At 66.4% G+C, this 109,832-nt stretch carries 116 protein-coding genes and 1 tRNA gene (2 of these 117 only partly in view); 35 read left to right on the top strand and 82 right to left on the bottom strand.

Annotated features, from left to right (window positions below):
• On the top strand, positions 1–745 hold the 3' portion of the coding sequence (mazG, locus tag EP380_RS10310; protein ID WP_127598811.1) for a nucleoside triphosphate pyrophosphohydrolase. It extends 92 nt beyond the left edge of the window; only the last 745 of its 837 coding nucleotides appear in the window; the start codon falls outside the window, past its left edge; the stop codon is at positions 743–745.
• A gap of 102 nt (positions 746–847) precedes the next feature.
• Here the strand turns inward: mazG and EP380_RS10305 are convergent, their stop codons facing one another.
• From EP380_RS10305 to dusB, 10 genes are all read right to left on the bottom strand, one after another.
• Positions 848–2,113 (bottom strand): Glu/Leu/Phe/Val family dehydrogenase, encoded by a 1,266-nt coding sequence (locus EP380_RS10305; RefSeq protein WP_127598437.1) that lies wholly within the window; start codon positions 2,111–2,113, stop codon positions 848–850.
• A gap of 237 nt (positions 2,114–2,350) precedes the next feature.
• Positions 2,351–3,697 (bottom strand): GTPase HflX, encoded by a 1,347-nt coding sequence (gene hflX / locus EP380_RS10300; RefSeq protein WP_127598435.1) that lies wholly within the window; start codon positions 3,695–3,697, stop codon positions 2,351–2,353.
• Entirely contained in the window at positions 3,698–3,946 is a 249-nt protein-coding gene (hfq, locus tag EP380_RS10295; protein ID WP_106569504.1) for an RNA chaperone Hfq, read from the bottom strand.
• A 138-nt stretch (positions 3,947–4,084) separates the two neighbouring features.
• Positions 4,085–4,948 carry a D-amino-acid transaminase gene (locus tag EP380_RS10290; RefSeq protein WP_106569505.1) on the bottom strand — a complete coding sequence of 288 codons (864 nt, stop codon included), beginning with the start codon at positions 4,946–4,948 and terminating at the stop codon, positions 4,085–4,087.
• A 43-nt stretch (positions 4,949–4,991) separates the two neighbouring features.
• Positions 4,992–6,368 (bottom strand): Trk system potassium transporter TrkA, encoded by a 1,377-nt coding sequence (trkA, locus tag EP380_RS10285; RefSeq protein WP_106569506.1) that lies wholly within the window; start codon positions 6,366–6,368, stop codon positions 4,992–4,994.
• A gap of 22 nt (positions 6,369–6,390) precedes the next feature.
• Positions 6,391–7,752, bottom strand: coding sequence for a nitrogen assimilation response regulator NtrX (ntrX, locus tag EP380_RS10280; protein WP_106569507.1), 1,362 nt, complete (start codon positions 7,750–7,752; stop codon positions 6,391–6,393).
• Positions 7,742–10,021 (bottom strand): sensor histidine kinase NtrY-like, encoded by a 2,280-nt coding sequence (locus EP380_RS10275; RefSeq protein WP_127598433.1) that lies wholly within the window; start codon positions 10,019–10,021, stop codon positions 7,742–7,744. The genes ntrX and EP380_RS10275 overlap by 11 nt, the downstream gene beginning before the upstream one ends.
• 117 nt (positions 10,022–10,138) lie before the next feature.
• Positions 10,139–11,608 (bottom strand): nitrogen regulation protein NR(I), encoded by a 1,470-nt coding sequence (gene ntrC / locus EP380_RS10270; RefSeq protein WP_127598431.1) that lies wholly within the window; start codon positions 11,606–11,608, stop codon positions 10,139–10,141.
• Positions 11,605–12,738 carry a two-component system sensor histidine kinase NtrB gene (locus tag EP380_RS10265; protein ID WP_127598429.1) on the bottom strand — a complete coding sequence of 378 codons (1,134 nt, stop codon included), beginning with the start codon at positions 12,736–12,738 and terminating at the stop codon, positions 11,605–11,607. Before EP380_RS10265 ends, ntrC begins: the two co-directional genes overlap by 4 nt.
• Positions 12,735–13,760, bottom strand: a complete 1,026-nt coding sequence (gene dusB / locus EP380_RS10260; protein WP_127598427.1) for a tRNA dihydrouridine synthase DusB — start codon at positions 13,758–13,760, stop codon at positions 12,735–12,737. The genes EP380_RS10265 and dusB overlap by 4 nt, the downstream gene beginning before the upstream one ends.
• 251 nt (positions 13,761–14,011) lie before the next feature.
• Here dusB and EP380_RS10255 point away from each other — a divergent pair, with 251 nt between their 5' ends.
• Positions 14,012–15,223, top strand: coding sequence for a bifunctional 2-C-methyl-D-erythritol 4-phosphate cytidylyltransferase/2-C-methyl-D-erythritol 2,4-cyclodiphosphate synthase (locus EP380_RS10255; RefSeq protein WP_127598424.1), 1,212 nt, complete (start codon positions 14,012–14,014; stop codon positions 15,221–15,223).
• The gene (locus tag EP380_RS10250; protein WP_127598421.1) at positions 15,220–15,708 is read left to right on the top strand and encodes a CinA family protein; all 489 of its coding nucleotides are present in this window, start codon (positions 15,220–15,222) and stop codon (positions 15,706–15,708) included. The genes EP380_RS10255 and EP380_RS10250 overlap by 4 nt, the downstream gene beginning before the upstream one ends.
• Here EP380_RS10250 and EP380_RS10245 read toward each other — a convergent pair.
• The 13 genes from EP380_RS10245 to EP380_RS10185 form a co-directional block, all read right to left on the bottom strand.
• The gene (locus tag EP380_RS10245) at positions 15,683–16,159 is read right to left on the bottom strand and encodes a type II toxin-antitoxin system RatA family toxin (RefSeq protein WP_106569514.1); all 477 of its coding nucleotides are present in this window, start codon (positions 16,157–16,159) and stop codon (positions 15,683–15,685) included. The genes EP380_RS10250 and EP380_RS10245 overlap by 26 nt on opposite strands.
• Positions 16,160–16,165: 6 nt before the next feature.
• The gene (gene lipA, locus EP380_RS10240; protein WP_106569515.1) at positions 16,166–17,137 is read right to left on the bottom strand and encodes a lipoyl synthase; all 972 of its coding nucleotides are present in this window, start codon (positions 17,135–17,137) and stop codon (positions 16,166–16,168) included.
• A 39-nt stretch (positions 17,138–17,176) separates the two neighbouring features.
• Positions 17,177–17,461, bottom strand: coding sequence for a GlsB/YeaQ/YmgE family stress response membrane protein (locus EP380_RS10235; protein ID WP_106569516.1), 285 nt, complete (start codon positions 17,459–17,461; stop codon positions 17,177–17,179).
• A 92-nt stretch (positions 17,462–17,553) separates the two neighbouring features.
• A complete protein-coding gene (gene lpdA, locus EP380_RS10230; RefSeq protein ID WP_127598419.1) occupies positions 17,554–18,999 on the bottom strand; it encodes a dihydrolipoyl dehydrogenase in 1,446 nt (481 codons plus the stop codon).
• A 95-nt stretch (positions 19,000–19,094) separates the two neighbouring features.
• Positions 19,095–19,364 carry an HP1242/YdcH family protein gene (locus tag EP380_RS10225; RefSeq protein ID WP_106569518.1) on the bottom strand — a complete coding sequence of 90 codons (270 nt, stop codon included), beginning with the start codon at positions 19,362–19,364 and terminating at the stop codon, positions 19,095–19,097.
• Between the two features lie 81 nt (positions 19,365–19,445).
• Positions 19,446–20,084 carry an SGNH/GDSL hydrolase family protein gene (locus EP380_RS10220; RefSeq protein WP_106569519.1) on the bottom strand — a complete coding sequence of 213 codons (639 nt, stop codon included), beginning with the start codon at positions 20,082–20,084 and terminating at the stop codon, positions 19,446–19,448.
• 15 nt (positions 20,085–20,099) lie between these two features.
• Positions 20,100–20,657 (bottom strand): HdeD family acid-resistance protein, encoded by a 558-nt coding sequence (locus EP380_RS10215; protein ID WP_127598417.1) that lies wholly within the window; start codon positions 20,655–20,657, stop codon positions 20,100–20,102.
• A gap of 57 nt (positions 20,658–20,714) precedes the next feature.
• Positions 20,715–22,121, bottom strand: coding sequence for a pyruvate dehydrogenase complex dihydrolipoamide acetyltransferase (locus EP380_RS10210; RefSeq protein WP_127598415.1), 1,407 nt, complete (start codon positions 22,119–22,121; stop codon positions 20,715–20,717).
• Between the two features lie 13 nt (positions 22,122–22,134).
• Positions 22,135–23,583 (bottom strand): pyruvate dehydrogenase complex E1 component subunit beta, encoded by a 1,449-nt coding sequence (locus EP380_RS10205; RefSeq protein ID WP_106569522.1) that lies wholly within the window; start codon positions 23,581–23,583, stop codon positions 22,135–22,137.
• Between the two features lie 12 nt (positions 23,584–23,595).
• Positions 23,596–24,648 carry a pyruvate dehydrogenase (acetyl-transferring) E1 component subunit alpha gene (gene pdhA / locus EP380_RS10200; RefSeq protein WP_127598413.1) on the bottom strand — a complete coding sequence of 351 codons (1,053 nt, stop codon included), beginning with the start codon at positions 24,646–24,648 and terminating at the stop codon, positions 23,596–23,598.
• A gap of 181 nt (positions 24,649–24,829) precedes the next feature.
• A complete protein-coding gene (locus EP380_RS10195; RefSeq protein WP_106569524.1) occupies positions 24,830–25,156 on the bottom strand; it encodes an FtsB family cell division protein in 327 nt (108 codons plus the stop codon).
• An 89-nt stretch (positions 25,157–25,245) separates the two neighbouring features.
• Positions 25,246–26,520 (bottom strand): phosphopyruvate hydratase, encoded by a 1,275-nt coding sequence (gene eno, locus EP380_RS10190; protein ID WP_127598411.1) that lies wholly within the window; start codon positions 26,518–26,520, stop codon positions 25,246–25,248.
• Positions 26,521–26,662: 142 nt separating this feature from the next.
• Entirely contained in the window at positions 26,663–27,655 is a 993-nt protein-coding gene (locus EP380_RS10185) for an isopenicillin N synthase family dioxygenase (RefSeq protein ID WP_238719817.1), read from the bottom strand.
• Positions 27,656–27,802: 147 nt separating this feature from the next.
• On the opposite strand from EP380_RS10185, the gene EP380_RS10180 reads away from it, so the two are divergent.
• Positions 27,803–28,615 carry a dienelactone hydrolase family protein gene (locus EP380_RS10180; protein WP_127598409.1) on the top strand — a complete coding sequence of 271 codons (813 nt, stop codon included), beginning with the start codon at positions 27,803–27,805 and terminating at the stop codon, positions 28,613–28,615.
• A gap of 9 nt (positions 28,616–28,624) precedes the next feature.
• Here EP380_RS10180 and EP380_RS10175 read toward each other — a convergent pair whose 3' ends face one another.
• Genes EP380_RS10175 through EP380_RS10160 form a run of 4 tightly spaced genes read right to left on the bottom strand, consistent with a single transcriptional unit; the run spans position 28,625 to position 31,394 of the window.
• Positions 28,625–29,494, bottom strand: a complete 870-nt coding sequence (locus tag EP380_RS10175; RefSeq protein WP_127598407.1) for an alpha/beta fold hydrolase — start codon at positions 29,492–29,494, stop codon at positions 28,625–28,627.
• Positions 29,491–30,246, bottom strand: coding sequence for an alpha/beta fold hydrolase (locus EP380_RS10170; RefSeq protein ID WP_106569528.1), 756 nt, complete (start codon positions 30,244–30,246; stop codon positions 29,491–29,493). Before EP380_RS10170 ends, EP380_RS10175 begins: the two co-directional genes overlap by 4 nt.
• Before the next feature lie 26 nt (positions 30,247–30,272).
• Complete coding sequence (locus tag EP380_RS10165; RefSeq protein WP_106569529.1) at positions 30,273–30,782, bottom strand: DUF192 domain-containing protein; 510 nt, start codon at positions 30,780–30,782, stop codon at positions 30,273–30,275.
• A gap of 15 nt (positions 30,783–30,797) precedes the next feature.
• On the bottom strand, positions 30,798–31,394 hold the full coding sequence (locus EP380_RS10160; protein ID WP_106569530.1) for a cold-shock protein: 597 nt from the start codon (positions 31,392–31,394) through the stop codon (positions 30,798–30,800).
• 301 nt (positions 31,395–31,695) lie between these two features.
• On the opposite strand from EP380_RS10160, the gene gloA reads away from it, so the two are divergent.
• From gloA to EP380_RS10145, 3 genes are all read left to right on the top strand, one after another.
• Positions 31,696–32,136 (top strand): lactoylglutathione lyase, encoded by a 441-nt coding sequence (gene gloA / locus EP380_RS10155; RefSeq protein WP_106569531.1) that lies wholly within the window; start codon positions 31,696–31,698, stop codon positions 32,134–32,136.
• 135 nt (positions 32,137–32,271) lie between these two features.
• The gene (locus EP380_RS10150) at positions 32,272–33,804 is read left to right on the top strand and encodes an acyl-CoA carboxylase subunit beta (protein WP_127598406.1); all 1,533 of its coding nucleotides are present in this window, start codon (positions 32,272–32,274) and stop codon (positions 33,802–33,804) included.
• An 82-nt stretch (positions 33,805–33,886) separates the two neighbouring features.
• Positions 33,887–34,390: a LysM peptidoglycan-binding domain-containing protein gene (locus tag EP380_RS10145; RefSeq protein WP_238719816.1), complete on the top strand. Its 504-nt coding sequence runs from the start codon at positions 33,887–33,889 to the stop codon at positions 34,388–34,390.
• A gap of 23 nt (positions 34,391–34,413) precedes the next feature.
• Here the strand turns inward: EP380_RS10145 and EP380_RS10140 are convergent, their stop codons facing one another.
• The 5 genes from EP380_RS10140 to EP380_RS10120 form a co-directional block, all read right to left on the bottom strand.
• On the bottom strand, positions 34,414–35,874 hold the full coding sequence (locus EP380_RS10140) for an amidase (protein WP_127598405.1): 1,461 nt from the start codon (positions 35,872–35,874) through the stop codon (positions 34,414–34,416).
• 99 nt (positions 35,875–35,973) lie between these two features.
• Positions 35,974–37,461 (bottom strand): Asp-tRNA(Asn)/Glu-tRNA(Gln) amidotransferase subunit GatA, encoded by a 1,488-nt coding sequence (gene gatA / locus EP380_RS10135; protein ID WP_164749822.1) that lies wholly within the window; start codon positions 37,459–37,461, stop codon positions 35,974–35,976.
• Positions 37,458–37,928, bottom strand: a complete 471-nt coding sequence (locus EP380_RS10130) for a GNAT family N-acetyltransferase (RefSeq protein WP_127598404.1) — start codon at positions 37,926–37,928, stop codon at positions 37,458–37,460. The genes gatA and EP380_RS10130 overlap by 4 nt, the downstream gene beginning before the upstream one ends.
• A 5-nt stretch (positions 37,929–37,933) precedes the next feature.
• Positions 37,934–38,221: an Asp-tRNA(Asn)/Glu-tRNA(Gln) amidotransferase subunit GatC gene (gene gatC / locus EP380_RS10125; protein WP_106569535.1), complete on the bottom strand. Its 288-nt coding sequence runs from the start codon at positions 38,219–38,221 to the stop codon at positions 37,934–37,936.
• 112 nt (positions 38,222–38,333) lie between these two features.
• Entirely contained in the window at positions 38,334–39,041 is a 708-nt protein-coding gene (locus EP380_RS10120) for a metal-dependent hydrolase (protein ID WP_127598403.1), read from the bottom strand.
• Between the two features lie 84 nt (positions 39,042–39,125).
• Between EP380_RS10120 and ruvX the strand changes: the two genes are divergently transcribed.
• Positions 39,126–39,611 (top strand): Holliday junction resolvase RuvX, encoded by a 486-nt coding sequence (gene ruvX, locus EP380_RS10115; protein WP_106569537.1) that lies wholly within the window; start codon positions 39,126–39,128, stop codon positions 39,609–39,611.
• On the opposite strand, the gene EP380_RS10110 is transcribed toward ruvX, so the two are convergent.
• Together EP380_RS10110 and EP380_RS10105 are read right to left on the bottom strand one after the other, a co-directional pair.
• The gene (locus EP380_RS10110; protein ID WP_127598401.1) at positions 39,578–39,889 is read right to left on the bottom strand and encodes a DUF6105 family protein; all 312 of its coding nucleotides are present in this window, start codon (positions 39,887–39,889) and stop codon (positions 39,578–39,580) included. The genes ruvX and EP380_RS10110 overlap by 34 nt on opposite strands.
• Entirely contained in the window at positions 39,889–40,470 is a 582-nt protein-coding gene (locus tag EP380_RS10105; RefSeq protein ID WP_127598399.1) for a hypothetical protein, read from the bottom strand. Before EP380_RS10105 ends, EP380_RS10110 begins: the two co-directional genes overlap by 1 nt.
• A gap of 186 nt (positions 40,471–40,656) precedes the next feature.
• Between EP380_RS10105 and EP380_RS10100 the strand changes: the two genes are divergently transcribed.
• Positions 40,657–41,595 carry an AEC family transporter gene (locus EP380_RS10100; protein ID WP_127598397.1) on the top strand — a complete coding sequence of 313 codons (939 nt, stop codon included), beginning with the start codon at positions 40,657–40,659 and terminating at the stop codon, positions 41,593–41,595.
• On the opposite strand, the gene EP380_RS10095 is transcribed toward EP380_RS10100, so the two are convergent.
• On the bottom strand, positions 41,577–43,205 hold the full coding sequence (locus EP380_RS10095; RefSeq protein ID WP_127598394.1) for an acyl-CoA dehydrogenase family protein: 1,629 nt from the start codon (positions 43,203–43,205) through the stop codon (positions 41,577–41,579). The two genes, EP380_RS10100 and EP380_RS10095, sit on opposite strands and share 19 nt — an antisense overlap.
• Before the next feature lie 273 nt (positions 43,206–43,478).
• Here EP380_RS10095 and EP380_RS10090 point away from each other — a divergent pair, with 273 nt between their 5' ends.
• The 6 genes from EP380_RS10090 (at position 43,479) to EP380_RS10065 (ending at position 49,171) form a co-directional block, all read left to right on the top strand.
• Positions 43,479–44,441 (top strand): aspartate carbamoyltransferase catalytic subunit, encoded by a 963-nt coding sequence (locus EP380_RS10090; RefSeq protein WP_106569542.1) that lies wholly within the window; start codon positions 43,479–43,481, stop codon positions 44,439–44,441.
• The gene (locus tag EP380_RS10085; RefSeq protein WP_127598392.1) at positions 44,438–45,721 is read left to right on the top strand and encodes a dihydroorotase; all 1,284 of its coding nucleotides are present in this window, start codon (positions 44,438–44,440) and stop codon (positions 45,719–45,721) included. The genes EP380_RS10090 and EP380_RS10085 overlap by 4 nt, the downstream gene beginning before the upstream one ends.
• A gap of 30 nt (positions 45,722–45,751) precedes the next feature.
• Positions 45,752–46,366 (top strand): glycerol-3-phosphate 1-O-acyltransferase PlsY, encoded by a 615-nt coding sequence (gene plsY, locus EP380_RS10080; RefSeq protein WP_127598390.1) that lies wholly within the window; start codon positions 45,752–45,754, stop codon positions 46,364–46,366.
• Positions 46,366–47,496, top strand: a complete 1,131-nt coding sequence (gene dprA, locus EP380_RS10075) for a DNA-processing protein DprA (RefSeq protein ID WP_127598388.1) — start codon at positions 46,366–46,368, stop codon at positions 47,494–47,496. The genes plsY and dprA overlap by 1 nt, the downstream gene beginning before the upstream one ends.
• A gap of 143 nt (positions 47,497–47,639) precedes the next feature.
• Positions 47,640–48,704: a hypothetical protein gene (locus EP380_RS10070; RefSeq protein ID WP_127598386.1), complete on the top strand. Its 1,065-nt coding sequence runs from the start codon at positions 47,640–47,642 to the stop codon at positions 48,702–48,704.
• A gap of 2 nt (positions 48,705–48,706) precedes the next feature.
• Entirely contained in the window at positions 48,707–49,171 is a 465-nt protein-coding gene (locus tag EP380_RS10065) for a hypothetical protein (protein WP_127598384.1), read from the top strand.
• A 212-nt stretch (positions 49,172–49,383) separates the two neighbouring features.
• Here the strand turns inward: EP380_RS10065 and EP380_RS10060 are convergent, their stop codons facing one another.
• On the bottom strand, positions 49,384–50,037 hold the full coding sequence (locus EP380_RS10060) for a YiaD family glycine zipper/OmpA-like lipoprotein (protein WP_106569549.1): 654 nt from the start codon (positions 50,035–50,037) through the stop codon (positions 49,384–49,386).
• A gap of 124 nt (positions 50,038–50,161) precedes the next feature.
• A complete protein-coding gene (locus EP380_RS10055; RefSeq protein ID WP_127598382.1) occupies positions 50,162–50,593 on the bottom strand; it encodes a Fur family transcriptional regulator in 432 nt (143 codons plus the stop codon).
• A gap of 157 nt (positions 50,594–50,750) precedes the next feature.
• Between EP380_RS10055 and EP380_RS10050 the strand changes: the two genes are divergently transcribed.
• Genes EP380_RS10050 through EP380_RS10035 form a run of 4 tightly spaced genes read left to right on the top strand, consistent with a single transcriptional unit; the run spans position 50,751 to position 54,323 of the window.
• Positions 50,751–51,644: a metal ABC transporter substrate-binding protein gene (locus EP380_RS10050; protein ID WP_127598380.1), complete on the top strand. Its 894-nt coding sequence runs from the start codon at positions 50,751–50,753 to the stop codon at positions 51,642–51,644.
• A complete protein-coding gene (locus EP380_RS10045) occupies positions 51,641–52,588 on the top strand; it encodes a manganese/iron ABC transporter ATP-binding protein (protein ID WP_127598378.1) in 948 nt (315 codons plus the stop codon). The genes EP380_RS10050 and EP380_RS10045 overlap by 4 nt, the downstream gene beginning before the upstream one ends.
• Complete coding sequence (locus tag EP380_RS10040) at positions 52,585–53,448, top strand: metal ABC transporter permease (RefSeq protein ID WP_106569553.1); 864 nt, start codon at positions 52,585–52,587, stop codon at positions 53,446–53,448. The genes EP380_RS10045 and EP380_RS10040 overlap by 4 nt, the downstream gene beginning before the upstream one ends.
• Complete coding sequence (locus EP380_RS10035; RefSeq protein ID WP_127598376.1) at positions 53,445–54,323, top strand: metal ABC transporter permease; 879 nt, start codon at positions 53,445–53,447, stop codon at positions 54,321–54,323. The genes EP380_RS10040 and EP380_RS10035 overlap by 4 nt, the downstream gene beginning before the upstream one ends.
• Here the strand turns inward: EP380_RS10035 and EP380_RS10030 are convergent.
• Entirely contained in the window at positions 54,305–54,490 is a 186-nt protein-coding gene (locus tag EP380_RS10030) for a hypothetical protein (protein ID WP_127598374.1), read from the bottom strand. The genes EP380_RS10035 and EP380_RS10030 overlap by 19 nt on opposite strands.
• A 237-nt stretch (positions 54,491–54,727) precedes the next feature.
• A complete protein-coding gene (locus EP380_RS10025) occupies positions 54,728–54,937 on the bottom strand; it encodes a hypothetical protein (RefSeq protein ID WP_106569555.1) in 210 nt (69 codons plus the stop codon).
• Positions 54,938–55,238: 301 nt separating this feature from the next.
• Here EP380_RS10025 and EP380_RS10020 point away from each other — a divergent pair, with 301 nt between their 5' ends.
• Positions 55,239–55,766, top strand: a complete 528-nt coding sequence (locus tag EP380_RS10020) for a GNAT family N-acetyltransferase (protein ID WP_158264289.1) — start codon at positions 55,239–55,241, stop codon at positions 55,764–55,766.
• 21 nt (positions 55,767–55,787) lie between these two features.
• Here the strand turns inward: EP380_RS10020 and EP380_RS10015 are convergent, their stop codons facing one another.
• From EP380_RS10015 to EP380_RS09940, 16 genes are all read right to left on the bottom strand, one after another.
• Positions 55,788–56,120 (bottom strand): hypothetical protein, encoded by a 333-nt coding sequence (locus tag EP380_RS10015; protein WP_106569557.1) that lies wholly within the window; start codon positions 56,118–56,120, stop codon positions 55,788–55,790.
• Positions 56,121–56,226: 106 nt separating this feature from the next.
• A complete protein-coding gene (locus EP380_RS10010; RefSeq protein WP_420845852.1) occupies positions 56,227–56,904 on the bottom strand; it encodes a L,D-transpeptidase in 678 nt (225 codons plus the stop codon).
• Positions 56,901–57,860, bottom strand: coding sequence for an ABC transporter substrate-binding protein (locus tag EP380_RS10005; protein ID WP_420845858.1), 960 nt, complete (start codon positions 57,858–57,860; stop codon positions 56,901–56,903). Before EP380_RS10005 ends, EP380_RS10010 begins: the two co-directional genes overlap by 4 nt.
• A gap of 172 nt (positions 57,861–58,032) precedes the next feature.
• Complete coding sequence (glpK, locus tag EP380_RS10000) at positions 58,033–59,523, bottom strand: glycerol kinase GlpK (RefSeq protein ID WP_127598370.1); 1,491 nt, start codon at positions 59,521–59,523, stop codon at positions 58,033–58,035.
• Positions 59,524–59,633: 110 nt separating this feature from the next.
• Complete coding sequence (locus EP380_RS09995) at positions 59,634–61,355, bottom strand: ABC transporter substrate-binding protein (protein ID WP_127598368.1); 1,722 nt, start codon at positions 61,353–61,355, stop codon at positions 59,634–59,636.
• A gap of 68 nt (positions 61,356–61,423) precedes the next feature.
• A complete protein-coding gene (locus EP380_RS09990; protein WP_338036300.1) occupies positions 61,424–61,690 on the bottom strand; it encodes a DUF2160 domain-containing protein in 267 nt (88 codons plus the stop codon).
• A gap of 140 nt (positions 61,691–61,830) precedes the next feature.
• Positions 61,831–62,706, bottom strand: a complete 876-nt coding sequence (locus EP380_RS09985; RefSeq protein ID WP_164749821.1) for a carbohydrate ABC transporter permease — start codon at positions 62,704–62,706, stop codon at positions 61,831–61,833.
• A 1-nt stretch (position 62,707) separates the two neighbouring features.
• Positions 62,708–63,574 (bottom strand): carbohydrate ABC transporter permease, encoded by an 867-nt coding sequence (locus EP380_RS09980; protein WP_106569562.1) that lies wholly within the window; start codon positions 63,572–63,574, stop codon positions 62,708–62,710.
• A complete protein-coding gene (locus EP380_RS09975; RefSeq protein WP_106569563.1) occupies positions 63,571–64,662 on the bottom strand; it encodes an ABC transporter ATP-binding protein in 1,092 nt (363 codons plus the stop codon). Before EP380_RS09975 ends, EP380_RS09980 begins: the two co-directional genes overlap by 4 nt.
• Positions 64,649–65,755, bottom strand: coding sequence for an ABC transporter ATP-binding protein (locus tag EP380_RS09970; protein ID WP_127598365.1), 1,107 nt, complete (start codon positions 65,753–65,755; stop codon positions 64,649–64,651). The genes EP380_RS09975 and EP380_RS09970 overlap by 14 nt, the downstream gene beginning before the upstream one ends.
• A gap of 14 nt (positions 65,756–65,769) precedes the next feature.
• Complete coding sequence (gene glpD, locus EP380_RS09965) at positions 65,770–67,299, bottom strand: glycerol-3-phosphate dehydrogenase (protein WP_238719815.1); 1,530 nt, start codon at positions 67,297–67,299, stop codon at positions 65,770–65,772.
• 109 nt (positions 67,300–67,408) lie between these two features.
• Positions 67,409–68,173: a DeoR/GlpR family DNA-binding transcription regulator gene (locus tag EP380_RS09960; RefSeq protein ID WP_106569566.1), complete on the bottom strand. Its 765-nt coding sequence runs from the start codon at positions 68,171–68,173 to the stop codon at positions 67,409–67,411.
• A gap of 89 nt (positions 68,174–68,262) precedes the next feature.
• Positions 68,263–68,991, bottom strand: coding sequence for a proteasome-type protease (locus EP380_RS09955; RefSeq protein WP_127598361.1), 729 nt, complete (start codon positions 68,989–68,991; stop codon positions 68,263–68,265).
• Between the two features lie 36 nt (positions 68,992–69,027).
• Positions 69,028–69,822, bottom strand: coding sequence for a transglutaminase family protein (locus EP380_RS09950; protein ID WP_127598359.1), 795 nt, complete (start codon positions 69,820–69,822; stop codon positions 69,028–69,030).
• Positions 69,823–69,837: 15 nt separating this feature from the next.
• Entirely contained in the window at positions 69,838–70,779 is a 942-nt protein-coding gene (locus EP380_RS09945; protein WP_127598357.1) for an alpha-E domain-containing protein, read from the bottom strand.
• Positions 70,780–70,799: 20 nt separating this feature from the next.
• Positions 70,800–72,215, bottom strand: a complete 1,416-nt coding sequence (locus EP380_RS09940; protein WP_164749820.1) for a circularly permuted type 2 ATP-grasp protein — start codon at positions 72,213–72,215, stop codon at positions 70,800–70,802.
• A gap of 264 nt (positions 72,216–72,479) precedes the next feature.
• Between EP380_RS09940 and EP380_RS09935 the strand changes: the two genes are divergently transcribed.
• Positions 72,480–72,899 (top strand): DUF4864 domain-containing protein, encoded by a 420-nt coding sequence (locus EP380_RS09935; RefSeq protein WP_127598355.1) that lies wholly within the window; start codon positions 72,480–72,482, stop codon positions 72,897–72,899.
• A gap of 12 nt (positions 72,900–72,911) precedes the next feature.
• On the opposite strand, the gene EP380_RS09930 is transcribed toward EP380_RS09935, so the two are convergent.
• The 7 genes from EP380_RS09930 to coaD all read right to left on the bottom strand — a co-directional run bounded on the left by EP380_RS09930 (position 72,912) and on the right by coaD (position 77,707).
• Positions 72,912–73,319, bottom strand: coding sequence for a DUF2177 family protein (locus EP380_RS09930; RefSeq protein ID WP_164749819.1), 408 nt, complete (start codon positions 73,317–73,319; stop codon positions 72,912–72,914).
• Positions 73,320–73,407: 88 nt separating this feature from the next.
• Positions 73,408–74,538 (bottom strand): tRNA guanosine(34) transglycosylase Tgt, encoded by a 1,131-nt coding sequence (gene tgt / locus EP380_RS09925; protein ID WP_127598351.1) that lies wholly within the window; start codon positions 74,536–74,538, stop codon positions 73,408–73,410.
• A 55-nt stretch (positions 74,539–74,593) separates the two neighbouring features.
• Positions 74,594–75,673 carry a tRNA preQ1(34) S-adenosylmethionine ribosyltransferase-isomerase QueA gene (queA, locus tag EP380_RS09920; protein ID WP_127598349.1) on the bottom strand — a complete coding sequence of 360 codons (1,080 nt, stop codon included), beginning with the start codon at positions 75,671–75,673 and terminating at the stop codon, positions 74,594–74,596.
• Entirely contained in the window at positions 75,670–76,065 is a 396-nt protein-coding gene (locus tag EP380_RS09915) for a hypothetical protein (RefSeq protein WP_127598347.1), read from the bottom strand. The genes queA and EP380_RS09915 overlap by 4 nt, the downstream gene beginning before the upstream one ends.
• Positions 76,065–76,574 (bottom strand): peptidylprolyl isomerase, encoded by a 510-nt coding sequence (locus tag EP380_RS09910; RefSeq protein ID WP_127598345.1) that lies wholly within the window; start codon positions 76,572–76,574, stop codon positions 76,065–76,067. Before EP380_RS09910 ends, EP380_RS09915 begins: the two co-directional genes overlap by 1 nt.
• Positions 76,575–76,607: 33 nt before the next feature.
• The gene (locus tag EP380_RS09905) at positions 76,608–77,195 is read right to left on the bottom strand and encodes a peptidylprolyl isomerase (RefSeq protein WP_127598343.1); all 588 of its coding nucleotides are present in this window, start codon (positions 77,193–77,195) and stop codon (positions 76,608–76,610) included.
• An 11-nt stretch (positions 77,196–77,206) separates the two neighbouring features.
• Positions 77,207–77,707 carry a pantetheine-phosphate adenylyltransferase gene (gene coaD / locus EP380_RS09900; RefSeq protein ID WP_127598340.1) on the bottom strand — a complete coding sequence of 167 codons (501 nt, stop codon included), beginning with the start codon at positions 77,705–77,707 and terminating at the stop codon, positions 77,207–77,209.
• A gap of 198 nt (positions 77,708–77,905) precedes the next feature.
• On the opposite strand from coaD, the gene EP380_RS23565 reads away from it, so the two are divergent.
• Entirely contained in the window at positions 77,906–78,046 is a 141-nt protein-coding gene (locus EP380_RS23565) for a hypothetical protein (RefSeq protein ID WP_164749818.1), read from the top strand.
• Between the two features lie 131 nt (positions 78,047–78,177).
• Here the strand turns inward: EP380_RS23565 and gyrA are convergent, their stop codons facing one another.
• Positions 78,178–80,988 carry a DNA gyrase subunit A gene (gyrA, locus tag EP380_RS09895; RefSeq protein WP_127598338.1) on the bottom strand — a complete coding sequence of 937 codons (2,811 nt, stop codon included), beginning with the start codon at positions 80,986–80,988 and terminating at the stop codon, positions 78,178–78,180.
• 351 nt (positions 80,989–81,339) lie between these two features.
• On the opposite strand from gyrA, the gene EP380_RS09890 reads away from it, so the two are divergent.
• The gene (locus EP380_RS09890; RefSeq protein WP_106569967.1) at positions 81,340–81,969 is read left to right on the top strand and encodes a MarC family protein; all 630 of its coding nucleotides are present in this window, start codon (positions 81,340–81,342) and stop codon (positions 81,967–81,969) included.
• A gap of 134 nt (positions 81,970–82,103) precedes the next feature.
• On the opposite strand, the gene EP380_RS09885 is transcribed toward EP380_RS09890, so the two are convergent.
• The 3 genes from EP380_RS09885 to EP380_RS09875 are packed head-to-tail and all read right to left on the bottom strand — an operon-like array spanning position 82,104 to position 83,457.
• Positions 82,104–82,484, bottom strand: coding sequence for a hypothetical protein (locus EP380_RS09885; protein WP_238719814.1), 381 nt, complete (start codon positions 82,482–82,484; stop codon positions 82,104–82,106).
• A 48-nt stretch (positions 82,485–82,532) separates the two neighbouring features.
• Positions 82,533–82,949 carry a VOC family protein gene (locus EP380_RS09880; protein WP_106569578.1) on the bottom strand — a complete coding sequence of 139 codons (417 nt, stop codon included), beginning with the start codon at positions 82,947–82,949 and terminating at the stop codon, positions 82,533–82,535.
• Positions 82,950–82,959: 10 nt separating this feature from the next.
• Positions 82,960–83,457, bottom strand: coding sequence for a single-stranded DNA-binding protein (locus tag EP380_RS09875; protein WP_127598336.1), 498 nt, complete (start codon positions 83,455–83,457; stop codon positions 82,960–82,962).
• 266 nt (positions 83,458–83,723) lie between these two features.
• On the opposite strand from EP380_RS09875, the gene EP380_RS09870 reads away from it, so the two are divergent.
• Together EP380_RS09870 and uvrA are read left to right on the top strand one after the other, a co-directional pair.
• A complete protein-coding gene (locus tag EP380_RS09870; protein ID WP_127598333.1) occupies positions 83,724–84,002 on the top strand; it encodes a hypothetical protein in 279 nt (92 codons plus the stop codon).
• A gap of 1,136 nt (positions 84,003–85,138) precedes the next feature.
• Positions 85,139–88,063 carry an excinuclease ABC subunit UvrA gene (gene uvrA, locus EP380_RS09865; protein ID WP_127598331.1) on the top strand — a complete coding sequence of 975 codons (2,925 nt, stop codon included), beginning with the start codon at positions 85,139–85,141 and terminating at the stop codon, positions 88,061–88,063.
• A 12-nt stretch (positions 88,064–88,075) separates the two neighbouring features.
• Here the strand turns inward: uvrA and EP380_RS09860 are convergent, their stop codons facing one another.
• From EP380_RS09860 to EP380_RS09850, 3 genes are read right to left on the bottom strand one after another with little or no spacing between them, the layout of a single operon-like run.
• The gene (locus EP380_RS09860; RefSeq protein ID WP_275068995.1) at positions 88,076–88,513 is read right to left on the bottom strand and encodes a very short patch repair endonuclease; all 438 of its coding nucleotides are present in this window, start codon (positions 88,511–88,513) and stop codon (positions 88,076–88,078) included.
• Positions 88,488–89,426 carry an Eco29kI family restriction endonuclease gene (locus tag EP380_RS09855; RefSeq protein ID WP_127598329.1) on the bottom strand — a complete coding sequence of 313 codons (939 nt, stop codon included), beginning with the start codon at positions 89,424–89,426 and terminating at the stop codon, positions 88,488–88,490. The genes EP380_RS09860 and EP380_RS09855 overlap by 26 nt, the downstream gene beginning before the upstream one ends.
• A complete protein-coding gene (locus EP380_RS09850) occupies positions 89,426–90,595 on the bottom strand; it encodes a DNA cytosine methyltransferase (RefSeq protein WP_127598327.1) in 1,170 nt (389 codons plus the stop codon). Before EP380_RS09850 ends, EP380_RS09855 begins: the two co-directional genes overlap by 1 nt.
• 489 nt (positions 90,596–91,084) lie before the next feature.
• Here EP380_RS09850 and EP380_RS09845 point away from each other — a divergent pair, with 489 nt between their 5' ends.
• Both EP380_RS09845 and EP380_RS09840 read left to right on the top strand, forming a co-directional pair.
• Entirely contained in the window at positions 91,085–91,336 is a 252-nt protein-coding gene (locus EP380_RS09845) for a hypothetical protein (protein WP_127598325.1), read from the top strand.
• Between the two features lie 422 nt (positions 91,337–91,758).
• Entirely contained in the window at positions 91,759–92,574 is an 816-nt protein-coding gene (locus EP380_RS09840; protein WP_238719812.1) for a DUF72 domain-containing protein, read from the top strand.
• 29 nt (positions 92,575–92,603) lie between these two features.
• Here EP380_RS09840 and EP380_RS23865 read toward each other — a convergent pair whose 3' ends face one another.
• The 4 genes from EP380_RS23865 to EP380_RS09825 form a co-directional block, all read right to left on the bottom strand.
• A complete protein-coding gene (locus tag EP380_RS23865; protein WP_275068994.1) occupies positions 92,604–92,738 on the bottom strand; it encodes a hypothetical protein in 135 nt (44 codons plus the stop codon).
• A gap of 217 nt (positions 92,739–92,955) precedes the next feature.
• The gene (locus EP380_RS09835) at positions 92,956–93,285 is read right to left on the bottom strand and encodes a hypothetical protein (RefSeq protein WP_127598323.1); all 330 of its coding nucleotides are present in this window, start codon (positions 93,283–93,285) and stop codon (positions 92,956–92,958) included.
• A gap of 90 nt (positions 93,286–93,375) precedes the next feature.
• The gene (locus tag EP380_RS09830; RefSeq protein WP_164749817.1) at positions 93,376–94,224 is read right to left on the bottom strand and encodes an aldo/keto reductase; all 849 of its coding nucleotides are present in this window, start codon (positions 94,222–94,224) and stop codon (positions 93,376–93,378) included.
• Between the two features lie 3 nt (positions 94,225–94,227).
• On the bottom strand, positions 94,228–95,178 hold the full coding sequence (locus tag EP380_RS09825; protein WP_127598321.1) for an acyl-CoA desaturase: 951 nt from the start codon (positions 95,176–95,178) through the stop codon (positions 94,228–94,230).
• Positions 95,179–95,324: 146 nt separating this feature from the next.
• On the opposite strand from EP380_RS09825, the gene EP380_RS09820 reads away from it, so the two are divergent.
• Both EP380_RS09820 and EP380_RS09815 read left to right on the top strand, forming a co-directional pair.
• Positions 95,325–96,302: a heparan-alpha-glucosaminide N-acetyltransferase gene (locus tag EP380_RS09820; protein ID WP_127598319.1), complete on the top strand. Its 978-nt coding sequence runs from the start codon at positions 95,325–95,327 to the stop codon at positions 96,300–96,302.
• Entirely contained in the window at positions 96,299–96,775 is a 477-nt protein-coding gene (locus EP380_RS09815; protein WP_127598317.1) for a methyltransferase family protein, read from the top strand. Before EP380_RS09820 ends, EP380_RS09815 begins: the two co-directional genes overlap by 4 nt.
• 23 nt (positions 96,776–96,798) lie before the next feature.
• Here the strand turns inward: EP380_RS09815 and EP380_RS09810 are convergent, their stop codons facing one another.
• On the bottom strand, positions 96,799–97,185 hold the full coding sequence (locus tag EP380_RS09810) for a MerR family transcriptional regulator (RefSeq protein WP_106569593.1): 387 nt from the start codon (positions 97,183–97,185) through the stop codon (positions 96,799–96,801).
• Positions 97,186–97,382: 197 nt separating this feature from the next.
• Between EP380_RS09810 and EP380_RS09805 the strand changes: the two genes are divergently transcribed.
• Positions 97,383–97,793, top strand: coding sequence for a DUF6455 family protein (locus EP380_RS09805; RefSeq protein ID WP_127598315.1), 411 nt, complete (start codon positions 97,383–97,385; stop codon positions 97,791–97,793).
• A gap of 30 nt (positions 97,794–97,823) precedes the next feature.
• On the opposite strand, the gene mgtE is transcribed toward EP380_RS09805, so the two are convergent.
• On the bottom strand, positions 97,824–99,188 hold the full coding sequence (gene mgtE, locus EP380_RS09800) for a magnesium transporter (protein ID WP_420845857.1): 1,365 nt from the start codon (positions 99,186–99,188) through the stop codon (positions 97,824–97,826).
• A gap of 327 nt (positions 99,189–99,515) precedes the next feature.
• On the bottom strand, positions 99,516–100,289 hold the full coding sequence (locus EP380_RS09795; RefSeq protein WP_127598313.1) for a hypothetical protein: 774 nt from the start codon (positions 100,287–100,289) through the stop codon (positions 99,516–99,518).
• 335 nt (positions 100,290–100,624) lie between these two features.
• On the opposite strand from EP380_RS09795, the gene EP380_RS09790 reads away from it, so the two are divergent.
• Positions 100,625–100,981 (top strand): type II toxin-antitoxin system RelE/ParE family toxin, encoded by a 357-nt coding sequence (locus tag EP380_RS09790; protein ID WP_338036298.1) that lies wholly within the window; start codon positions 100,625–100,627, stop codon positions 100,979–100,981.
• A gap of 13 nt (positions 100,982–100,994) precedes the next feature.
• Positions 100,995–101,339 carry a helix-turn-helix domain-containing transcriptional regulator gene (locus EP380_RS09785; protein ID WP_199190393.1) on the top strand — a complete coding sequence of 115 codons (345 nt, stop codon included), beginning with the start codon at positions 100,995–100,997 and terminating at the stop codon, positions 101,337–101,339.
• Positions 101,340–101,699: 360 nt separating this feature from the next.
• Here EP380_RS09785 and EP380_RS09780 read toward each other — a convergent pair whose 3' ends face one another.
• On the bottom strand, positions 101,700–102,326 hold the full coding sequence (locus EP380_RS09780; RefSeq protein WP_127598311.1) for a LysE family translocator: 627 nt from the start codon (positions 102,324–102,326) through the stop codon (positions 101,700–101,702).
• 160 nt (positions 102,327–102,486) lie between these two features.
• Positions 102,487–102,571 (bottom strand) — tRNA-Leu (locus EP380_RS09775).
• Between the two features lie 255 nt (positions 102,572–102,826).
• On the opposite strand from EP380_RS09775, the gene lipB reads away from it, so the two are divergent.
• Positions 102,827–103,570 carry a lipoyl(octanoyl) transferase LipB gene (lipB, locus tag EP380_RS09770; protein ID WP_106569972.1) on the top strand — a complete coding sequence of 248 codons (744 nt, stop codon included), beginning with the start codon at positions 102,827–102,829 and terminating at the stop codon, positions 103,568–103,570.
• Complete coding sequence (gene ggt / locus EP380_RS09765; RefSeq protein ID WP_127598309.1) at positions 103,571–105,334, top strand: gamma-glutamyltransferase; 1,764 nt, start codon at positions 103,571–103,573, stop codon at positions 105,332–105,334.
• A gap of 505 nt (positions 105,335–105,839) precedes the next feature.
• Here ggt and EP380_RS09760 read toward each other — a convergent pair.
• Genes EP380_RS09760 through proS form a run of 3 tightly spaced genes read right to left on the bottom strand, consistent with a single transcriptional unit; the run spans position 105,840 to position 109,131 of the window.
• A complete protein-coding gene (locus EP380_RS09760; protein ID WP_420845851.1) occupies positions 105,840–106,526 on the bottom strand; it encodes an ABC transporter ATP-binding protein in 687 nt (228 codons plus the stop codon).
• On the bottom strand, positions 106,523–107,806 hold the full coding sequence (locus tag EP380_RS09755) for a lipoprotein-releasing ABC transporter permease subunit (protein ID WP_127598307.1): 1,284 nt from the start codon (positions 107,804–107,806) through the stop codon (positions 106,523–106,525). The genes EP380_RS09760 and EP380_RS09755 overlap by 4 nt, the downstream gene beginning before the upstream one ends.
• Positions 107,803–109,131: a proline--tRNA ligase gene (gene proS, locus EP380_RS09750; RefSeq protein ID WP_127598305.1), complete on the bottom strand. Its 1,329-nt coding sequence runs from the start codon at positions 109,129–109,131 to the stop codon at positions 107,803–107,805. Before proS ends, EP380_RS09755 begins: the two co-directional genes overlap by 4 nt.
• Before the next feature lie 20 nt (positions 109,132–109,151).
• On the opposite strand from proS, the gene EP380_RS09745 reads away from it, so the two are divergent.
• A complete protein-coding gene (locus tag EP380_RS09745; RefSeq protein ID WP_106569601.1) occupies positions 109,152–109,340 on the top strand; it encodes a hypothetical protein in 189 nt (62 codons plus the stop codon).
• 232 nt (positions 109,341–109,572) lie between these two features.
• Here the strand turns inward: EP380_RS09745 and EP380_RS09740 are convergent, their stop codons facing one another.
• Positions 109,573–109,832: the 3' portion of a DUF1467 family protein gene (locus EP380_RS09740; protein ID WP_127598303.1), read on the bottom strand. The gene runs 10 nt beyond the window's last position; 260 of the gene's 270 nt are visible here — the last part of the coding sequence; its start codon lies off the right edge, out of view — the gene reads right to left on this strand; it ends in the stop codon at positions 109,573–109,575.

Raw genomic sequence — 109,832 nt, 5'->3', positions numbered from 1 at the left:
TTTTTCCACCATCGCGCCCTATACGCTCGAGGAAGCCTACGAGGTCGCCGACGCGATCGCCCGCGGCGATCTCGACGATCTGCGCGAGGAACTGGGAGACCTGCTCTTGCAGGTCGTGTTCCACGCCCGTATGGCCGAGGAACGGGAAGCGTTTTCGTTCGGCGACGTGGTCGAGGCCATCACCGCCAAGATGATCCGCCGCCATCCGCATGTGTTCGGCGACGCCGAGGCGCGCGCGGCCGGTGCCGCCAAAGGCATGTGGGAAGCGATCAAGGCCGAGGAAAAGGCCGAGCGCAAGCACCGGCGCGACGCCCGGAACCTGGAGGCGTCGGAAGCCGGCGCCGGCTATCTCGACGACGTGCCGCTCGGCCTGCCGGCGTTGACGCGCGCGCTGAAACTGCAGCAGCGGGCGGCCAGGGTCGGCTTCGACTGGACGGAGGCCGGTCCGGTGCTCGACAAGATCGGCGAGGAGATCGGCGAGCTACGCGAGGCGCTGGAGCGCGGGGATCAGGCGCGGGTGAAAGACGAGTTCGGCGACGTGTTGTTCGCGCTGGTCAATCTCGGCCGCCATGTCGGCGCCGACGCCGAAACCGCCCTGCGCGGTACCAACGACAAGTTCCGCCGGCGCTTCCACCATGTCGAACGATCGCTCGTCGCGCGCGGACGAACGCTCGACGCGGCCTCGCTGGAGGAAATGGAAGCCCTCTGGCAGGAGGCCAAGGCCGGCGAGGAAACCGGGCCCTGAAGCGCGCCTGCGCCGGGTCTTTCGGGTCTTGCACGGCGACGCCGTCGCCATGCGGTGAGAAATTCCCGCGACGCGCGGCCGCGGGAATGATGCGCGAACGGTTTAGCTGGTGAAGAAGTTCTGCGTGCCGTGCGCCTCGATCGCCTCGGCGAGCCGGCCGAGCGCGTGGACATAGGCCGCCGTGCGCATGGTCACGTCCTTGGCGCGCGACACGTCCCAGACGGCGCGGCCCTCGCGCTCCATGATCCCGCGCAGCTTGTCGTGGATCTCCTCTTCCGTCCAGTAATAACCCTGGCGGTTTTGCACCCATTCGAAATAGGAGACGGTCACGCCGCCGGCATTGGCAAGGATGTCGGGAAGCACGATGACGTTGTTTTGGGCCAGGATCGCATCGGCTTCCGGCGTGATCGGGCCGTTGGCGAGCTCCAGGACCAACGTTGCCTTGACCGAGGCCGCGTTGCGGATGTGGATCATGTTTTCCAGCGCCGCCGGAACCAGAAGATCGCAGTCGACCCCGGCCAGATCGGCCGCCGGCATGCATTCGTGCCCACCCTGCCCGGCGGTGCTGGCGACCGAGTGGCCCGCGGCCTTGGCGTCGAACAGCATGTCGACATGCAGCCCGGCCTCCGAATAGACCGCGCCTTCGGAATCCGACACCGCGACGATCTTGTGGCCGTCGCCGGCCAAAAGGCGCGCAATGTGCTGACCGGCATTGCCGAAGCCCTGGATGGCGACGCGCATGGTCTGCCCAAGCCCCAGATTCTCCGCCAGATGGCGCACGAGATAAAAGCCGCCACGCGCGGTCGCGTCGCCGCGCCCGAGCGAACCGCCGAGCGCGATCGGCTTGCCGGTGATCACCGCAGGCTCTGCCTGCCCGACCATCTGGGCGTACTCGTCGGCCATCCAGCCCATAATCATGGAATTGGTGTAGACGTCGGGAGCCGGAATGTCCCGGTCGGGCCCGATAATGCGGGAAAACGCCTGAATATAGGCGCGCGACAGGCGTTCGAGCTCGGCCTTCGACAGGGTGCGCGGATCGACCTGGACGGCGCCCTTGCCGCCACCGTAAGGCAGGTTCATCACCGCACATTTGAAGGTCATCCAAAAGGCCAGCGTCTCGACCTCGTCGGCGGTGGATTCGGGATGGAAGCGGATGCCGCCCTTGGTGGGGCCGCGCGTGTCGTCGTAACGGCAGCGCCAGGCGAGGAAGGATTTGCGCGAGCCGTCATCCATGCGGATCATCAGACGCACCTTGGTGGTCTCCCGCGCATATTTCAGTTTCTCGATCACGTCCGGATCAATGTTGAGATGGCTCGCGGCCTGATCTAGGCGAACCAGCGCGTGGTCGAGCAGGCTGTCTTCGGACATTATCTCTCCTTCGGATCGTTGCGATTGTGAAGCGGGTGGCGAATGCCCGGGCGGGTGGGACCGGCCAGGGGCGTCAGAACGGCCGTCATATCGGGCAATGACGGTTTTAGGTTGCAAATACAAGCCTTTGGCTGGCCCATGTGAATATCGGGGCAAACCCAAAACCGGCCTTTTCGCGCGTTCGTATGTTTGCCAAGGGCCCGGCCGGGCGACGAATCTGGATGGCGGCGACCGGCGTCAGTCTTCGCGGCGGCGCGCCAGTTCCCGTGCGGCGGCTTGTGTCAGGCGCACGGTCAATCTGGCGCCGCCATCGTCGAGATCTTCGCGGCCCAGCACCGCGCCGTTGCGGTAGAGCCAGTCGAGCTGGCTCATCTCCGAAGGCCGCAGCACGATCGTGGTTTCACGCAAATGTCCCGACAGGCGTTCCTCGATGGCGGCCGTCAGCGTCTCGATCCCCGCCCCGGTCAGCGCCGAAATGACGATCGCGCCGCCGCCGCCGGCGGGCTGCGTTTCAACCGCGTCGAGCTTGTTCCAGACTTCCAGAACCCTGGTCTCGTCGGACGCGTCGATGCCCAGGTCGCGCAGGATCTCCTCCACGTCCTCGGCCTGGGCGGCGGCGTCGGGATCGGACAGGTCGCGCAGATGGATGATCAGGTCGGCTTCGACCACCTCTTCCAGCGTGGCGCGGAAGGCGGCGACCAGATGGGTCGGCAGGTCGGAGATGAAGCCGACCGTGTCCGACAGGATCATGATCGTGCCGTGCGGCAGACGCACGCGCCGCAAGGTCGGATCGAGCGTGGCAAACAGCATGTCCTCGGCCAGCACGCCGGCGCCGGTCATGCGGTTGAACAGGGTCGACTTTCCCGCATTGGTATAGCCGACGATGGCGACCACGGGAAACGGCACCTTCTTGCGCTTGGCGCGGTGCAGGTCGCGGGTGCGACGCACCGTTTCCAGCTCGCGCTTGAGGCGGGTGATGCGCTCCTGCAGAAGCCGGCGGTCGGCCTCGATCTGGGTTTCGCCCGGCCCGCCCAAAAATCCGGCGCCGCCGCGCTGGCGTTCGAGGTGGGTCCAGCTGCGCACCAGGCGGCCGCGCTGATAGTTCAGATGGGCCAGTTCGACCTGCAGCGCGCCTTCCTTGGTGCGGGCCCGGCGGCCGAAAATCTCCAGGATGAGACCGGTGCGGTCGAGCACTTTGGCGCTAAGCGCGCGTTCGAGATTGCGTTGCTGCACCGGCGTCAGCGGATGGTCGACGATCACCAGCTTGATGGTGTCGTCATGCAGCCGTGCGGCCAGCTCCTCGATCTTGCCGCTGCCCAGCAGCGTGCCGGGGCGCGGCGCGGCGAGGGTGACGATTTCGGTATGGCAGGGATCGAGGTCGATCGCCCGCGCCAGGCCGATCGCCTCGGCCAGGCGCGCCTCGGGCACCCGCGGCGTGCGCGGCCGGCTCGACGGATCGGTGGGGGCAAGCGATTGCTGGCGCGACAGGACCGGAACGATCACGGCCGCGCGCGTCGCCGCCCCCTCGCCTTCGACCTGCGCTTGGACGGCCTTAGCGCCGCCGCCCGGCTCGGCTATGTCCAATCAACCGTCCCGGCCATTGTCTTCACCATCGAACATCTGAACCGGCTGGCTCGGCATGATGGTGGAGATGGCGTGTTTGTAGACGAGCTGCGAGTGCCCGTCGCGCCGCAGCAACACGCAGAAATTGTCGAACGACGTCACCACCCCGGTGAGCTTCACGCCATTGATCAGAAATATCGTCAGGGGGTTTTTGCTTTTGCGAACCGTATTCAGGAAGAGGTCCTGAAGGTTTTGCGATCTTTCCGCCATTGTTCTTCTCTTCCGCCGTACCCTGTCGTCGGTCAAATGGGGCGCCGTGGACGAACCTCATCGTTCGCAACACGCACAAACCGGGCGCCGGAACCGACCTGTCCCGCATGCATGGAATTGCATGTCCCTCAGCGGTTATCAGGCTTGGGTTTTTTCCGCAACGTCAAAAAAGGCCTCGCGCAGGGAAAGCGCGACCGTGCCGGGATGGCCGTTGGCGACCGGCTTGTCGTCGATCCTGACCACCGGCATCACCACCGTCGTGGCCGCCGTGACGAAGGCTTCGCGCGCCTTCAGCGCCTCGGCGACGGTAAAGGCGCGTTCCTCCACCGTGTAACCCAGTTTTTCGGCGATCCGGAACACCGTCGCGCGCGTGATGCCGCGCAAGATGCCCTTGTCGGCCGGGCGCGTGACCAGATGTCCGTCCGCGGTGACGATCCACACATTGGTCGCGGCGCCCTCCTTGACCGTGCCGTCGGGATCGACGAACCAGGCTTCCTGGGCGCCGGCCTCCTTGGCCTTCTGGCGCGCCAGCACGTTGGGCAGCAGGCCCACGGTCTTGATGTCGACCCGTTCCCAGCGATTCTCGGGCACGGTGACGACCGCAATGCCGCTCTCCACGCGCCGGCGCGCGGCCTGCGGATCGGAGCGCTTGGCGGTCACCACCAGCGAGGGACGCGTGCCGGCGGCGGGAAAGACGTGGTCGCGCGGGGCCACGCCGCGCGTGACCTGCAGATAGACCAGCCCGTCGCGCACCCGGTTGCGCGTCACCACCTCGCGCATGATCGCCGGCAGCACCCGGCGCTCGAGCGGCCAGGCAATCGCCAGTTCGCGCAGCGAGCGGTCGAGCCGGTCGAGATGGCCGCTCATGTCCATGATGTGGCCGCGCGCCACCTCGCACACCTCGTAGACGCCGTCGGCGAACTGGTAGCCGCGATCCTCCATGTGGACCTTGGCGTCGGCGTGGGGCAGATAGCGCCCGTTGACATAGGAAATACGCGGCATGGTTCCCCTCGTTTCGCCCCGGCGCGGGCCGGTCTTTGCAATTTCAGAAATATTCGAGACTGACCCGGAACATCTGTTCGACCTGGCGCACGGCCGAGGCGAGCGCAAAAATCACGATCCGGTCGCCGGGCCGGACCACGAACGCGCCGCTGGGCTTGATCGCCCGGCCGTCGCGATAGACGATGCCCAGCCGCATGCCGTCCGGCAGATCCAGGTCGCGCAGCGGCGAGCCGACCAGCGGCGAGGTGTCGAGCGCCTCGGCCTCGATGATCTCGGCTGAACCGCGCTGTACGCTGTGCACGGCGCGGATGCGGCCGCGGCGCACATGCTGGAGAATGCGCGAGATCGTGACGGTGCGCGGGTTGACGTGGGCGTCGATGCCGAGCGTGCGGGTGAAGTCCTGATAGGTCGGATTGTTGATCAGCGCCAGGTTCGACTTGCATCCCAGCCGTTTGGCCATCACGCTCGACAGGATGTTGACCTGATCGTTGTTGGTCAAAGCCACCATCAGGTCGGCGTCCTGGATATCGGCCTCCAGAAGCACTTTCTGGTCGAGCGCGCTGCCGTTCAGGACGATCGTGCGGCGCAGTTTGTCGGCGATCGCCACCGCGCGCTCGCGCGTGTCCTCGATGATCTTGACCTTGGTGCGCGACTGGCGCGCCTCCAGCGCCTGGGCGACGTAAAGGCCGATATTGCCGCCGCCGCCGATGACGATGCGCATCGCCTCGACCTCTTCGTGGCCGAACAGGCCGAGCGTGCGGCGCACCTGGTCGGTGGTCGTCACCACATAGGCAAGGTCGCCGGCCACCAGCTGGTCGGCCGAATGGGGAATGAACAGGCGTCCGTTGCGCGACACCCCGACCACGGTCGAGGGCAGGTCCGGGAAAAGCTCGGTCAATTGCGACAGCGGCGTGTCGATCACCGGACACTCTTCCAGGCACTCGATCGCCACCATCGCCACCTTGCTGTCGGCGAAGCGCACCACGTCGTTGGCGCCCGGCAGCGCGATGCGGCGCAGCACCATCTCGCCGACCTCGATCTCCGGCGAGATGATGACGTCGATCGGCAGGTGCTCGCGCGAGAACAGGTTCTGATAATGCGGCAGCAGATAGGATTGGGCGCGGATGCGCGCGATCTTGGTCGGCACGTTGAAGATCGAATGCGCCACCTGGCAGGCGGTCATGTTGACCTCGTCGTAGAGCGTGACCGCGATCAGCATGTCGGCCTGCTGGGCGCCGGCCATTTCCAGCACGTCGGGATGGGCGCCGTGGCCGACGAAGCCGCGCACGTCGAGCTGGTCGCGGATCGTGCGCACGAGCTCGGGCGAGGTGTCGATGACGGAGACGTCGTTTTGCTCGGCGGCGAGCCGCTCGGCAATGCCGTAGCCGACCTGGCCGGCGCCGCAGATGATCACGCGCATAGTCTATCTCGTCCAGCCGGCCTCAAACGCCGAGCGATTTCAGCTTCCGATGCAGTGCGGACCGTTCCATACCAATGAACTCGGCCGTGCGCGAGATGTTGCCGCCAAAACGGTTGATTTGGGCGATCAGATATTCCTTTTCGAAATGCTCGCGCGCCTCGCGCAGCGGCAGTGCCAGAATGTGCTGGTCGGACTGATTTGGCGCCCGTGGCATAACGTCCCCGATCTCGGCCGGCAGAAGCTCGGCGGTGATCGGCATGTCGGCCTCGTCGCCGCGCGCCAGGATCATCAGCCGCTCGACATTGTTGCGCAACTGGCGAACATTGCCGGGCCAGTTGTGCGCCTGCAGCACCGCAAGCACGTCGTCGCCGATCCGCCGCGGCTTGATCCCCGACTGGCGCACCATCTGCTTCATGAAATGGTCGACCAGATAGGGAATGTCCTCGCGCCGCTCCGACAGCGCCGGCACGATCACCGGCACCACCGCCAGACGGTGGTAGAGATCCTCGCGGAACCGCCCCTCGGCGATCATGGCTTCCAGGTTCTGCGCGGTCGAGGAAATGATGCGCACATCGACCTTGACGCGCTTGGCGCCGCCGACGCGCTCGAATTTCTGTTCCACCAGCACGCGCAGGATCTTGTTCTGGGTCTCGCGCGGCATGTCGGCGATCTCGTCGATGTAGAGCGTGCCGCGATGCGCCTCCTCGAGCGCGCCGACCTTGCGCTCGGCGCCGTTCGGTTCGGTGCCGAACAGCTCGATCTCCATGCGCTCCGGCGTGATCGTGGCGGCGTTGAGCGAGATGAACGGCCCCTCCTTGCGCGCCGACAGCGCGTGGATGGCGCGCGCCACCGCTTCCTTGCCCGAACCCGACGGCCCGATCACCATCACCCGGCTGTTGGTAGGCGCGATCCGGTCGATGGCGTGGCGCAGCTGGTTCATCGCCGCCGACATGCCGATAAGGTCGAACGTGTCGGAGGTGCGCTTCTTCAGCTCGCTCACCTCGCGCTTCAGCTTCAGCGTTTCCAGCGCCCGCTCGCAGATCAGGATCAGCCGGTCCGCCTTGAACGGCTTTTCGATGAAATCGTAGGCGCCGCGCTTGATCGCCGACACCGCGGTCTCGATCGTGCCGTGGCCGGAAATCATCACCACCGGCACGTGCGGGTGGATGGTCTTGATCTCGTCGAGCAGCGCCAGGCCGTCGAGCCGCGAGCCCTGCAGCCAGATGTCGAGAAAGATCAGCGAGGGCACGCGCTCGGCGATCGCGGCCAGCGCGCTGTCGCTGTCGTGGGCGGTGCGCGCGTCGTGGCCCTCGTCTTCCAGAATGCCGGCGACGAGTTCGCGGATGTCTTCTTCGTCGTCGACGACCAAAATATCAGACGTCATGGTCGACCTTCTTTTGCGTCGTGTTCGCGTCGCCCTTGGCGGCGCCTTCCTCCAGCGCGGGCAGGACGATGCGGACCAGCGCCCCCTTGCCGCCGTGGAAATCTTTCGGTGCGTCGTGCAGTTCCAGCCGCCCGCCGTGGTCCTCGACGATCTTGCGCACGATCGCCAGGCCGAGACCGGTGCCCTTGGCGCGCGTCGTCATATAGGGCTCCAGCAGGCGCTGGCGGTTTTCGCGCGGCAGGCCCTTGCCGTTGTCGACCACGTCGACCGTGATCCAGTCGCCGGCCTTGCTCGCCGTGACGCGGATTTCGCCGCCGCCGTCGCTTCCGCCCGCATCGGCGTCGGATTCGATCGCCTCGGCCGCGTTCTTGACGATATTGCCGAAGGCCTGGCTCATCAGGCGCATGTCGAAACGCCCGGTCAGGGCCTGCTTGCCGAAATCGTGCTCGAACTTGATCTCGGAATGGCCGACCTCGACCAGGAAAGTCGCCTCGCGCAGCGCCTCGCGCAGATCGGTGACCTCCATCAGCGGTTTGGGCATGCGCGCAAAGGCGGAGAACTCGTCGACCATGCGGCCGATATCGCCGACCTGGCGGATGATGGTGTCGGTGCACTGGTCGAAGACCTCACGGTCGTCGGTGATCACCTTGCCGTAGCGCCGGCGGATGCGCTCGGCCGAAAGCTGGATCGGCGTCAGCGGGTTCTTGATCTCGTGCGCGATCCGCCGGGCGACGTCGGCCCAGGCGGAGGCACGCTGCGCCTGCATCAGGTCGGTGATGTCGTCGATGGTGACGACATAGGCGGGAAGCTCGGAATTCTTGTCGCCTTCCTCGATCGTCACCTGGACGTTGAAGGTGCGCTCGGCGCCGGTGCGGAAAAACGTCACCTGTTCGCGATAGACAGGGCGCCCGGAACTGCGCGCCATCTCGAACGCGCGGCCGATATGCGGCAGCACCGTCGACAGTTTCTGGCCGAGCGCCTTTTGCGCCTTCAGGGCAAGCATGGTTTCGGCCGAGCGGTTGACGATGGTGATGATGCCGTCGGGGTCGACGCCGATCACGCCGGCGGTCACGCTGGCCAGCACCGCTTCGGAAAAGCGGCGGCGCTCGTCGATCTGGTCCTTGGCGGAAATCAGTTCGTTGCGCTGCGATTTGAGCTGCTGCAGCATCTTGTTGAACGTATCGCCGAGCGAGGCGACGTCGCCGTCGGAGGCGCGCACGGGTACAGCCACGTCGAGATTGCCGGTCGCCACCTCGTCGGCCGCGCCGATCAGCTGGCGGATCGGACGCACGAGCCGGTCGGCGACCGCGATGCCGGTCCAGATCGCCGACAGCACGATGATCAGCGTCAGCCCCAGATAGACCAGCGCGAACGCCACCTGCACGGTGGTGCGGCTGACCTCCAGCTCGCGGTAGTCGCTGGAATTGGCGCGCACGATCTGGCGCGCGCGGATCACCTGCGGATCGATCAGGCGGATCGTGTAGAGATAACTGCCCTCGATGTCGCGCAGCTTGATGATCGAGCCGACGATGTTGCGCGTGCGCGGTTCGATCAGCACCGGATCGCCGCCGGAGGCGTCGCGCACTGCGCCGGCCGGCGGCTCGGGCATGGGAAACTCGGCGCGGGTGTCGGCCTGCAGGATGACGCTGCCGTCGTCACGGATCAGGGCGGCGTGCGCCAGTCCGCGCCCGACCGCCTGCTGGGTCATCAGCCGCAGGAAACCGGTGCGGTCGAGGCCGTAGAGCGTGCGGTTCTGGTCGAGCGTGATCGCCATCGACAAGGCGGTGCCCTGCAGATTGCGGGCGTTTTCCTGGACATAGGCCTCCGCGATCGACAGCGAGGAATTGACGATCGCCTTGGTCTTGATCTCGAACCAGCGGTCGAGACCGATATCGAGCGTGATCGAGGCCACGATCGCCACCGCCAGCGCCGGCACCGCCGCGACCAGCGAAAACAGCGCCACGATGCGCACGTGCAGCCGCGAGGCCGCCTTGCCGCGCCGCCGGGCGGCGACGATGCGATGCACCTCGCGGCCGATCAGCAGCACCAGCGCCAGAATCAGCAGCACGTTGATGGCGATCAGCGTCAGCGTGACCTGTTTGGTCGGCGCGATCGGCCCCAGCCCGACGAGAATGGTGAAGGAGACGGCCGCGCAGATCAGCGCCGCCGCGACGGCGACGATGCCGGGCAAGGCCATCAGCCTGCGCCCTTCCGGCGCCGCCGGCTCCAGCATGGTGCCGGCCGGCATGATTTCGCTTTGAGTCGTCATTCCCTGCCACGCGGTTGCGTGGCAATGATGCAACGCATTGTGGCGATTCTGCAACAAAATCGGGGCGCGCGGAAATTTATTGCACCGCGCGCCGCCGGCCCGCCATCAGAGGCGCGATCAGGACGCGGCGCTGCCGCCGCGCGAGGTGCGGTAGACGTTGATGCCGAGTTCGCGGATCTTCTTGCGCAGCGTGTTGCGGTTGAGGCCGAGCAGTTCGGCGGCGCGGATCTGGTTGCCGCGCGTCGCCGTCATGGCGGCCAGAACCAGCGGATACTCGACCTCGGCAAGCACGCGCTGGTAGAGCCCGGCCGGCGGTAGCTCCTCGCCGAAGGACGAAAAATAGCGCCGCAAATGGTCCTCGACGGCCTGGCCGATCGTGACGGTTTCGGTGGTCAGGTGCGGGCCGGCATCGCCTTGCGGGCTGCCTGACCCGTTCAGCTCGGCCTCGATGATCTCGGCGCCGATCTCCTCCTGCGGATAGAGCGCGGCCAGCCGCCGCACGAGGTTTTCCAGCTCGCGCACATTGCCCGGCCAGGCATAGGTCTTCAGCAGTTCCATCCCGGCCGGCAGGATGCGCTTGGCCTGCAGGCCTTCCTGTTCGGCGATGGCGAAGAAGTGGCGGATCAGGTCGGGAACGTCTTCGGCCCGTTCGCGCAGGCCCGGCAGCCGCAGCGGCACGACGTTGAGGCGGTAAAACAAATCCTCGCGAAACAGGCCCTGATGGATCAGCGTGCTCAGGTCCTTGTTGGTCGCGGCCACGATGCGCACGTCGGTGCGGATCGGCGTGCGCCCGCCGACGGTGGTGTATTCGCCCTGCTGCAGCACGCGCAGCAGCCGGGTCTGCGCCTCCATCGGCATGTCGCCGATCTCGTCGAGGAACAGCGTACCGCCCTCGGCCTGCTCGAAGCGGCCGGTGGAGCGGTGCTGGGCGCCGGTGAAGGCGCCCTTTTCGTGGCCGAACAGTTCCGATTCGATCAGGTCGCGCGGGATCGCGGCCATGTTGATGGCCACGAACGGGCCGTTGCGGCGGCGACCGTATTCGTGCAACGCGCGCGCCACCAGTTCCTTGCCGGTGCCCGATTCGCCGGTGATCATCACCGTCAGATCGGTCTGCATCATCCGCGCCAGCATGCGGTAGATGTCCTGCATGGCGGCCGAGCGGCCGACCAGCGGCATCGTCTCGGGCTGGTCGTCGGCGCGCGGTTTTTGCGCCGCCTGTTTCGGCTCCGCCAGGGCGCGGTTTACGATCGCCAACAGCTCGGTCAGGTCGAACGGCTTCGGCAGATATTCGTAGGCGCCCTTCTCCGAGGCCCGGATCGCGGTCATGAAGGTGTTTTGCGCGCTCATGACGATGACGGGAAGCTGCGGCCGCGCCTTCTTGATGCGCGGCAGCATGTCGAAGGCGTTTTCGTCCGGCATCACCACGTCGGTGATCACCAGGTCGCCCTCGCCCGCCGACACCCAGCGCCACAGCGTGGCCGCGTTCGAGGTGACGCGCACGGTGTGGCCGACCCGCGACAGCGCCTGGCTCAACACGGTGCGGATCGCCGCGTCGTCGTCGGCGACGAGAATGCTGCCTTGCGTCATGGCGTCTCTCCCGTGCGGTGTCCGTCGCCCCGCCGCGCCTCGCCCTTCCAGGCCGGCATCAGCACCCGGAAGGTGGTGCCGCGCGGCGAGGAATCGCATTCGATCACACCGCCGTGCTCGCCGACGATCTTGGCGACCAGGGCGAGCCCGAGGCCGGAGCCGTTCGGCTTGCTGGTGATGAAGGGGTCGAACAGGATCGGCAGAATATCGTCCGGCACGCCGGCGCCATTGTCGTGCACGCAAAATTCGAGCGGCAGAGACACCCGGTCGCGCGTGCCGGGCACGGCCAGCCGGATGCCCGGCCGGAAGGCGGTCGACAGCGTGATCTCGCCGTCCGGACGCGCCGCGATCGCCTCGGCCGCGTTCTTGACCAGGTTCAGGAACACCTGGACGAGCTGGTCGCGATTGCCGAATACCGGCGGCAGCGAGGGATCGTAATCCTCCACCAGGCGTATGTCGCGGGCGAAGCCGTTGCGGGCGATCGCCTTGACGTGGTCGAGCACGACATGGATGTTGACCGCGCCGCGCTCGATCGGCCGCTCGTCGGAAAACACCTCCATGCGGTCGACCAGCGCGACGATGCGGTCGGTCTCGTCGGTGATCAGCCGCGTCAGCGCGCGGTCCTCGTCGGACGCGGCGGTCTCCAGAAGCTGGGCGGCGCCGCGTATGCCCGAAAGCGGATTCTTGATCTCGTGCGCCAGCATCGCCGCCAGTCCGGTCACCGAGCGCGCCGCGCCGCGATGGGTCATCTGGCGGTCGATCTTGTCGGCCATCGAGCGTTCCTGGAACATCACCACGACCGCGCCCGGCCTTTCGGGCACTGGCGCGACCAGGATGTCGACCAGCCTGTCTGTGCCGAGCCGCGGCGAGGAAATGTCGACGCGGTATTCGTTGACCGGCGACTGGCGCGCGCGCACCTCTTCGACCAGGGTCAGCAGCGGGCTGCCGAACGGCACGAAATGATCGAGCGTGTTGCGCGCCAGGATCACCGCGCTGGAGCGGAAAAACACCTCCGCGTCGGCATTGGCAAACACGATCCGGCCGTCGGCATCGAGCATGATGACGGGATGGCGGATCGTGTTGAGCACGATCTCGGCCAGGTCGGGCTGTGGCGTCGGCGCCGGTCTCATGCCGCGATCCGCGCGCCGCGATCGGCGCCGGCTTCGAACAGGTCGGCAAGCCGCGCCAGCACCGCGGCCGGATCGTCGGCGGTCAGGATCGCCTGCCGGTCGGTGGCGCGCAGGGAGGGCGCGTGCCGGTCGAAATACCAGCCGAGATGTTTGCGGGCGTGGCGCACGCCCCGGGCGCTGCCATAGAGCGACAGCATCGCCTCGTAATGCGCGCCGACATAGTCGACGAGCGCGGCCGGCGTCGCCGGAATGGCGGGAGCGGTGCCGCCCGCGGCCGCCGCCGCGATCGCGCCGGCTGTCCACGGCGCCCCGTAATGGGCGCGGCCGATCATGATCGCGTCGGCGCCCGATTGTTCGAGGATGCCGGCAGCGTCGGCGGCGCTCGCCACGTCGCCATTGGCCACCACCGGGATCGTCACCGCCTGCTTGACCTCACCGATCGCGCGCCAGTCGGCCTTGCCCTTGTAGAACTGGCAGCGCGTGCGCCCGTGTACGGTCACCATGCGCGCGCCGACAGCCTCGGCCCGGCGCGCTAGCTCGGGCGCGACGCGTTCGGTGTCGTCCCAGCCGAGCCGCATCTTGACGGTGACGGGAACCGGCACGGCCTCGACGGCCGCCGCGATCAGCGCCTCGGCATGATCGAGGTCGCGCATCAGCGCCGAGCCGCAATAACCGCCGGTCACCTTCTTGGCCGGGCAGCCCATATTGATATCGACGATCTCGGCCCCCTCGCCGGCCGCGATGCGCGCGCCCTCGGCGATCCAGCGCGCCTCGTGGCCGGCCAGTTGCACCACATGCGGCCCGTCGCCGGCCGGCGCGAGCCGACGCGCCGATTCAGACCGCCCGCGCGCCAGCTCGCCGCTGGCGATCATTTCCGACACCACCAGCCCGGCGCCGTGCGCGGCCGCCCGGGCGCGAAAGGCGCTGTCGCTGACCCCCGACAGCGGCGCCAGGAACACCCGGTTGCGGAGTTCCACCGCACCGATCGCCAGCGGTCGCGCCAGGGCCTCGAAACTCGACATGCACAATTTCCACGCAGTCAATCAATCTGCATATTCTTTAGACAAACACCCACCATGTTGCAATGCAAAACGTGCGCGGCGGACGTCGGGCCGTACAAATCGCTGGCCATTGTCCGACCCGCTCGCTAGAGCCGTTCGTCTCGGGATGCTAGCAGTGCGACGGTCGGGACCGCGACTGCCCGGAGGTCCGGCGCTTCCGGTTTCGGCAGACCGGGCTTTGCGCCTCGCGCGAACGAACAGGGATAAGGGTCATGCTCGATCCGCAGACCGACGGCGTCGCCGTCGTGATCGTGGCGGCCGGACGCGGCGAGCGCGCCGGACAATCGGCCGAGGGGCCGAAACAATATCGCCGTATCGGCGGCCGCGCGGTTCTGGACCGCACCATTGCCGCGTTTCGCGACCATCCGGCGGTCGGCCGCATCGTGGTGGCGATCCACCCCGACGACCGGATGCTGTTTCGCGACGCCGTCGCCGATCCCGGCCGCCAGGTCTCGCTCGTGCATGGCGGCGCCAGCCGGCAGGCCTCCACGCGCCTGGCGCTGGAGAACCTGGCCGAGGCCGCGCCCGCCCATGTGCTGATCCATGACGGCGTGCGCCCGTTCGTCGATGCCGCCCTTATCGACCGGGTCGTGGCCGGGCTGGCCGAGTGCGACGCCGTGCTGCCGGCGCTCGCCGTCGCCGACACGTTGAAGAAGGCGGACGGCGCCGGATTGGTGGTGGAGACCGTGCCGCGCGCGGGCCTGTTTTCGGCCCAGACGCCGCAGGGTTTTTCCTTCGCGCCGATCCTGGCCGCGCACCGGCGCGCCGACGCGGCGGGCCTCGCCGACTTCACCGACGACGCGGCGATCGCCGAATGGGCCGGGATCCCGGTGCGGATCGTGGCCGGCGCGCCCGACAACGTCAAACTCACTTTCGCACGGGAGATCGCGATGGCCGACGAACGCCTCGGCACGGCTCAAACCGGCTTTCCCGACGTCAGGACCGGCAATGGCTACGACGTGCACAGTTTCGGCCCGGGCGACCACGTCACGCTGTGCGGCGTGGCGATCCCGCACGACAGGGCGCTGTCGGGACATTCCGACGCCGATGTCGGCCTGCACGCGCTGACCGACGCCTTGCTTGCCACCTGTTCGGCCGGCGATATCGGCACGCATTTTCCGCCTTCCGACATGCAGTGGAAGGGTGCCGCCTCGCACATCTTCCTCGAGCACGCCGCCCGGCTGGTGCGCGACAAGGGCGGCCGCGTCGCCAATGTCGACGTGACCCTGATCTGCGAGGCGCCGAAGATCGGTCCGCATCGCGCGGCGATGGTGGCGGCGATGGCGGCGATGCTCGGTCTCGAGGCCGGCCGGGTGTCGGTCAAGGCCACCACCAACGAGCGGATCGGCTTCGTCGGCCGGCGCGAGGGCATCGCCGCCATCGCCACGGCCAGCGTGGTCTATCCGGGCGCGGTACCGGCATGAGCCCGCACAACGCGCTGGCCGAGGCGGTGCTGGCGGCCTGCAAGCGGCGGGGCCTGATGCTCGCCACGGCCGAATCGTGCACCGGCGGCATGATCGCGGCCGCCTTGACCGACATCGCCGGCTCCTCGGCGGTGGTCGATCGCGGTTTCGTCACCTATTCCAACGAGGCCAAGATGGAGATGCTCGGCGTGACCGGCGCGACCCTCGCCGCCCACGGCGCGGTCTCGGCCGAAACCGCGCGCGCAATGGCGGCCGGCGCGCTCGCCCGCTCGCGGGCCGGTCTCGCCCTATCGGTCACCGGCATCGCCGGTCCCGGCGGCGGCTCGGCGGAAAAACCGGTCGGGCTGGTCTGGTTCGGGGTCGCGGAAAAGGGTCGGGAGACGGAAACGCACCGGAAAATATTCGCCGGCCAGGATCGCGACGCGGTGCGCCAGAACGCCGTCGGGACCGCGCTCGAACTCATCCTTGCGAGGCTGAGGCGCTGACCGGCTTGCCGTAGATCTGGTCGGCGCGCTGTTCGAAGGCGCCGGCGAACATGCGAAAGGCGCGGTCGAACATCGCCCCCATCATGGCGCCGAGAATCCGGCTCTTGAACTCGTAGTTGATGTAGAAATTGATGTTCGTGCCACCCGCGCCGTCCGGCTCGAAACGCCAGCGATTGTCGAGGAAGCGGAACGGCCCGTCGAGATATTTGACGTTGATGGCGTTGTCGGCCTCGCGCGCGATCACCTGGCTGGTGAAGGTCTCGCGGATCGCCTTGTAGCCCACCGTCATGTCGGCGACCGACACGGTGACGCCATGCGCCTGCTTGCGCGAGCGCACCGAAAGCGCCTCGCACATCGGTAGGAATTCCGGATAGCGCTCGATATCGGCGACCAGCGCGAACATCTGCTGCGGCGCGTGGGCGACGTTGCGGACGGTTTCGTATTTCGGCATGGCGACCTACTGGTGGGCGGTTTTCGCCAGTTGCGCCGCGCGCGCCGCCTGCAGCCGGGCGAAATCCTCGCCCGCATGGTGCGAGGAGCGCGTCAGCGGGCTGGCCGAGACGAGCAGGAAGCCTTTCGTGTAGGCGACCGTCTCGTAGGATTTGAACTCCTCCGGCGTGACGAATTTTTTGACCGGATGGTGTTTGCGCGTCGGCTGCAGGTACTGGCCGATGGTCAAGAAGTCGACATCGGCGGTGCGCAGATCGTCCATCAGCTGCAGCACCTCGGCGCGCTCCTCGCCGAGGCCGACCATGATGCCCGACTTGGTGAACATGGTCGGGTCGAGCTCCTTGACGCGCTGCAACAGCCGGATCGAATGGAAATAGCGCGCGCCGGGCCTGACGGTGAGATAATGCGACGGCACGGTCTCCAGATTGTGGTTGAAGACGTCGGGCTTGGCCTCGACCACGATCTCCAGCGCGCCGTCCTTGCGCAGGAAGTCGGGCGTCAGCACCTCGATGGTGGTTTCGGGCGATTCGGCGCGGATCGCGCGGATCACCTCGGCGAAATGGCGCGCGCCGCCATCGGCCAGGTCGTCGCGGTCCACCGAGGTGACGACGACATGGTTGAGCCCCATCTGCCGTACGGCGGAGGCGACGTTTTGCGGCTCGTCGGCGTCGAGCGCGTTGGGCAGGCCGGTGGTGACGTTGCAAAACGCGCAGGCGCGCGTGCAGATCTCGCCCATGATCAGGAAGGAGGCGTGTTTTTTGTCCCAGCACTCGCCGATATTGGGGCAGCCGGCCTCCTCGCACACCGTCACCAGCTTGTTGGTGCGCACGATGTCGCGGGTTTCCAGATAGCCGGGCGAGGTCGGCGCCCTGACCCGGATCCAGTCCGGCTTGCGCGCCACGTCCTGGTCCGGGCGGTGCGCCTTTTCGGGATGGCGCGGGCGCGGCCGGTTGGCGAGGGTGTCGATGACGGTGACCATTGCTTGTCCTTGCGACTTATTGGGCGACGTTACCGGGCATTAGCGACGCGGGCGGGCTTGGGAGCGCCCGAAAATCCAAAGAATCAGGATCGCGCCGGCAATGGCGACGACCAGATTGCCGAGAAAGCCCTGATACTGGATGCCGAGCAAACCCGCCAGCGTGCCGCCGACGAACGAGCCGGCGATCCCGACCAAGACGTTGGTGAACAGGCCGTGATCGCGGTTCATCGTCCGCTCGGCGACGTAGCCGGCGAGGAACCCGACCAGAAGCATGCCGAAGAAGCCGACGCCCGGCATGCCCATCAAACCTTGCATCTCCTGCATTCTTTCATCCCGTCAGTCGGCCTTCGCCCGTCCGGGCCTTTGCATCACACTGTGCATATAAGGCATTTGCGCGCCGATTGAACCGCCCGCGCCTAGGCATTCAGCGCCTTGCCGTAGGCGTCGAGCACGCTTTCCTTCATCATCTCCGACAGGGTCGGATGCGGGAAGATGGTGTGCATCAACTCGGCCTCGGTGGTCTCCAGGTTCATCGCCACCACGAAACCCTGGATGAGTTCGGTCACTTCCGCGCCGATCATGTGCGCGCCGAGCAGTTCGCCGGTCTTCTTGTCGAAGATGGTCTTGACCAGCCCCTGGTCCTCGCCGAGCGCGACCGCCTTGCCGTTGGCGACGAACGGAAACCGTCCGACCCGGATGTCGCGGCCGGCTTCCTTGGCCTTGGCCTCCGTCAGCCCGACCGAGGCGATTTGCGGGTGGCAATAGGTGCAGCCGGGAACCAGGTTCTTGTCGAGCGGGTGCACGCCCTTCTCGCCGGCGATCTTTTCCACGCAGATCACGCCCTCGTGCTCGGCCTTGTGGGCCAGCATCGGTGGGCCGGCGACATCGCCGATCGCGTAGACGCCCTCGACATTGGTGCGGCCGTAATCGTCGATGACGATGCAGCCGCGATCGGTCTTCACGCCGAGCTCCTCCAGCCCGAGATTTTCGATATTGCCGGTGACGCCGACGGCCGAGATCATCCGCTCGGCGGTGATCTTTTCCACCTTTCCGCCCTTGGTCTCGACATGGGCGGTGACGGCATCCTTGGCCTTGTCGACCTTGACCACCTTGGCCTCGAGCAGGAATTTCATGCCCTGCTTTTCGAAACGCTTCTTGGCCAGCTGCGAAATCTCGGCGTCTTCCACCGGCAGGATTGTCGGCATCAGCTCGACAACGGTCACCTCGACGCCGAGCGTGCGGTAGAAGGAGGCGAACTCGATGCCGATCGCGCCGGAGCCGACCACGATCAAAGATTTCGGCATCGCCTTGGGCACCATCGCCTCGAAATAGGTCCAGATCAGCTCGCCGTCCGGCTCCATGCCCGGCAGCGCGCGCGGGCGCGCGCCGGTGGCCACGATGATGTGCTTGGCGGTGTAGGTGCCCTCGCCCTTGGTGTTCTTGGGCGCGGGATGCTGCGGCTCCATCGGTTTTTTGGTCGGTTTCGACACGACGATCTCGCCGCGCCCCTTCAGCTTGGCCTCGCCCCAGATGACGCCGACCTTGTTTTTCTTCATCAGGAAGCCGACGCCGTTGTTCATCCGTCCGGCAACGCCGCGCGCGCGCTCGACCACCGCCTTCAGGTCTGCGGTCAGCTTGCCTTCCAGCTTCAGCCCGTAATCGGCGGCGTTCTCGCCCAGATGCATCACCTCGGCCGAGCGCAGCAGCGCCTTGGTGGGAATGCAGCCCCAGTTGGAGCAGATGCCGCCCAGGTGCTCGCGTTCCACCAGCGCGGTCTTGAAGCCAAGCTGCGCGGCGCGCACGGCCGTGACATAACCGCCCGGACCGCCGCCGATGATGATGACGTCATAGCTTTCCGACATTGCTGCTTCCACTCCTTTGCGGCGTTCCTATGCCGGCCGGGGCCCGTGCGGACCGCCCGGCCGGCGTACGGCGAAGGCGTGCAAGCCGGCCGGCTCTACTCCTTCGCCACGGATGCCGGCACCGGCTCGTGCCTGACCAGCATCCCGTAGATTTCGTCCTTCAGCCGCAGGCGTTCCTTCCTCAGATCGGCGACGTGCAGGTCGTCGAGCGGCTCGATATTGGTCTCGGCGCGGTGTATCACCTTGTTGACGTCGTGATACGCGTTCGACAGCCGGTGAAAATGCCCGTCCTTCTCGCGCAAATGACGGATGACTGCGACGAACTCGGGAAACTCCTCGGCCAATTCGTGCGGCGTGTGCGACATTCCGTTTCTCCTTGGTTGGAATGGCCTCACGCTACCGCGTCTGCTGCCTCTTTCTTTGATTTCGAACAAGTCTCACGCCCGTCACAGCCCCAGCATCATGCGCACCAGCGGCTCCAGGCCGCGCCCGATGGCGCGGGTGTTGGCGGCGTCGAGGTGGACCCCGTCGAGCGGCGAGGTCTCGGCCACCGATCCGGCGTCGAAGAAACCGCAGCCGGCGACGTCGGCGAGATCCGCATAGAGACTGCCCAGCATGTGCGACTGCTGTATGGCGCCGGCAAACAGCGCGGCGAAATCGGGATCGCCGGTCTCGCGGATCGCCGGCGGCGCCACGATCAGGATTTCGGGCGTCTCCTGGTCGAGCGGCCAGGCGTGGCCGCGCACGATGTCGACCAGCCGTTCCATGCCCTGCTTGGCGGCGATCGCGGCCCCGGCCAGGAACGGCTTCATATCGTTGGTGCCGAGCATGATGATGACGAGATCGACCGGCGCGTGCGTGGTGAGCAGGCTCGGCAACAGGCGCGCGCCGTTGCGGTCGGCCGGCCCGACATGGTCGTCGAAGGCCGTCGTGCGCCCGTTCAGCCCCTCGGCGATCACCTGCGCCTTGCCGCCGAGCGCCTTTTCCAGCACGCTCGGCCAGCGATCGGCAAGCGCATGGCGGCAGGGTCCGTCGGGGTCGTAGCCCCAGGTCAGCGAATCGCCGTAGGCAAGGATCGTTTTCACGCGGCTCCCGCTCCTCTAGGCCATTTGGCGCAGCCGGCGCAGGCCGAGCGCGACGAACAGGAACAGGATGCCGTTCGACACCAGCTCGACGCCGAGCAGGATGCCGAGGATCGCGGCGGCCGAGGCCGGGAAATCGGCCAGGATCATGATGCCGAGCGCCAGGGCCAGCAGGCCGGAGGCGAGCACCCAGCCCCAGCCCGAGAGCGGCCGCAGCGAAAACGCGTACATCAGCTTGATCGCGCCCATAACCAGAAACAGCACCGCGACCAGCAGGGTCAGCGACACCATGCCGGCGAGCGGATTGAAGATCAGGGACAGGCCGACGACCAGCGTCAGGATACCGAACAAAAGCGCCCAGACGAACCCGCCCCAGCCCTTGTCCTGGAAGGACTGAACGATCTGCAGGATGCCGACCAGCGCGAAAGTCCAGCCGGCCAGCAGCGTCGCCGCCATCGTCGCGGCGAACGGGTTGAACAGCGCCATCACGCCGCCGATCAGCGAGATGACGGCGAACACCGCCATCCATAGCCACGAGCGGCCGGCCGTCGCGCCGTGTGTTTTCGTCTCGCTCATGATCGCCTCCCCGGATGGTTGAAACGGCGCCCCTCCCCGCTCGGGAGAGGAACGTTGTCAGACCAGCATCGACATCGGATTTTCGACGAACCCCTTGAAGGCGGCCAGCAATTCGGCGCCCAGCGCGCCGTCGACGGCGCGATGGTCGGTCGACAAGGTCGCCGACATGATCGTGGCCACCGCCACCGCCCCGTCCTTGACCACCGCGCGCTTTTCGCCGGCGCCGACCGCCAGGATCGTGGCGTGCGGCGGGTTGATGACGGCGGAAAAGTCCTTGATGCCGAACATGCCCAGATTGGACACTGCCGTGGTGCCGCCCTGATATTCCTCTGGCTTGAGCTTGCGGGTCCTGGCGCGCGCGGCCATGTCCTTCATTTCGTTGGAAATGGTCGACAGCGTCTTTTGCTCGGCGTGTCTGACGATCGGCGTGATCAGCCCGCCGGGGATCGACACAGCCACGCCGACATCGGCATGGTTGTGCTTGACCATGTTGGCGTCGGTCCACGACACGTTCGCCTCCGGCACCGCCTTCAGCGCCAGGGCCATCGCCTTGATGACCATGTCGTTGACTGACAGCTTGTAGGCCGGCTCGTCGCCCTTGTCGGTCTTGACCTTGGGCGCGGCGTCGTTGAGCTGTTTGCGCAGCGCCAGCAACGCGTCGATGTCGCAGTCGATCGTCAGGTAGAAATGCGGGATCGTCGACTTCGCCTCGACCAGCCGGCGCGCGATCGTCTTGCGCATATTGTCGTGCGGGACGAGTTCGTAGGAGCCGTCCTCGAACAGTTTCAGCACCGCGTCGTCCGACATCGGCTTGGCCGCCGGGGCGGCGGCCGGCGTAGGCGCGGCCTTGGCCTCGGCCGGCTTCTCGGCGCCGCCGCCGGCGGCTTCCTCCACGTCGGCCTTGACGATGCGGCCGTGCGGCCCCGACCCCTTGATGGCGGCCAGATCGAGCCCTTCGTTCTGGGCGATGCGGCGGGCGAGCGGCGAGGCGAAGACGCGCTCGCCGTTCCTGCTCGGCGCCGGGCCGGCCTTTACGTCGTCGGGGATCGCGGCTTTGGCTTCGGCTTCCTTGGCCCCGCCGGCGTCGGCGGCCGGTTTTGACGGCGCCGCGTCGGATTTTTCCGCCTTCGCTTCGGCCTTGGCGTCCGATTTCGGCTCCGGCGCGGCTTCGGCCTTGTCCTTGCCGTTGCCGGCGGCCTTGGCCGCGTCGGCGGCGTCTTCGCCCTCGCCGGCCAGCACGGCGATCAGCGCGTTGACCTTCACGCCCTCGGTGCCTTCCGGCACGACGATTTTCGCCACCGTGCCCTCGTCGACGGCCTCGACCTCCATGGTCGCCTTATCGGTCTCGATCTCGGCGATCACGTCGCCGGGGGCGACCTGGTCGCCCTCCTTGACCAGCCATTTGGCGAGATTGCCCTCTTCCATGGTGGGCGACAGCGCCGGCATGGTGATGTTGATCGGCATCGTCTCGCCCTCCCTAGGCCTTGTAGCTGACGGCCTTCACCGCCTGGACGACCTCGGCCACGTTGGGCAGGGCCAGCTTTTCCAGATTGGCGGCATAGGGCATCGGCACGTCCTTGCCGCAGATCGTCACCACCGGCGCGTCGAGCCAGTCGAAGGCGCGCTGCATGACCTGGCTGGCGATGTGGTCGCCGACCGAGGATTGCGGAAACCCTTCCTCCACCGTCACCAGGCGGTTGGTCTTCTTGACCGACTCGATCACCGTATCGAGGTCCAGCGGCCGGATGGTCCGCAAATCGATCACCTCGACGTCGATCCCCTCGCCCGCCAGTTCCTCGGCCGCCTTGACCGCATAGGTCATGCCGATGCCGAACGAGACGATGGTGGCGTCCGTGCCCTGCTTTTGAATCCGCGCCTTGCCGATCGGCAGCACGAAATCGTCGAGCTTGGGCACGTCGAAGGTCTGGCCGTAGAGGATCTCGTTTTCCAGGAAGATCACCGGGTTCGGATCGCGGATCGCCGCCTTCAACAACCCCTTGGCATCGGCGGCGGTGTAAGGCTGCACCACTTTCAGCCCGGGTATGTGGCTGTACCAGGCGGCATAACACTGCGAATGCTGGGCGGCGACGCGCGCGGCGGCGCCGTTCGGGCCGCGAAACACGATCGGCGCGCCCATCTGCCCGCCCGACATATAAAGCGTCTTGGCGGCGGAATTGACGATCTGGTCGATCGCCTGCATGGCGAAGTTGAAGGTCATGAATTCCACAATCGGCTTCAGGCCGGCCATCGCCGCGCCGACGCCGACACCGGCGAAACCGTGTTCGGTGATCGGGGTGTCGACGACACGCCGCGCGCCGAATTCCTGCAAGAGCCCTTGCGTGATCTTGTAGGCGCCCTGGTACTCGGCGACCTCCTCGCCCATGACGAAGACCTCCTCGTCGCGGCGCATCTCCTCGGCCATGGCGTCGCGCAACGCCTCGCGCACGGTGGTCGCGACCATCTCCGTGCCGTCTGGAATGTCGGGATCGGAGGCCACATCCACCTTTTTCGGCTCGGGATGCACCTTGCCTTCGCCGGGCACGCGGCGCGCGTCCATGTCGGCGACGGCGTCATCGCCAGCTGCTGCGGCCGGTTTTTCGGCCTCGGCCGGCGCGGAGGCCTCTTGCTCGGCCTTGCCGTCCGGCTTGGCGCCGCCGGCCTTGCCGATATCGTCGGCGCTTTCGCCCTCTTCAAGCAGCACGGCGATCGGCGTGTTGACCTTGACGCCCTCCGCGCCTTCCTCGATCAGGATCTTGCCCAGCGTGCCCTCGTCGACCGCCTCGACCTCCATGGTCGCCTTGTCGGTCTCGATCTCGGCGATCACGTCGCCGGCGCTGACGGCGTCGCCTTCCTTCTTGAGCCACTTGGCCAGATTGCCCTCTTCCATGGTCGGAGACAGGGCCGGCATGAGAATTTCGATCGGCATGGCGCCCCTCCCTCAGATCACGATGTCGGTATAGAGCTCGGACACGTCCGGCTCCGGATCGGTCTGGGCGAATTCGGCCGCGTCGGCGACGACCTCGCGCACCTCCTTGTCGATCGCCTTCAGCTCGTCCTCGTCGGCCCATTTCTTGTCGACGAGACGCGCCTTGACCTGCTCGATCGGATCGTGCTCGGAGCGCATTTTCTGCACTTCGTCCTTGGAGCGGTATTTTGCCGGGTCGGACATGGAATGGCCGCGATAGCGATAGGTCATCATCTCCAGGATGATCGGCCCCTTGCCGTCGCGACAATGCGCCAGCGCCATCTCGCCGGCCGACTTGACGGCGCGCACGTCCATGCCGTCGACCTGGATGCCGGGGATTTTGAAGGAAATGCCGCGATGGGAAAAATCCGTCTCTGCCGAGGAGCGCGCCACCGAGGTGCCCATGGCGTAGCGGTTGTTCTCGATGACGTAGATCACCGGCAGCTTCCACAGCGAGGCCATGTTGAAGCTTTCGTAGACCTGGCCCTGATTGGCCGCGCCGTCGCCGAAGAAGGTCAGCGACACCGCTTTCAGGTCGCGGTAGCGGTTGGCGAAGGCAAGCCCGGTGCCGAGCGAGACCTGCGCGCCGACGATGCCGTGGCCGCCATAAAAATTCTTCTCCTTGGAGAACATGTGCATGGAGCCGCCCTTGCCCTTGGAGTAGCCCCCGCGGCGCCCGGTGAGCTCGGCCATCACCCCGCGCGGCGACATGTCCATGGCCAGCATGTGGCCGTGATCGCGATAGGCGGTGATCATCTGATCGCCGTCCTCCATCGCCATCTTCAGCCCGGTGACCACGGCCTCCTGACCGATATAGAGGTGGCAGAAGCCGCCGATGAAGCCCATGCCGTAAAGCTGGCCCGCCTTTTCCTCGAAGCGGCGGATCAACAGCATGCCGCGATAGGCATCGAGTTCGTCCTGCTTGGAGAAATTGGCGGGCTTGGGCACGCTTATGGCCGGGGCCAGGCCGCTTTCGGATTTGGATTTCGAGGGGCCGCGCTTGGTCCGTTTCGGCGCTGCGGTCATGCATCACTCCCTGATGGCGTCTCTTTGGCGGACACACGGGAGGCGGCATGATCCTACCTCCCACATTCTTGAAGGGAGGCTATCACGCGCGAACGAAAACAGCCATGCGGAAAAGCGCATGGCTGACATGCAGCTAAACCGTTCTAATTCTTGACACTCTTATCAATTAACTGAATTCAAGTTAATTGAGGCCGCCGAACGGCCGCATGATGGTGATCTCGTCGGCGGCCGACATGTTGAGCGCGCGGCGCGCCTGCTCGTCGAGCATGTCGCGCTCCAGCGTGCCGTCGCGCATCAGCGCCACGCGCTCCTCCAGCGCCAGCCGGCGCGCGGTGGTTTCGGCGAGCGTCTTCTGCATCTCGGCGGTGCGCGCCTCCAGGCGATATTTGGCATAGATGCCGAATTCGCCGTTGAAGGCATGATAGCCGAAATAGCTCAAAAACAGCGCGGTCAGCGCCGGCACGATCAACTTGCCGCTGTTGCGCTTCTTGTGCTGACGCGTCCACATGGGCGGGGGAATCCTTTCCCCCGCACCATGCCCCCGGCGTGCTTAACACCCGGTTACGCGGCGCGGCCCGCGCCGCGCAAAAACACGGGTCAGCCGCGCAGGATCGATGTGCCGGCGTAGCGCGCCTGGCGGCCGAGCTCTTCCTCGATGCGCAGCAGCTGATTGTATTTGGCAAGCCGGTCGGAGCGGGCCAGAGAGCCGGTCTTGATCTGTCCGCAATTGGTGGCCACGGCCAGGTCGGCGATGGTGGAATCCTCGGTCTCGCCGGAGCGATGCGACATCACCGCGCTGTAGCGCGCCTTGTGCGCGGTCTCGACCGCGTCGAGCGTTTCCGACAGCGTGCCGATCTGGTTGACCTTGACCAGGATCGAGTTGGCGACCCCCATCTTGATGCCGTCGCGCAGCCGCGCCGAATTGGTGACGAACAGATCGTCGCCGACGAGCTGGCAATTTTTGCCGGCGAGATCGGTCAGCTGCTTCCAGCCCTCCCAGTCGTCCTCGGCCATGCCGTCCTCGATCGAGATGATCGGATAGTCGGCCACCAGTTTGGCCAGATATTTGGCCTGCGCCTTGGGCGTGCGGGTCTTTTTCTCGCCGGCATAGACATAGTCGCCGCCCTTGAAGAACTCGGTCGCCGCGCAGTCGAGCGCGATCGCCACGTCCTCGCCGGGCCGGTAACCGGCCTTCTCGATCGAGGCCATGACGAAATCGAGCGCGGCCTGGGCGTTCTTGATGTTGGGGGCGAACCCGCCCTCGTCGCCGACATTGGTGTTGTGGCCGGCGTCCTTGAGGGCGTTTTTCAGCGTGTGGAAGATCTCCGCGCCCCAGCGCAGCCCCTCGCGGAAACTGTCGGCGCCGAGCGGCATGATCATGAATTCCTGGAAATCGATCGGATTGTCGGCATGCGCGCCGCCATTGACGATGTTCATCATCGGCACCGGCAAAACATGCGCGCCGGCGCCGCCGACATAGCGGTAGAGCGGCAGACCGGACGCCTCGGCCGCCGCATTGGCCAGCGCCAGCGACACGCCCAGAATGGCGTTGGCGCCCAGCCGGCTTTTGTTGGGCGTGCCGTCGAGCTCGATCATGATCTGGTCGAGATGGAGCTGCTGTTCGGCCTCCATCCCCGACAGCGCGTCGAAAATCTCGCCATTGACCGCGTCCACGGCGCGCTCGACGCCCTTGCCGAGATAACGCGGGCCGCCGTCGCGCAGCTCGACCGCCTCGTGCGCGCCGGTCGAGGCGCCCGAGGGCACGGCGGCGCGGCCCATCGAGCCGTCCTCCAGCACCACGTCGACCTCGACGGTCGGATTGCCCCGGCTGTCGAGAATTTCGCGGCCGATAATGTCGATGATGGCGGTCATGGTCGGGTATCCCTCGCTGCGGCGGAAAATCGCGCTTGTCTTAACGCAAGCCGGTCAAAAGGCAATGCGCGGCGCGCCACCGCCGGGTCCGAAACGGTCCCCGCCTGCGGCTGCGGGACTGGCCGGCCCCGGACAGCCTCCGTCAGGCCGCCTTCACCGTCGACTTGAACTTGCCCATCAGATAGGGCCCCGACAGAACCGGTTCGTATTTCGCCGTCGTGCCGGGTTCCAGGCAGGACGGGATGCAGGCGATCTCGTAGTCCCAGTTCGGCTGGTGGAAAAAGGCGAAGGACTGGCGGCGCGACGAGCCCGACCCGTCCGGCTCGGGGTTGACCACCCGGTGCAGGGTCGAGACCCAGCGATCGTTGGTCCACAGCGCCATCAGGTCGCCGATATTGATGACGAAGGCGCCCGGCACCGGCGGCACGGCGCGCCACTCGCCGTCCGGCGTAAAAATCTCCAGCCCGCCCGAACCGGCCTGCGGCAGCAGGATGGTCAGGCTGCCGTAGTCGGTATGGGCGCCCGCGCGCAATTGTCCCGGCTCCGGCGGCGTCTCCTGGTCCGGATAGTTGAGCGCGCGCAGGGCGCTGATCGGCCGGTCGATCGCGGCGGCGAAAAAGCTTTCCGGCAGGTCGAGCGCCACGGCGAAGACGCGCATGATGCGCGCGGCCAGATCCTCCATCGCCGCGTAATAGGCCTGCCAGGCGTCGCGAAACCCGTCCGGCGCCACCGGCCAGATCGTCTCGGCATAGCAAAAGGCGAGTGCGTCCTTGTCGGTCAGCCCGCCGGGCACCGCCGCCGGACCGCCGTTGAAACTCTCCTTCAGGTCGGGCGGCGTGTCGACATTGCGCGACTTGGCGAGCGCCTCGGATTGCGGCCCGAGATAGCCGTAGGGATAACCGGCATAGGGCGCGCGCGCCCGGTTCTTTTCCTCGGCCGGGCGGTCGAAGAAATCGCGGGCCGCGTTCCAGGCCTTGTCGATAGTCGCCTGCGGAACGCCGTGGCCGCTGACGGCCAGAAAGCCGGTGTTGCGGCAGATCGCGTCGACCTCGGCGCCGAGCCGCCGGCGTTCCTCGGGCGCGGCATTTTCGAACCGCGACAGGTCGAAGACGGGAAAATCGGGAGCGGGCATCATGTCATCCTTCTTGCGAGTGTTGGCGTGAGTTTAGAACCCGGACCGACGTCGCGAAAGCATCGGTGCTTGGTCCAAGCCGAAAAGCGTCCGCGACCCGGCTCTACCGGGACGGCGTGCGCCAGGAGGCAAACCGTGGTTTAAAACCGCATGAGCAGACCCGAACGCCTGACATCGTTTTTCATCCTGGTCGTTGTTCTGGGGCTGGGCGCCGCAATGCCGCCGGCTGCGGCCGCGTCGGAACGGATCGCTGGCGACGGCTGGGCGATGACGGTGCATTATCCAGCCGGCGACGGCCCGGTTCCGGCCGTGATCGTCATGCCGGGCTGCAGCGGCAACCGCCCGCCGGCCGTCGCGCGCGGTCTGCGCGCCCATGCCCGCGCGCTCAATGCGGCCGGCCTCGCGGCGGCGATCGTCGATGTGTTGTCGCCGCGCGGGCTCGACACGATCTGCGCCCGCCCGGCCCTGCTGGCGCGGTTGACGCAAGCGGTTCCAGCCGACATCGCCGACGCGGCGGCGCGGCTCGGACGGCTTCGGCGCATCGATGCCCGGCGGCTGGCCTTTCTCGGCCAGAGTTTTGGTGGTTCGGTCGCGCTCGAGATCGCGGCCGGCGCCGGCGGCCGCTTCGCGGCGATCGTGGCCTATTATCCCTGGTGCGCCGACGGTTATGGCGGGAACGGCAAAAGCCGTTTCGCCGCGCCGGTGCTCATCCTGGCCGGCCTCGCCGACGACTGGACGCCGGCCGAACGCTGCACGCGCCTGCGCCCGGTTTCGGGCTCCCGTCCGGCGCGCATCGTTGCCTATCGCGGCGCGCATCATTCCTTCGACCTGCCCGGCCTGCCGCGGCAAAAAGTTCCCGGCGTGGGCGGCGCGAAGACTGTCGGCGGCAATCCGGCGGCGGCCGCCGACAGCCGCCGGCGCTATCTCGCATTCCTGAAAGAGAGGCTGGAAGACCGACGCTGAGGAAACCCCTCAGGCCGCCTCGCGGTCGGTCAGGAACTCCAGCACCGCGTTGCAGAACAGATCGTTCTTGTCGCCCGCCACCATGTGGCCGGCTCCCGACACGTCGACATAGGACGCGTTCGGCGCCTGCTCGACGAATTCGCGGGCGAAATCCTCCTGCACCAGTTCCGAATTCATGCCGCGCACCAGAAGCACCGGCAGGTGCAGTTGCGGCAGCGCGCCGATCAGGCCTTCGGCGAATTCGCGCGCATTGTCGTTGATGGTGTTGTCGCCGCGCATGAAGGCCGGGTCCCAGTGCCAGCGATAGCGGCCGTCCTCGCCCAGGCGCAGATTCTTGCGCAGCCCCTCGAGCGAGCGCGGCCGCTTGCGGTGCGGCAGATAGGAAGCGATGGCGTCGGCGGCGTCCTCCAGCGTGGCGAACCCCTCGTCCATGCGCTCGGCCATGAAACCCTGGATCTTGGCCACGCCGTCGGGGTCCATGCGCGGGGTGATGTCGACCAGCACCAGCGCCTCCAGCAGCGGCCCGCTGCGGACCTCGGCGGCAAGCGCCGACAGGCCGCCCAGCGAGGCGCCGACCGCCGAGGGCGCGGCGTGAAAACGCTCCGCCGTCTGGCGGATGACGGCGGCGACGTCGTCGGCGAAATCGGAGAAACGGTATTTGCCGCTGTTCACCCAGGCGCTTTCGCCATGGCCGCGCAGGTCGACGGTGATGGCGCGCATGCCTGCCTGGGCGACGCGGCGCGCGGTCAGGTCCCAGGCCCGGCGGGTCTGGCCGCCGCCGTGGAAAAACAGCACCGGGTGCCCGCGCCCGTCCCAGAAATCGGCGACGAGCCGGTTGTTCTCGACGCCGGAAAATTCCAGCCGATGCGGTTCGCTCACAGCGCATTCTCCTCGAAAAACGCCAAAACCCGTTTCTTGAACGTACGGTCGCCGACGGACAGCATGTGATCGCGGCCCTCGATCGCAAAGGCGCTGGCGTTCGCCATCAGACCGGCCAGCGCCTCGGGCGAGCCGGCAATGTCGTCCGTGGTGCCGACCGCGACCAGGGTCGGCTGGGCGATGCGCGCGGCATCCTCGCGCGCCAGCAATTGGCGCGAGGTCTCGATACACGCCGCCAGCGCCTGGCGGTCGCTCTTGGTCTGGTCGGCGAAGCTGCGGAACATTTTGGCGCGTGCATCGGTGATCGTCGCCGGATCGGGGGCGGTCAGCGCGGCGGCGATCGTATCCCAAGCGCCCACGCCCTCCACCATGCCGCTGCCCAGCCCGCCGAGCACCAGCGTGGCCACCTTGTCGGGAAAGGCCAGCGCCATGAAGGCGGCGACGCGCGCGCCCATCGAATAGCCCATCACATGCGCGCGTTCGAGGCCGAGATGGTCGAGCAGCGCGGCCGCGTCGGCGGCCATCCTGTCGGGATGGTAGTCGGCGGGGCGATGGCTCTTTGAGGAGGCGCCATGGCCGCGATTGTCGAGCGCGATCGCCCGGTAGCCGGCGTCCGTCAGCGTCTTGACCCAGCCGGGCGAGACCCAGTTGACGCGCATATTGGAGGCGAAGCCGTGAATGAGCAGGACCGGGTCGCCCGCCCCCTCGTCCAGAAAGGCCAGATCGAAACCGTCATGGGAAAAATGCTGCATGCGCGATCCGGCTTCCGTGCGTGCGGTCAACGCCCGCGCGTAACCGACTCGATCACCGGGTGCCGCACACGATCGCCGACCTTGATCCCCGTCTTTTGCGCAATGCCGGCATTGAGTTCAAGCACAAATCGGACCGGCTCGTCCGCCGAGATCAGATCGGTGGAAAACGGCCGGCCCGGCAGGATCGCCCGGATACGGCCGCGCTCGGAGATGAACAAGAGGTCGAGCGGCAGGCTGGTGTTCTGCATCCAGAACCCGACCGGGCGGGTCTGTTCGAACACGAACAGCATGCCGCGGTCGGCCGGCATCGTCTTGCGATACATCAGCCCCCGGCTGCGTTCGTCGGGACGGGCCGCGATCTCGACCGAAAACGCCCGCTCGCCGCCGGCCGCCTCGACGAGCAGCGGCGACGGGTGGACGGCGAGCTGCTGGGCCCGGCCGCCGGTCTGGGCCGTGGCGGGGCGGTAGATCGGCGCCGCCAGCGCCGAAAAGGCGAGCAACGCCACCGCGAGCGCCAGCCGGAAAAACAGTGTCATTTGGTTCGGACCCGATCAGTTGGTGAGCGGAAGCGTCCCAACATCCGGGTAGATTTCGGCAGCCATAAGGCCTTTGTCGGATTGCCCGTAGCGCACCAGCACCACCTGGCCCGGCCGCAACTCGGCAATGCCGTATTGGCGCAGCGTCTCCATGTGGACGAAAATGTCCTCCGTCCCCTCGCCGCGGGTCAGGAATCCGAAGCCCTTGGTGCGGTTGAACCATTTGACGATGGCGCGCTCGATGCCGCTTTCCGGCGTCACCGTCGTGCGCGTGCGCGCGCTCTCCTGGTCCTGGGGATGCGTGGCGGTGCTCACGTCCATCGACAGGACCTTGAAGCACTGGAAACCGCGCTCGCCGCGCCTGATCAGGCAGGCCACGCGCGCGCCCTCCATGGCGGTGCTGTAGCCGTCCCGGCGCAGGCATGTCACATGGATGAGAACGTCGCCGTAACGGGTTTCGTCGGGAAGGATGAAGCCATAGCCTTTGGCGACATCGAACCATTTGATCGATCCGGCAATTTCGACAAGGTCGGTGGCCTGTCCGCTATCCGCTGCGCCGAGCGCCGCGGACCTGACCGCATCCCTCTCCCGAGAAGAGGACTTGTCCCCCATCCGAACGCACCTTCCATCACAGACCCGACTGATTCTTGATGAAAGGATACCACCCTGCCGGCCGCTGTCAGCAGCTTGGCATCATTTTTTTGAAGTTATCGCCAGTTCTTACAAGCTCCGCGCAAGCTTCGCCAAGATTTCGTCCTTGACGGCGCGCCCCGGTCGAACGTTTGTCGGTCGAACGTTCGACCGCCGCGGCGACAAGGCGCCGCCGCTCGCCCTGGCGCGCGGCGTGTTGCCAAGCCGGCCGGTCCGGCCCATATCAGCGGCATCGCCTTCAACCGCCACAGGAGAGCACGCCATGCGTTATCTGCACACGATGGTCCGGATTTCCGACATCGATCGATCGCTGGATTTTTATTGCGACAAGCTCGGACTGGAGGAAGTGCGCAGGATCGACAACGACAAGGGCCGCTTCACCCTGATCTTCCTGGCCGCGCCGAAGGACAAGGCACAGGCGGCCGAAACCAGCGCGCCGCTGCTGGAGCTGACCTATAATTGGGATCCCGAGACCTATCAGGGCGGGCGCAATTTCGGCCATCTCGCCTTCCGGGTCGACGATATCTACCAGACCTGCCAGCATTTGATGGACAAGGGCGTGACGATCAACCGCCCGCCGCGCGACGGCCACATGGCGTTCGTCAAGTCGCCCGACGCAATTTCGATCGAATTGCTGCAGGAGGGCGCGCCCCTGCCGGTGAAGGAGCCGTGGGCGTCGATGCCCAACACCGGCACCTGGTAGCAAACGCCCCGCATCCCGTTCCCAACCCGGCCCGCGCGGCCGGGTTTTCGTTGGTCGCCCACCGGCTGTGCGCTTGCCAATGGCGGTGCGCATGCTAGACGAAGGCCAGGACCATTCGTGAGGGGAGGATCGTCGGTGAAGGAAGTCCTGGTAGAGCTCGAGCGTCGTCGCAGCATCGCCCGCCAGGGCGGCGGCCGGGAGCGCATCGACGCCCAGCACAAGCGCGGCAAGCTGACGGCGCGCGAACGCATCGACATTTTCCTCGACGAGGGCTCGTTCGAGGAGTTCGACATGTTCGTCGAACACCGCTCGACCGATTTCGGCATGGAAAAGACCAAGATCGCCGGCGACGGCGTGGTCACCGGCTGGGGCACCGTCAACGGCCGCACGGTGTTCATCTTCGCCAAGGATTTTACCGTGTTCGGCGGCTCGCTGTCGGAGGCGCATGCCGAGAAGGTGCAGAAGGTCCAGGACATGGCGCTGCGCAACCGGGCGCCGATCGTCGGCATCTACGACGCCGGCGGCGCGCGCATCCAGGAAGGGGTGGCCGCGCTCGGCGGTTATGCCGAGATCTTTCAGCGCAACGTGCTGGCCTCCGGCGTCATCCCCCAGATTTCGGTGATCATGGGCCCGTGCGCGGGCGGCGACGTCTATTCGCCGGCGATGACCGACTTCATCTTCATGGTACGCGACACCGCCTACATGTTCGTCACCGGTCCCGACGTGGTCAAGACCGTCACCAACGAGACGGTGACGGCCGAGGAACTCGGCGGTGCCTCGGTCCACACGGTCAAATCCTCGATTGCCGACGGCGCCTACGACAACGATGTCGAGGCGCTGTTGCAGATGCGCCGCCTGATCGACCTTCTGCCGGCCTCCAACACCGCGCCCGTGCCGGAGATCGAGGTCCATCAGCCGATCGACGAACCGGACCATTCGCTCGACCGGCTGGTGCCCGACAACGCCAACAAGCCCTACGACATCAAGGAACTGATCCTGAAAACCTGCGACGAGGGCGATTTCTTCGAGGTCCAGGAAGCCTTCGCCAAAAACATCGTCACCGGCTTCGGCCGCGTCGAGGGCCGCACGGTCGGCTTCGTCGCCAACCAGCCGCTGGTGCTGGCCGGCGTGCTCGACAGCGATGCCAGCCGCAAGGCGGCCCGTTTCGTGCGGTTTTGCGACTGTTTCTCGATCCCGATCGTCACCTTCGTCGACGTGCCCGGCTTCCTGCCCGGCACCAGCCAGGAATATGGCGGGCTGATCAAGCACGGCGCCAAGCTCCTGTTTGCCTATGCCGAGGCGACCGTGCCCAAGATCACCATCATCACCCGCAAGGCCTTCGGCGGCGCCTACGACGTGATGGCGTCGAAGCATCTGCGCGGCGACATCAACTATGCCTGGCCGACGGCGCAGATCGCGGTGATGGGCGCCAAGGGCGCGGTGGAGATCATTTTCCGCAAGGATATCGGCGACCCCGACAAGATCGCCGCCCACACCAAAATGTACGAGGACCGGTTCCTGTCGCCCTTCGTGGCCGCCGAGCGCGGTTATGTCGACGAGGTGATCATGCCGCATTCGACCCGCAAGCGCGTCGCCCGCGCGCTCAGGATGCTGCGCAACAAGGACCTCGAAAATCCCTGGAAGAAACACGACAACATCCCGCTGTGAGCGGCTTCGCCGCCGCCATGCGTGAAGTTTGTCGCAGACGGACGCACGCCGGGTTTTAAGGTCGGGGCATGGAGGTATCGCCATGTCCCTGATCGTGAAGAATCGCGTCCAGCAACCGCAGCCCTTCGACCTCGTCGGCGATCCGGTGCTGATCGCGGGCACGGGCAGCGGCTTCGAGGCGACGCTCGACTGGCGCGTCCATGACGGCCACGACGAACGCACGGGTTTCGTCACCGTCGGCGGCGGCACCGGCGAACACGGCCAGTTCCAGGTCGCGGCCGCGATCGGCGACGCCGCCTTCCAGCTCGACCGGCTGTTCGTCGAACTGTTCGAGACGAGCGCGCGCGACGGCGCCGAGATCAACAAGGTGATCGTGCCGGTGATCTACGGCCCGCGCATCGTGGCCAACTATGTCGGCTACCGGCTGCATGTCGTCGAAGCCGGCGACACCTTGTCGAAGATCGCCCGCGACGCCTACGGCGACGCCGGCCTCTATCAACGGATCGCGCGCGCCAATCCGCAACTGATCGGCGACCCGGACCTGATCGTCGTCGGCCAGGAGCTGAAAGTGCCGATCGGTGCCTGAGCCGCGCCCGTTGCCGAAGCGCCTCAGTGCACGCCCCAGGGCGTGAGGCGCTCGTAGCCGGCGGCGAGGTCGAGCACGGCCTGGTCGCCGCGCGGGCGCCCGATCAGCTGCATGCCCATCGGCCGTCCCCGCGCGTTGAAGCCGACCGGCACGTTGACGGCCGGACAGCCGGCCATGGTGGCGAGCGCGCAGACCTCCATCCAGCGATGATAGCTGTCCATCGCCCGGCCGGCGATCGCGTCGGGCCAGTGGCGCTCGAGGGCAAACGGAAACACCTGCGCCGTCGGCGCGGCCAGAAAATCGAAGCGCTCGAACAGGCCGACCACGTGGCGGTACCACTCCGTGCGCCGCTGCGAAGTGGCAAAAATCTGCTCGGCGCGCAGGTCGAGCCCGCCCTCGACCTCGAAAATCGCCTCCGGCTTCATCAGCGCGCGTTTTTCGGGGTCGTCATAGTGGATCTTGAGCGCGCTGCCGCTGGTGAAATGGCGCAGCGTGACGAAGGCCTGCCACAGCGCCTCGAAATCGAATTTCGGCGTGAAATCATCGACCTGCGCGCCTTCGTTCTGCAAAAGCCGCAGCGCGGCCGTGCACAGTTCGGCAATCCCGGACTCGAGCGCCAGATGCCCGCCCAGATCGCCCAGCCAGGCGATCCGCGCACCCTCGACCCGCGGCGCGAGCCCGGTCGCGAAATCGCCGTCGCCGCCGAGCGACAGCGGCGCGCGCGGGTCGTGGCCGGCCTGCACCGACAACAGCAGCGCCATGTCTCGCACGCTGCGGCCCATCGGCCCGTCGACGCCCATCTGGGCCACGAAGGCGTCCGGCGCCGGGCCGCCGGGCACCCGGCCCTGCGAGGGGCGAAAGCCGTAGACATTGTTGTAGGCGGCCGGGTTGCGCAGCGAGCCGCCCATGTCGCTGCCGTCGGCGACCGGCAGCATGTGCAGCGCCAGCGCCACCGCCGCGCCGCCGCTCGACCCGCCGGCCGTCAGCGCGGGATCGTAGGCATTCGCCGTCGCGCCGAAGACTTGATTATAGGTGTTGGAGCCAAAACCGAATTCCGGCACGTTGGTCTTGCCGATCAGGATCGCGCCGGCCGCGCGCAGCCGCTCGACGAAATAGTCGTCGACATCCGGCACGTGGGCGGAAAAAAGCGGCGAGCCGAAGGTGGTGCGCAGCCCCTTGGTCTGGGCGAGATCCTTGACCGCGAGCGGCACGCCGAACAGGGCGCCGACGGTCTCGCCGGCGGCCAGCCGCGCATCGGCGCGGTCCGCCTCGCGCAGGACGTCGCCGGCCGGGCGCAGGGAGACCAGCGCGTTGACGTGGCCGTTGACGGTCTCGATGCGATCGAGATAGGCGGCCGCGACCTCGGCGACCGACACGGACCGCCCGCGGATTTTTTTGACCAGATCGGCCACGCCCAGCCGGCAGATCTCGTCCACGGGCGCAAAGCGCCCCTCGCCCGGTTGCGGCGCGGTGTTTTTCGGCATCGGCGATCCTCCCTCGCCGGCACGCTAAAACCTTTCCGTGCCGGATAGAAGAGGCCGCGATCGCGGCGACCGGGCCGGTTCAGGCCGGCCCTACCGGCCCTACCACCAGCGCTCGGGCGAAAACCGGCCCGCCGCCTGCTCGATGACGTGGCCGGCCTGGAACAGCGTTTCCTCCTCGAACGGCCGCCCGATCAGTTGCAGGCCGAGCGGCAGGCCGTTTGTGTCGAGACCGGCGGGCACGGCGATGCCCGGCAGGCCGGCCATGTTGACCGTCACCGTGAAAATGTCGTTCAGATACATTTTCACCGGATCGGCGGCCATGTCCTGGTCGGCGATGCCGAAGGCGGCCGACGGCGTCGCCGGCGTCAGGATGGCGTCGACGCCGTCGGCGAACACGGTTTCGAAATCGCGCTTGATCAGCGTGCGCACCTTTTGCGCGCGCACGTAATAGGCATCGTAATAGCCGGCCGACAGCACATAGGTGCCGATCATCACGCGCCGCTTGACCTCGCGGCCGAAGCCGGCCGCGCGCGTCTTTTCGTACATGGCGGTGATGTCGGTGCCGGCCTCGCGCAGCCCGTAACGCACGCCGTCGTAGCGCGCCAGGTTCGACGAGGCCTCGGCCGGGGCGACGATATAATAGGCCGGCAGCGCGTATTTGGTGTGCGGCAGCGAGATGTCGACGATCTCGGCGCCGGCATCGCGCATCCAGTCGATGCCCTTTTGCCACAGGGCCTCGATCTCCTCGGGCATGCCGTCGAGGCGGTATTCCTTCGGCACGCCAATCCGCATGCCCTTCACCGACTTGCCGATCGCGGCCTCGTAGTCGGGCACCGGCCGGTCGACCGAGGTCGTGTCCTTGTCGTCGACGGAGGCCATCGAGCCGAGCAGGATCGCCGCGTCGCGCACGTCGCGGGCGATCGGACCGGCCTGGTCGAGCGAGGAGGCGAAGGCGACCGTGCCCCAGCGCGAGCAGCGGCCATAGGTCGGCTTGATGCCGACCGTGCCGGTAAAGGCGGCCGGCTGGCGGATCGAGCCGCCGGTGTCCGTCGCGGTCGCGCCGGCGCACAACAACGCGGCCACCGCCGATGCCGAGCCGCCCGACGAACCGCCCGGCACCAGGTCGAGATTGGAGCCCTTGGCCCGCCACGGGTTCTTGACCGGGCCGTAATAGGAGGTCTCGTTCGACGAGCCCATGGCGAACTCGTCCATGTTGAGCTTGCCGAGCATGACCGCGCCGTCGGCCCACAGATTGGCCGTCACGGTGGATTCGTAGCGCGGCTTGAAGGAATCGAGAACATGGCTGCAGGCCTGGGTGTGCACGCCCTCGGTGGCGAACAGGTCCTTGATGCCGAGCGGGATTCCCTCCAGCGCGCCGCCCTCGCCGGCGGCCAGCCGCGCGTCGGAGGCGGCCGCCATGGCGCGCGCCTTGTCGTGCGTGACCACCACATAGGCGTTGAGCGCCGGGTTGGCGGCGTCGATCGCTTCGAGATAGGCCTCGGTCAGCTCGGCGGCGGAGACGTCGCGTCCGCGCAGCTTGGCGCGCGCCTCGGCAATGGTCAGTCGGGTCAGTTCGCTCACGGTCATTGGCCAATGCTTTTCTGATAGAATTTCGAATAGCCGGAATCGGGATAGTCGAGCACCGCGCCGCAGGGCGCGAACCCGCCGCGCTCGTAAAGCCGCCAGGCCGGCTCGAAGCCCGCCGCGTCGCCGGTCTCCAGCACGAGCCGCCCGATCCGCTTTTTGCGCGCCAGCGCCTCGATCGCCTCCAGCAGCCGGGCGCCGAGCCGTTGGCCGCGCAGGTGCGGCAGCGTATACATGCGCTTCACCTCGCCCAGCCCCTGGCCGTGATCCTTGAGCGCGCCCATGCCGACTGCCCGGCCCTCGGCGTCCCGGGCCACGAACAGCGTGACGTCGGAGGCCGCCATCTCTTCGACGGTGAGCTGGAACTGGAACTCGCGCGGCGTCAGCGGCATCATGGAGGCGTTGAGGTCGGCGACCAGCGCGCGCACATCGTCCTGGAGCGGGGTTTCGGCGGCGATCGACACCTCCATCGGCGCTACTCGACGACCTTCGGAACCAGGAAGAAATTTTCCTCCGAGGCCGGCGCGTTGGCGACCACATCCTCGGCGCGATCGCCGTCGGTGACGACGTCGCGGCGCTTTTTCATCGTCATCGGAATCACCGAGGTCATCGGCTCGACGCCGCTCACGTCGACCTCGTTCAACTGCTCGACGAAACCCAGGATCGTGTTGAGCTCGCCGGTCATGCGTTCGGCCTCCTCGCCGGTCACGGCGATGCGGGCAAGGCGCGCCACGCGTTTGACGGTGTCGGGATCGACGGACATTCTGTTCTCCTCAACGGACCTGAGCCGCCCGCCTCGCGGCGCACGGCACCAGCCGCGCTATAGCCGTCGGCGCCGGCCGGTGCAACCGCGTGCGCCGGCGCCGGAACGGCCGTTAAAGCTGCACCGCTTCGCCGCTCTGCGGCACGACGACCTTGACCCCGGACCCGTCCATGCCGGCGACGAACTTGTCCGGCGTCTGGTCGATGACCGGGAAGGAGCCGTAATGGCACGGGATCACGGTCTCGAACTTGAAAAAGCGCTGGCAGGCGAGCGCGGCCACCGCCCCGCCCATGGTGAAACGGTCGCCGATCGGCACCAGGCCGACCTGCGGCGCGTGCAGCTCGTTGATCAGCGCCATGTCGGAAAAAATGTCGGTGTCGCCCATGTGATAGAGCGTCTTGTCGTCCGGGAAATGCAGCACCAGGCCGGCCGGGTTGCCCAGATAGGTGTTGGTGCCGCCCTCGCCGCCGAAGGACGAGGAATGCAGCGCGTTGACGAAGGTGGTGGTGAAACCGCCGCAATCCACTGTGCCGCCGTGATTGCCGGGGTTGATCTTGCCGTCGTCGACGCCCTGGCCGACCAGATACATGCAGATCTCGAAATTCGCGACCAGCATCGCGCCGGTCTTTTCCAGGATGGCGAGCGCGTCGCCGACATGGTCGTTGTGGCCATGGGTCAACAGCACGTGGCTGACCCCTTCGCTGACATCGTCCACGGTTGCGCTGCAGGACGGGTTGCCGGTCAGGAACGGGTCGATCAGGATTGTTGCCCCGCCCGCCTCGACGCGAAACGCCGAATGACCGTACCAGGTGATTTTCATCGAACCTCTCCACTATGACTATGATTGTCGCGCCGCTTAGGGTTTAGACCATGATGGCGCGCGGAGAAAAGGAGGCTCGGCCCGATGCCGATAATTTCGATCGACGACCTGCCCGCCGCCCTTTCGCCGGGGCGCACGCTCGCCGCGCTCGATCTCGGCGAAAAGACGATCGGGCTCGCCGTGTCCGACAAGAGCCTGTCCTTTGCCCATCCGCGTCAGGTGCTGGCGCGGGGAAAGTTCACCCGCGACGCCGAGGCGCTGGCGCGCGCCTTCGCCGCCGACGATGTCGGCGCGGTGATCATGGGCCTGCCCATCAACATGGACGGCAGCGAGGGACCGCGCGCGCAGGCAAGCCGGGCCTTCGTGCGCAACATGCAGCGGGTGAGCGTGCTGCCGTTCGTGTTCTGGGACGAGAGACTGTCGACGGTGGCGGCCGAGCGCGCGCTGATCGAAATGGACGTGTCGCGCAAGAAACGCGGCGGCCGCATCGATTCGGCGGCGGCCGCCTTCATCCTGCAGGGCGTGCTCGACAGGCTTCAGGCCCTGGGCGCGGCCGCTTCCTGCGGCTGAGCGGCGCGCCGGGCCGCGATCCAGGCGGCGATCTTTTTCCTGCGGCGGAAGGCCAGGATGCCGAAGATCAAGAACGTGTCGACGATGCAGGCGCGGGCGATCAGCATCGGCAACTGGTCCGGCGCGATCCCGGTGATCTCGCCGTAGATCGAAAAGACATGGTCGTAGAGCACGCGGCTGAAAAACAGCATGCCGAAATTCCAGTCATTATAGGCGAGCAGGAACCAGGACCAGAACAGTCCCATCGGCACGGCCCAGAATCCCAGGATGTAGCGCATCAGCTCTGCCGTTCCCCGCCCGCCTCGGAGCGTCCTGAGAGTTTCGAAAGCATGGAATTGTGGGCCGCGCCCAGCGCCATCAGGCGCACGGCCGGCTGCTGCGACAGGCCGTCGGGATGGGTCTGCGGGCTGGGCATGGCGGCTTCGGCGGCACGGCGCGCCTCCGCGCGCATGGCGATATAGGAGACTGTCAGCGCGGCGACGTGGATCGAGGCGGCAACGAACGCGCCCTGCCCGCCGATCGCGGCACCTGCCGCCATCAGCACCATCATCATGCCGGTTCCCGCGCCGAAGGCCAGCCGCGCCAGCTCGTCGGCATCGCGCGTGCCCTCGGCCCTTTCAAACAGCGCCGACAGGAGGGCCCAAACAAACAGCACCGCGGCAAGGATCAGGCCGAAAGCGAGCACGCTGGCGTAAAACGGCGAATCGATCGGCGTCGGCCCGGCCACCCTAGGGTCGATATCGAGCGCACGATGGACGAGCGCGGCCGCGCCGCCGTCATCGGTGAGCGCGATAAAGGCCAGGGCGCCGAAAAAGGCCGACCAGAAGGCCAGAACAAAAAGGCAGAGAATCTTCTTCATCGTCATCCGTTCCGTCCCGGCACAGTGCCGGGCCGGCCGCGCGGCCGCAACGCAAACCAATTGTTAAGGTTAACGGCGACGGTGGCGCGCGTATCGGTCGGGACGGGCCCGCCCGCCGGCGGGCGTTTCCATTTCACGATCAACCTCTCTAAAAGCCGGGGATACCCACCGAAAGCCCCTGCCCCCATGCTCGCCACCTTCGAAAGCACCCTGCCGATCTTTCTGCTTCTGGTCGCCGGCAATGTGTTGCGCCGGCTGCCGCTGGTCGACGAGGCGGCCTGGCCGGGGCTGGAGAAGCTCGGCTTCTGGTTTCTCTATCCCGCGCTCCTGTTCGTCACCATCTTGAACGCCGACTTTGCCGGCCTGCAGCTCGACGCCATGATCGCCGCGCTGATGCTGTCGATCGTGGCGATGGGCGCGCTGACGCTGGCGCTGTGGCCGGCGCTACGCGCCCGCGGCCTGGCGACGGCGCCGGAATTTTCCTCCATCTTCCAGACCTCGGTGCGCTGGAACGGCTTCATGGCGCTGGCGATCGCCGAGCGCATCTTTCCCGCCGCCGGCGTTGCCGTGGTCGCGCTGGTGATGGCGGCGATCATCATTCCCATCAATGTCCAGTCGGTGGTGGTGGTGACGCGTTTCGCCGAGCGCGGCGCGCCGTGGGGTTATGTCGTGCGCTCAATGGCGCGCAATCCGTTGATTCTGGCCTCGGCGGCGGCGCTCTTGCTGCGTGTCTTGCCGTTCGAGCTCTACGGCCCGCTCAACCAGACCTTCGATCTGGTCGGCCGCGCCGCGCTGGGCATGGGGTTGCTGACGATCGGCGCCGGCCTGCGTCCGGCCGACCTGCTGCGCCTGCGCGTGGCGGTCTGGGTGCCGGTCGTCTTGAAACTCGCCGTCTATCCCGCGCTGCTGCTCGGCCTGGCGATACTGTGCGGCGTCACCGGGCCGGAGCTGCGTTATCTGGCGCTGTGCGCGGCGGTGCCGACGGCGATGAACGGGTTCCTGCTGGCGCGCCAGCTCGGTGGCGACGCAGAACTCTACGCCACCGTCACCACGATGCAGACGGCGGTGTCGTTCCTGTCGATCCCGGCCGTTCTGGCGGCGGCCGACTATATCGGCTCGGGATAAAGCGTATCGACGATCATGCGCGCGTCGTGGCGGGCATCGAGCATGCCGTAGGTGCTGCGCCACTGGCCGGCGAGCCGCGTTTCCACGAAGGCGTCGGCGATGTGGCCGGCGCCCAGCCGGCGCAGTTCGGCGGCCGCGGCGGCGAGCGCGAGCTGCTCGGCCAGGATCCGGCCCGCCCCCTCGTCCGAGCGCGCCACGCCGATCGCCGCCCGCAGCACCTCGGTCGTGCCCGGCCCACTCGGCCCCAGATCGGCGGCGATGCCGTCGAGAACCGCTTCCAGCAGGCTCGGCGCCTGCTGGATCACCCGCAGAAGGTCGAGCGCCATGACGTTGCCGGACCCTTCCCAGATGGCGTTGATCGGCGCCTCGCGGTAATGGCGCGCCAACGGCGCCTCTTCCACATAACCGTTGCCGCCCAGACACTCCATCGCCTCGTAGACGATGCTCGGGCAGATCTTGCACACCCAGTATTTGACCACCGGCGTCATGGCGCGGGCAAAGGCGGCCGCGCCGCGATCCTCGGCCGCCTCGTCGAAGGCGCGCGCCAGGCGGAACGACAGCGCCGTCGCGGCGGCGACGTCGAGGGCGAGATCGGCCAAAACGCGAATCATCAGCGGCCGCTCGACCAGCTTTTCGCCGAACACGGCGCGGTGCCGCGTATGGTGCACGGCCTCGCTCACCGCCGCGCGCATGATGCCGGCCGAGGCCAGGGCGCAATCGAGCCGGGTCATGGTGACCATGTCCATGATCGTGCGCACGCCGCCGCCCGGCTCGCCGACCAGCTCGCCGATCGCATTGACGAACTCGACCTCCGAGGAGGCGTTGGAGCGGTTGCCGAGCTTGTCCTTCAGGCGCTGGAAGCGGAAGCCGTTGCCCTCGCCGCCGCCAAGCAGCCGCGGCACCAGGAAGCAGGACAGGCCTTCCGGCGCCTGCGCCAGAACCATGAACGCGTCGCACATCGGCGCCGACATGAACCATTTGTGGCCGGTGATGCGGTAAAACCCCTTGCCGACCGGTTCGGCCTTGGTGGTGTTGGCGCGCACGTCGGTGCCGCCCTGTTTTTCCGTCATGCCCATGCCGAGCGTCAGGCCGGCCTTCTCCACCGGCGGACGGTGCGACTGGTCGTATTTGCGCGTCGTGACGCGCGGCGCCCATTCGCGAAACAGTTTTGGCGAGGCCATCAGCGCGGCCAGCGAGGCGCTGGTCATGGTGATCGGGCACAGATGGCCGCATTCCAGGCCCGCCGTCATGAAAAAGCGCACGCCGCGCACCTGGTGGCGCTGACCGGTCTCGGCCTGGCCGTTCTCCCAGATCGAAGCATGCAGCCCGTTGGCGACAGACCGGCGCATCAGCGCGTGATAGGCGGGGTGGTACTCGACCTGGTCGAGCCGGTGGCCGTAGCGGTCGTGGGTGCGCAGCCGCGGCGCTTCCGAATTGGCCAGCCGCGCCAGATCCTGCGCCTCGGCCGACAGCGCGAAGCGGCCGACGGCGTCGAGATCCTTGCGCACTTCGGCGGAGAAATCCTCGCAAAGCTGCACCAGCAGCGGGTCGCCGCGCCAGGCATTGGCGCCCGACAAGGGCGGAGGCTGGTTGGTCACCTCATGCGTCAACGACGAATCCCCTTCATATGCGGCGCGGCGCGCATGGCGCCGTTGACCCGGTCGCCTGAACCCGACCGTCGCCCCGGATCGGACGGCGCTTTGCGGATTCGCGACACCGGTCAGGCTGTTATAGCGTAGGCATCGTCTTTTACGCGAACACTATTCCGTCGCCAACGCAAGCCCGCCCCGCCCCCTTCCCGGTCGATTCCCTGGGGAGAAGCCGTCGGCGCGGCGGCGGCGGCTTGCGGCAGGCCGCGCCCGGCCCTATAGCAGCGCCTTGAGATGACCCAGCACCCGGCCCTTCCGCTTTACCCGCACCGCCATCTGTTGGGCATCAAGGGGCTGTCGCCGCAGGATATCGAGCTGCTGCTCGACCGGGCGGACCGCGCCGTGGCGATTTCGCGCCAGCCGGAAAAAAAGACCTCGAGCCTGCGCGGGCGCACCCAGATCAACCTGTTCTTCGAGGCCTCGACCCGCACCCAGTCCTCGTTCGAGCTCGCCGGCAAGCGGCTCGGCGCCGACGTCATGAACATGGCGGTGGCCAGCTCTTCGGTCAAAAAGGGCGAAACCCTGATCGACACGGCGATGACCCTCAACGCCATGCGGCCCGACATCTTGATCATCCGCCACGGCTCGGCCGGCGCGGCCGCGCTTTTGGCGCAAAAGGTCGGCTGCTCGGTGGTCAATGCCGGCGACGGTGCGCACGAACATCCCACCCAGGCGCTGCTCGACGCGCTCACCATCCGCCGCGCCAAGGGGCGCATCGCCCGCCTGACGGTAGCGATCTGCGGCGATGTGCTGCATTCGCGCGTCGCCCGCTCCAACATCATCCTCTTGAACGCGCTCGGCGCGCGCGTGCGCGTCGTCGCGCCGTCGACGCTGCTGCCGGCCGGCATCGCGCGGATGGGCGTGGAGGTGCATCGCTCGATGGCGGAAGGCCTCGCCGGCGCCGACGTGGTCATGATGCTGCGGCTGCAGCGCGAGCGCATGGCCGGGGCGCTGGTGCCGTCGGTGCGCGAATATTTCCGCTATTTCGGCCTCGACGCCGAAAAACTGGCATGCGCGGCCGAGGGCGCCTTGGTCATGCATCCCGGCCCGATGAATCGCGGCGTCGAGATCGCCTCCGAGATCGCCGACGGCCCGCAAAGCGTGATCGAGGAACAGGTGGAGATGGGGGTCGCGGTGCGCATGGCGGTGATGGAGGCGCTGCTCGACCCGCGCCGCAACCGGGACGAGGCGGCATGATCACCGCCTTCACCAACGCACGGGTCGTCGATCCGTCGCGCGGCCTCGACGAGCCGGGCACGGTGATCGTCGACGGCGCGGTGATTGCCGCCGCCGGCGCCGAGGCCCGCAACCAGGGCCTGCCCGAAGGGGCGAAAACCGTCGATTGCGGCGGCCACGTCGTCATGCCCGGCCTGGTCGATGCCAGGGTGTTCGTGTCCGAGCCGGGTGCCGAGCACCGCGAAACCATCGCCTCGGCAAGCGCGGCGGCGGCGGCCGGCGGCGTCACCTCGATCGTGATGATGCCCGACACCGACCCGGTGATCGACGACGTGTCGCTGGTGGAGTTCGTGCTGCGCACGGCGCGCGACACGGCGATGGTCAATGTATGGCCGGCCGCCGCCGTCACGCGGCGCCTCGACGGGCGCGAGATCACCGAATTCGGCCTGCTGCGCCAGGCCGGCGCGGTCGCGCTGACCGACGGACGCCGCACGATCGCCAACGCGCTGGTGATGCGCCGCGCGCTCACCTATGCGCGCGATTTCGGCATCGTGCTGGCGCATCACACCCACGATGTCGACCTCGCCTCGTCGGGGGTGATGAACGAGGGCCTGTTCGCGAGCTGGCTCGGCCTGCCCGGCATCCCGCGCGAGGCCGAAGTGATCCCGCTTGAGCGCGACCTCTATCTGGCGCGGCTGACCGAGGGCGCCTATCACGCCGCCGCGATTTCCACCGCCCTGTCGGCCAACGCCGTCGCCCGGGCCAAGAACGACCGCGCCGACGTGACGGCGGCCGTGACCGTCAATCATCTTTCGCTCAACGAGCTCGATATCGGCGAATACCGCACCTTCTTCCGCCTGTCGCCGCCGCTGCGCGCGGAGGAGGACCGGCTGGCCATGGTCGAGGCGGTGCGCGACGGCACGATCGACATGATCGTGTCCTCGCACGATCCCCAGGACGTCGACACCAAAAGGCTGCCGTTCGCCGACGCGGCCGACGGCGCCATCGGCCTGGAAACGCTGCTGGCGGCGGCGCTGCGGCTTCACCACAATGGCGAGGTGCCGCTCCTGCGCCTGGCCGAGCTTCTGTCGAGCGCCCCGGCGCGGCGCTTCGGCCTGCCCGGCGGGCGGCTCGCGCCCGGCGCGCCGGCCGACCTGATCGTCGTCGATCTGGACGCGCCGTGGATCGTGCGCGAAAATGACATAAGCTCCAAGTCCAAGAACACCGCGTTCGAGGGCGCGCGCATGCAGGGCCGGGTCTTGCAAACCATGGTGGCAGGCCGCACAGTGTTTGCAGCCTGACATCGGGCGCCGCCCCTCACAGGAACCGTCATGCCCGACCCGATCAGCTGGCAATTGGCCCTTCCCTATCTCGTCGCCGCACTCGTCTTCGGCTATCTTCTCGGCTCGATCCCGTTCGGCCTTTTGATCACCCGGCTCGCCGGCCTCGGCGACGTGCGCAAGATCGGCTCCGGCAATATCGGCGCCACCAACGTGCTGCGCACCGGCCGCAAGGGGTTGGCGGCGCTCACCCTGCTGGCCGACGCGCTGAAAGGCGTCGTCGCCGTGCTCGTCGCCGGGCTCTACGGGCCCGACCAGGCGGTCGCGGCCGGGCTCGGGGCCTTTTTGGGCCATCTGTTTCCCGTCTGGCTCGGTTTTAAGGGCGGCAAGGGCGTCGCGACCTATCTCGGCGTGCTGATCGCGCTCGCCTGGCAGGGGGCGCTCGCCTTCGCGCTTGCCTGGCTGTCGGTCGCTTTCCTCACCCGCTATTCCTCGCTGGCGGCGTTGGTCGCGGCGATCGTGGTGCCGGTCGCCCTCTACCTCACCAACCACGTCCAGGCCGCCGAACTATTCACGCTGATGAGCGTAATCGTGTTTTTCAAGCACCGTGCCAACATCGCCCGCCTGTTCAAGGGCACCGAAACGCGCATCGGGGCCAAGGGGTAATGGCCGGCGGCGCTGGTGCCGGTCGCCTGAGCGACCGCCAGCGCCTCGCCTGGCTGCGCCTGATCCGCACCGACAATGTCGGACCGGCCACGTTCCGCGACCTGATCAACCGGTTCGGCTCGGCCGAGCGCGCGCTCGAGGCGCTGCCGGAGCTGATGCGCAGCGGCGGCGCGCGCCGGGTGGCGGTGTGCACGGTCGCGGCGGCCGAGGCCGAGATGGAGGTGACGGCCGCCTATGGCGCGCGCATGATCGCCGTCGGCGAACCCGACTATCCGCCGCTGCTGCGGGTGATGGAACATCCCGCGCCGCTGATCACGATGCTCGGCGTGGCGGCTGTGTTCGCCCTGCCCACGGTCGCCATCGTCGGCGCCCGCAATGCCTCGCTGGCCGGCGTCAAGCTCGCCCGCGCGTTTGCCGCCGCGCTCGGCCGCGAAGGCTACGCGGTCGCCTCCGGCATGGCGCGCGGCATCGACGCGGCCGCGCATGAGGGCGCGCTGTCGACGGGCACGATCGCGGTTCTGGCCGGCGGCATCGACAAGCCCTACCCGCCCGAAAATCGCGGGCTCTACGAGGCCATCCCCGTCCATGGCGGCGCGGTCATGACGGAAATGCCGTTCGGCTGGGAGCCGCGGGCGCGCGACTTTCCCCGCCGCAACCGGCTGATCGCCGGGCTCGCCCACGGCCTGGTCGTGGTCGAGGCGGCGCGGCGCTCCGGCTCGCTGATTTCGGCCAGGCTCGCCGGCGAGATGGGCCGGCTGGTCTTCGCCGTGCCCGGTTCGCCGCTCGATCCGCGCGCGGCCGGCACCAACGGGCTTTTGAAGGACGGCGCGCTGCTTGTCACCGGCGCCGACGACATTCTCGCCCATGTCGCGCCGCTGCTCGGCCGCGCCGTCCCGCCGGCCGACGCGCTCGACGAACCGCCCGATTTCGCCGCCACGCCGCCGCCCGGCGACGCCGACCGCGCCCGGGTTGTCGAGGCGCTCGGGCCGACGCCGACCGGCGTCGACGACATCATCCGCCATACCGGCCTGCACGCCGCCCAGGTGTTCATGATCCTGCTGGAGCTCGACCTCGCCGGCCGCATCGAACGCCATCCCGGCAACCGGGTTTCGATGCTTTACGAGGCGTAGCGGTTCGCCGCTGCCTGCTCTACAACTTGCGTAGCATCCGGGGACTATTTGAGAAACGCCGCCGGTCGCGACTCCAGACCCTTTTGCCGAAACCGAATTGGTGTCATCATTCACTTGCTTGGCGACATTCAATATTTCTATGATTGACATCAAAATACAAAACATATCATTCCGGAAGAAACTCAAAGCATCTTGAAATTTTTAAATTTCTGATTGATATTATTATCCGGACGATCCATTCGGTGAATGCCATGATCGGAAAAATACTTGCTTTCTCGGGGTTTTTGATGTCTGCCTTTTGCTCCCTCGGGTGGGCCGGAGAAACATGTGAAGGGCCTGAAACCGGGGGAGTGACAAGCGGTGGTTTCGATTTCACCTATGAGTCATGGATCAAGGAGCGGACGGACACTGGCAAATGGCGCTTCGAGAGATGCGTTCGCAACAGTCACGTCCGGCCGCTTTGGTTCACATGGGAATCGGCGGGATTTTCCGCAGGTGTTGTGAAAGGGGATGACGCTAGCCGAATCTATTTCGATGAAGTGCTTCAAGACAAGGACGACCGAGCAACGGAATTCTGGTATGGGCCACGCCCCGAAAAAATAGAGCCGACGACCGTGTTGCGACCGTCGGAGATCAGCTGGATGCCTGTTGACGGCGCGGTGGTCTGGAAGGCTCAGGTTCGCCAGTCTGACGGGCTGGTGCAGGCTTTCGCTGATAAGGAGCTGTTTGTCGGCTACCTCACACAGTCTGCCGCAGACGGGTTGTTGACCTTGAGCTCTGGGGGAAGAATTGCGGTCCCGGTGCGAGACGATGCGTTGTCGGATCTTGTTGATTCAGAAAGTCAGGTTACCAATGACGACTTCGTCTCCGTAAACGTGTCTATTGCCGAGATATTCTCTCTCGACGAAAATCAAGAGCCCGTCGCCCGCCTGAGGTTCGTCGCAAGCGTCGACGGTCCCGAGTTCTCCAGAATGCTTGAACTGGGCTACAAGCTGCCCGAAATCGTTCTGAGCACCGAGATGGAAAGCCTGACCAAGCGCTTGGGCTTGAGCGACCTCCAACTCTCCGAACCGAGACTTGTCGCGGAGGAGTCGTCTCCGGTTCCAGTCCTTTTCCCGGCGAAACGGACGGAAGGCGTTCTGGTCGTTGAATTCGGTGATGGCTTGGCCCGACTGGCGTTGCCGTTCGGAATGGCCAGCGGAAACTGACCATGGCGCTTTCAGTCAAGGAAGTCTTCGCGGGCTGGAAAATCTGGGGAATTCCCGCACTCGTTGAACTCTTGGCACCCTGGCAGGATGCCCTGACAGGGCTGAAATTGATCTCAGATTATTGGCAACCCGCATTGAACGTATTTTGTTCGGTGTCTGGTGCGCTGGGGGCAATGTTCGCGTATGCCTTCCTACATGACCAGCCAAGACGAACGCAACGCAGGTGGGCGCTGCGGGCTTTGTTGGTATTCGTTGCCACTTTCGCTGTATGCTTTGTCTTGAATATCAGGGTCGGAGTCGACTTTTTTCCAAGCTTGGCTATCCAATGGCTTGTTCGGGCAGCTTGGGTTCTTTCCTATATTGCGGTGTTTTTTTCATCCGGGCTTCTGATACTCGCGCTGCTCCTTGCGGGAAGCGGCGACCGCCCGGTTGGTACCGGCACGACGGAAAAAGCCGCCGGGGATTGATCAACTAGGTTTCGGCCGGTTGCGACGCGCCTGACCGCCGCAGACCACGGTCTCGCCGCCTGCTCCAGATGCCTGTTGAACGTCGGCGCGCTACCGGCAACCGGGTTTCGATGCTTTACGAGGCGTAGCGAATCCCTGCCGCCGGCGGCCATGAAAAAGGGCCGCGCGGAGCGGCCCTCTTGTCGTCGGAAAAAGCGCCGTGCGGCGCGGCGTCAGGTGATCGGCGCCAGGTGGATTTCCACGCGCCGGTTCTGCGCCCGGCCGGCCGCCGAGGCGTTCGAGGCGATCGGCTGGGTCTCGCCGAGGCCGACGATGGCGAAGCGGCGCGGATCGACGCCCTGGCCGCTCAGATAGCCGGCCACCGACGAGGCGCGGCGCTGCGACAGGTTCAAATTGTAATTGTCGTCGCCGGTCGAATCGGTGTGGCCGTAAACGTCGACAATGGTGCGGTTGTATTTCTTCAGCACCAGCGCCACCGAATTGAGCGTGCCGTAGAAGGCCGGCTTGACCGCATCCTGGTCGCTGTCGAAGGTGATGTTGGAGGGCATGTTGAGCACGATCAGGTCGCCCTGGCGGGTGACGCTGACGCCGCTGCCGCGCAAATCGGCGCGCAGCTGGGCTTCCTGCTGGTCCATATAGGAGCCGACGGCCGCGCCGGCGAGCGCGCCGATGCCGGCGCCGATCAGGGCGTTGCGGCGGTCGTTGCCGCCGGCCAGCGTTCCCAGGCCCGCGCCGGCGAGCGCGCCGAGCGCGACGCCGCCGGCGGTGTTGGAGACCTTGCGCTCGCCCGTATAGGGGTCGGTGGTGCAGGCGCTGGCCGCGAAGGCCGCGACAAAGGTGGCGGCCACGATTTTCTTGTTGATCATCAAAATCCCTCTCCTCGTCGACCGCCTGTGACGGTCGATGCTTCAAGTGTGGCCGGTACCGCCAAATTACGGCGAAAACCCGGCCTCGGCTGGTTTTACGGGTGCTGAACCACGGGCGGAAAACTCATGCGGAGCGCCTCTTGCGGCCGTAAAGCTCCAGTTTGTGGTGCAGGATGTCGTAGCCCAGTTCGCGCGCGATCTCGTCCTGCAGTTTCTCGATCTTGTCGGAGCGGAACTCGATCACGTCGCCGGTCTCGACGTCGATCAGATGGTCGTGATGCTCCTCGCCGGCATGTTCGAACCGCGACGGCCCGCCGGCGAAGGCGTGGCGCTGGATCGTGCCGTGCTCCTCCAAAAGCTTCATCGTCCGGTAGACCGTGGACAGGGAGATGTTCTTGTCCTCCTGCACCGCGCGGCGAAAGATCTCGTAGGCGTCGGGATGGTCGTCGGTTTCGGAAACGATTCGCAGGATGATGCGGCGCGGGCGCGTGATGCGGATGCCGGCCTTGCGCAGCTCCGCCTCGTGGTCGACCCGTCCTGTCGCGTTCTTCGTCATGGCCGGACTATGGTCCAGATGACAATCAGTTGCAAATGGCACGCGGCACCGTCCCACGTTTTTTATTGCAAACGATTTGCATTTGCATTGACAGGCGAAATCGGGACGCTATTGTCGCGGCCGACATCACGCTTGCCGATCCGAACTGGAGACATGAATGCGTCTGACCGCCCTGGCCTTTGCCACGTTTTTTTCCATCGCCGGCGCCCTGCCCGGCGCGGCCGCCGCCGCCGAACGCCTGAAAGTCGTGACCACCTTCACGGTGATCGCCGACATGGCCCGCAACGTCGCCGGCGAGGCCGCCGACGTGGTGTCGATCACCAAGCCGGGCGCCGAAATCCACAATTACCAGCCCACGCCGGGCGACATCCTCAAGGCGCAGGACGCCGATCTCATCTTGTGGAACGGCCTCAATCTCGAATTGTGGTTCGAACGCTTCTTCCGCAATCTGCGCGACGTGCCCGGCGTCATCGTGTCGGAGGGCGTGGAGCCGATGGGCATCGCCGAGGGCCCCTATTCCGGCAAGCCGAACCCGCATGCCTGGATGTCGCCGACCAGCGCGCTGATCTATGTCGACAATATCCGCAAGGCGCTGGTCGAACGCGACCCGCAGAACGCGGCGACCTACGACGCCAACGCGAAAACCTATGCCGACGAAATCACCGCCACCATCACGCCGATCCGCGAGCGACTGCAGCAGATTCCCGAGGAGCGGCGCTGGCTGGCCTCCAGCGAAGGCGCGTTCAGCTATCTGGCGCGTGATTTCGATCTCAAAGAGCTTTATCTTTGGCCGATCAACGCCGACAGCCAGGGAACGCCGCAGCAGATCCGCAAGGTCATCGACATCATGCGCGACAACAACGTGCCCGCGATCTTTTCCGAAAACACCGTCTCCGACAAGCCGGCCAGGCAGGTGGCGCGCGAGACCGGCGCGGCCTATGGCGGGGTGCTGTACGTGGATTCGCTCAGCGAACCGGACGGGCCGGTGCCGACCTATCTCGACCTGTTGCGGGTGACGACCGAGACGATCGCCGAGGGGCTTTCGGAATGAATCTGGCCGCACTGCCCGAGACCAGGACACGCGCCGGCCAGAGCGGTCTTGTCGCCGACAAGGTCACCGTGACCTACCGCAACGGCCACACCGCGCTGTTCGACGTCGATTTCGCCATCCCCCGGGGCACGATCACCGCGCTGGTCGGCGTCAACGGCAGCGGCAAGTCGACGCTGTTCAAGGCGATCATGGGGTTCGTGCCGCTCGCCCGGGGCTCGGTCTCCATCCTGGGCGAGCCGGCCGGCCGGGCGCTCAAGCGCAACGTGGTCGCCTATGTGCCGCAATCCGAGGAGGTCGACTGGAATTTTCCGGTCCTGGTCGAGGACGTGGTCATGATGGGCCGCTACGGCCACATGAACTTTCTGCGCCTCGCCTCGCGCCAGGACCGCCGCCTGGTCGACGCCGCGCTCGAGCGCGTCGGCATGAGCGCGTTTCGCAAGCGCCAGATCGGCGAACTCTCCGGCGGGCAGAAAAAGCGCGTCTTCCTGGCGCGCGCGCTCGCCCAGGAGGGCGAGGTCATCCTGCTCGACGAGCCGTTTACCGGCGTCGACGTCACCACCGAGGCCACCATCGTCACGCTGTTGAAGGAACTGCGCGACGAGGGCCGCGTCATGCTGGTGTCGACCCACAATCTGGGCAGCGTGCCGGAATTCTGCGACCGCGCGATCATGATCAACCGCACGGTTCTGGCCGCCGGACCGACCGAAAAAGTCTTCACCAGGGCCAACCTCGAAGCCGCCTTCGGCGGCGTGCTGCGCCATTTCGTGCTTGGCGGCGCCGACCTGCACGACGACGCCGATACCCGCCAGGTCACCGTCATCACCGACGACGAACGCCCGTTCGTGCTTTACGGGGAAAAGGGCGAGGACGGCGCGCCGAGCCGGCCGACGGCGCTCGACGCCGAAACCGAAGTCGACGACACGACCGGGCAGGCGAAATCATGATCGCGACCCTGCTCGAGCCGTTTTCCTACGGCTACATGATCAACGCCATCTGGGTCAGCGCGCTGGTCGGCGGTGTATGCGCCTTCCTGTCGGCCTATCTGATGCTGAAAGGCTGGTCGCTGATCGGCGACGCGCTGTCCCACTCGATCGTGCCCGGCGTGGCCGGCGCCTATATGCTGGGCCTGCCGTTTTCGCTCGGCGCGTTCCTGTCGGGCGGGCTCGCCGCCGGCGCGATGCTGTTCTTGAACCAGCGCACCAAGCTGCGCGAGGACGCCGTCATCGGGCTGATCTTCACCTCGTTCTTCGGCCTCGGCCTGTTCATGGTCTCGCTGTCGCCGGCCTCGGTCAACATCCAGACCATCGTGCTCGGCAATATTTTGGCGATCACGCCCGGCGACACGCTGCAGCTCGTCCTGATCTCCGGCGTCTCGCTGGCCGTGCTCCTGGCCAAGTGGAAGGATTTGATGGTGGTGTTTTTCGACGAAAACCACGCCCGTTCGATCGGCCTCAACCCGTTCTGGCTCAAGGCGGTGTTTTTCACCCTGCTGTCGGCGTCCACGGTCGCCGCGCTGCAGACCGTCGGCGCCTTTTTGGTGATCGCCATGGTGGTCACGCCCGGCGCCACCGCCTATCTGCTGTGCGACCGCTTTCCGCGCCTGATCCTGGTCTCGGTCGCCATCGGCGCGCTCACCAGCCTGACCGGCGCCTATCTGTCCTATTTTCTCGACGGCGCCACCGGCGGCATCATCGTCGTCCTGCAGACGCTGGTCTTTCTTGCCGCCTTCGTCTTCGCGCCCAAGCACGGCATGCTGGCCGCCCGCCGCAAGGCGCGCGCCGTCCTGGAGGCCACGCCGTCATGATCGACACGCTGCTTTTGCCGTTCGCCTTTCCCTTCATGCAACAGGCCTTCGTCATCGCCGTGCTGGTGGCGCTGCCGATGGCCTTGTTGTCGACCTTCCTGGTGCTCAAGGGCTGGTCGCTGATGGGCGACGCGGTCTCGCACGCCGTCCTGCCCGGCATCGTGCTGGCCTACATGGCCGGTATTTCGCTGGCCGTCGGCGCGTTCGCCGCCGGCATGGTCTGCGCTATCGCCACCGGTTTCCTCAAGGAAAACAGCCGCGTCAAGGAAGACACCGTCATGGGTGTGGTGTTTTCGGGCATGTTCGGCCTCGGCATCGTGCTTTATCTGTCGATCGAGACCGACGTGCATCTCGACCATATCCTGTTCGGCGACATGCTGGGTGTGGTGTGGGCCGACGTGGCCGAAAGCGCGGTGATCGCCGCGCTGGTGTGCGGCCTGCTCATGCTGCGCCGGCGCGACCTGCTGCTTTTGTCCTTCGACGAACAGCACGCGCGCGCCATCGGCCTGCCGGTGCGTCTGCTGCATTACGGGCTGCTCGCGGTGCTGTCGCTGACCATCGTCGGCGCGCTCAAGGCCGTCGGCATCATTTTGGCGATCGCGATGCTGATCACGCCGGGCGCCACCGCCTTCCTGTTGGCGCGCCGTTTCGGCCCGATGATGGCGATCGCGGCCCTGGTGGGGGTCTTGTCGAGCTTCTTCGGCGTCTATCTGTCGTTTTTCATCGACAGCGCGCCGGCTCCGACCATCGTGCTGTTGATGACGGCGTCCTTCCTCGCCGCCTTCGTGCGCACCCGTCTTGCGGCGGCGCGCACCGAGCGCGCGGCCGCCCGCGGCCAGGGCGCTCACGGCTCGGTTCACACACCGGACCCGTAAGGCCAGAAGATGTTCAGCATGACCACGAGAACGAAGATCGCGACGGTCTTGACCAGGGTTTTGCGTCCCTTGCTCAAGCCGTCGCATGCGGATGTGTGATCGGTGATCCAGATAACGAGAAAGACGATCGCCCCCGTGGCGATCATATGAGGGATGTCGAACGTCAACGCACACTCTCCCGCCTGGTGCGTTCCCCTCGAAGTGGAAGCCGGTTCGCCGCTCGGAAACGCGTCAAAACAACAAGTCAGAACCGGTCCGCAAATCCGCGAAAAGCAGGACGGCTCCCGCACCCGGGCTTGCCGCGCGGCCGGTCGGGGTCGCGCGCCGGTACCGGACCCGGCGAAGTATAGTCATCTCCCCGAGTACGGCAAACCGCCTTCATCGCCGACCTGGGACGGGGCGCTCTACGTCTTGCGGCGTCCGCCGGCCACCGAGGAGGAAATAGCGGAAATGGAATCGCTGGCGGGAAACGTGTCCTCCAGCCCTTCCTGCAGTTCCTCTTCCAGATTTTCGGCAAGATCGTTGCCGCCGGCGGCGCGCGCCTTGCGGAAGGCGTCGGCGGCCGGCGAGGCGCGCGGCGTTTCGGGTTTTCGGACGGGCTTCTTGCCGGACATGGGCCTCTCCTTCGCAACGACGCGGCTACGGCGTTAAGATAGGCCGCGCGCGCATCGTTACCAAGGCCTGCCCGTCAAAGCGGTTGCCGGCGGGCCTGTCGGGAACTTTACGCGCCGGTCGCGCGTTGGATCGCGTCTGGCCTCTTTTTGTCAGGACAGGCAACGGCCGGCAGCGCCATTCGCCCCCTCGCGGCGCTGCCGGTCCCCCGTGCACAACTCCGTACGGGCCGCGCGGCGAAGAGGCGTGATGCCGGCGCGGCAAAGGCGCGTTATCATCGCCGCCGGCCAGCGGGACGAAACGATGGGCGAGAAGCGGCGCGACGAGGAAAGCGGCACGGTCACGGTGCGCCCGGCAACGGCGGCCGACAGCGCGGCGATATCCGATCTCCTGGCGCGCTCCTACCCTGCCGCCTATGCCGGCTGGTACGAAGCGGGTCTGCTTGCCCGCGCCCTGCCCTTCATGACCCGCGCCAATCCCGGCCTGATCGCGTCCGGCACCTTCCATGTCGCCTTTTTGAACGGGCGGCTTGCCGGCTGCGGCGGCTGGTCGCCCTGCGCGCCCGACGGACGGGAACGGGCCGGCACGGCGCATCTGCGCCATTTCGCCGTCGACCCGGCAGCGATGCGCCGCGGTCTCGGGCGCGCGCTTTACCGGCGCTGCCGCGACGAGGCCCGCGCGCGCGGCTTCACGCGCTTGGAATGCCAGTCGAGCCTGCCGGCCGAGGCGTTCTACCGCCGGCTCGGCTTCGCGCGCGTCGCGGCGAGCACCATCGTACTGCCGGACGGCACGGCATTTGCCGGCGTGCTGATGCGGGCCGCGATCGCCTGAGCGTCCCGCCGCAGGCGCCGATCACACCGGCTGCACGGATTTCACGTTGCCGTCGCTGTCGACGATGCAGCTCGTGCGCTGGCCGTTGGCGTCGACCTCGACCTGATAATTCTGCGAATCGAGCTGGCGCGAGGAGACTGGCAACACCTTGTCGCCCGGCGCGCCGGTGGCCTCGGCGGCCGCCCCCGCGCACAGCAACTGCAAATCGGCCGGTGCGGTGTTGAGCGTGGTGCGCGCGCGCTGGTCGGGTTCGGGATCGCTGGTCGCGCATGCCGAAAGCGCAACCGCCAGGGCGGCTGTCGCCAGCGCCGCCGACACCGACCTCGCCCGGCCCGATCTTGCTGTGTGCTGCATTGTCCCCTCTCGCGGCCTGTTTTGCCTGTCTGCCTTGCGGCCGCCTTCTGCATGGCGCTCCGCCGTGTCGGGTCCGCACGGCACGACCCGTCTCGCGAACCCGGCCTCACACGCCCTTGTAGAGCGCGGCCCCCTGCATCAGCACGATCACCTTGGCGCCGACTTCGATCCGTTCGTGCAGATGGACGATGTCGTCATTGTTCATGCGGATGCAGCCCGACGACACGTCGAGGCCGATCGTCCACGGTTCCGGCGTGCCGTGAATGCGGTAGATCGTGTCGCGGCCGCCCTCGTAGAGATAGAGCGCGCGCGCGCCGAGCGGATTGTTCGGTCCACCGGGCATGCCGCCGGCCCATTTGGCCGCGTTCGGGTCGCGCGCCACCATCTCGGCCGGCGGCGTCCAGGTCGGCCATTCCGCCGTGCGCCCGATCTTGACGATGCCCGCCCAGCCGAACCCCTCGCGGCCGACGCCGATCCCGTAGCGGATCGCCTGGTGGCCGGGCTGGACCAGATAGAGAAAATGCTGGTTGCCGTCGATGATGATGGTGCCCGGCCTCTCGGCGGTACGGAACTTCACCACCTGGCGCCGGAAGGCTTCCGGCACCTGCTTGTGCGCGGCATAATATTTATGCGCCTTCTTGCGGTCGTAATCGATCCATTTGCGGGTGATGGGATCGAAGATCTGGGTCTGCGCGGCGACCACGGCCACGCTGGCCAGCCCGAGCGCGGCCGCCAGCAGCGCCACCGCCACCGGGCGCCGGGACAAGGTTCTGCTCACGCTCATGGTTTGGCCCATCCCTTCACCCGCTGCTCATGCGCGCCGATCCACTGCGCGGCCAGCGCCTGCGGTTCGACGCGGTCGACCTGCAGCGCATAGGTCATCGCCGTGATCTCGGCCGGCGTGAAATCGATCTTTTCCAGAAACGCGGCGATCTCGGGCCGCTCCGTTGCCAGCGCCGTGGCGTAGGCGATGTGGAAATGGGCGATGTTCCAGGCGACCGGCGCGCTCGATTTGGAAATCCACAGCGGGTCCTCGGCCGGCGAGACGATGTTCCATTTCGTCCGGTCGAAATCCGGCTCGCTCAGCCGCACGATATCGTGCAGCTTGAAGACGTGATGCGGCGCGTAGCAGGCAAACACCATCGGCCGTGCTGTCGCGACCGCGGCGTCGACGGCGGCCATGCCGACATCCTCCTCGGCCTCGACCAGCGTCAGGTTCTTGGCATAGCCGTAGCTGTTGGCGCGTACCTTCTCGATGCCGGTCGACGACCAGGTCGCCGCGCCGACCCACATCTCGCCCTGCCCGTCGCCGTCGGTATCGAGGATCGCGGTCTTTTCGGGGTCGCTCAGATCTTTGACGTCGCGCAGGCCGGCCGCCGCCGCATCGGGCGTGGCGCACAGGCCCTGCCAGGCCGGCACGCCGAAAAGGCTCACCGTCACGCTGCCGCGATCGGCGGCGTAGCGCTTGATCAGATCGTCCAGATTGGGGCGCCAGACTTCGGGGTGAATGTCGACCTCGCCCGAATCCAGCCCGGCAAACGCCGTCAGCGTGCCGAGTTCGCGAGTCTCGACATCGAGGCCGAACTCGCGCTCGATCGCCGCCGACACGATATGGGCGGTGGCCCGCCCGGACGGCCAGTTGGGTTCGGCGACCACCAGGTCCGCCGCCAGGCCGGGCCCGGCGAGTGCGAAAAACGAGGCCAGGGCCGAAACCGCCGCAGCCGACATGCCAATCCGCATCTGCTCCATCCTCCGATCCCCAAAGGGTAGGTTCGGGACGCGGCATGTCAAGCCGCTTGCGGCGATGGCGGGGTTTTGCCTTTGGTAGCGGAAAAGATCGCCTCGGGCTTGTTCCGAAACAGCAATTGTGACGGCTGCGCCGCGCGCGGGCCGAGGGTCGGGGGCCCTGCCCCTAGCGCGACAGCGTGCGTTTGACCGCGTCCGTCCAGCCGCGGATCTTGCGCTTGCGTTCGGCCGCCTCCATGCGCGGCTCGAAACGGCGGTCGAGCGCCCAACTGGCGGCGAAGGCCTGCGCGTTCGGCCACGCGCCGGCCTGCGAGCCGGCCAGCCACGCCGCCCCGAGCGCGGTGGTTTCCAGGATCTGCGGCCGGTCGACGGCCGCGTCGAGAATGTCGGCCAGGCACTGCATCGTCCAGTCGGAGGCGACCATGCCGCCGTCGACCCGCAGCACGGTCTGCGAGGCGCCCGCCTTCCAGTCCTTGCGCATCGCCTGCAAAAGGTCGCGGGTCTGGTAGGCGACCGATTCCAGCACCGCGCGCGCCAGTTCCGCCGGTCCCGAATTGCGCGTCAGGCCGAAAATCGCCCCGCGCGCGTCGGCGTCCCAGTGCGGCGCGCCGAGCCCGACAAAGGCGGGCACCACATAGACGTGCTGGGTCGGGTCGGCCTGCGCGGCGAGTTTTCCGGTCTCCTCCGCCTTGTCGATGATTTTTAGCCCGTCGCGCAGCCATTGCACGGCCGCGCCGGCGATGAAGATCGAGCCCTCCAGCGCATAGGTGGTACGGCCGTCGAGCCGGTAGGCGATGGTGGTCAGGAGCCGGTTCTTCGAGCGCACCATGTCGGCGCCGGTGTTGAGCAGCGCGAAACAGCCGGTGCCGTAGGTCGACTTCATCATGCCCGGCTCGAAACAGGCCTGGCCGATCGTCGCCGCCTGCTGGTCGCCGGCCACGCCGCGGATCGGGATTTCGGCGCCGAACAAATCCTTGCGCGTCGCGCCGAAATCGTCGGCGCAGTTTTTGACGGTCGGCAGCATGGCGACGGGAATGCCCAGAATTTCGAGCAGCTCGTCGTCCCAGCGATTGTCGGCGATGTTGTAGACCAGCGTGCGCGAGGCGTTGGTGGCGTCGGTGGCGTGCACGGTGCCGCCGGTCAGCCGCCAGATCAGGAAACTGTCGATCGTGCCGGCCAGAAGCTCGCCGCGCTCGGCGCGGGCGCGCGCGCCCTTCACCTTGTCGAGCAGCCAGGCGATCTTGGTGCCCGAAAAATAGGGATCGAGCAGCAGCCCGGTCTTTTGGGTGAATGTCGGCTCCAGCCGCTTCTTCTTCAGCCGCGCGCATAGCGGCGCCGTGCGCCGGTCCTGCCACACGATCGCGTTGTGGATCGGTTCCCCGGTCGCCTTGTCCCACACCACCACGGTCTCGCGCTGGTTGGTGATGCCGATCGCGGCGATGTCGCCGGCCGCGAGCCCGGCCTTTTCCAGCGCCGTCTTCACCGTGGACACCACGGTCGCCCAGATGTCCTCGGGGTCGTGCTCGACCCAGCCCGACGCCGGATAATGCTGGGCGAACTCCTCCTGGCCGATCGCGACGATCTTCATGTCGGCGTCGAAGACGATGGCGCGCGAGGAGGTGGTGCCCTGGTCGATGGCGAGAATATGTCTGCTCATGGGACGGTCGTATCATATGCGGGTTGAAGGACGCAGCCCCTGCCGGGTCGCCCGGCGCGGGACAGGAACGGGGGCGGCCATGCCGCCCCCGTCCGCCGGCTGGACCGGACTTACTGCCAGCTCTTGACCAGATCGTCGTAATTGACGGTCTGCGGCTGTTCCTTCTCGTTCTCGACCTTGAGCTGCGGCGCCAGGTTGCCCTTTTCGACCGCGTCCTTGTTCCAGTACTCGAGATCGTGCTCCTCGGCGAGCTTGGGGCCGAACTCGCCCTGCACGCCGGCCCGCTCCAGGCGTTCCAGAACCCGCTCCTGCTCCGCGCACAGCGAATCCATCGCCTCCTGGGCCGATTTGGCGCCCGACGAGGCATCGCCGATCGCCTGCCACCAAAGCTGCGCCAGCTTGGGATAGTCGGGCACGTTGGTGCCGGTCGGCGACCATTGCAGCCGCGCCGGCGAGCGGTAGAACTCGATCAGGCCGCCGAGCTTGGGCGCGCGGTCGGTGAAGCTCTCATGATCGAGCGTGGACTGGCGGATGAAGGTCAGGCCGACATGGCTCTTCTTCACGTCGACGGTCTTCGAGGTCACGAACTGGGCGTAGAGCCAGGCCGCCTTGGCGCGGTCGTCGGGCGTCGACTTCATCAGCGTCCAGGAACCGGCGTCCTGATAGCCGAGCTTCATGCCGTCCTTCCAGTAGACGCCGTGCGGCGACGGGGCGAAGCGCCATTTCGGCGTGCCGTCCTCGTTGACCACCGGCAGCCCGTCCTTGACCATGTCGGCGGTGAAGGCGGTGTACATGAACATCTGCTGGGCGATCTCGCCCTGGGCCGGCACCGGACCGGACTCCGAGAAGGTCATGCCTTGCGCGGCGGCCGGGGCGTAGGCCTCCATCCAGTCGAGATATTTTTGGATGGCGTAGACGGCGGCCGGGCCGTTGGTGTCGCCGCCGCGGGCCACGCACGAGCCGACCGGACGCGAATTCTCGTCGACCTTGATGCCCCATTCGTCGACCGGCAGCCCGTTGGGGATGCCCTTGTCGCCGTTGCCGGCCATCGACAGCCACGCATCGGTGAACCGCCAGCCCAGCGACGGGTCCTTCTTGCCATAGTCCATATGGCCGTAGACCTTCTTGCCGTCGATCTCGCGGCCGGTGAAGAACTCGGCGATGTCCTCATAGGCCGACCAGTTGACCGGCACGCCGAGATCGTAGCCGTATTTCTCCTTGAAATCGGCCTGGTTCTTCTCGTCGTTGAACCAGTCGTAGCGGAACCAGTAGAGGTTCGCGAACTGCTGATCGGGAAGCTGGTAAAGCTTGCCGTCCGGCGCGGTGGTGAACGATTTGCCGATGAAGTCGTCGATGTCGAGGTTCGGGTTGGTGACGTCCTTGCCCTCGTTTTCCATCCAGTCGCTCAGATTGCGCGCCTGCTGGTAGCGCCAATGGGTGCCGATCAGGTCGGAATCGTTGATGTAGCCGTCATAGATGTTCTCGCCCGACTGCATCTGCGTCTGCAGCTTCTCCACCACGTCGCCCTCGCCGATCAGGTCGTGCGTGACCTTGATGCCGGTGATGGCGGTGAAGGCGGGCGCCAGCACCTTGGATTCGTATTCATGCGTGGTGATCGTCTCCGACACCACCTTGATCTCCATGCCGGCCAGCGGCTCGGCCGCGTCGATGAACCACTGCATCTCGGCTTCCTGCCCGGCCCGGTCGAGCGACGACATGTCGCCGATCTCGGCGTCGAGGAAGGCCTTGGCGGCCTCCATGTCGGCGAAAGCCGGCCCCGCCGTCAAAAGCAGCGCCAGCGCCGCGGTCGATGTCATCAAATGGCGTCTCATCAATTCCTCCCAAGGTTACCGATGAAATCCGAACGCGGGCCTTGCGCCCGGCCGGTCAGTTCCCCGCCCTAGACGAAACGGAATACGCCGATCGCGTAGACCGCCGACAGGGCGAGAGCCCACCACAGGCCGGGTCCGACAAGACCCAGCCAAGCGAGATGGATGAAGGCGCTGCCGAGCAGCGAAACGAACAGCCGGTCCCCGCGCGTCGTCTCGAAGCGCAGGATGCCGACGCGCGGATGGCCGCCGGGGCGCGCATATTCCCAGATCGCCATCAGCGCCAGAAACAGAAAGATGCTCAGGAAGAACAAGGCGGTCGGAAACGACCACGCCATCCACGAGCCGGGAAACAGCGACGCCTGCCAGTCGATCGCGCCGTCCTTGACCGGCAGCCGGTTGGCCAGCAGCCAGGCGGTCGCGGCATAGGCGGCGAGCACGCCGGCCAGCGGCAGTTTCCAGTTGCGCGTGCGCTCCATCACACCCTCCCCAGGGCGAAGCCCTTGGCGATATAGTTGCGCACGAACCAGATCACGAGCGCGCCCGGGATGATGGTCAGCACGCCGGCGGCCGCCAGCACGCCCCAGTCGAGCCCGGAGGCCGACACGGTGCGCGTCATGGTCGCGGCGATCGGCTTGGCGTCGGTGGTCGTCAGCGTGCGCGCGATCAGCAGCTCGACCCACGAAAACATGAAGCAGAAGAAGGCCGCCACGCCGATGCCCGAGGCGATCAGCGGCATGAAGATCCTGACGAAGAAGCGCGGGAACGAATAGCCGTCAATATAGGCGGTCTCGTCGATCTCCTTGGGCACGCCGGACATGAAACCCTCCAGGATCCACACCGCCAGCGGCACGTTGAACAGGCAGTGCGCGATGGCCACCGCGATATGGGTGTCGATCAGGCCGAAGGCCGAATAGAGCTGGAAGAACGGCAGCGCGAACACCGCCGGCGGCGCCATGCGGTTGGTCAAAAGCCAGAAGAACAGGTGCTTGTCGCCGAGGAAGCGGTAGCGCGAGAACGCATAGGCCGCCGGCAGCGCCACGGTGACCGAGATCACCGTGTTCAAGACCACGTAGATGATCGAGTTGATGTAGCCCGAATACCAGGACGGATCGGTGAAGATCACGGCGTAGTTGCGCAGCGTCGGCTCCTGCGGCCACAGCGAGAACGCGCCGAGGATTTCCTGGTTGGTCTTGAAGCTCATATTGGCGAGCCAGTAGATCGGCAGCATCAAAAAGACGATGTAGAGCGTGGGCACCAGCCAGGCGAAGCGCGCGCGCTCGCCGCGCCGGCGGATGCGCGCGGCCGCGGCCGGGGCGCGGCTTGCGGTCATCGTGTTGTCGGTCGCGGCCATCTCACTTCTCCGCGTCGTAATTGGTCATGACGGTGTAGAACACCCACGACAAAAGCAGGATGATCAGGAAGTAGATCAGCGACATCGCCGCCGCCGGTCCGAGGTCGAACTGACCGATCGCCATCTTGACCAGGTCGATCGACAAAAACGTCGTCGAATTGCCCGGCCCGCCGCCGGTGACGACGAACGGCTCGGTGTAGATCATGAAGGAATCCATGAAGCGCAGCAGGATGGCGATGGTCAAAACCCGCTTCATCTTCGGCAATTGGATATAGCGGAACACCGCCCAGCGCGAGGCGCCGTCGATGCGCGCGGCCTGGTAATAGGCGTCGGGAATGGAGACCAGGCCGGCATAACACAGCAGCACCACCAGGCTGGTCCAGTGCCACACATCCATCACGATCACCGTGATCCAGGCGTCGAACGGGTCGTTGACGTAATTGTAGTCGATGCCCAGCGCCCAGGTGGCCCGGCCGAGAAGGCCGATATCGATGCGGCCGAAGACCTGCCAGATCGTGCCGACCACGTTCCAGGGGATGAGCAGCGGCAACGCCATCAGCACCAGGCACACCGACACGCCCCAGCCCCGGCGCGGCATGTTGAGCGCGATCAGGATACCGAGCGGCACCTCGATGGCCAAAATGATCGCCGAAAACACCAGATTGCGGCCCATCGCGGCCCAGAACCGGTCCGACGACAATATTTCCTCGAACCATTCCGTGCCCGCCCAGAAGAACTGGTTGCCGCCGAACGTGTCCTGGACCGAATAATTGACCACCGTCATCAGCGGGATCGCGGCAGAAAACGCCACCAGCGCCAGCACCGGCAGCACCAGGAACCAGGCCTTGTTGTTCCAGGGCTTGTTCATGCCGTTTCTCCCTCGGCCGCGTTGTCGTAGTCGACGCGCCAGGAGCCGGCATAGATGTTGATGCCCTCGGGCGCGAAGCTGACGCGCGGCTCGGCCGGAATCTCGCCGTCCTCCGGCAGAACCGCCGCCAACGCGTGGCCGTCGACCACGGCGCGCACGATCTTCTGGCGGCCGATATCCTCGACCTTCTGGATCGTCGCCGGCATGCCCTGGCGGCCGATGCGGACGAATTCGGGCCGCACCCCGAGCTCGATCGCCCCGCCCATCGGCGTTTTCGGGATGCCGGGCAGCTCGATGGTTTCGTCGCCGAAGCGCGCCTGGCGGCCGGCCACCGAGACCGGCATCACGTTCATGCCCGGCGAGCCGATGAAATAGCCGACGAAGGTGTGCCTGGGCCGCTTGAACAGATCGGCCGGCGTGCCGATCTGGACGATCTCGCCCTCATACATCACCACCACGGAATCGGCGAAGGTCAGCGCCTCGGTCTGGTCGTGCGTGACATAGACCATGGTGTGGCCGAACCGCTTGTGCAGCAGCTTGAGCTGCGAGCGCAGCACCCATTTCATATGCGGGTCGATCACCGTCAGCGGCTCGTCGAACAGGATGGCGTTGACGTCGGAGCGCACCAGGCCGCGGCCGAGCGAGATTTTCTGCTTCTGGTCGGCGGTCATGCCCTGGGCCTTGCGGTGGGCCCAGTCGTTCAGGTCGATCATGTCGAGCGTCTCGCGCACCTTGCGCTCGACCTCGGCCTCGCCGACGCCGCGATTGCGCAGCGGAAAGGCGAGATTGTCGTAGACCGTCATCGTGTCGTAGACGACCGGGAACTGGAACACCTGGGCGATGTTGCGCGCTTCGGTCGGGTAGTGCGAGACGTCCTCGCCGTCGAACAGAAGCCGGCCTTCGGAGGCGTGCAGCAGCCCGGAGATGATGTTGAGCAAGGTCGTCTTGCCGCAGCCCGACGGGCCGAGCAGCGCGTAGGCGCCGCCATCCTTGAAGACGTGGTGCACTTCCTTCAGCGCGTAGTCGTCGTCGCTCGCCGGCTGGGCGAGATAGGAGTGGCGGATATGGTCGAGTTCAATCCTGGCCATCGTGTCCTCCCCGCCCCGCCCCTGTGTCGACGCCGGCCACCGTGCGGCCGTGCGCGTCGAAGATCATCACGTGGCGCGTGTCGATGAACGCCCTGATCTGGCTGCCGACCTCGAAATCATGAATGCCGGGCGCCAGCATCACCCAGCTCTGGCCGGCGAAATCCAGATGCACGAAGCTTTCCGAGCCGGTGAGTTCGGTCACCGTCACCGTCGCCGTCAGTTCGCCGGCCTCCGGCGACGGGCTTTCCAGCGTCAGATGGTGGGGACGGAAACCGGCGCGATAGGCGCCGTCGGCGAGTGCTGCAAACCCGTCGACGGCTTTCAGGCGCACGCCGTCGCCGAGTTCGAAGGCGGCGCCCGTCTTGACCACGTCGATCGTGTTGAGCGGCGGATCGGAAAAGGTTTGCGCGGTGACCAGGTCGACCGGGTTGCGGAACACCTCGATCGTCGGGCCGAACTGCGTCACCCGGCCCTGCGACAGCGTGGCGGTGTTGCCGCCCAGAAGCAGCGCCTCGTGCGGCTCGGTGGTGGCGTAGACGAAGATCGCGCCGGATTCGGCAAAAATCTTCGGCAGTTCGTCGCGCAGTTCCTCGCGCAGCTTGTAGTCCAGGTTGGCGAGCGGCTCGTCGAGCAGCACCAGGCCGGCATTCTTGACCATCGCGCGCGCCAGCGCGGTGCGCTGCTGCTGCCCGCCCGACAAATTGAGCGGGGTGCGGTCGAGATAGGGCGACAGACGCAACAGCTCGGCCGCGCGGCGCACCTCCTTGTCGATCCGGTCGGCGGCGGCGCCGGCCACCCTCAGCGGCGAGGCGATGTTTTCGTAGACCGTCATCGCCGGATAGTTGATGAATTGCTGGTAGACCATGGCGACGTTGCGCTTTTGCACCGCGACCCCGGTCACGTCGGCGCCGTCGAACCACACGCTGCCGGCGGTCGGCACGTCGAGCCCGGCCATCAGCCGCATCAGCGTCGTCTTGCCGGCGAGCGTGGGGCCGAGCAGCACGTTGAGCGTGCCGCGCTCGATCGCCAGCGACACGTCGCGAATATGCGTGTCGCCGCCGACGATCTTGGACACGTTCCTCAGTTCAAGCATCCGTCCGCTCCAGCCTAGCCCGCGGCCGCACTGCCGGCCCGGCCGCCGGCCTCGTGCATGAACGCCTCCAGCGCGGCCGCCTCCTCGCCCGACAGCCGCAGCCCCCGCTTGGTCCGGCGCCACAGCACGTCCTCGGCGCTGAACGCCCATTCGTTTTCCATCAGGTAGCGCACTTCGCACTCGTAAAGGTCCGCCCCGAAACAGCGGCCCAGATCGGCCTGCGTGCGCGCGGCGCCGAGTATGGCACGCGCGCGCGTGCCGTAAAGACGCACCAGGCGGCGCGCGTGCGCGGCTTCCAGAAAGCCGTAATCCGCGCGCAGCCGCTCGACCTCCTCGGCAAACCCCGTGACCGGAAAATCCCCGCCGGGCAGCTTTGCGTCGGCCGTCCACGGCGCGCCCTTCTTGCCGATCCGCTCGCCGATCCGCTCCAGCATCGCCTCGGCGAGCCGGCGATAGGTGGTGATCTTGCCGCCGAAAATATTCTCCAGCGGCGCCTGGCCGTCGCCGCCCTCGCCCTTCAGCACGTAGTCGCGGGTCGCCTCCTGGGCCTTGGAGGCGCCGTCGTCGTAGAGCGGGCGCACGCCCGAATAGGTCCACACGATGTCGGCGCGGCGAACCGGCTCGGCGAAATATTCGCTGGCCGCCGCGCACAGATAGTCGATTTCCTCGTCGCTGATCGCCGCCTTGCCGGGTTCGCCGTCATAATCGCGGTCGGTGGTGCCGATCAGCGTGAAATCCTCCTCGTAGGGGATGGCGAAGATGATGCGGCCGTCGCGGTTCTGGAAGAAATAGGCGCGCGGATCGTCGAATTTGCGCTTGATGACGATGTGGCTGCCCTGGACGAGCCGCACATTGGCGACGCCGTTCTTGCCGAGCGCGCCCGCCAGCACCTCGTCGACCCAGGGCCCGGCCGCGTTGACGAGCATGCGCGCGCGCAGCGTCTGCTTGAAGCCGGTGTCGCGATCCTGGGCCTCGATGCGCCAGACCGCGCCGTCGCGGGCGGCGCGCACGATCTTGGTGCGGGTGCGGATGTCGGCGCCGCGATCGGCCGCGTCGCGGGCGTTGAGCACCACGAACCGGGCGTCGTTGACCCAGCAGTCGGAATATTCGAAGGCGCGCGAGAACAGCGGCTTCAGCGGCTTGCCGGCCGCGTCTTGGCGCATGTCGAGCGTCCTGGTCGCCGGCAGCAATCTGCGCCCGCCGATGTGGTCGTACAAAAACAGGCCGAGCCGCAGCAGCCAGGCCGGGCGCAGGCCCTTGTGGTGCGGCAGCACGAAACGCATCGGCCAGATGATGTGCGGCGCCAGCCGCCACAGCACCTCGCGTTCCATCAGCGCCTCGCGCACCAGCCGGAACTCGTAAAACTCCAGATAACGCAGGCCGCCATGGATGAGCTTGGTCGACCACGACGAGGTGCCGCTGGCGAGATCGTTCATTTCGGCCAGGAACACCGAATAGCCGCGCCCGGCCGCGTCGCGGGCGATGCCGCAGCCATTGATGCCGCCGCCGATGACGGCGATGTCGTAGAGCCGGTCGTCGCTCAAGAAATCCTCCCGGCTTTCGCAATGCAACATAGACGCGAGACGAAAGCGTTAAAAAGAACTAAATCGAAATAAAAGCGCGTGTCAAACGAAAGTTGCCGTCAGCGTGCCGCTATTGGCCCGACTCGATCAGCCGCACCTCGGCTTCGGCGCAGATGGCGCGGATCGCCTTGAAGCCGCACTGGTCGGTGATGAAGGTGTCGACCTGCGACAGATGGCCGATGCGCACCGGCGCGGTGCGCTCGAACTTGGTCGAATCGGCGACCAGGATGACGTGGCGCGCATTGGCGATGATCGCCTGCGCGACCTTGACCTCGCGAAAGTCGAAATCCAGCAGCGCGCCGTCCTGATCGATCGCCGACGTGCCGATCACCGCATAGTCGACCTTGAACTGGCGGATGAAATCGACCGCCGCCTCGCCGACAATGCCGCCGTCCGAGCCGCGCACGACGCCGCCGGCAATCACCACCTCGATCGAGGGATAGACCCGCATCCTGTTGGCAACGTTGATATTATTGGTGATGACCATCAATCCGTTGTGATCGAGCAGCGCCCGCGACACCGCCTCCGTCGTGGTGCCGATATTGATGAACAGCGAGGCGCTGTCGGGGATCAGGCGCGCGGCAGCCCGGCCGATCGCCGCCTTCTCGTCGGCCGCGATCTTGCGCCGCGCCTCGTATTGCATGTTCTCGATGCCCGACGGGTAGAGCGCGCCGCCGTGGATGCGGGTGAGATGGCGCTGATCGCACAGATCGTTGAGATCCTTGCGGATCGTCTGCGGCGTGACGCCGAATTCCGCCGCCAGCTCCTCCACGGTGACCCGCCCGTCCTGCTTGGCCCGGTCGATGATGGCGGTGTGGCGCGGGGTCAGATACATCGGCGTTTCGTCTCTTTCGTTTTCCTTTCGAATAAAGAAAAACGAAAGTCAGCCGATTGCAAGGGATTTTTGGCCGCTGCCGCCCGCGCCTAGAGCGGGAAGTCGGGCAATTGGCGAAAGGCCGTCTTCAGCGCGTCCGACCAGCCGTCTGAAATCCTGCGATAATAGGCATCGTCTGCGGTGACGCGGATTTGCTTGCCGAGGGCGAAACTGTCGCGCTCGTAGAACTGCATGTCGAGCGGCAATCCCACCGACAGGTTGGATTTCACGGTGGAATCGAACGAAACCAGCAACAGCTTGGCGGCCTCGGCGAAACTCATGCCGGCGTCGAAGGCGCGCACCAGGATCGGCTTGCCGTATTTGATCTCGCCGATCTGAAAAAACGGCGTGTCGGCGCCGGCTTCGACGAAATTGCCCTCGGGATAGATCATGAACAGCCGCGGTTCGGTGCCGCGGATCTGGCCGCCGAGGATGAAGGAGGCGCCGAACGCGTCCTGGCTCTGGCCGGCCGGCGCGGAGCCGGTGATGACCTCCTTCAGCAGATCGCCGACCACGCGCGCGGTCTGGTACATGGACGGCGTTTCCAGAAGCGAGGGCGAACGGTCGTGCGGCGCCTTGGCGCGCTCGTCGAGCAGGCTGACGACCGACTGGGTGGTCGCCAGATTGCCGGCCGCCAGCAGGACGATCACCCGCTCGCCCGGCTTCGTCCAGGAAAACATTTTTTTGAAGGTGGAGATGCTGTCGACGCCGGCATTGGTGCGCGTGTCGGACATGAAGGCTAGCCCGCAATCCATGCTGAGGGCGACGCAATAGGTCATGGGGAGAATCCGCCCGGAAAAATCGATGCGCTGCGATTACTGCTCGACAGTGACACGAACCGCAAGCAGTTCTTCGCCGCTGCCGTGCCGGATGCCGGAAACCGGGCAGGCATCGCGATAGTCGAGGCCGGTGGCCACGCGCACGTAGCGCGCGTCGGGCGAGACGCGGTTTGCCGGGTCGAAGCCCACCCAGCCCAGGCCGTTGACATGGACCTCGGCCCAGGCGTGGCTGGCCGCCTGCACGTCGGTGCCGTCCATATGCAGGTAGCCGCTGACATAACGGGCCGGAAAGCCGGTGCGGCGCGCCGCCGACACGAAGATATGCGCATGGTCCTGGCACACCCCGGTGCCGCGCTTGATCGCCTCTTCGGCCGGCGTTTCGGCGTCGGTGGTCCCGGTCTGGTAGGCGACGGTGTCGGCGATCGCGGCCATCAGCGCGTGCAGGCGCTCCACATCGGAGGCCGCGCCCATCTGCTCGACGAGGCGCGCCACGCCGGGCCCGGCCTTGGTCAGCGCCGTTTCGCGGCGAAACAGCCATAGCGGCGCGAAGCCGCGATGTTCGCCGACCACGCCGGCCGTGTCCTTGGTCTCGACCTCGCCGCGCGCTTCAACGGTGATGGCGTGCTGGCCGCCCTCGGCGCTGATCAGCACGGTGTCGTTGGCGAACTGGTCGCGGAAACGCACCTCCTCGCGCGCGCCTTCGATCGACAGGTCCCAGCCGTGCACGGTCTGCACCGGCCCCTGCTTGGGGATCAGCCGCAGCCGCTGCAGCGCGTAGCCCACCGGCGTATCGTAGCGATATTCGGTGTGGTGGCTGATTTTCAGACGCATTCGGCCCGCCCCTGTTCAGTAGAACCGGTAGTCGCGGGCGATCTCGTTGCCCAGCCGGTTGTTCTCGACGATGAAGTCGGACAAAAACTCGTGCAGCCCGATATCGAAGATGCGCTCGATCGTGTTGCCCTTGATCTTGCCGAGCGTGGTCTCGACGATGTCGTGGCAGGCATGGCGGGCGCCGTATTCGGCCGCCAGATAGTTCAGGCTTTCGGCGATGTTGCGGTAGCAGAACGCCAGCGATCGCGGCATGCGGCTGTTGAGGATCAGGAAATCGGCGATGTTGCTGGGTTTGTATTCGCCCTCGTAGACCCAGCCATAGGAGCGATGCGCCGCCACCGAGCGCAGGATCGATTCCCACTGGTAATTGTCGAGCGTCGAGCCGACCCAGGACAGCGACGGCAACAGCACGTAATATTTCACGTCGATGATGCGGGCGGTGTTGTCGGCGCGCTCCACGAACGTGCCGATCTGGGCGAAATCGAAAATCTCGTTGCGCAGCATGGTGCCGTAGAAGGCGCCGCGGATCAGCGCCGTCTCGCGCTTGATGGCGCCCAGCACCTTGGGCAGCTCGCGCGCGTCGACCGGCCGCGCCAGCATGCGTTTCATCGCCATCCAGGCCTCGTTGAGGCTTTCCCAGGTCTCGCGCGTCAGCGCGGTGCGCACCATGCGGCCATTGTTGCGCGCCGTCTCGATCGACGCCATCACGCTCGACGGGTTGGTCAGGTCGCGCAGCAGGAATTCCGACACGGTTTCCACGGTGGATTCGGTGTGACGGGCCTGGAAATCCGCCTGCAGGCCTGCGCTGACGATCACCGAGGCCCATTCCTCGGCCGGCGTGGTGGTGCGCGTCAGCGACAGGCGCAGGCCGGCATCGACGAGCCGGGCCATGTTTTCGGCCCGCTCGATATAGCGGTTCATCCAGTAGAGCCCGTTGGCGGTTCTACCGAGCAGCATGGCAGCAGCCCTTTCGCGCCTCAATCATCGAGCACCCAGGTGTCCTTGGTGCCGCCGCCCTGGGAGGAGTTGACCACCAGCGAGCCCTCCTTCAGCGCCACCCGCGTCAGCCCGCCGGGCACGATCTGGATCCTGTCGGAGACCAGCACGAACGGGCGCAGGTCGACATGGCGCGGCGCCAGGCCGGCTCCGGTCAGGACCGGGCAGGTCGACAGCGACAGGGTCGGCTGGGCGATATAGTTGCCCGGCCTGGCGACGAGTTTTTTGGCGAACGCCTCGCGCTCCTTTTTCGAGGCCGCCGGCCCGACCAGCATGCCGTAGCCGCCGGAGCCGTGCACCTCCTTGACCACCAGCTCGTCGAGATGGTCCAGCACATAGGCGAGACTGTCTTTTTCCGAGCAGCGCCAGGTCGGAATATTGCCCAGAAGCGGCTTGCGGCCGGTGTAGAACTCGATGATCTCGGGCATGTAGGAATAGATCGCCTTGTCGTCGGCGATGCCGGTGCCGGGCGCGTTGGCGATGGTGATGTTGCCGGCGCGGTAGACGTCCATGATGCCGGCCACGCCGAGCGCGGAATCGGGCCTGAAGGTCAAGGGGTCGAGGAAGGCGTCGTCGACACGGCGGTAGAGCACGTCGATTTCTTTGTAGCCCTCGGTGGTGCGCATGGCGACCCGGCCGTCGACGACCCTCAAATCGGAGCCCTCGACCAGCTCGACCCCCATCTGGTCGGCCAGAAAAGCATGCTCGAAATAGGCCGAGTTGTAGATGCCCGGCGTCAGCACCGCCACGCGCGGCGTGTCCTTGCGGCAGCCCTGCGGCCTGACGCGCGCCAGCGACTGGCGCAGCAAGTGCGGATAGTTTTCCACCGGCCGCACGCTGATCGACTGGAACAGCTCGGGAAAGAGCTGCATCATCGTCTCGCGGTTTTCCAGCATGTAGGACACGCCCGACGGCGTGCGCGCATTGTCCTCCAGCACGAAGAACTCGTTCTCGCCCGTCCTGACGATGTCGACGCCGATTATGTGGGTGTAGACGCCGGCCGGCGGGCGCACGCCGATCATTTCGGGCTGAAACGCCTCGTTGTTGGCGATCAGCTCCTTGGGCACGCGCCCGGCGCGCAGGATTTCCTGGCGGTGGTAGATGTCGTCGAGAAAGGCGTTCAGCGCCATCACGCGCTGCTCGATGCCCTGGGTCAGGCGGCGCCACTCGGCGCCCGAAATGATGCGCGGAACGATGTCGAACGGGATCAGCCGCTCGGCCGCCTCGGCCTCGCCGTAAACGGCGAAGGTGATGCCGGTTTTTCGAAAGACCTGTTCGGCGTCGCTCGCCTTTTCCGCCAGACGCGCCGCGTCCTGCGCTTTCAGCCAGTCATTGTAGTTCGCATATGGCCCGCGGACCGTGGTGCCGTCGGGCCGCATTTCATCGAATGCAACCACGCAACAATTCCCCTGTGGCTTGCATAACAAAGGGTTCGCCGGACGAAATCAAGCGCAGGGCGGGAAAAAGCCTTTCCCGTCGCTGCCGGGCAAACGCGGCAACCGGTCTTTTCCAGCGGTCGATATGTCGGGGTCGCACGGGTCACAGCCCGGCCGCCGGCGCCGTGAAACCGCAAACGGCCTGAAACCGTATATGGTTTTATAGCCAAGACGGCCGCCCGGTTCGCCACCGCCGCCCGGACGGCCCAAGCCCGGAGCGAAACAATGCCCGACTATCGCGTAATCGCCCTCATCCTGACCCTTTTTGGCGCCGGTCCGGCGCTTGCCGGCGAGGCCGAGATCCAGGCCGCCCAGTCGACGATCGACAAGCAGTTGCAGGCGTTTCTGGCAGATGACGGCGCGGCCGCCTACAGCCATGCCTCTCCGACGATCAAGAAACTCTATCCCACGGTCGGCGCCTTCATGACCATGGTCGAACGCGGCTACGCGCCCGTGCGGCAGCCGCAAAGCTATGCCTTCGGCGCCGCGAAGAAACTCGATCGGACCACGATCCTGCAAAAGGTCCATTTGGTCGGCCCCGACGGGCGCAACTATGTCGCCGTCTACACGCTCGAACTGCAGGCGGACGGCGTCTTTCGCATTTCCGGCTGCAGCCTGCGGGCCTCGAACGCGCTCAGCACCTGAGGCCCGGCCGGCTCACGCGAAACCGGCCGCGTTGAGGATCGCCAGCGTCGCGCCGGCGACCAGCGCGCCGAGGACGGCGCCCCAGCCCGTGTCCAGGACGGCGATCGCCCGGTCGTAGCCGCGAATGAGGGCAAGACTGGTGGCGTTGAAGGTGAGATAGCAGGAAAAACCGAACAGCGCCCCGTCGCGGGCGCCGGCGAGGACCGTGCCGCCGGCAAGGTTGCCGGCAACGGCGAAATAGACCAGCCCGGCGACGTAGAGCAGGTAAAACACCGTCGCCGGCGCCACAAGCGGGCTGTCGCGCAGGATCGCGCCGATGCGGGGGCGGTAGACGCGCGGGCCGACGATGCCGAGCCACAGCCCGTCGGCGATCAGGAACAGTACGAGCGCGACACCATAGGCAACGAGATGGTCGGCCAAGAGAACCTCGAAGGATAAGGGTTTCCCGCGCGGCGGCGGGCGACGCCCTGGGCGTCTCCTCTTCCTACGCAGGCCGGCCGGCGGCGGTTCACACCGGCGCCAGGTCGCCCCGCGCCCAGCCTTCGGCCAGCCCGGCGGCGTGGTCGGCAAGCCGGCCGGCCTCGATCGCGTCGCGCAGACCCTGCATCAGCGTCTGGTAGTAGGACAGGTTGTTCCAGGTCAGGAGCATGCCGCCCAGCGCCTCGCCCGCCTTGACCAGGTGGTGCAGATAGGCGCGGGAATAGTCGCGCGCGGCCGGACAGTCGCTTTCGGCGTCGAGCGGGCGCGGATCCTCGGCATGGCGGGCATTGCGCAGATTGATCTTGCCGTGCCGGGTATAGGCGAGCCCGTGGCGCCCGGCGCGGGTCGGCATGACGCAGTCGAACATGTCGATGCCGCGCTGCACCGATTTGACGATGTCGTCGGGCGTGCCGACGCCCATCAGGTAACGCGGCTTTTGGTGCGGCAGCGCCGGGCACACCGCGTCGAGCATGGCCAGCATCACCGGCTGCGGCTCGCCGACCGCCAGCCCGCCCACGGCATAGCCCTTCAGGTCGAGCGCGGTCAGCGCCTCGGCCGAGCGCACGCGCAGCGCCTCGTCGTCGCCGCCCTGCACGATGCCGAACATCGCCCGGCCGGGCTGGTCGCCGAAGGCCGTCTTGCAGCGTTCCGCCCAGCGCAGCGACAATTCCATCGACCGTTCGATCACGTCCCGTTCGGCCGGCAGCGCCACGCATTCGTCGAGCTGCATCTGGATGTCGGAGCCGAGCAGGCCCTGGATCTCGATCGAGCGCTCCGGCGACATCTCGTGCACCGCGCCGTCGATATGCGACTTGAAGGTGACGCCCTTTTCGGAAAGTTTGCGCAATTGCGCCAGCGACATCACCTGGAAGCCGCCCGAATCGGTCAGGATCGGATGCGGCCAGCGGGCGAATGCGTGCAGTCCGCCGAGCCTGGCGACGCGCTCGGCGCCCGGGCGCAGCATCAGATGATAGGTGTTGCCCAGGATAATGTCGGCGCCGAGCGCGCGCACCTGGTCCATATACATCGCCTTGACCGTGCCGGCGGTGCCGACCGGCATGAAGGCGGGCGTGCGGATCGTGCCGCGCGGCGTGGAAATTTCGCCGCGTCGCGCCGCGCCGTCGGTGGCGAGCAGGGAAAATCGAAAGCTTTGCGTCATCGCGATCTTCAACCGGCTGAAAGGCAGGCGTCTTGGAATGCGCCGCAGTAGTGGATCATTCTGCGCGCGCCCGGAACAACAGGCACGCATCGCCGTAGGAATAGAACCGATAGCCGCTCTCGATGGCGTGGCGATAGGCGTCGCGGATCGTTTCCACGCCCGAAAAGGCCGACACCAGCATGACCAGCGTCGAGCGCGGCAGGTGGAAATTGGTCATCAGCACGTCCACGGCGCGGAAGCGGTAGCCCGGGGTGATGAAGATGTCGGTCGTGCCCGCCCATTCGGCGAAACGCCCGTCGGCACCGGCCGCGCTTTCCAGAAGCCTGAGCGTGGTGGTGCCGACCGCCACGATCCGGCCGCCGCGCGCCCGCGCCTGGTTGAGCGCTGCCGCCGTCTCGGCCGAGATCGACCCCCACTCCTCGTGCATCACGTGGTCGTCGGTGTCGTCGGTCTTGACCGGCAGGAACGTGCCCGCGCCGACATGCAGCGTCACGCAGTGCCGTTCCGCGCCGGCCGCGTCGAGCGCCGACAAGAGCGCCGGGGTGAAATGCAGCCCCGCCGTCGGGGCGGCAACGGCCCCCTCCTCGCGCGCGAAAATCGTCTGGTAGTCGTGCCGGTCGCGGGCGTCGTCGGGCCGGCGCGCGGCGATATAGGGCGGCAGCGGAATGTGGCCGACCGCCTCCAGGGCCTCGTCGAGCACAGGTCCGGACAGGTCGAAGGCCAAAAGGACCTCGCCGCCCCGCCCCTTTTCGGCGACGGTGGCGTCGAGACTGCCGGTCAGGCACACCGCCCCGTCATGGCCGAACTGGATGCGCTCGCCCGCCTCGACGCGCTTGGCCGGCTTCAGGAACGCCTTCCAGCGATCGGGTCCGACCCGCCTATGCAGCGTCGCCTCGATATGCGCCTGGGCGTCGCCGCGGCGACGGATGCCCGACAGCCTGGCCGGGATCACCTTGGTGTCGTTGAAGACGACGACGTCGCCCGGCTTCAGGAAGGTCGGCAGGTCGCCGACGCCGCGGTCGTCGAGCCCGGCGCCGGGCCGCACCACCAGCATGCGGGCCGTGTCGCGCGGCTCGGCCGGCCGCAAGGCGATGCGCTCTTCGGGCAGCGCGAAATCGAACTGATCGACCTTCATCCGCGTTCGGAACAGTCGACGACGAAGACGCCCTCGTCCTTGAACGAGAACACGCCTCCGGCGGCGTAACCGTCGCCCTCCGTCAGGGAAAACACTCGCAGGCGGCCAACGATCGCGTTGACCGCCTCGTCGGTAAAGTCGACCAGCAGGCGGCTTTCGTCCTCGAACGCCTGGCCGACGGCGATCGGCGTGCCGGGCACGATTTCGGGATCGGTCGACCAGACCGTGTCGCCGATCCGGACCGTGGCCCGCAGCACCGAGATCACCGCGAGCCGGCCGACCGACAGATCGACCGCAACGCCGTCGCCCGTGCACGCGATCCCGCCGCTGGCCACGGCCGGCATGGCCGTCGCGGCGGCAAGGAGCGCGAGGGCGGCGGCGCCGGTCTTCATCACGCGTCCGCCGCGACCTTCATCGACACGATCTTGTCGGGATCCTGCACCGGCTCGCCGCGCTTGATCTTGTCGACATTGTCCATGCCCTCGATGACCTGGCCCCAGACCGTATATTGCCGGTTCAGGAACGAGGCGTCGCCGAAGCAGACGAAGAACTGCGAATTGGCCGAGTTCGGGTTCTGCGAGCGGGCCATCGAGCAGGCGCCGCGGCCATGGTTGGCGTTGGAGAACTCCGCCTTCAGGTCCGGCTTGTCGGAGCCGCCCATGCCGGCGCGCGACGGGTCGAAGGACGCGCCGCCCGACTTGCCGTAGCGCACGTCGCCGGTCTGGGCCATGAAACCGTCGATGACGCGGTGGAAGACGACGCCGTCATAGGCGCCCTCGCGCGTCAGCTCCTTGATGCGGCCGACATGGCCGGGCGCCAGGTCGGGCAAAAGCTCGATCACCACCTGCCCCTGGGTGGTCTCCATCACGATGGTGTTTTCCGGATCCTTGATCTCGGCCATAAGTCGTCCTTTCCTTGGTTATTGTCGCCGCGATCACTCGCCGTCGGCGGCTATGCGAACCTTCAGCATCCGGTCGGGCTTAGCCACCACGCCGTTCTGCGCCGGGTCGCCGCGTTTGATGGCGTCGACCTTGTCCATGCCGTCCTCGACCTCGCCGACGATCGTATAGGCGCCGTCGAGATTGGGGGCCGGCGCGAACATGATGAAAAACTGCGAATTGGCGGAGTTCGGATCGCGGGCGCGCGCCATGCCGACCGTGCCGCGCACGAAATTGGCGTCGGAGAATTCGGCCGGCAGGTCGCTGCGCGCCGAACCGCCGGTGCCGGCGCGGGCGGCGTCGAACCCGTCCTTCATGTCGCCGAACTCGACATCGCCGGTCTGGGCCATGAAACCGTCGATGACGCGGTGGAAGGCGACGTTGTCATAGGCGCCCTCGCGCACCAGCGCCTTGATCTGCTCGACATGCTTGGGCGCCATCTCGGGCTTGAGCGCGATGGTCACGTCGCCGTCCTTGAGCGTGATGATCATGGTGTTTTCCGGCTCGGCCGCCATGGCGCCGGAGGCAAGTCCGCCGACCAGCAGAGCTGCGGCCAGCGTGCGAGAAAAGATCGTTCGCAGCATAAGATGTTCCTTCAACGGGGGAATTTTTCGTCCAGGGCCGCCTTCACCACGTCCGGCACGAACGCGCTGATGTCGCCGCCCATGGAGGCAATCTGGCGCACGAGTGTGGCGGTAATGGTGCGCACCGACGGGCTGGCGGGAATGAACACGGTCTGCAGTTCCGGCGCCATGGTCTCGTTCATGCCCGCCATCTGCATTTCATAGTCGAGATCGGTGCCGTCGCGCAGGCCGCGGATCATGATCGTGGCGCCGTGGCGGCGCGCGGCGTCGACCAGCAGCCGGTCGAACGACACCACCTCGATGCGCGCGCTGTCGCCGTCGAATTCGCTGGCCGCGACCTTGTGGATCAGTTTCAGGCGCTCGTCGAAGGAAAACACCGGCTTCTTGCCCGGCTGGATGCCGATGGCGACGATGACGCGGTCGACGATCGACAAGGCGCCCTTGAGCACGTCGAGATGCCCGTTGGTCAGGGGGTCGAAGGAACCGGCGTAGATGGCGACGTGCTGGGTCATGGATGCAGGCTTTTAAGTCCGTTGGTTGGCAAAGGCAATCGGCTGGGAGGACGCCGATCAAGGCCGCCTCACCCCAACATGAACCGAATATGAACGCAACGATCAGCCGGCATTCAAACGGGCCTGTGTAAGATAGCGCACAGACGGATGAAACCAAACCCGCTTTGGTTCGTTGTTAAGGACGAAGGAGACGATACCATGCTGATCACCTTGCTTGCCGCAGCGATGACCATTGCCATGCTGATCGCCACCGCGTTCAAATTCTACGAGGAAGCTCAGCGGGCCAAGATCGAGCTGCGCACCGCCGAAAAGAACTCGTTCCAGCTCTCGCGCCGCTGACCGTCCGGCGCCGGTTTCGCGGCGGGCGAAACGCTGCGTCTGTCTTAGACACCATGATGCCGAAAGCCGCCCCTGGGGCGGCTTTCGGCTTTTTAAACGCAGGTTCTTGTCCGGCGCGCGGATTGAGCGCCTCAGGCCTCGCCGTCGGGTGTCTCGGGAGCCGGTCCATCGCTGGCCGGCGCGGCCGTCGCCGCCTCGACGTCGGGGGCCTCCGCGTCGATGTCGTCAACGGCCTCGTCCTGGGCTTCCGAAATGCGCTCGACCGACACCACGCGCTCGCCCTGGGCGGTGTTGAACACTTTCACCCCCTTGGTGGCGCGGCTGGCGATGCGGATGCCGCCGACCGGCACGCGGATCACCTGGCCGCCATTGGAGACCAGCATGATCTGGTCGTCGTCGGCCACCGGGAAGGTCGCCACCAGCCGACCGATCTCCTCGGCCTTGGAGACGTCGGTGGCGCGGATGCCCTTGCCGCCGCGGCCGGTGACGCGGAAATCGTAGGACGACGAGCGTTTGCCGTAGCCGAATTCCGTCACGGTCAGAACGAATTGCTCGTGCTGCTTCATGAACTCGTAGAACTCGTCGGAAAGCTCCTCGACCTCGCTGACCTCCTCGTTGGTCAGGCTGATCTCCTCGTCCTCGCCGGTGGCGAGCCGCCGTTCGGCGGCGGCGCGGCGCAGATAGGCCGCCCGCTGCGGGGCGTTCGCCTCGACGCTTTCCAGGATCGTCATCGAGATCGCCCGATCGTTCTCGCCCATGGCGATGCCGCGCACGCCGACCGAGTTGCGCCCGGCAAACACCCGCACGTCGGTGACGGGGAAGCGGATGCACTGGCCGCTGTCGGCGGTCAAAAGCACGTCGTCGTTTTCGGTGCAGGTGGCCACGTTCAGGATCGCGTCGTCGGCGTCGAGCTTCATGGCGATCTTGCCGTTGCGGTTGACCTGGACGAAATCCGACAGCTTGTTGCGCCTGACCGTGCCGCGGGTGGTGGCGAACATCACGTCGAGTTCGCCCCAGCGCTCCTCGTCCTCGGGCAGCGGCATAATCGCGGTGATGCGGTCGCCCTCCTCCAGCGGCAGCATGTTGCGCAGGAACTTGCCGCGCGATTGTGGCGTGCCGATCGGCAGGCGCCAGACCTTTTCCTTGTAGACGATGCCGCGCGAGGAAAAGAACAGGATCGGCGTGTGGGTGGAGGCCACGAACAGCCGGGTGACGAAATCGTCGTCCTTGGTCGCCATGCCCGAGCGGCCCTTGCCGCCGCGCGCCTGGGCCCGGTAGATCGACAGCGGCACGCGCTTGAGATAGCCCTCATGGGTGACGGTGACGACCATGTCCTCGCGCTGGATCAGGTCCTCGTCGTCCATGTCCGGACCGCCCTCGACGATCTGGGTACGCCGCGGCGTGCCGAACTCGTCGCGCACGGCGGTCAGCTCGTCCTTGACGATCTGCTGGATGCGCAGGCGCGACGACAAGATGTCGAGATAGTCCTTGATCTCGGTGCCGATCGTGTTGAGCTCGTCGCCGATCTCGTCGCGGCCGAGCGCCGTCAGCCGCTGCAGGCGCAGTTCGAGGATGGCGCGCGCCTGCTCCTCCGACAGATTGTAGGTGCCGTCCTCGTTGATGCGGTGGCGCGGATCGTCGATCAGGCGGATCAGCGCCTCCACGTCGGCGGCCGGCCAGCGCCGCTCCATCAATTGCTGGCGCGCCGTCTGCGGGTCCGGCGCGGTGCGGATCAGCTTGATGACCTCGTCGATATTGGCGACCGCGATCGCCAGGCCGACCAGCACGTGGGCGCGCTCGCGCGCCTTCTTCAAAAGATATTTGGTGCGCCGGCTGACCACCTGCTCGCGGAAGAACACGAAGGCGCGCAGGATGTCGCGCAAGGTCATCAGTTCCGGCTTGCCGCCGTTGAGCGCGACGATGTTGGCGCCGAACGAGGTCTGCAGCGGCGTATAGCGGTAGAGCTGGTTCAGCACGACGTCGGCGACCGTGTCGCGCTTCAGCTCGATCACCACCCGGTAGCCCTGGCGGTCGCTTTCGTCGCGAATGTCGGAAATGCCCTCGATGCGCTTGTCGCGCACCAGCTCGGCCATTTTCTCGATCATCGTCGCCTTGTTGACCTGATAGGGCACCTCGGTGATGACGATCGCCTCGCGGTCGTTGCGGGCCGGCTCGACATGCACCTTGCCGCGCATCTGGATCGAGCCGCGGCCGGTGTCGTAGGCGCTGTAGATGCCGGCGCGGCCGAGGATCAGGCCGCCGGTGGGAAAGTCCGGACCGGGCACGATCTCCATCAAGGCCGGCAGCTCGATGGCCGGATTGTCGATCAGGGCGATGGCGGCGTCGCAGACCTCGCCCAGATTGTGCGGCGGGATGTTGGTCGCCATGCCGACCGCGATGCCGCCCGAGCCGCTGACCAACAGGTTGGGAAACCGCGCCGGCAGCACTTTCGGTTCGCTGGCCGAGCCGTCGTAATTGTCCTGGAAATCGACCGTTTCCTTGTCGATATCCTCCAGCAGCTCGTGCGCGGCCTTGGTCAGCCGCGCCTCGGTGTAGCGCATCGCCGCCGGCGGATCGCCGTCGATCGAGCCGAAATTGCCCTGGCCGTCGATCAGCGGCAGGCGCATCGACCAGTCCTGGGCCATGCGCACCAGGGCGTCGTAGATCGAGGCGTCGCTGTGCGGGTGGTATTTACCCATCACGTCGGCGACCGGCCGCGCGGATTTCACGTATTTGCGGTTCCAGTGGTAGCCGCTCTCGTGCGAGGCGAACAGGATGCGCCGATGCACCGGCTTGAGCCCGTCGCGCACATCCGGCAGCGCGCGGCTCACGATCACGCTCATCGCGTAGTCGAGATAGGAGCGCTGCATTTCCTCGATGATGGAAACCGGCTCGATACCGTTGGGATCGTCTGGCGCGCGCGGGGTCGTCTGGTCAGTCAAAACGGATCACGTTCGATAGAGGAATCATGTCGCTCCTTATATAGGATGCCGGCACAATTCGCCAAACCGTCCGGTCGATTTTCGACCGCCGATATCGCATTGAAAACAATATCTTACCGGATAAATGATTTTCCCGGCCGAATGTTGCCCGGCAACCGGCCCGCAACGGCGCGAATCGCGCCCCCGACCGTGCGGCTGACCGTGCCCCGACCATGCCGTTGACCGCGCGGCAAGCGCCGCCGCAACCGGGCCGGCCGGCGCGGCGTCAAGGCGATCGTCCGCGCCTTTCCCAGCCCCCGCTGGCCTTGTCCGGCGCGCGGCGCTAGGTTGCCGGGCGACGAGGACGCGCCGATGCCGAGCCTGGACCAGATCTTCAACGCCTTCGTGACGCTTTTGGTCACCATCGACCCGCCCGGCCTGGCGCCGCTGTTTCTGGCGCTGACGCGCGGCATGAACCGCTCGGAGCGCCAGCAGGTCGGCCTGCGCGCCTCCATCATCGGCTTTCTGCTTCTGGCGCTGTTCGCGCTCGCCGGCGCGGCGATCCTGTCGGTGTTCGGCATCACCCTGCCCGCCTTCCGGGTCGCCGGCGGGCTGCTGCTTTTTTTCATCGCCTTCGAAATGGTGTTCGAGCGCCGCCAGGAGCGCAAGGAAAAGAGCGCCGACGTGGCGATCACCCGCGACATGATCCACAACATCGCCGCCTTTCCGCTGGCCATCCCGCTGATCGCCGGGCCCGGCGCGATCTCGGCCACGGTGCTGTTGTCGGGCTCGTTTTCGGGCCCGGTCGGCCAGGCGACGCTGGTCGCCGTCATCCTGGCGGCGATCGTGGCGACCTATCTCGTCTTTCTGCTGGCCGAGCGCGTCGACGGGTTTTTGGGCCAGACCGGGCGCTCGATCCTGACCCGGCTTTTGGGCGTGATCCTGGCCGCGCTCGCCGTCCAGTTCGTCGCCGACGGGGTCAAGGCGCTGATGGCGGCGTAAACGGCCCTCGCGAGCGCCTCGGCGCGCCGCGCCAAAGCGTTCCCAGGCAAAGTGGACGCCGGCTCGCCATGCGAAAAACGCGTCAAAAACAGCCAGGTGGAGCCGGTCTGCGCAGCCGTGAAAAGCAGAACGGCTTAGCGGTCCGGCAGGACCACCGTCATCGCGCGCCCGCCAAAACCGTGCACGCTGTCATGCGCGCGCACCGTCACCGTGCGCAGTCCGGGCGGCACCGTCACCCCGTCCCGGCTGCGGGTGAAGGGCTGTTCGTCGACATGGGGATGGGCCAGCACGCGCGTGGCCAGCACCGCGCCGTCCTCGCCGACCACCTCCCAGCGATCGGCATAATGGTCCCAGCCGGTATCGGCATGGCGCACGGTGACGTCGAAGCGATAGGTGCCGTCGGCGCGCGGCGAGATGTCGACCGCCGTCACGTCGGCCTCGCCGGCCTGGGCGGGTCCGGCCGCCGCCAGCAGGGCCACGCAACACGCGGCCAAAACATGTTCGATCGTCGGCATGGCGACGTTCTTGCGACAGCGCGCGCTCACGTACCAGTCACGAACGCGTCAGGTGTTCGCCACGGCCAGAGGATGGCCGGGCGCGAACTCGATCAGGTCCCACTGATTGCCGTAGAGGTCGGCGAACACGGCGACCGTGCCGTACTCCGCTACCGTCGGCGCGCGCACGAAATCGATCCCTTGGCCGAGAAAGCGCCGATGGTCGCGCGCGAAATCGTCGGTCTGCAGGAACAGGAAGACGCGGCCGCCGGTCTGATTGCCGATCGCCGCCGCCTGCGCCTCGTCCGCCGCGCGACCAAGCACCAGCGAGGTACCGCCGCCGGGCGGCGCGACGACCACCCAGCGCTTGTCCTGCTCGGGCTGGTGCGTATCCGCCACAAGCTCGAAACCGAGCTTGCCGCAATAAAAGGCGATGGCCTCGTCATAGTCGCGCACCACGACCATGACATGCGCGATGCGCTGCATCGGCGGCCGATCAGAACGGGATTTCGTCGTCGAGATCGCGCGAGAAACCGCCGCCCCCACCGCCGCCGCCGCCCTGGCTTTCGTTCGGGCCGGACGCGCCGAAATCGGAGCCGCGCGCGGCCGGGGCGTTGTACTGGCCGCCGCCCTCGCCCTGCCCGCGCGAATCCAGCATCTGCAGCTCGCCGCGGAATTTCTGCAGCACGATCTCGGTCGTGTAGCGGTCGTTGCCGGTCTGGTCCTGCCATTTGCGGGTCTGCAGCTGGCCCTCCAGATAGACCTTCATGCCCTTTTTCAAATATTGCTCGGCGACCTTGGCCAGATTGTCGTTGAAGATCACGACATTGTGCCATTCGGTGCGCTCGCGGCGCTCGCCGGACTGGCGGTCGCGCCAGGTCTCGGAGGTCGCAACGCGCATGTTGACGACCGGATCGCCGGAATTCAGGCGGCGGATTTCCGGATCGGCGCCCAGATTGCCGACCAAAATCACCTTGTTGACGCTTCCCGCCATCACATTATCTCCACGCTCGTCCGCCCGGGACATTTCTGATCGGCGCGCATTCTATCCGATCGCCCCGGCCGACGCGCCCCGGCGGGGCAGATTCCTTGCGCTGTCCACAAGGGTTTTGTTCTTTTTTTGTTCTATTCGGTTTCCGGTTCGATTTCAACCGCGGGCGGCGCGGATCGCAAGCCGTGCGCAAAATGTGAAGCGGCCTGCTCTTGGCAGCGGCGGCGCGCGCGCTTATGTCGGGACGAAGCGTGATCGGAGCCGAAATCATGTCGCGACCCCTGATGATCGCCGTTCTGGCGGCTTTTGTCGCCGCTGCAAGCCTGCCGGCCCTGGCCGGACCGGATGCGGGCAAGGCCGATGACGGCCTGCCCGGCGTCGACCGCACGCTCGGCACCGGCGCCACCGACGCGCCGTTGCCCGAACCCGACGAGCGGCTGCCGGTCGGCTCCACGCCGGGCTCGTTCAAGGTCGGCGACTGGGACGTGACCATCTCCGGCAGCATTTCCTACGAGATCGGCACCGGCGGCTACCGCAACGGCCGCTGAGGCACCGGCAACGGGCACCCTCGTCCGGTCGTTCGGGCCTTCTTGCGTGTCCCGGCTCCTGTCGTCGTCCGTTTCGCCCGCCCTCGACGCCGCGCGATAGCGCCGTTCACACCGGACCCGATGTCGACGCGCTTTTGCGCCCCGGCCGCGCCGGGACTTTCCGCGCGCGCCGTCCGGGTCGGCCGCCCGGTTTTCGACCGCTCGGTTCGACGATGGCGCGCTTGTCCCGATCGCACGCCACACCGCCGGCCTCGCCGCGTCTCGGCCGCATCAGCCACCAAATCCCGGCGCGGTGCGCGTGCGCTGCCGCACGGACATCGCCATCCGCACTTGCGAGAATGTTCCGATCGAGGCCGACAGCCAACGACGGAACCATGTTTGGGCCGGATTTGGGCCGGAGAATGCCTGATCCTGCCCGCGGCGCCGGAATCGGGACAAGAACGCCGGGATCGGAACAAGCGGTCGCTGCCGGCCTGCCGCTGCCGGCGCCTTCGCCCGCACGCCGCCACCCCCCATCAAGAGAACGGCCTCGCCGCTACCGTTTCGAGCGCGCGAGGCCTTTGGGTTTCCCCGATCTCCGAGGATATCAGGTGATCGTCAAGGGACATCCACTCAAGGATGGCACCCTTCGCATTGGTCAGCGATGTAAGTTGATTTGACGGCGCGCGCGATCAGCCGCTCAGCGTCCGATCGGCCTCACCGTGGCTCCGCTCTGCAAGCGGAGCCGGCAGGGACTGTCCGGCGGGGTCATGCCTCCCTCCTCTGCTGGTTGCACCGACACCGTTCCGTCCGCAGCCTCGCCTTCGCGGCGCCTCGCGAAAATCCCGCCTCCGGGGATGATTTCGAGGCCGCCCTCGGAACGGTTTCAAGTCTGCGCCCCGGCCGGTGCCGCTGTCAATATCGGCGGCGCGCGATGGGCAAAATGTGATCGCGGGCGGCCGGGGCCGCCGCGCCGGGCGCCAGCCATGTCAGGAATGCGTTCGATGTTTGTTCTTTGCCCTTGCCCTCGCCCGGCAAAGGAGTCTAACTCGGTTTGACGAAAAGCCCCTCGACATGGCGGCGCGGCGACCTAGCTTGGAGGCTGGCGCGGATTCCCGTCCGCGCCTTCCCATCGCAACACGGAACGGCATTGCGGCATGGCCGATCAGAAATTCATCTCCATTCGCGGCGCGCGCGAGCACAATCTCAAAAATGTCGACCTCGACATTCCCCGCAACAGCCTCACCGTGATGACCGGCCTGTCGGGTTCGGGCAAATCGTCGCTCGCCTTCGACACGATCTACGCCGAGGGCCAGCGTCGCTACGTGGAAAGCCTGTCGGCCTATGCGCGCCAGTTCCTGGAGATGATGCAGAAGCCCGATGTCGACCAGATCGACGGCTTGAGCCCGGCGATCTCGATCGAGCAGAAGACGACGTCGAAGAATCCGCGTTCCACGGTCGGCACGGTGACCGAGATCTACGACTATATGCGGCTGTTGTTCGCGCGCGTCGGCGTGCCCTATTCGCCGGCCACCGGCCTGCCGATCGAGAGCCAGACCGTGTCGCAGATGGTCGACCGGGTGCTGGCGCTGGAGGAAGGCACGCGGCTCTACCTCCTGGCGCCGATCGTGCGCGGGCGCAAGGGCGAGTACCGCAAGGAACTGGCCGAGCTGCAGAAAAAGGGCTTTCAGCGCGTCAAGATCGACGGCGTCTTCCACGAGATCGCCGAGGCGCCGGCGCTCGACAAGAAGTTCAAGCACGATATCGACGTCGTCGTCGACCGCGTCGTGGTGCGCGACGATTTGGCCGCGCGGCTGGCCGACAGTCTGGAGACCTGCCTGCGGCTCGCCGACGGGCTCGCCGTGGCCGAGTTCGCCGACCGGCCGCTGCCGCCGGAAACCCAGTCGGGCGAAGCCGCCAACAAGTCGAAGAACGACACCCACGAGCGGTTGTTGTTTTCGGAAAAATTCGCCTGCCCGGTGTCGGGCTTCACCATTCCCGAGATCGAGCCGCGGCTTTTCTCCTTCAACAACCCGTTCGGCGCCTGCCCGTCCTGCGACGGGCTCGGCAGCCAGCGCGCCATCGATCCCGAGTTGGTGGTGCCCGATGACGGGCTGACCCTGCGCGACGGCGCGGTCGCGCCCTGGGCGCGCTCGACCTCGCCCTATTACGCCCAGACGCTGGAGGCGCTCGGCAAGGCCTATGATTTCAAGATCGGCCAGCGCTGGCGCGACCTGCCCGAGCCGGCGCGCCGGGCGATCCTTCACGGCACCGGCGAGCGCCAGATCGTCTTTTCCTACGATGACGGGCTGCGCTCCTACCAGACGACAAAAACCTTCGAGGGCGTGATCCCCAATCTGGAACGGCGCTGGAAGGAGACCGAGTCGGCCTGGAGCCGCGAGGAGATCGAGCGTTACATGGCCTCCAGCCCCTGCCCGGCCTGTTCGGGCTACCGGCTGAAACCGGAGGCGCTGGCGGTCAAGATCGACGGGCAGCATATCGGCGCGGTCACCCAGCTTTCGATCCGCAAGGCCGGCGCCTGGTTCGAGGCGCTGCCGGCCCGGCTCACCGACAAACAGAACGAGATCGCCGGGCGCATCCTGAAGGAGATCCGCGAGCGGCTCGCCTTCCTCAACGATGTCGGGCTCGACTATCTCAGCCTGTCGCGCAATTCCGGCACGCTGTCGGGCGGCGAGAGCCAGCGTATCCGGCTCGCCTCGCAGATCGGCTCCGGTCTGACCGGCGTGCTCTACGTGCTCGACGAACCCTCGATCGGGCTGCATCAGCGCGACAATGCCCGCCTGCTCGACACGCTCAAGCATTTGCGCGACCTCGACAACACGGTGATCGTGGTCGAGCACGACGAGGACGCCATCCTGACCGCCGACCACGTGGTCGACATCGGCCCGGCCGCCGGCATCCATGGCGGGCGCGTCGTCGCAAAGGGCACGCCGGCCGACATTCTGGCCGACCCCGGCTCGCTGACCGGGCAATATTTGTCGGGCGCGCTGGCGATCCCGACGCGCGACGCGCCGCGGCCGTTGAAGAAGGGCCGCCGCATCAAGGTCGTCGGCGCGCGCGGCAACAATTTGAAGGACGTCACCGCCGAGATCCCGCTCGGCACCTTTGCCTGCGTCACCGGCGTGTCGGGCGGCGGCAAATCGACCTTTCTGATCGAGACGCTCTACAAGGCCGCCTCGCGCCGCATCATGGGCTCGCGCGAGCACCCGGCCGAGCACGAGCGCATCGAGGGGCTGGAATTCCTCGACAAGGTGATCGACATCGACCAGTCGCCGATCGGCCGCACGCCGCGCTCCAACCCGGCCACCTATACCGGCGCCTTCACCCCGATCCGCGACTGGTTCGCCGGCCTGCCCGAGGCCAAGGCGCGCGGCTACCAGCCCGGCCGCTTCTCCTTCAACGTCAAGGGCGGGCGCTGCGAGGCCTGCCAGGGCGACGGCGTCATCAAGATCGAGATGCATTTTCTGCCCGACGTCTACGTCACCTGCGACGTGTGCCACGGCAAGCGCTACAATCGCGAGACGCTCGAGGTCACGTTCAAGGAAAAATCGATCGCCGACGTGCTCGACATGACGGTCGAGGAAGGCGCGGAGTTCTTCGCCGCCGTGCCGGCGGTGCGCGACAAGCTGCAGACGCTCGCCAAGGTCGGGCTCGGCTACGTCCATATCGGCCAGCAGGCTACCACCCTGTCGGGCGGCGAGGCGCAGCGCATCAAGCTCGCCAAGGAATTGTCGCGCAAGGCGACCGGCAAGACGCTCTACATTCTCGACGAGCCGACCACCGGCCTGCATTTCCACGACGTGGCCAAACTGCTCGACGTGCTGCACGAGCTGGTCGACCAGGGCAACACCGTGGTCGTCATCGAGCACAATCTGGAGGTGATCAAGACCGCCGACTGGATCCTCGATCTCGGCCCGGAAGGCGGCGACGGCGGCGGCGAACTGGTCGCCTCGGGCACGCCGGACGACATCATCGCCGAGGAGCGCAGCTATACCGGCCGGTTTTTGAAGGAACTCCTGGAACGCCGGCCGGGAGGACGCAAGCGGGTAGCTGCGGAGTAGGGATGGGGGCGGCTAACCATGCTGTAGAAACTTGCACAACAGCTCTGCCAGCTCTTCGCGACGAGCGGGGCGGGTTTCGCATTCCCAGACGATCAGCAGCTCCCAGCCAAGGTCCCGCAGTGCGGCCTCGTTGGACCGATCTCGGACGACGTTACGCTTGAGCTTCGGCACCCAAAATTCAGGGCGGGTTTTCGGCATTCGCGACCGCCAGCAGGATGGGTCGGAATGCTGGTGCCAAAAACAGCCTCGTACCTCGATGACCTTGCGGTGACGTGGGAGGACGATGTCGGGCTTACCAGGAAGGTCTTTGCGGTGGAGACGGAAACGAAACCCTAATGAGTGGACTACGCGACGAACAATCATCTCTGGCCTGGTGTCCTTGCTTCCAACAAGCGCCATCTGGACGCTGCGAGCGGGGTCCACGTCAGATACCGGATTTTTTCGTACCATGGGGAGCGTCGTTAGGATCGTCATCGGCCAACGACGTCGAGACTATCATCGGATCCTGCGCGAAGGCTTTTAGAAATTGGTCGATGATCTCCTCTTCCGAGGCAAAGCCGGGCTTCTCGTTGAAATGTTTGCTAATGTCGTCAAGAATCTGCGCAAGCGGTCGTGAGTCGAGCCGCTTTTCTGCCATAGCCCACGAAACACCCCGGTGAAGCACATGCCATGGCGGCCGGGCGTTGTTGCGGCCGTCGGTATCACCGTGCATGCTGATGCCCCAGCAAATGCGCGTCTCTCTGTTCCACACCGGCTCGAATAGGTTAATGAGATGGCTCTCGGCGTAAGTCTGGGCGTTAGTTGCAGTTACTAAGCGCCTGCATTCAAAGTCTGCGATGCGAAGCGGATACTCGGGCGGCGTCAGGTTCTTGCCGGTCGCCCACTGCTCGACGATTCTAATTGCCTTGCGATGGTCAGCAAGGCGCCCATAAAGCGTTTGGCCCTGCTCTCTTGGGCTCGAGGCTGTTCCCGAAGACGGGTCAGCTTTTCCCACGTATATGGGCGTTTCCGTTCCAGAGATCGGTGCGTAAGCTGGGTGATCGCCCTTATAGTAGATGGCATAGACGCCAGCACCATACGACCTCGATATCAAGTCGAGAGGAACTCGGGGTTGCGCCAGCAAAGCGACTGCGACGAGTCGACCTGCGGTGTAAGGATCCGCCGGGTCAAACCAACTTGCGGGCTCCCTTACCGGATCGAGGGCAGCGGCCGCCTTGGCGATCTCATCCCGCAGGCTGTAAAGCGATTCGCGCGTCTTCTTCGCGGCTGGCCTGGAGAGCGTCTCCCCCAACTCCCCCAGAGTCGATAGGGTCGCGAGCATCTCGTCAAGCAAAATCTCGTGCTTCTTGGGCTTAGGCGCCATTACGCCGCCTTCTGGGACGATCGGCAAGCTTTTGAAAGAATGCCCTCGATATGACGCCCGAAGGCTTCCGCTAACTGCACAGGTGCGGCATTGCCGAGCTGGCGCATATTCTCAGTCCAACTGCCGATGAACTCGTAGTCGTCCGGCAGCCCTTGCAGCCGGGCCGCTTCGCGCACTGTGAAGTAACGAACGCTGCCGTCAGAGAAAGCCATCATGTTCTCCCCGCCGGGTACACCGTGTACGCCTGCTTTCAGTGCCTTGGCTGGTTCGTCTACCGGGCTGCCCGTGTGTCCCGGATAGGCCCGCGCACCAGGCTGCAGTTGATGGTTTGAAATGTCGCGGCGAGAACCCGGCTCGCCGAGGCCAGCGAGAGCATCACGAACAGTTACCCAAGGCAGCCCTACCGGCTCGCGGCCTTTGTTCCTTAGGGCGTCGACTGTCAGGCGATCCGTCACATTCGCCGGGCGGCTAGGTGGCTTCCGAATGTCGTGCCTGCGCCAGTAATCACCAGTAACATACTGATCCCAGAGCAGCCGCTCACGTGAATGCGTAGGCTTAGGGGCCTCGATTAACGGGGCGATGCTCTTGTGAATCCCCATAAAGAGAACGCGATGCCGTTTTTGTGGCGCCCCGTAATCAGCGGCGTTTACTTTTGTCACGATAACTCGGTAAGAACCTTTGTCTTCTTCACCCCGTAAGCGCTCCAAATGGCTGGCGCGATCCTCATCCTTCCTTTGCACTAAATTAGGCTCGGTCAGCGACAGTCTGATCCAGTCCAAATGGTCGGCAAATTTTGGACGAAGGAGGCCGCGGACGTTCTCGAACAGAAACCCTCGTGGCACAATCTGCCGGACTGCTCGGATAGCTTCCGGCCACATATCTCGAACATCCTCCTCGCCTCGATGCAAGCCGCCGATTGAGAAGGGTTGGCACGGAGGGCCGCCTGCGACAAAGTCAACAAGCTCTTTGAAAACGCTCCACCTCACTACTCGAACGTCATCGGAATGAACTTGCCAATGGCCCAAATAGCTGATGTTGCGGCTAATATTGTGCCGTACGTTCTCGACCGAATGCTTGTCGCGCTCGACAAGAAGCAGGTGATCGAAACCTGCCCGAGCCAAACCCAGTGCAAGTCCTCCGCAACCGCTAAACATCTCTACGCTGCGCATCGAATCTCCTCGTCAAATCTTAGAGGCAATAACTTGCCGATTCGCAATCTCAGTCCAATCGGCTCCACAGATTGATCCATTATCCGCCACGGATCAAGAACATATCATGAACGCTCTACAGCATATATGTGCTATTTGGGAGACGCCCAATGTCGCTTGCGACACCTCGGTCCATTCTTCCCTCTACATTTCATCCCCTCGAGTCGCCGATGCCCGACGCCATTGATCTACGACGGACTGGAATGGATAGCGGCAGTTCACGGCCATGAGCGGGTTGGACAAAGCGCTGCAACCGTCGCAATGATTCCTATAAATCGACATGAACCTCCCTCACAATTGCGGGCGGATGGATCTACGTAGCCTATTCTTTATGGAGTGGTCTAACCCAAACTAAGGCCACAACTGCTGCATGGTTGGCATTTTCGAATAATCGATCCACCCCCCTCCCAACCTCGCCCACACTCCCGCCACCCGAAAACGGAGGCGGCGATGGACTGGCAGGCGCGCCGCTTTGCCCGCTGGCGTTGCCGCATTGCCGGCGCGCAACAGGAAAACGCCGCGACGCTATCGCCTGCCCGGAAAGACACTCACCGCAACCGCCGCGTCTGGCCGTTGCGCACCGGGCGGCCGCCCGGCCAGAGCCGGGCCGAGCGCCGTCGGCCCTCGCACGAAATCCAGACAATTTTGACCGACGTCCACGGCCTCGCCTTCTGGGCGCTGGAGGCGCCCGACACGTCGTGACCGGTCTCCCCGCCCCCCCCCGGCAGCGCTTCGCGCGGCGAAAACCCCTTCGCCGCGCCCGCCTTCGCGCGCCTTCGCCTTGCCGCGCCCCGGCAAAACGGCGGCAGCCGCCGCGGCGCCACGACAGCCGGGAGCCAGCACCCCTATTCCCTATTCCCGCCTGCCCCTGTCAGCAGACCGCCGCTTTCGGATGGACAGGCGCCGGCAAAGCCCGCATCTTCGCCGGGCAAAACTCTCAGGAACGGAACGATGCACGCGGTGATCCCTCTTCTCTCCGGCTCCGGTCGCGCAGCGAGCGCAAGGCCGGCCGGCCCGCCCGCCCCGGGCTTGAACCGGTATCGCGCCTCCCGGCGCGGAAAGCCAAGCGCGCGGATGCGCCCGCCGGCGCGCGGGGCCGGACAACAAAACCGGAGCCCCGCGCCATGAGTTCGGCCATGGGAACAATCCGCGCCGGCATGGGCGGCTGGACCTACGCGCCCTGGGAGGGCACGTTCTATCCCGAAAAACTCGCCAAGAAGCGCCAGCTCGAATACGCCGCGCGCCAGGTGCCGACGATCGAGGTCAACGGCACCTATTATTCGAGCTTCAAGGAGCCGACCTTCATGAAATGGGCGGCCGAGACGCCCGACGATTTCGTCCTGTCGCTGAAGGGCAACCGCTTCATCACCAATCGCCGGGTGCTGGCCGAGGCGGGCGAGTCGCTGGCGCGGTTTTTGGGCTCCGGCGTCGCCGCGCTCGGGCCAAAACTCGGGCCGCTTTTGTGGCAGTTCGCGCCGACCAAGAAATTCGACCCGGAGGATTTCGCGGCGTTCCTGGCCCTGCTGCCGGCAACCCATGACGGGGTCGCGCTGCGCCACGCGATCGAGCTGCGCCATCCGAGTTTTGTTGTGCCGGAGCTGGTCGCGCTGGCGCACCGCCACAAGGTGGCGATCGTTTTCGCCGACCACGCCAAATATCCGGCGATCGCCGACGTCACCGGCGATTTCGTCTATGCAAGGCTGCAGACCGGCGCCGACGACAATGCGCACTGCTATCCCGAGACCGCGCTCGACGGCTGGGCCGCGCGCGCCAAAATCTGGGCCGCCGGCGGCGTGCCCGACGATTTGCCGCGCGCCGACCCGGCCTTCGCGCCGGAGAAGAAACCGCGCGACGTGTTCGTCTATTTCATCACCGAGGGAAAGCTGCGCGCGCCGTTCGGCGCCATGGCGCTGATGCGGCGGGTCGACGGCGGGGCATGAGCGAACCGGCCCGCCGGCGGCCCCGGGCGCTAGACCAGCACCAGCACCAGGGCGATGGCCGCAAGGATGCCGCCGAACGCGGCCTCGCCCGGCCGCACCGGCCGGGCCGGGCTTCTCGGATAGGCGCTGCGGTTTCGTCTCGACGCAATCTGCGCATGGGTCACGACAGGCACTCCTTGCTGCGGGCCCGCGGGCCCTGGCTTCACCCGTCCCCTGTTCCGTCCGCCGCCGGGGCCCGTGCTCGGGCCGCCGCCGGTCCGGCGCGCGCCACATCGTGCCGGTCGCGATCACATGGGCACGGCCGGGCCGCGCTTCAAGCCCGCGCGCGGCGCGGGCCGCGCACTTGCGTTCAAGAAGCGGTTACCTTCCGTGACCGGCCGGTCAAAACGCCCGCGGCGGCACGAACAGGCAGATCGTGCGGCCGTCATTCCTGCCGGCGACCGAGCACCAGTGGAAATCGCCGTCCGGCGAATTGCGCACCCTTGTGTCGCCATATCCCACCACCTCGCCGGTGGTGGCGATCACATAGCCTTCCGGGCGCTCGCTCACGGCCTTGGTCGGCACCATGCGGCAGTCGAAGCCCGAGCAGCAGGCGAAGGGATATTTCCAGCCTTGCGGCTGGGCCGCGCTCGGCAGCGCGTCATGGGCGAGCGCGGTGCCGGCCGCACACAGCGCGGCGGCGGCCAGCAGAGGTTTTCCTGCAAAGAACATCGCGGTTCTCCAAGGTTTCCTCCCGTGAAAAATCATCCGCCCGATTCGGTTAACGCGCCGTTAACCATTGCTTCCGCCCCAGGCCCGGCCTCAGGCCTCGTCCCATTGCGGCGAAAAGGCGTAGTCGCACAGGCGGTCGCCCACCCGTCCCAGCGCCGAGATCGCCGCCATCTCCGCATCCGACAGGGCGAAATCGAACACGGCCAGGTTTTCCGCCAGCCTGTCCCGGCGCGTGGTGCGCGGGATCGCGGCCACGCCGGGCTGCTGGACATGCCAGCGCAGCACGATCTGGGCCGGGCTGCGGCCGTGGCGCCGGGCGGCCTGGCGGATGGCCGGTTCGTCCAGCAGCGCGCCGCCGCGATGGAGCGGACAATAGGACACCATCGCCATGCCCGCGGCCCGGCACGCCGCCAGAATCTTGTCCTGCGCCAGGCGGGGATGGTGTTCGACCTGGTTGGCGACAAGCGGATGGGCGCTGGCCGCCAGCGCCCGGCGCAGCAGGCCGGTGGGAAAGTTCGACACGCCGATATGGCGCGCCATGCCGGCCTCGCGCACCGCCCCCAGCGCGCGCATGCTGTGCTCGACGGGCACGGCCGGGTTGGGCCAGTGGATCAGCAGCAGATCGACATGGTCGAGCCCGAGCCGGCGCAGGCTCGCCTCGGCCGAGCGCTCCAGCGCGCCGGGCGCGATGTCGGTGTACCAGACCTTGGTGGTCACGAACACGTCGCCGCGCGGCAGGCCGGCGGCGCGCAGCCCCGCCCCCACCTCGGCCTCGTTCTCATACATGGCCGCGGTGTCGACATGGCGGTAGCCGAGCGCCAGGGCCTCGGCGACCAGATCGGCGCAGGCCCGGCCCCGCAGCGTCCAGGTGCCGAGCCCGATCGCCGGGATCGACGCGCCGTTGGCTTGGATAGCGGCGGCTTCGACAGGCTCGGTCACGGCTCAGCCCTCGCGCGCCGCGCGCACGGGGCGCGGCGTCATGGTCGGGTTCGGACTGATATTGGGCTCGGTGATACGCCAGGCCAGGCCGAGCGCGCCGAGCAGGCGGATGATCAGATAGGTGCCGTCGATCTCCCACCAGCGATGGCCGTGGCGGGCCGAGCGCGGATCGGCGTGATGGTTGTTGTGCCAGCCCTCGCCGAGCGCGATCAGGCCGAACAGGATGTTGTTGCGGCTGTGCTCGCCGGTCTCGTAGTTGCGGTAGCCCCACAGATGGGTGATCGAGTTGATCGCCCAGGAATTGTGCCAGTAAAGCACCGTGCGCACGAACACGCCCCACACCAGCAGGCTGAGCGCGAAGCGCAGCGCCTGCGAAACCGTGCCGCCGGCAAAAAACTCGATCGCAAACCCCGCCGCCAGGAACACGACCATCTGCGCGCCGATGATGCCGAGATAGTATTTTTGGCTTTCCAGCCGGCGGTAGAACGGATCGCGCAGCACGTCCTTGGCATAGCGCGCATAGATCTCGTAGCGCGACATGTCCGGTGCCTTGACCAGCAGCCAGCCGATATGGGCCCACAGGAAACTGCGGATCGGCGAATGCGGGTCGGGCGCGTCGTCGGCGTGTTCGTGATGCTTGCGATGCACGGCGACCCAGTGGGCGGGCGTGTCCTGAAACGAGCATACCGCCAGCACGGCGAGGCAGCGTTCCAGCCATTTCGGGCACTGGAAGCCCTTGTGAGTCAGGCAGCGATGATAGAAGAGTTGGATGCCGAGCGTGCCGAAGACGACCGTGCCCGCCATGCACACGACGACCGAGCGCCAGTCGAAGAAATAGGGAACGAAGGCGAGCAGGGCGACGAGATGGAAGACCCCGATGCTGACGATGTTGAGCCAGTTGAGTTCGTAGGGCGGCCGGACGACCCGTCCGCTCGACGGCGAGCCTGCTTGCATGACGATTGCCCCCCTTGCCCGACGCGACACCGCAACAAAGTCCAGCACAGCCCGTTTGATGTCAATCCAGCCCGCCGGCGCCGGCCGAAAAACCGCCATGCGGTTTTTGCCGGGGCCGCCGCCGCCTGTCCGTGGCAGCACGCTCGATGACGCAGCCCCCCACGATTGCCCGCATCGCCCTGATCGACGTTTTGCGCGGCGCGGCGCTGGTGGCGATGGCGATCTATCATTTCGCCTGGGATCTGGAATTTTTCGGCTATGCCGAGCCCGGCATGACGGCGGTGGGCGGGTGGAAGCTCTTTGCCCGGTCGATCGCCTCGTCCTTCCTGGCCCTGGCCGGCTTCAGCCTGGTTCTGGCCCACAGCCGCGGCATCCGCTGGCCGTCCTTCGCGCGCCGGCTGGCCAAGGTCGGCGCCGCCGCCGCCGCGATCAGCGTCGCGACCTATCTGGCCATGCCGGAGAGCTTCATCTTTTTCGGTATCCTGCATCAGATCGCCGTCGCCAGCGTGCTCGGCCTCGCCTTTCTGCGCGTGCCATGGTTCGTGACCGCGGTCGCGGCCGCGCTGGTGATCGCCGCGCCGAGCGTGCTCACGACGCCGCTGCTCGATCATCCGGCCTGGTGGTGGACGGGCCTGTCGGAGACCCTGCCGCGCTCCAACGACTACGTGCCGGTCTTTCCCTGGTTCGGCGCCGGCCTGGCCGGCATGGCACTGGCCCAGCTCGGCCTGCGAACCGGCGCGCTGGCCGGCCTCGCCGCCATCGCGATGCCGCGCTGGAGCGGCGTGCTTTCGCTTGCCGGGCGCTACAGCCTGTCCGTCTACCTGCTGCACCAGCCGGTGCTGATCGCCTGCGTGTTCCTGTTCTCGCAGCTCTTTCCGGCCGCGAGCCAGACCGCCGAGATGCGGTTTCAACAAGCCTGCGAGGTCCGCTGCACGCAAGAGCGCGACGCGGCGTTTTGCACGGCCTATTGCCTGTGCATGCTGGACGCGGTCGAGGAAAACGGGATGCTCGACGCGTTGTTGGCCGGGCGGGCCGACGCCGCCATGGAACAGGCGATGGCGGCGATGGCGGAAAGCTGTACGGCCGAGACGCAATCCAATTCAGGCGGGAGTGATGTGAGATGAGCGACCTGGACACGAGACCGAACCGCTTTCCCTGGCCGCCCGTCCTCTATCTGGCGGCGATCGGCGCCAGCCTGGTGCTGGCCTGGCTGGTGCCGCTGCCGTGGATCGGGCCGCCGCTGTCCGACATATTGTTCGCCGTCGGCGCGGTCACGCTGATCGGGGTGGTGTTGATCGACGTGTCGGCGATGCGCACGCTGGCGCGGGCCAAGACGACGATCATGCCGCATCGCGGCAGCGACCATCTCGTCACCGGCGGACCGTTCGCCTTCACGCGCAACCCGATCTATCTCGCCAACACGCTGCTGATGATCGGCATCGGGCTGATGGCGGGGATCGTGTGGTTCCTGGTGCTGGCCGTGGTCGCCGCCTTCGCGACGCAGAAACTTGCGATCGAGCGCGAGGAACGCCACCTTACCGCGCGTTTCGGCAAGAAATATCGCGATTACGCCAAAAAGGTCCGGCGCTGGATCTGACGGGCGGGCGCAAAAGGGTCGCGTCAGGTCGTCACGCCGAGCTCGGCGAGCCGTTCCAGGCAGGATTCCTCGGCCTGATCGAGTTCGGCCAGCGTCTCCTCCAGATCCCTGCGCTTCTGGCGCAGATCGCCGCGCTTTTCCTCGATACGCGTCAGCATCATCTTCAACTGGCCGACCTCGCCCGGCGGCTCCTTGTACATCTGGATGATCTGTCGGATTTCGCTGATCGAGAAACCGAGCCGCTTGCCGCGCATGATCTGGCGCACCAGAACCCGGTCGGAGGGACGAAACAGCCGGGTGCGGCCGCGGCGCAGCGGGTGGATCAAGCCCTCGTCCTCGTAGAAACGCAAGGTCCGCGTCGAAATTCCGAACTCACGAGTCAGTTCCGTGATCGTATAATAGTCGCGCATCCCGTGGTCCCGCCGTCGATTCCTTGGATCAGGATGTGACACGGCGTTTACGTAAAAGTCAATTATTCGCCCTTCCGGCCCGGGCGGCGAGGCGCTTGCGGGCGCAGGCCGGCGCCGCGGCGATCGGCGTTTTGTTTGACCTGCATCAACGTTCTTGCCGCCGCGCGGGCTAGCATGCGGCCATGGAGGACGATGCGATGACCAGGCAAGCGGTATTTCAAACCCTGTCGACAGCCTTTTACGGATGGCGTCAAAGGCGGCTGGCGATGGCGGAGCTGCGCGACCTCGCCGCGCGCCATCCCGAGGCGCTGGCGCGCACGGCCGGCGAATGCGGGCTGTCGACGCGCGAGCTCAAACAGGTGGTGGCCAAGGGTACCGGCTCCGACGCGTTGATGCAGCGCATGATGGCGGCCTACGGGCTCGACCCGGAGCTTTTGGCGCATGACAGCCCGGAGCTGATGCGCGACATCGAGCTCGCCTGTTCGAATTGCGGCGCCAAGAGGCGCTGCGCCAGCACGCTCAAGCGGGTCACCGCACGCGCCGAGGCCGGCGGCTTCTGCCCCAATGCCGAGCAGTTCGCCGAGCTCAGCCTGGCCGACACGCGCTAGGTCCGGGCGCGGCCGCGGCAGCGGGGCGGCCTAGCCGAAGCCGAACCACAGCGTCGCCAGGCCGAGAAAGGCGAAGAAGCCGACGACGTCGGTGACGGTGGTGACGAAGACGGACGAGGCGATCGCCGGGTCGGCGCCGAGCTTGTCGAGCAGCAACGGGATCAGGATGCCGGCCAGGGCGGCGGCCAGCATGTTGACCACCATCGCCACCGCGATCACCCCGCCGAGGCCGGTGCTGCCGAACCACAAGGCGGCGACCACGCCCATGACGACGGCAAACAGCGCGCCGTTGATGATGCCGACCAGGGTCTCGCGGCGCACGATGCGCGCGGCATTGTAGATATCGAGATCCTTGGTGGCGAGCGCGCGCACCGTCACCGTCATCGTCTGGGTGGCGGCGTTGCCGCCCATAGAGGCGACGATCGGCATCAGGATGGCGAGCGCCACCATCTCGGAGATCGTGGCGTCGAACAGGCCGATCACCAGCGAGGCCAGGATGGCGGTGGCCAGATTGACCAGCAGCCAGGGCGCGCGCGAACGCGAGGTCGCCACCACCGTGTCGGAGAGTTCCTCGTCGCCGACGCCGCCCATGCGCAACAGGTCTTCCTCGGCCTCCTGCTGGATGACGTCGACGACATCGTCGATGGTCAGAACCCCGACCAGGCGCTCGTTCTCGTCGACGACGGCGGCGGAGAGAAGGTCGTATTGCTCGAATTCGCGCGCCGCCTCTTCCTGGTCCATCGTGGCCGGGATGGCGTGGCGCGTCTCGTGCATGATGTCCTCGATCTTGACCGCGCGCTTGGTGCGCAGGATCTGGTCGAGATGGACGGCGCCGAGCAGCTTGAAGGTCGGATCGACGACGAAGATCTGCGAAAACTCGTCCGGCAGGTTCTGGTCGTCGCGCATGTAGTCGATGGTCTGGCCCACGGTCCAGAACGGCGGCGCGGCGACGAACTCCGTCTGCATGCGCCGGCCGGCGGTCTCTTCGGGATAGTCGAGCGAGCGGCGCAGCCGGATACGCTCGGTGAACGGCAGCTTGGCCAGGATCTCGTCCTGGTCCTGCGCGTCGAGATCCTCGAGAATATAGACCGCGTCGTCGGAATCGAGCTCCTGCATCGCCAGGGCGATCTGCTCGTTGGGCAGGTCGTCGACGATCTCCATGCGGATGGCGTCGTCGACCTCCGTCAGCGCGGAAAAATCGAAATCCTCGCCCAGCAGGTCGACCAGCGCCCGGCGCTGGTCCGGCAACAGCGCCTCGATCAGGTCGCCGAGCTCGGACTGGTGAAGCCCCGCCACATCCCGTTTCAGCGTCAGGACGTCGCGATCGGCGATCGCCGCGCCGATATGGGTCAGGAAGGAGGGCCGGATGAAACCGTCATCGCTGTAGAGACCGATCTCGACCGGTTCCTGCGGGGTTTCGCCGACGCTTTCGTTTTGAGGACCGACCACCGACCAACTCCGCAATCGTGTTTCGTGATGTCTGCCTTATCCGGATCTCGCACGGGGACGCGTATGTGCCGCGACACGAAGCAACATGTGCCCCCCGCGCGGACGACGTTCTCCCCGCCCCCGACCTAGAGCCGTTGCGCGCCAAATGGAAGCGGGGCCATACGGATTTTCGTCACCGACGCGGCAATCTCGGCGCGCCACGCGGTCGGCCGGATGCGCGACAGGCGGCGCGAGCAAAGGGCGCTCCAGGCGGGCGGCGCGCCGCGCGCGCGGTCAGTCGCGGATGCGCCGCAGGATGGTCAGGCTCTCCTCGCGGTCGAGCGCGTCGCGCACCACGTCGGGCACGCCGGCCCCGCCCTTGCCCGCCGCCGCGTCGAGCGCGACGTCGCGGATCGTCACGCTCAGCGTGTGGGTGACCTGCCTGGCGGCCCCGAACGAAATATCGGCGCCGAGCAGGCTCAGGCCCGGCGTGGCGACGGCGATGCTCGGCCGCGCTCGGCCGTCCTGGGTGACCTGGAAGGCGACGTCGTAGGAATAGGCGGCCGGGGTCTCGCGCACATTGATCAGCGCCACCGTGGTCTGCAGGATCCACTCCTTCAGGCCGAGCCCGCCGGCGATACGTTCGGGCGGGTTGGCGATCTCGCCCGAACAGGCCAGTTCGGTGAACGGGTAATAGACCGAGACCGTGGTGTCGACGGAGTTGACGTGACGCCGGCTCGCCCCGAGGCCGAGAGCGGCGGTGCCGTTGGTGACGGGAATGACGAAATTGGCGTTGCCGCCGCCGTCGACGATCTTGACCAGCTTCAACCCGGCGGTCGCCTTGGCGTATTGCCGGCCGACGGTGATGCCGGCCTCGCGCAGCCGCTCGGCCAGGCGGGGTTCCGCCTTGATCAGAACCAGCGCCTCGCACAGTTCCTGCTCGACCGTGTAGAACAGCGATTCGACCTTGACGTAGTCGTCGTCGGCGAAGTCCGGCAGGCTCGCGCAGCCCGCCAGCGCAAAAACAAGAACAGCGTGAAGCAGTCCCCCGCGCCATGCCAACCGCATGCGTCCCTCCCCGGCCCCTGATCCTCGATCCATTTTCGACCGCCGGCCCGGCAAAGGGCAAGGCGAATCGCAAAGCCGGCGGGCCCGATGGCCGGAAAGTTGGGGAGTGTGCCGAAATCCGGATGGTGCAGCTGACAGGAGCAACACGGGACCGCGGTCGTCGAGAGGTCTTCAATGCCGGTTCGCCGGCAGCACGGCACGCGCGGAGCGCATCTTCGCAGAGCGGGCTCCGCGCGCGCGCCCCGCGCATTGCCAGACGCTGCCACACGGCCCGGCTCTTGCGTCAGGTCCGCCAACGCGGATCGAAAGAAAGCGGAGAAAGGAAAAAAACTATTGTGTATGGTATCAAATTTGATACCATATCTCTGATGCTCGAGATCGAAGTCTACACGACGCCGGACGGAAGACAGCCATTCATCAGATGGCTCGAGGCCATCGATCGGGAAGCGCGGCGTCGGGTCAACATCGCTCTGGCACGCCTTGAAGAAGGCAACACCGGAAGCCTCAGATCCGTGGGCGAAGGTGTTCACGAGATCAGGCTGATTTACGGCCCCGGATACCGGGTTTATCTCGGCCGGGAAGGCCACCGCCTTGTGATCCTGCTCCACGGCGGCACAAAAAAACGCCAAAGCGACGACATTGCCAAAGCCAAGCGGCTTTGGCGCATGTGTCAGGTGGAGCGCAACCGTTGAAGGAAAAGTGAAAATGCCAACAACACTCTACAAAGACAGTATGAGGGCCATGGTGGAACGCAATCCCGACATGGCAACCGAAATGCTCGAAGATGCCATCAACGCCTTGCTGGCGGGCGATTTGGACGAGGGGCGGCTTTTGCTCCGCCAGTACGTCAACGCGACCATCGGCTTTCCCGAACTGGCCCGCCGCACCGGCAAGGCCGACAAGAACCTGATGCGCACGCTCGGTCCCAGCGGAAGCCCGACCGCCGCCAATCTGTTCCAGATCATCCAGGCCTGCATGAAGGCCGAAGGCGTCACCGTGGCCGCGCGCGTGATCCGGCCGGGTGCGGCGGATCGCGCGCCGATCCTATAGGCTGCTTCAAGAAGACCTGCCGGAGAGCAAGGTCATTCACGCCAAAAGGCAAGTCGTGTTTCGTGACACGAATCCACCTTGGCAAGCAGGCTTACGCCCCCGTGCAAGAGGGAAATTCAAGCAAGAGCTGGAACCGGCCCTCGCCTCTCTCGCAAACCCTTGGAAAATCCGGCACGCGGGGCATGTTGCCCTGTGCCGCATCGTGCTCGCCTGAGGGGAGAGACCGGCACGATAGGCCGCCCCCCTCGCGTGGCCCACGCGACACGCCGCCAAGGCTTTCGTGGAACCGTTGCCGGGCGGACAGAGCCGACAGAGGTGCGTAGGCATATTCGACCTGCTAGGATCGTCTTCCGGACGCCGCTAATTCATCCTCGAAAGAAAAATCCGCAGACCGGCGGCCCCGAAGGTCAAAGCGAACAAGCCTTCGAACCACCTCCTTGCTCTGACATATGTATTCATCACCTTCGGCATGGAGAGCAACAGCGCGTAAGCGTGGAGAATGAGCATGGTCTGCAAGCTGACCGCAACGACCACGATCGCCAGCCCCGGTGCCGTGACGTCTGCCGGAACTCCTATCGCGTAAAGTGCACCGAAGAACAGGATGGCCTTCGGATTGGTGAGGTGGACCGCCAAACCAGTAAGATAAGCGGAGCGCAAGGAGGTCGATGTTCTGCCTCGATATTCGCTTGGTCCCGCGGAAAGGAACGCCCTGAGGGACCGATAGGCCAGATAGAGCAGATAGCCCGAACCAACGTATCGGAATATCTCAAAAAACACCTGATTGGCTGCCAACAGGGTCCCCAGTCCGAGGGCAGCTGAAGTTCCCAGGACGAACGAGCCCGTCGTCATGCCCGACGCAAGCGCCAGACCGCTCCGCCGCCCCGCACGCATCGACGCACCGGCAATTGCCAGGGTGCCTGGACCGGGACTGGCGACGGCGATGAACGCAGCCCCCAAGATCAACCAGAGATTCAGACCGTCCGCCATGTGGTGCTGCCATTCCGATGGTATTCGCCGCCAATGGAAAGCGAACGCCATTGAAAAAGCAAGCGCGATCCAACACCTGTCGCAAAGAGCCTGTCGCTCCGGACGCCTGCACTCTTTTTGAAAAGTCTCTTTGTCGCCCGGGAAAACTCCCCGGGTCGGATGGTGCGGTCGAGAAGACTCGAACTTCCACGGGTTGCCCCACAGCGACCTCAACGCTGCGCGTCTACCAATTCCGCCACGACCGCACGTGGTAGAAGCCGGTTTCGACCGGCTCGGCGCGTGTAGCAAATCGCCTGTCGGGAAACAAGTGCCGTGAGACGGCATTTTGCGGGCTGCGGCGGCCGGGCGCGGGCTGCGCCGCGCCCGCGTGCGGCACGGGAAAACGCGCGGCGATCTTTCGGATTCGCCGCGCGCGCTTTAGAGTCGTTTCCCAACGCCCCTGCGCCGGAGCCGGTCGGCAGCGCCCGGCGGGCATGGTTTTTCGCGGCAAGGAACCCGTCATGGCCGAACGCCAAAGCCTCGACACCACCTTTCTGGCCCTGCCCGGCGCGGGGCCGGTCGCCTGGGAGATCGCGCCCGGCCCGGTCTCCTATCCCGACGCGCTCGCCTTCATGGAAGACCGCGCGGCGGCGATTCGCGACGGCCGAGAAAGCGAGCTGGTGTGGCTGGTCGAACACGCCCCCCTTTATACCGCCGGCACCAGCGCCCGGCGCGAAGACCTGCTCGAGCCGGGGCGGTTTCCGGTTTTCGACGCCGGCCGGGGCGGCGAATACACCTATCACGGCCCCGGCCAGCGGGTCGCCTATGTGATGCTCGACCTGAAGCGGCGGCGGCCGGACGTGCGCGTGTTCGTCGGCGCGCTGGAGGACTGGATCATCCGCACGCTCACGCGCTTCAACGTGCGCGGAGAACGCCGCGAAGACCGGGTCGGGGTGTGGGTGGCCCGCCCCGACAAGCCGCCGCTGGCCGACGGGTCGCCGGCCGAGGACAAGATCGCCGCGATCGGCATCCGGCTGCGCAAATGGGTCAGCTTTCACGGCATCGCCATCAATGTGGAACCGGACCTGTCGCATTTTTCCGGCATCGTGCCGTGCGGGATCGCCGGCCACGGCGTCACCAGCCTGGTCGATCTCGGCCTGCCGGTGACGATGGCCGATCTCGACGTGGCGCTGAAGGCGGCCTTTGTCGAGATTTTCGGGCCGGTGGAGACGGCGGCGGCAACCGCCGAGACCAGGAGCGCATAGATGAAAACCCGCCTCGCCGGCTATGTTCTCGCCCTGGCCATGGCCGCCGCGCCCGGCGCGGCCATCGCCCAGCAGGCGGCCGACGCGGTCGCCCCGGAAATCGCCAGCGGCACCAAGGCGCGCGCAGCGGCGGCAGCCGAGCGGCGCATGGTGGCGGCGGCCAATCCGCTGGCGGCCGAGGCCGGACTGGCGGTGCTGCGCGCGGGCGGAACGGCCGCCGACGCGCTGGTCGCGGTGCAGACCGTGCTCGGCCTGGTCGAACCGCAATCCTCGGGCATCGGCGGCGGCGCCTTCCTGGTCTGGTACGACGCGGCAAGCGGCACGGCGGTGACGACGTTCGACGGGCGCGAGACGGCGCCCGAAGCGGCGACCGAAACGCTGTTCGTGAAGCCGGACGGCGCGCCGATGGGGTTTTTCGAGGCCGTGGTCGGCGGCCGCTCGGTCGGGGTGCCCGGCGTGGTGCGGCTGATGGAGACGGTGCATGACCGCTACGGCCGCAAGGACTGGGCCGGCCTGTTCGAACCGGCCGCGGCGCTCGCCGAACAGGGCTTTGCCGTCTCGCCGCGGCTTGCGGCGCTGATTGCCAACGACGCCGACCGGCTCGCCGGACAGGCGTCGACCCGCGCCTATTTCTTCCACGACGACGGCACGCCGCTGCAGGAAGGCGACAGGCTGGCCAATCCCGCCTATGCGCGCACGCTGCGCCGGATCGGCCGCGAGGGCGCCGACGCCTTTTACGAGGGCGCGATCGCGGCGGCGATCGTGGCGGCGGTAACCGGCCATGACGACAATCCGGGCGCGCTGTCGCGCGCCGACCTCGCCGCCTACCGGGCCAGGGAGCGGGCGCCGGTGTGTATCTCCTATCGCGGCCACGACGTATGCGGCATGGGCCCGCCGTCCTCGGGCGCGCTCGCCGTCGGCCAGATTCTCGGCCTGCTGGAAGGGTTCAACCTGCCCGCGCTCGGGCCCGAGGCGCCCGAAAGCTGGCGCCTGATCGGCGACGCCACCCGGCTCGCCTTCGCCGATCGCGGCCGCTATGTCGCCGACAGCGACTTCACCCGCATTCCAGAAGGCCTGCTCGACCGGGCCTATCTCGCCGCGCGCGCGGCGCTTTTGCGGCGGCCGACCGCCCTGCCCGCTTCCGATGTCGCGCCCGGCGAGCCGCCCTGGAAAAAGGCGGCGCTGCGCCGCGACGGCATAACGCTGGAAAGGCAATCGACATCGCATTTCGTCATCGTCGACGACGACGGCAATATCGCCTCGATGACCAGCTCGATCGAAAACGCCTTCGGCGCGCGGCTGATGGTGGAGGGGTTCCTGCTCAACAACCAGCTTACCGATTTTTCCTTCGTCCCGCAGCGCGACGGCGCGGCGGTGGCCAACCGCCCGCAGGGCGGCAAGCGGCCGCGCTCGTCGATGTCGCCGACCATCGTGCTGCACGACGGCAAGCCGCTCTACGCGCTCGGCTCGCCCGGCGGCAGCAACATCATTCCCTATGTCGCCAAGACGCTGATCGCGCTGATCGACTGGGAAATGGACATGCAAGAGGCGGTGGCGCTGCCGCATCTGACCAACCGGTTCGGCACGTTCCAGCTCGAGGCCGGCACGGCGGCCGAAGACTTTGCCGCCCCGCTGGAAGCGCTCGGCTACACGGTCGAAATCGGCGCGCTGAATTCGGGCCTACACGGCATCACCTTCAACGAGGACGGCACGCTGGCGGGCAGCGCCGACCCGCGCCGCGAGGGCGTCGCCGTTGGCGACTGAGACAGGCGCGGGCAAGGCCGACCGCCGTCCCGCTTGTTGTGCCAAAGCCCGATCCGGCCGGTGCCGACCAAGACGGCCGGACCGATGCGTTGCCGGCAAAAAACACTTCTCCGCGCGATTTTCCGCGACGCGGCGGCCCGGCCGCCGCGGCGATCAATAGGCGCCGATCCACATCGCCAGCGACACGACAAAAACACTGACGGAAACCAGGGCGGCCACATCCTGAAGCATGTCGGTCATCACGATCTCTCCTATTCCGCTTATGTTTATTTTATGTTCTATTTTTGTTCTGTTTGCAAGCCCGCTCAACCGGCGCCGGCGACCATGCCGCCGGCTGCTGCCAGTTTCGGTGAATCAACGGTAAACGTGTGTTGGAAAGAACGGGCGCGGCGCCGATTCGGCGTTCTACGCCGTTTTCGGTCGTGTCCGCCCCGCCGGCCGATGCCGGCCGCCGCGAGGCGATCGGGGACGGCCGGCCCGGTTCAGCGGCGCGCGGCCTGTCGGATCACAGCGGCGCGATCTTGCCGTCGACCAGGGTGACGCGACGGTCCATGCGCGCGGCCAGATCGTGATTGTGGGTGGCGATCATCGCCGACAGGCCGGAATGGCGCACCAGCGCCTCGAGCGCGTCGAAGACATAAGACGCCGTGGTCGGATCGAGATTGCCGGTCGGCTCGTCGGCGAGCAGAAGCAGCGGCGCGTTGGCGACCGCGCGCGCGATCGCCACGCGCTGCTGTTCGCCGCCGGACAGTTCCGACGGGCGGTGGTGGGCGCGCTTGCCGATCTTCATATAGTCGAGAAGCTGCAGCGCGCGCTCCTCGGCCTGCTTGGGCGCAAGCCCGTGGACGAGCTGCGGCATCATGACGTTTTCCAGCGCCGAAAATTCCGGCAGCAGATGGTGGAACTGATAGACGAAGCCGACATCGTTGCGCCGGATGGCGGTGCGGTCGTCGTCGCCGAGGCGCCCGCAGGCGCGCCCGTTCAAGATGACCTCGCCGGCGTCGGGCCGCTCGAGCAGGCCGGCGGTGTGCAAGAGCGTGGATTTGCCCGCCCCCGACGGCGCGACCAGCGCCACCGTCTCGCCGCGCTTCAGCTCGAATTCGGCACCGTTGAGGATGACGAGCGTCTTCGTTCCCTGCTGGTAGCGCCGTTCGACGCCCTTCAGCACAAGCACGGCGGTCTGCGCCATCATTCGTACCTCAGCGCTTCGACGGGATCGAGCCGGGCCGCCCGCCAGGCCGGAAACAGCGTCGCGAAGAACGACAGCACCAGCGCCATGACGACCACCGACACGGTTTCGCCGACATCCATCTTGGCCGGAAGCTGGCTCAGGAAATAGAGTTCGGGGTTGAAAAGGGTCGTGCCCGACAGCCAGGAAAAGAACTGCCGGATCGATTCGACATTGAGGCACACGACGACGCCCAGGACCACGCCGGCGAGCGTGCCGGTGATGCCGATCGCCGCACCGGTCATGACGAAGATGCGCAAAATGGCGTTGCGCGTCGCGCCCATGGTGCGCAGGATGGCGATGTCGTGGCCCTTGTCCTTCACCAGCATGATCAGGCCGGAGATGATGTTGAGCGCGGCGACCAAAACGATCAGCGTCAGGATCATGAACATGACGTTGCGCTCGACCTCGAGCGCGGAAAAGAAGGTCTCGTTGCGCTGGCGCCAGTCGATCAGAAAAAGCGGGCGCCGGGCGGCCGCCTCGATCGCCGGTTTGAGGGCGTCGATCGCATCGGGGTCGTCGACGAACACCTCGATGGTCTGGGCGCGGCCCTCGGCGTTGAAATAAAGCTGCGCCTCCGACAGCGCCATGAACACGATGGTGGCGTCGTATTCCGACATGCCGACCTGGAAGATCGCGGTGACGGGATAGGCCTTCTGGCGCGCGACCGTGCCGAACGGGGTGACGTCGCCCTCCGGCGAGGTCAGCGTGATCGCGTCGCCCACGACCAGCCCCAGCGTTTCGGCCATGCGCACGCCGATCGCAACGCCCTCGCCCCCGTCGAAGCCGTCGAGCGTGCCGTTGCGCACATTGCCGGCCACCAGCTCGATCTTTCCCAGATCCTGCGCCCGCAGGCCGCGCACCAGCGCGCCGGTGCCGCGTCCGACATTGCCCGAAGCCAGGACCTGGCCTTCGACCATCGGGATGGCGTAGCGCACGCCGTCGACATCGTTGATGCGCGCGGCAACCTCGGCGTAGTCGTCGAGCGGCCGGTCGATCGGCTGGACGACGACATGGCCGTTGACGCCCAGAATGCGGGTCAGCAGTTCGGCGCGGAAGCCGTTCATCACCGCCATGACGATGATCAGCGTGGCCACGCCGAGCATGATGCCGACGAAGGAGATGGACGCGATCACCGAGATGAAGGCCTCCTTGCGCCGCGAGCGCAGGTAACGCCAGGCCACCATCCGCTCGAAGGGCGAGAACGGACCCGCGCCCGGCTTGATGTCGGCGGCGCTGCTCATCGGTCGCTACCGAACCGTGCCAGCACGTCCGCGACCGGAAGCGCCTGGCGCTCGCCGGTCTTGCGGTTCTTGACCTCGACCTCGCCGGCGGCGACCCCGCGCGGGCCGACGATCACCTGCCAGGGCAGGCCGATCAGGTCGGCGGTGGCGAACTTGCCGCCGGCGCGCTGGTCGGTGTCGTCGTAAAGCACGTCTAGGCCGGCCGCCCGCAGCTTCTCGTAGAGCTCCTCGCAGACCCGGTCGCAGGCCGCGTCGCCCGCCTTCATGTTGATCAGCGCGATGTCGAACGGGGCCACGCTTTCGGGCCACACGATGCCGTTGTCGTCGTGGCTCGCCTCGATGATCGCCGCCAGAAGCCGGCTCGGGCCGATGCCGTAGGAGCCCATCGAGACGAAATGCTCCTTGCCGTCCGGGCCGGTGACTCGCGCGTTCATCGGCTCGGAATATTTGGTGCCGAAATGGAAGATGTGGCCGACCTCGATGCCGCGCGCCGACACTTTCTCGTCGTCGGCGATCGCCGCCCAGGCGGCCTCGTCGTGCATCTCGTCGGTGGCCGCATAGGGCGTCGTCCAGGTCGCGACGATGTCGGCGATCTGCGCGTCATCGCTGAAATCGACATCCGCGCCGGGTACCTCGAACTGGAGAAAATCCTTGCGGCAGAACACCTCGCTCTCGCCGGTCGAGGCCAGGATGATGAATTCGTGGCTGAGATCGCCGCCGATCGGCCCGGTGTCGGCGCGCATCGGGATCGCCTGCAGGCCCATGCGCGCGAAGGTGCGCAGATAAGCCACGAACATGCGGTTATAGGCCGCCTTTGCGCCCTCGTAGTCGAGATCGAAGGAATAGGCGTCCTTCATCAGGAACTCTCTGCTGCGCATCACGCCGAAGCGCGGCCGCACCTCGTCGCGATATTTCCACTGGATGTGGTAGAGGTTGAGCGGCAGATCCTTGTACGACTTGACGTAGGCACGGAAGATGTCGGTGACCATCTCCTCGTTGGTCGGTCCGTAGAGCATATTGCGCTCGTGCCGGTCGGTGATGCGCAGCATCTCCTTGCCGTAATCCTCGTAACGGCCGCTCTCGATCCACAGATCGGCCGACTGGATGGTCGGCATCAGGATTTCCTGTCCGCCGGCCCTATCCTGCTCCTCGCGGATGATGCGGTTGACCTTGTCGAGCACGCGCTTGCCGAGCGGCAGCCAGGAGAAGCTGCCCTGCCCCTGCTGGCGGATCATGCCGGCACGCAACATCAGGCGATGCGAGACGATCTCGGCCTCGCGCGGGTTCTCTTTCAGGATGGGCAGGAAAAAGCGCGACAGTCGCATGAAATCTTCCGCTGGATGGAATGGACACGGGCGCCGGAATCGGCCGCATGACGCTGGCTCGTCTGCACGCGTTTCATAGCCATTTCAAGGCAGGTTGGAAACCCGAGGCGACCGGCGCAAGATCGCCGCATGTAACGGAAGTTCGCGACCAGCTTTTCATTGTGCGTTGCAGCAAAGGATTGATCGTTTCAGTGCAAAAAAAATCGTGACATCGCAAACACCGTTGGGTTAGTGTGCGGCCGCATAAAGAGGAGCGGAAATTCAACCGCTTTCCTGCGCGGTCAAAGTCTTGGGAGGATGCGATCTAGGCGCGATTTTCCGCAGCCGCCGAACACCGGAAACAGATCGGACGCGTGATAAAATTGCAAGGCTTCGGCCTTGCATTTTTTTTGGAAAAACAGAAGTTTGACTGCCGAAGTTATCGCGGCGCGCAAGCTTTTCCTATTGGAAGTCCGGAATGAATGACGGGATGTCTTCGAAACTGTAGCCCAATTGCCGGGTGAGCACGTAAAGCAGCGCGAAGACAAGCAGCGAGATCAGCGTGGCGCGCAAGGCGGCGCGGCGCATATGCGGCCCCTTGGGCGCGCTGGCGGTGGTGCCCAAGGTGACGTCGCCGTCCTCCTCCTGGGTCTTCAGGCCGAACGGCATGACGACGAACAGCGTCACCCACCAGATGATGAAATAGACCGCGAATCCGGAAA

It is taken from the genome of Nitratireductor alexandrii, from assembly GCF_004000215.1.
In the GTDB taxonomy this organism is placed as follows: Bacteria; Pseudomonadota; Alphaproteobacteria; order Rhizobiales; family Rhizobiaceae; genus Mangrovimarina; species Mangrovimarina alexandrii.
The sequence above is the reverse complement of the archived record's forward strand: the minus strand, read 5'-3'. Positions and strand labels throughout refer to the sequence as shown.

Bases quoted from the DNA above. Each gene is read 5' to 3' on its own strand.
- EP380_RS10305 (WP_127598437.1), bottom strand. From the start codon at position 2,113: ATGTCCGAAGACAGCCTGCTCGACCACGCGCTGGTTCGCCTAGATCAG.
- hfq (WP_106569504.1), bottom strand. From the start codon at position 3,946: ATGGCGGAAAGATCGCAAAACCTTCAGGACCTCTTCCTGAATACGGTT.
- EP380_RS10290 (WP_106569505.1), bottom strand. From the start codon at position 4,948: ATGCCGCGTATTTCCTATGTCAACGGGCGCTATCTGCCCCACGCCGAC.
- trkA (WP_106569506.1), bottom strand. From the start codon at position 6,368: ATGCGCGTGATCATCTGCGGCGCCGGCCAGGTCGGCTACGGCATTGCC.
- ntrX (WP_106569507.1), bottom strand. From the start codon at position 7,752: ATGACGTCTGATATTTTGGTCGTCGACGACGAAGAAGACATCCGCGAA.
- EP380_RS10275 (WP_127598433.1), bottom strand. From the start codon at position 10,021: ATGACGACTCAAAGCGAAATCATGCCGGCCGGCACCATGCTGGAGCCG.
- ntrC (WP_127598431.1), bottom strand. From the start codon at position 11,608: ATGACGCAAGGCAGCATTCTCGTCGCCGACGACGACGCGGCGATCCGC.
- EP380_RS10265 (WP_127598429.1), bottom strand. From the start codon at position 12,738: ATGAGACCGGCGCCGACGCCACAGCCCGACCTGGCCGAGATCGTGCTC.
- dusB (WP_127598427.1), bottom strand. From the start codon at position 13,760: ATGTCGAGTTTCGAGGCCCTGGCGCGACCGCTGGCGATCGGTGCGGTG.
- EP380_RS10255 (WP_127598424.1), top strand. From the start codon at position 14,012: ATGCTCGATCCGCAGACCGACGGCGTCGCCGTCGTGATCGTGGCGGCC.
- EP380_RS10250 (WP_127598421.1), top strand. From the start codon at position 15,220: ATGAGCCCGCACAACGCGCTGGCCGAGGCGGTGCTGGCGGCCTGCAAG.
- EP380_RS10245 (WP_106569514.1), bottom strand. From the start codon at position 16,159: ATGCCGAAATACGAAACCGTCCGCAACGTCGCCCACGCGCCGCAGCAG.
- lipA (WP_106569515.1), bottom strand. From the start codon at position 17,137: ATGGTCACCGTCATCGACACCCTCGCCAACCGGCCGCGCCCGCGCCAT.
- EP380_RS10235 (WP_106569516.1), bottom strand. From the start codon at position 17,461: ATGCAGGAGATGCAAGGTTTGATGGGCATGCCGGGCGTCGGCTTCTTC.
- lpdA (WP_127598419.1), bottom strand. From the start codon at position 18,999: ATGTCGGAAAGCTATGACGTCATCATCATCGGCGGCGGTCCGGGCGGT.
- EP380_RS10225 (WP_106569518.1), bottom strand. From the start codon at position 19,364: ATGTCGCACACGCCGCACGAATTGGCCGAGGAGTTTCCCGAGTTCGTC.
- EP380_RS10215 (WP_127598417.1), bottom strand. From the start codon at position 20,657: ATGAGCGAGACGAAAACACACGGCGCGACGGCCGGCCGCTCGTGGCTA.
- EP380_RS10210 (WP_127598415.1), bottom strand. From the start codon at position 22,121: ATGCCGATCAACATCACCATGCCGGCGCTGTCGCCCACCATGGAAGAG.
- EP380_RS10205 (WP_106569522.1), bottom strand. From the start codon at position 23,583: ATGCCGATCGAAATTCTCATGCCGGCCCTGTCTCCGACCATGGAAGAG.
- pdhA (WP_127598413.1), bottom strand. From the start codon at position 24,648: ATGACCGCAGCGCCGAAACGGACCAAGCGCGGCCCCTCGAAATCCAAA.
- EP380_RS10195 (WP_106569524.1), bottom strand. From the start codon at position 25,156: ATGTGGACGCGTCAGCACAAGAAGCGCAACAGCGGCAAGTTGATCGTG.
- eno (WP_127598411.1), bottom strand. From the start codon at position 26,520: ATGACCGCCATCATCGACATTATCGGCCGCGAAATTCTCGACAGCCGG.
- EP380_RS10185 (WP_238719817.1), bottom strand. From the start codon at position 27,655: ATGATGCCCGCTCCCGATTTTCCCGTCTTCGACCTGTCGCGGTTCGAA.
- EP380_RS10180 (WP_127598409.1), top strand. From the start codon at position 27,803: ATGAGCAGACCCGAACGCCTGACATCGTTTTTCATCCTGGTCGTTGTT.
- EP380_RS10170 (WP_106569528.1), bottom strand. From the start codon at position 30,246: ATGCAGCATTTTTCCCATGACGGTTTCGATCTGGCCTTTCTGGACGAG.
- EP380_RS10165 (WP_106569529.1), bottom strand. From the start codon at position 30,782: ATGACACTGTTTTTCCGGCTGGCGCTCGCGGTGGCGTTGCTCGCCTTT.
- EP380_RS10160 (WP_106569530.1), bottom strand. From the start codon at position 31,394: ATGGGGGACAAGTCCTCTTCTCGGGAGAGGGATGCGGTCAGGTCCGCG.
- gloA (WP_106569531.1), top strand. From the start codon at position 31,696: ATGCGTTATCTGCACACGATGGTCCGGATTTCCGACATCGATCGATCG.
- EP380_RS10145 (WP_238719816.1), top strand. From the start codon at position 33,887: ATGTCCCTGATCGTGAAGAATCGCGTCCAGCAACCGCAGCCCTTCGAC.
- EP380_RS10140 (WP_127598405.1), bottom strand. From the start codon at position 35,874: ATGCCGAAAAACACCGCGCCGCAACCGGGCGAGGGGCGCTTTGCGCCC.
- gatA (WP_164749822.1), bottom strand. From the start codon at position 37,461: ATGACCGTGAGCGAACTGACCCGACTGACCATTGCCGAGGCGCGCGCC.
- EP380_RS10130 (WP_127598404.1), bottom strand. From the start codon at position 37,928: ATGGAGGTGTCGATCGCCGCCGAAACCCCGCTCCAGGACGATGTGCGC.
- gatC (WP_106569535.1), bottom strand. From the start codon at position 38,221: ATGTCCGTCGATCCCGACACCGTCAAACGCGTGGCGCGCCTTGCCCGC.
- EP380_RS10120 (WP_127598403.1), bottom strand. From the start codon at position 39,041: ATGAAAATCACCTGGTACGGTCATTCGGCGTTTCGCGTCGAGGCGGGC.
- ruvX (WP_106569537.1), top strand. From the start codon at position 39,126: ATGCCGATAATTTCGATCGACGACCTGCCCGCCGCCCTTTCGCCGGGG.
- EP380_RS10110 (WP_127598401.1), bottom strand. From the start codon at position 39,889: ATGCGCTACATCCTGGGATTCTGGGCCGTGCCGATGGGACTGTTCTGG.
- EP380_RS10105 (WP_127598399.1), bottom strand. From the start codon at position 40,470: ATGAAGAAGATTCTCTGCCTTTTTGTTCTGGCCTTCTGGTCGGCCTTT.
- EP380_RS10100 (WP_127598397.1), top strand. From the start codon at position 40,657: ATGCTCGCCACCTTCGAAAGCACCCTGCCGATCTTTCTGCTTCTGGTC.
- EP380_RS10090 (WP_106569542.1), top strand. From the start codon at position 43,479: ATGACCCAGCACCCGGCCCTTCCGCTTTACCCGCACCGCCATCTGTTG.
- EP380_RS10085 (WP_127598392.1), top strand. From the start codon at position 44,438: ATGATCACCGCCTTCACCAACGCACGGGTCGTCGATCCGTCGCGCGGC.
- plsY (WP_127598390.1), top strand. From the start codon at position 45,752: ATGCCCGACCCGATCAGCTGGCAATTGGCCCTTCCCTATCTCGTCGCC.
- dprA (WP_127598388.1), top strand. From the start codon at position 46,366: ATGGCCGGCGGCGCTGGTGCCGGTCGCCTGAGCGACCGCCAGCGCCTC.
- EP380_RS10065 (WP_127598384.1), top strand. From the start codon at position 48,707: ATGGCGCTTTCAGTCAAGGAAGTCTTCGCGGGCTGGAAAATCTGGGGA.
- EP380_RS10060 (WP_106569549.1), bottom strand. From the start codon at position 50,037: ATGATCAACAAGAAAATCGTGGCCGCCACCTTTGTCGCGGCCTTCGCG.
- EP380_RS10055 (WP_127598382.1), bottom strand. From the start codon at position 50,593: ATGACGAAGAACGCGACAGGACGGGTCGACCACGAGGCGGAGCTGCGC.
- EP380_RS10050 (WP_127598380.1), top strand. From the start codon at position 50,751: ATGCGTCTGACCGCCCTGGCCTTTGCCACGTTTTTTTCCATCGCCGGC.
- EP380_RS10045 (WP_127598378.1), top strand. From the start codon at position 51,641: ATGAATCTGGCCGCACTGCCCGAGACCAGGACACGCGCCGGCCAGAGC.
- EP380_RS10040 (WP_106569553.1), top strand. From the start codon at position 52,585: ATGATCGCGACCCTGCTCGAGCCGTTTTCCTACGGCTACATGATCAAC.
- EP380_RS10035 (WP_127598376.1), top strand. From the start codon at position 53,445: ATGATCGACACGCTGCTTTTGCCGTTCGCCTTTCCCTTCATGCAACAG.
- EP380_RS10025 (WP_106569555.1), bottom strand. From the start codon at position 54,937: ATGTCCGGCAAGAAGCCCGTCCGAAAACCCGAAACGCCGCGCGCCTCG.
- EP380_RS10020 (WP_158264289.1), top strand. From the start codon at position 55,239: ATGGGCGAGAAGCGGCGCGACGAGGAAAGCGGCACGGTCACGGTGCGC.
- EP380_RS10015 (WP_106569557.1), bottom strand. From the start codon at position 56,120: ATGCAGCACACAGCAAGATCGGGCCGGGCGAGGTCGGTGTCGGCGGCG.
- EP380_RS10010 (WP_420845852.1), bottom strand. From the start codon at position 56,904: ATGAGCGTGAGCAGAACCTTGTCCCGGCGCCCGGTGGCGGTGGCGCTG.
- EP380_RS10005 (WP_420845858.1), bottom strand. From the start codon at position 57,860: ATGCGGATTGGCATGTCGGCTGCGGCGGTTTCGGCCCTGGCCTCGTTT.
- glpK (WP_127598370.1), bottom strand. From the start codon at position 59,523: ATGAGCAGACATATTCTCGCCATCGACCAGGGCACCACCTCCTCGCGC.
- EP380_RS09995 (WP_127598368.1), bottom strand. From the start codon at position 61,355: ATGAGACGCCATTTGATGACATCGACCGCGGCGCTGGCGCTGCTTTTG.
- EP380_RS09990 (WP_338036300.1), bottom strand. From the start codon at position 61,690: ATGGCGTGGTCGTTTCCGACCGCCTTGTTCTTCCTGAGCATCTTTCTG.
- EP380_RS09985 (WP_164749821.1), bottom strand. From the start codon at position 62,706: ATGGCCGCGACCGACAACACGATGACCGCAAGCCGCGCCCCGGCCGCG.
- EP380_RS09980 (WP_106569562.1), bottom strand. From the start codon at position 63,574: ATGAACAAGCCCTGGAACAACAAGGCCTGGTTCCTGGTGCTGCCGGTG.
- EP380_RS09975 (WP_106569563.1), bottom strand. From the start codon at position 64,662: ATGGCCAGGATTGAACTCGACCATATCCGCCACTCCTATCTCGCCCAG.
- EP380_RS09970 (WP_127598365.1), bottom strand. From the start codon at position 65,755: ATGCTTGAACTGAGGAACGTGTCCAAGATCGTCGGCGGCGACACGCAT.
- EP380_RS09960 (WP_106569566.1), bottom strand. From the start codon at position 68,173: ATGTATCTGACCCCGCGCCACACCGCCATCATCGACCGGGCCAAGCAG.
- EP380_RS09955 (WP_127598361.1), bottom strand. From the start codon at position 68,991: ATGACCTATTGCGTCGCCCTCAGCATGGATTGCGGGCTAGCCTTCATG.
- EP380_RS09950 (WP_127598359.1), bottom strand. From the start codon at position 69,822: ATGCGTCTGAAAATCAGCCACCACACCGAATATCGCTACGATACGCCG.
- EP380_RS09945 (WP_127598357.1), bottom strand. From the start codon at position 70,779: ATGCTGCTCGGTAGAACCGCCAACGGGCTCTACTGGATGAACCGCTAT.
- EP380_RS09935 (WP_127598355.1), top strand. From the start codon at position 72,480: ATGCCCGACTATCGCGTAATCGCCCTCATCCTGACCCTTTTTGGCGCC.
- tgt (WP_127598351.1), bottom strand. From the start codon at position 74,538: ATGACGCAAAGCTTTCGATTTTCCCTGCTCGCCACCGACGGCGCGGCG.
- queA (WP_127598349.1), bottom strand. From the start codon at position 75,673: ATGAAGGTCGATCAGTTCGATTTCGCGCTGCCCGAAGAGCGCATCGCC.
- EP380_RS09915 (WP_127598347.1), bottom strand. From the start codon at position 76,065: ATGAAGACCGGCGCCGCCGCCCTCGCGCTCCTTGCCGCCGCGACGGCC.
- EP380_RS09910 (WP_127598345.1), bottom strand. From the start codon at position 76,574: ATGGCCGAGATCAAGGATCCGGAAAACACCATCGTGATGGAGACCACC.
- EP380_RS09905 (WP_127598343.1), bottom strand. From the start codon at position 77,195: ATGCTGCGAACGATCTTTTCTCGCACGCTGGCCGCAGCTCTGCTGGTC.
- coaD (WP_127598340.1), bottom strand. From the start codon at position 77,707: ATGACCCAGCACGTCGCCATCTACGCCGGTTCCTTCGACCCCCTGACC.
- EP380_RS23565 (WP_164749818.1), top strand. From the start codon at position 77,906: ATGCTGATCACCTTGCTTGCCGCAGCGATGACCATTGCCATGCTGATC.
- EP380_RS09890 (WP_106569967.1), top strand. From the start codon at position 81,340: ATGCCGAGCCTGGACCAGATCTTCAACGCCTTCGTGACGCTTTTGGTC.
- EP380_RS09885 (WP_238719814.1), bottom strand. From the start codon at position 82,484: ATGCCGACGATCGAACATGTTTTGGCCGCGTGTTGCGTGGCCCTGCTG.
- EP380_RS09880 (WP_106569578.1), bottom strand. From the start codon at position 82,949: ATGCAGCGCATCGCGCATGTCATGGTCGTGGTGCGCGACTATGACGAG.
- EP380_RS09875 (WP_127598336.1), bottom strand. From the start codon at position 83,457: ATGGCGGGAAGCGTCAACAAGGTGATTTTGGTCGGCAATCTGGGCGCC.
- EP380_RS09870 (WP_127598333.1), top strand. From the start codon at position 83,724: ATGTCGCGACCCCTGATGATCGCCGTTCTGGCGGCTTTTGTCGCCGCT.
- uvrA (WP_127598331.1), top strand. From the start codon at position 85,139: ATGGCCGATCAGAAATTCATCTCCATTCGCGGCGCGCGCGAGCACAAT.
- EP380_RS09860 (WP_275068995.1), bottom strand. From the start codon at position 88,513: ATGGTACGAAAAAATCCGGTATCTGACGTGGACCCCGCTCGCAGCGTC.
- EP380_RS09855 (WP_127598329.1), bottom strand. From the start codon at position 89,426: ATGGCGCCTAAGCCCAAGAAGCACGAGATTTTGCTTGACGAGATGCTC.
- EP380_RS09850 (WP_127598327.1), bottom strand. From the start codon at position 90,595: ATGCGCAGCGTAGAGATGTTTAGCGGTTGCGGAGGACTTGCACTGGGT.
- EP380_RS09845 (WP_127598325.1), top strand. From the start codon at position 91,085: ATGGACTGGCAGGCGCGCCGCTTTGCCCGCTGGCGTTGCCGCATTGCC.
- EP380_RS09840 (WP_238719812.1), top strand. From the start codon at position 91,759: ATGAGTTCGGCCATGGGAACAATCCGCGCCGGCATGGGCGGCTGGACC.
- EP380_RS09835 (WP_127598323.1), bottom strand. From the start codon at position 93,285: ATGTTCTTTGCAGGAAAACCTCTGCTGGCCGCCGCCGCGCTGTGTGCG.
- EP380_RS09825 (WP_127598321.1), bottom strand. From the start codon at position 95,178: ATGCAAGCAGGCTCGCCGTCGAGCGGACGGGTCGTCCGGCCGCCCTAC.
- EP380_RS09820 (WP_127598319.1), top strand. From the start codon at position 95,325: ATGACGCAGCCCCCCACGATTGCCCGCATCGCCCTGATCGACGTTTTG.
- EP380_RS09815 (WP_127598317.1), top strand. From the start codon at position 96,299: ATGAGCGACCTGGACACGAGACCGAACCGCTTTCCCTGGCCGCCCGTC.
- EP380_RS09810 (WP_106569593.1), bottom strand. From the start codon at position 97,185: ATGCGCGACTATTATACGATCACGGAACTGACTCGTGAGTTCGGAATT.
- EP380_RS09805 (WP_127598315.1), top strand. From the start codon at position 97,383: ATGACCAGGCAAGCGGTATTTCAAACCCTGTCGACAGCCTTTTACGGA.
- EP380_RS09795 (WP_127598313.1), bottom strand. From the start codon at position 100,289: ATGCGGTTGGCATGGCGCGGGGGACTGCTTCACGCTGTTCTTGTTTTT.
- EP380_RS09785 (WP_199190393.1), top strand. From the start codon at position 100,995: ATGCCAACAACACTCTACAAAGACAGTATGAGGGCCATGGTGGAACGC.
- EP380_RS09780 (WP_127598311.1), bottom strand. From the start codon at position 102,326: ATGGCGGACGGTCTGAATCTCTGGTTGATCTTGGGGGCTGCGTTCATC.
- lipB (WP_106569972.1), top strand. From the start codon at position 102,827: ATGGCCGAACGCCAAAGCCTCGACACCACCTTTCTGGCCCTGCCCGGC.
- ggt (WP_127598309.1), top strand. From the start codon at position 103,571: ATGAAAACCCGCCTCGCCGGCTATGTTCTCGCCCTGGCCATGGCCGCC.
- EP380_RS09760 (WP_420845851.1), bottom strand. From the start codon at position 106,526: ATGATGGCGCAGACCGCCGTGCTTGTGCTGAAGGGCGTCGAACGGCGC.
- EP380_RS09755 (WP_127598307.1), bottom strand. From the start codon at position 107,806: ATGAGCAGCGCCGCCGACATCAAGCCGGGCGCGGGTCCGTTCTCGCCC.
- proS (WP_127598305.1), bottom strand. From the start codon at position 109,131: ATGCGACTGTCGCGCTTTTTCCTGCCCATCCTGAAAGAGAACCCGCGC.
- EP380_RS09745 (WP_106569601.1), top strand. From the start codon at position 109,152: ATGGACACGGGCGCCGGAATCGGCCGCATGACGCTGGCTCGTCTGCAC.